This is a genomic window from Hydrogenophaga sp. ZJX-1 (assembly GCF_048590325.1).
In the GTDB taxonomy this organism is placed as follows: Bacteria; Pseudomonadota; Gammaproteobacteria; order Burkholderiales; family Burkholderiaceae_C; genus Hydrogenophaga.
Genome location: NZ_JBMBRA010000002.1, coordinates 284,832 through 398,439 on the forward strand (window position 1 = coordinate 284,832; position 113,608 = coordinate 398,439).

The 113,608-nt window shown below is 66.3% G+C and carries 102 protein-coding genes and 2 pseudogenes (2 of these 104 only partly in view); 53 read left to right on the forward strand and 51 right to left on the reverse strand.

The genetic code is table 11. The features are described from left to right. Positions 1 to 199, reverse strand: the 5' end (the start) of a protein-coding gene (locus tag ACN5W5_RS06090; RefSeq protein ID WP_420047668.1) for an Hsp70 family protein. The gene continues 1,058 nt to the left of window position 1, outside the view; the window shows 199 of its 1,257 coding nt (coding positions 1–199); its start codon is at positions 197 to 199; the stop codon falls past the left edge of the window. Between the two features lie 250 nt (positions 200 to 449). On the opposite strand from ACN5W5_RS06090, the gene ACN5W5_RS06095 reads away from it, so the two are divergent. Further along, positions 450 to 1,388 carry a Tim44 domain-containing protein gene (locus ACN5W5_RS06095; RefSeq protein ID WP_420047669.1) on the forward strand — a complete coding sequence of 313 codons (939 nt, stop codon included), beginning with the start codon at positions 450 to 452 and terminating at the stop codon, positions 1,386 to 1,388. Positions 1,389 to 1,589: 201 nt separating this feature from the next. On the opposite strand, the gene ACN5W5_RS06100 is transcribed toward ACN5W5_RS06095, so the two are convergent. The 11 genes from ACN5W5_RS06100 to ACN5W5_RS06150 all read right to left on the reverse strand — a co-directional run bounded on the left by ACN5W5_RS06100 (position 1,590) and on the right by ACN5W5_RS06150 (position 10,253). Beyond that, complete coding sequence (locus ACN5W5_RS06100; protein WP_420047670.1) at positions 1,590 to 2,177, reverse strand: HD domain-containing protein; 588 nt, start codon at positions 2,175 to 2,177, stop codon at positions 1,590 to 1,592. An 82-nt stretch (positions 2,178 to 2,259) separates the two neighbouring features. Further along, entirely contained in the window at positions 2,260 to 3,384 is a 1,125-nt protein-coding gene (locus ACN5W5_RS06105) for an MBL fold metallo-hydrolase (RefSeq protein WP_420047671.1), read from the reverse strand. A 46-nt stretch (positions 3,385 to 3,430) separates the two neighbouring features. Further along, a complete protein-coding gene (locus ACN5W5_RS06110; RefSeq protein ID WP_420047672.1) occupies positions 3,431 to 4,696 on the reverse strand; it encodes an RNA polymerase sigma factor in 1,266 nt (421 codons plus the stop codon). Between the two features lie 79 nt (positions 4,697 to 4,775). Next, a complete protein-coding gene (locus ACN5W5_RS06115; RefSeq protein ID WP_420047673.1) occupies positions 4,776 to 5,186 on the reverse strand; it encodes a VOC family protein in 411 nt (136 codons plus the stop codon). 40 nt (positions 5,187 to 5,226) lie between these two features. Beyond that, positions 5,227 to 5,757: an SRPBCC family protein gene (locus ACN5W5_RS06120; protein ID WP_420047674.1), complete on the reverse strand. Its 531-nt coding sequence runs from the start codon at positions 5,755 to 5,757 to the stop codon at positions 5,227 to 5,229. Between the two features lie 12 nt (positions 5,758 to 5,769). Next, positions 5,770 to 6,192 carry a YciI family protein gene (locus ACN5W5_RS06125; RefSeq protein ID WP_420047675.1) on the reverse strand — a complete coding sequence of 141 codons (423 nt, stop codon included), beginning with the start codon at positions 6,190 to 6,192 and terminating at the stop codon, positions 5,770 to 5,772. A 19-nt stretch (positions 6,193 to 6,211) separates the two neighbouring features. After that, entirely contained in the window at positions 6,212 to 6,655 is a 444-nt protein-coding gene (locus ACN5W5_RS06130) for an SRPBCC family protein (protein WP_420047676.1), read from the reverse strand. A 19-nt stretch (positions 6,656 to 6,674) separates the two neighbouring features. Then, complete coding sequence (locus ACN5W5_RS06135; protein WP_420047677.1) at positions 6,675 to 7,154, reverse strand: VOC family protein; 480 nt, start codon at positions 7,152 to 7,154, stop codon at positions 6,675 to 6,677. Positions 7,155 to 7,300: 146 nt separating this feature from the next. After that, positions 7,301 to 7,666 carry a YciI family protein gene (locus ACN5W5_RS06140; protein WP_226463617.1) on the reverse strand — a complete coding sequence of 122 codons (366 nt, stop codon included), beginning with the start codon at positions 7,664 to 7,666 and terminating at the stop codon, positions 7,301 to 7,303. A 301-nt stretch (positions 7,667 to 7,967) separates the two neighbouring features. Beyond that, entirely contained in the window at positions 7,968 to 8,969 is a 1,002-nt protein-coding gene (locus tag ACN5W5_RS06145; protein ID WP_420047678.1) for an alpha/beta hydrolase, read from the reverse strand. Between the two features lie 315 nt (positions 8,970 to 9,284). Further along, positions 9,285 to 10,253: a LysR family transcriptional regulator gene (locus ACN5W5_RS06150; RefSeq protein WP_420047679.1), complete on the reverse strand. Its 969-nt coding sequence runs from the start codon at positions 10,251 to 10,253 to the stop codon at positions 9,285 to 9,287. A 291-nt stretch (positions 10,254 to 10,544) separates the two neighbouring features. Between ACN5W5_RS06150 and ACN5W5_RS06155 the strand changes: the two genes are divergently transcribed. Further along, entirely contained in the window at positions 10,545 to 10,883 is a 339-nt protein-coding gene (locus ACN5W5_RS06155) for a hypothetical protein (protein ID WP_420047680.1), read from the forward strand. A gap of 789 nt (positions 10,884 to 11,672) precedes the next feature. Further along, entirely contained in the window at positions 11,673 to 12,158 is a 486-nt protein-coding gene (locus tag ACN5W5_RS06160; protein WP_420047681.1) for a GNAT family N-acetyltransferase, read from the forward strand. Between the two features lie 25 nt (positions 12,159 to 12,183). On the opposite strand, the gene ACN5W5_RS06165 is transcribed toward ACN5W5_RS06160, so the two are convergent. Continuing rightward, a complete protein-coding gene (locus ACN5W5_RS06165) occupies positions 12,184 to 14,304 on the reverse strand; it encodes an AsmA family protein (RefSeq protein ID WP_420047682.1) in 2,121 nt (706 codons plus the stop codon). A gap of 178 nt (positions 14,305 to 14,482) precedes the next feature. On the opposite strand from ACN5W5_RS06165, the gene ACN5W5_RS06170 reads away from it, so the two are divergent. From ACN5W5_RS06170 to ACN5W5_RS06185, 4 genes are read left to right on the forward strand one after another with little or no spacing between them, the layout of a single operon-like run. Further along, positions 14,483 to 15,649, forward strand: a complete 1,167-nt coding sequence (locus ACN5W5_RS06170; protein WP_420047683.1) for an MlaE family ABC transporter permease — start codon at positions 14,483 to 14,485, stop codon at positions 15,647 to 15,649. After that, the gene (locus ACN5W5_RS06175) at positions 15,649 to 16,476 is read left to right on the forward strand and encodes an ABC transporter ATP-binding protein (protein ID WP_420047684.1); all 828 of its coding nucleotides are present in this window, start codon (positions 15,649 to 15,651) and stop codon (positions 16,474 to 16,476) included. Before ACN5W5_RS06170 ends, ACN5W5_RS06175 begins: the two co-directional genes overlap by 1 nt. Then, positions 16,473 to 17,504, forward strand: coding sequence for an MlaD family protein (locus tag ACN5W5_RS06180; RefSeq protein ID WP_420047685.1), 1,032 nt, complete (start codon positions 16,473 to 16,475; stop codon positions 17,502 to 17,504). The genes ACN5W5_RS06175 and ACN5W5_RS06180 overlap by 4 nt, the downstream gene beginning before the upstream one ends. Further along, positions 17,501 to 18,109, forward strand: coding sequence for a PqiC family protein (locus ACN5W5_RS06185; RefSeq protein ID WP_420047686.1), 609 nt, complete (start codon positions 17,501 to 17,503; stop codon positions 18,107 to 18,109). Before ACN5W5_RS06180 ends, ACN5W5_RS06185 begins: the two co-directional genes overlap by 4 nt. 4 nt (positions 18,110 to 18,113) lie before the next feature. Here ACN5W5_RS06185 and ACN5W5_RS06190 read toward each other — a convergent pair whose 3' ends face one another. Next, a complete protein-coding gene (locus ACN5W5_RS06190; RefSeq protein ID WP_420047687.1) occupies positions 18,114 to 18,878 on the reverse strand; it encodes an enoyl-CoA hydratase in 765 nt (254 codons plus the stop codon). Between the two features lie 143 nt (positions 18,879 to 19,021). Between ACN5W5_RS06190 and ACN5W5_RS06195 the strand changes: the two genes are divergently transcribed. Further along, the gene (locus tag ACN5W5_RS06195) at positions 19,022 to 21,301 is read left to right on the forward strand and encodes a patatin-like phospholipase family protein (protein WP_420047688.1); all 2,280 of its coding nucleotides are present in this window, start codon (positions 19,022 to 19,024) and stop codon (positions 21,299 to 21,301) included. 112 nt (positions 21,302 to 21,413) lie between these two features. Here ACN5W5_RS06195 and ACN5W5_RS06200 read toward each other — a convergent pair whose 3' ends face one another. The 8 genes from ACN5W5_RS06200 to ACN5W5_RS06235 form a co-directional block, all read right to left on the reverse strand. Next, positions 21,414 to 22,622, reverse strand: coding sequence for an acetyl-CoA C-acyltransferase (locus tag ACN5W5_RS06200; protein ID WP_420047689.1), 1,209 nt, complete (start codon positions 22,620 to 22,622; stop codon positions 21,414 to 21,416). A 9-nt stretch (positions 22,623 to 22,631) separates the two neighbouring features. Further along, on the reverse strand, positions 22,632 to 25,031 hold the full coding sequence (locus tag ACN5W5_RS06205) for a 3-hydroxyacyl-CoA dehydrogenase NAD-binding domain-containing protein (protein ID WP_420047690.1): 2,400 nt from the start codon (positions 25,029 to 25,031) through the stop codon (positions 22,632 to 22,634). 31 nt (positions 25,032 to 25,062) lie between these two features. Then, the gene (locus ACN5W5_RS06210; RefSeq protein WP_420047691.1) at positions 25,063 to 25,491 is read right to left on the reverse strand and encodes a DUF2147 domain-containing protein; all 429 of its coding nucleotides are present in this window, start codon (positions 25,489 to 25,491) and stop codon (positions 25,063 to 25,065) included. A gap of 112 nt (positions 25,492 to 25,603) precedes the next feature. Further along, positions 25,604 to 27,400 carry an acyl-CoA dehydrogenase C-terminal domain-containing protein gene (locus tag ACN5W5_RS06215; RefSeq protein WP_420047692.1) on the reverse strand — a complete coding sequence of 599 codons (1,797 nt, stop codon included), beginning with the start codon at positions 27,398 to 27,400 and terminating at the stop codon, positions 25,604 to 25,606. A 47-nt stretch (positions 27,401 to 27,447) separates the two neighbouring features. Beyond that, entirely contained in the window at positions 27,448 to 28,158 is a 711-nt protein-coding gene (locus tag ACN5W5_RS06220; protein ID WP_420047693.1) for a TetR/AcrR family transcriptional regulator, read from the reverse strand. 206 nt (positions 28,159 to 28,364) lie between these two features. After that, entirely contained in the window at positions 28,365 to 29,018 is a 654-nt protein-coding gene (gene slmA / locus ACN5W5_RS06225) for a nucleoid occlusion factor SlmA (RefSeq protein WP_177137560.1), read from the reverse strand. A 141-nt stretch (positions 29,019 to 29,159) separates the two neighbouring features. Then, on the reverse strand, positions 29,160 to 30,065 hold the full coding sequence (gene argB, locus ACN5W5_RS06230; protein WP_420047694.1) for an acetylglutamate kinase: 906 nt from the start codon (positions 30,063 to 30,065) through the stop codon (positions 29,160 to 29,162). A gap of 164 nt (positions 30,066 to 30,229) precedes the next feature. Continuing rightward, positions 30,230 to 32,215, reverse strand: a complete 1,986-nt coding sequence (locus ACN5W5_RS06235) for an SDR family oxidoreductase (RefSeq protein WP_420047695.1) — start codon at positions 32,213 to 32,215, stop codon at positions 30,230 to 30,232. A 216-nt stretch (positions 32,216 to 32,431) separates the two neighbouring features. On the opposite strand from ACN5W5_RS06235, the gene ACN5W5_RS06240 reads away from it, so the two are divergent. The 4 genes from ACN5W5_RS06240 to ACN5W5_RS06255 all read left to right on the forward strand — a co-directional run bounded on the left by ACN5W5_RS06240 (position 32,432) and on the right by ACN5W5_RS06255 (position 35,801). Beyond that, complete coding sequence (locus ACN5W5_RS06240) at positions 32,432 to 32,962, forward strand: phasin family protein (RefSeq protein ID WP_420047696.1); 531 nt, start codon at positions 32,432 to 32,434, stop codon at positions 32,960 to 32,962. Between the two features lie 120 nt (positions 32,963 to 33,082). Next, complete coding sequence (locus ACN5W5_RS06245; RefSeq protein WP_420047697.1) at positions 33,083 to 34,336, forward strand: patatin-like phospholipase family protein; 1,254 nt, start codon at positions 33,083 to 33,085, stop codon at positions 34,334 to 34,336. A 3-nt stretch (positions 34,337 to 34,339) separates the two neighbouring features. Beyond that, positions 34,340 to 35,005 carry a TetR/AcrR family transcriptional regulator gene (locus ACN5W5_RS06250; RefSeq protein WP_420047698.1) on the forward strand — a complete coding sequence of 222 codons (666 nt, stop codon included), beginning with the start codon at positions 34,340 to 34,342 and terminating at the stop codon, positions 35,003 to 35,005. A 22-nt stretch (positions 35,006 to 35,027) separates the two neighbouring features. Continuing rightward, positions 35,028 to 35,801, forward strand: a complete 774-nt coding sequence (locus tag ACN5W5_RS06255; RefSeq protein WP_420047699.1) for a hypothetical protein — start codon at positions 35,028 to 35,030, stop codon at positions 35,799 to 35,801. 3 nt (positions 35,802 to 35,804) lie between these two features. Here ACN5W5_RS06255 and ACN5W5_RS06260 read toward each other — a convergent pair whose 3' ends face one another. The 3 genes from ACN5W5_RS06260 to ACN5W5_RS06270 form a co-directional block, all read right to left on the reverse strand. Then, positions 35,805 to 36,905 carry a M14 family metallopeptidase gene (locus ACN5W5_RS06260; protein ID WP_420047700.1) on the reverse strand — a complete coding sequence of 367 codons (1,101 nt, stop codon included), beginning with the start codon at positions 36,903 to 36,905 and terminating at the stop codon, positions 35,805 to 35,807. Next, on the reverse strand, positions 36,902 to 38,131 hold the full coding sequence (locus ACN5W5_RS06265; protein ID WP_420047701.1) for a M20 aminoacylase family protein: 1,230 nt from the start codon (positions 38,129 to 38,131) through the stop codon (positions 36,902 to 36,904). The genes ACN5W5_RS06260 and ACN5W5_RS06265 overlap by 4 nt, the downstream gene beginning before the upstream one ends. 129 nt (positions 38,132 to 38,260) lie before the next feature. Further along, positions 38,261 to 39,412, reverse strand: a complete 1,152-nt coding sequence (locus tag ACN5W5_RS06270; RefSeq protein WP_420047702.1) for an ABC transporter substrate-binding protein — start codon at positions 39,410 to 39,412, stop codon at positions 38,261 to 38,263. Positions 39,413 to 39,504: 92 nt separating this feature from the next. Here ACN5W5_RS06270 and ACN5W5_RS06275 point away from each other — a divergent pair, with 92 nt between their 5' ends. From ACN5W5_RS06275 to ACN5W5_RS06285, 3 genes are read left to right on the forward strand one after another with little or no spacing between them, the layout of a single operon-like run. After that, positions 39,505 to 41,592, forward strand: a complete 2,088-nt coding sequence (locus ACN5W5_RS06275; RefSeq protein WP_420048165.1) for a molybdopterin-containing oxidoreductase family protein — start codon at positions 39,505 to 39,507, stop codon at positions 41,590 to 41,592. Positions 41,593 to 41,603: 11 nt separating this feature from the next. After that, positions 41,604 to 42,719 (forward strand): aminopeptidase, encoded by a 1,116-nt coding sequence (locus ACN5W5_RS06280; RefSeq protein WP_420047703.1) that lies wholly within the window; start codon positions 41,604 to 41,606, stop codon positions 42,717 to 42,719. Between the two features lie 12 nt (positions 42,720 to 42,731). Further along, positions 42,732 to 43,064, forward strand: a complete 333-nt coding sequence (locus tag ACN5W5_RS06285; protein WP_420047704.1) for a polyhydroxyalkanoic acid system family protein — start codon at positions 42,732 to 42,734, stop codon at positions 43,062 to 43,064. A gap of 55 nt (positions 43,065 to 43,119) precedes the next feature. Here ACN5W5_RS06285 and ACN5W5_RS06290 read toward each other — a convergent pair whose 3' ends face one another. After that, positions 43,120 to 43,374, reverse strand: coding sequence for an acyl-CoA-binding protein (locus tag ACN5W5_RS06290; RefSeq protein WP_177137366.1), 255 nt, complete (start codon positions 43,372 to 43,374; stop codon positions 43,120 to 43,122). 293 nt (positions 43,375 to 43,667) lie between these two features. On the opposite strand from ACN5W5_RS06290, the gene ACN5W5_RS06295 reads away from it, so the two are divergent. Then, positions 43,668 to 45,095, forward strand: a complete 1,428-nt coding sequence (locus tag ACN5W5_RS06295) for a wax ester/triacylglycerol synthase family O-acyltransferase (protein WP_420048166.1) — start codon at positions 43,668 to 43,670, stop codon at positions 45,093 to 45,095. Positions 45,096 to 45,286: 191 nt separating this feature from the next. Here the strand turns inward: ACN5W5_RS06295 and ACN5W5_RS06300 are convergent, their stop codons facing one another. Further along, positions 45,287 to 46,051, reverse strand: coding sequence for a type III pantothenate kinase (locus ACN5W5_RS06300; RefSeq protein ID WP_177137365.1), 765 nt, complete (start codon positions 46,049 to 46,051; stop codon positions 45,287 to 45,289). Between the two features lie 89 nt (positions 46,052 to 46,140). Next, positions 46,141 to 46,812 (reverse strand): LuxR C-terminal-related transcriptional regulator, encoded by a 672-nt coding sequence (locus ACN5W5_RS06305; RefSeq protein ID WP_420047705.1) that lies wholly within the window; start codon positions 46,810 to 46,812, stop codon positions 46,141 to 46,143. Between the two features lie 270 nt (positions 46,813 to 47,082). On the opposite strand from ACN5W5_RS06305, the gene ACN5W5_RS06310 reads away from it, so the two are divergent. After that, entirely contained in the window at positions 47,083 to 48,231 is a 1,149-nt protein-coding gene (locus ACN5W5_RS06310; protein ID WP_420047706.1) for a sensor histidine kinase, read from the forward strand. 8 nt (positions 48,232 to 48,239) lie between these two features. Then, entirely contained in the window at positions 48,240 to 49,226 is a 987-nt protein-coding gene (locus ACN5W5_RS06315) for a response regulator (protein ID WP_420047707.1), read from the forward strand. Here ACN5W5_RS06315 and cqsA read toward each other — a convergent pair. From cqsA to ACN5W5_RS06335, 4 genes and pseudogenes are all read right to left on the reverse strand, one after another. After that, on the reverse strand, positions 49,214 to 50,461 hold the full coding sequence (gene cqsA / locus ACN5W5_RS06320) for an alpha-hydroxyketone-type quorum-sensing autoinducer synthase (RefSeq protein ID WP_420047708.1): 1,248 nt from the start codon (positions 50,459 to 50,461) through the stop codon (positions 49,214 to 49,216). The two genes, ACN5W5_RS06315 and cqsA, sit on opposite strands and share 13 nt — an antisense overlap. 181 nt (positions 50,462 to 50,642) lie before the next feature. Beyond that, on the reverse strand, positions 50,643 to 51,047 hold the full coding sequence (locus tag ACN5W5_RS06325; RefSeq protein ID WP_420048167.1) for a rhodanese-like domain-containing protein: 405 nt from the start codon (positions 51,045 to 51,047) through the stop codon (positions 50,643 to 50,645). Positions 51,048 to 51,266: 219 nt separating this feature from the next. Next, positions 51,267 to 51,767: pseudogene (locus ACN5W5_RS06330) on the reverse strand (MBL fold metallo-hydrolase); the annotation flags it as partial. A 33-nt stretch (positions 51,768 to 51,800) separates the two neighbouring features. Beyond that, positions 51,801 to 52,046, reverse strand: coding sequence for a metal-sensitive transcriptional regulator (locus ACN5W5_RS06335; RefSeq protein ID WP_177137360.1), 246 nt, complete (start codon positions 52,044 to 52,046; stop codon positions 51,801 to 51,803). 502 nt (positions 52,047 to 52,548) lie between these two features. On the opposite strand from ACN5W5_RS06335, the pseudogene ACN5W5_RS06340 reads away from it, so the two are divergent. The 7 genes and pseudogenes from ACN5W5_RS06340 to rocF all read left to right on the forward strand — a co-directional run. Then, positions 52,549 to 52,781 (forward strand): annotated as a pseudogene (locus ACN5W5_RS06340) (TRAP transporter large permease subunit); the annotation flags it as partial. A gap of 168 nt (positions 52,782 to 52,949) precedes the next feature. Continuing rightward, positions 52,950 to 53,849 (forward strand): PPK2 family polyphosphate kinase, encoded by a 900-nt coding sequence (locus ACN5W5_RS06345; protein ID WP_420048168.1) that lies wholly within the window; start codon positions 52,950 to 52,952, stop codon positions 53,847 to 53,849. Positions 53,850 to 53,883: 34 nt separating this feature from the next. Beyond that, a complete protein-coding gene (gene icmF / locus ACN5W5_RS06350) occupies positions 53,884 to 57,177 on the forward strand; it encodes a fused isobutyryl-CoA mutase/GTPase IcmF (protein WP_420047709.1) in 3,294 nt (1,097 codons plus the stop codon). A 107-nt stretch (positions 57,178 to 57,284) separates the two neighbouring features. Beyond that, positions 57,285 to 60,710, forward strand: coding sequence for a PAS domain-containing protein (locus tag ACN5W5_RS06355; protein ID WP_420047710.1), 3,426 nt, complete (start codon positions 57,285 to 57,287; stop codon positions 60,708 to 60,710). A 208-nt stretch (positions 60,711 to 60,918) separates the two neighbouring features. Next, positions 60,919 to 61,242 (forward strand): c-type cytochrome, encoded by a 324-nt coding sequence (locus ACN5W5_RS06360; RefSeq protein WP_420047711.1) that lies wholly within the window; start codon positions 60,919 to 60,921, stop codon positions 61,240 to 61,242. 10 nt (positions 61,243 to 61,252) lie between these two features. Further along, positions 61,253 to 62,545: an FAD-dependent oxidoreductase gene (locus ACN5W5_RS06365; RefSeq protein ID WP_420047712.1), complete on the forward strand. Its 1,293-nt coding sequence runs from the start codon at positions 61,253 to 61,255 to the stop codon at positions 62,543 to 62,545. Positions 62,546 to 62,633: 88 nt separating this feature from the next. Next, positions 62,634 to 63,551 (forward strand): arginase, encoded by a 918-nt coding sequence (gene rocF / locus ACN5W5_RS06370; RefSeq protein WP_420047713.1) that lies wholly within the window; start codon positions 62,634 to 62,636, stop codon positions 63,549 to 63,551. Between the two features lie 111 nt (positions 63,552 to 63,662). Here the strand turns inward: rocF and ACN5W5_RS06375 are convergent, their stop codons facing one another. Both ACN5W5_RS06375 and ACN5W5_RS06380 read right to left on the reverse strand, forming a co-directional pair. Further along, a complete protein-coding gene (locus ACN5W5_RS06375; protein WP_420047714.1) occupies positions 63,663 to 63,962 on the reverse strand; it encodes an antibiotic biosynthesis monooxygenase family protein in 300 nt (99 codons plus the stop codon). Then, positions 63,959 to 65,596, reverse strand: coding sequence for a GMC family oxidoreductase (locus ACN5W5_RS06380; RefSeq protein WP_420047715.1), 1,638 nt, complete (start codon positions 65,594 to 65,596; stop codon positions 63,959 to 63,961). Before ACN5W5_RS06380 ends, ACN5W5_RS06375 begins: the two co-directional genes overlap by 4 nt. A gap of 234 nt (positions 65,597 to 65,830) precedes the next feature. On the opposite strand from ACN5W5_RS06380, the gene ACN5W5_RS06385 reads away from it, so the two are divergent. The 3 genes from ACN5W5_RS06385 to gorA all read left to right on the forward strand — a co-directional run bounded on the left by ACN5W5_RS06385 (position 65,831) and on the right by gorA (position 68,959). After that, a complete protein-coding gene (locus tag ACN5W5_RS06385; RefSeq protein WP_420047716.1) occupies positions 65,831 to 66,682 on the forward strand; it encodes a 3-hydroxybutyryl-CoA dehydrogenase in 852 nt (283 codons plus the stop codon). A gap of 222 nt (positions 66,683 to 66,904) precedes the next feature. Then, on the forward strand, positions 66,905 to 67,444 hold the full coding sequence (locus ACN5W5_RS06390) for a hemerythrin domain-containing protein (RefSeq protein WP_420047717.1): 540 nt from the start codon (positions 66,905 to 66,907) through the stop codon (positions 67,442 to 67,444). Positions 67,445 to 67,555: 111 nt separating this feature from the next. Then, positions 67,556 to 68,959, forward strand: a complete 1,404-nt coding sequence (gorA, locus tag ACN5W5_RS06395; RefSeq protein WP_420047718.1) for a glutathione-disulfide reductase — start codon at positions 67,556 to 67,558, stop codon at positions 68,957 to 68,959. A 38-nt stretch (positions 68,960 to 68,997) separates the two neighbouring features. Here gorA and ACN5W5_RS06400 read toward each other — a convergent pair whose 3' ends face one another. Beyond that, entirely contained in the window at positions 68,998 to 70,275 is a 1,278-nt protein-coding gene (locus ACN5W5_RS06400) for an MgtC/SapB family protein (protein WP_420047719.1), read from the reverse strand. Between the two features lie 51 nt (positions 70,276 to 70,326). On the opposite strand from ACN5W5_RS06400, the gene ACN5W5_RS06405 reads away from it, so the two are divergent. From ACN5W5_RS06405 to ACN5W5_RS06435, 7 genes are all read left to right on the forward strand, one after another. Continuing rightward, on the forward strand, positions 70,327 to 71,814 hold the full coding sequence (locus tag ACN5W5_RS06405; protein ID WP_420047720.1) for an AMP nucleosidase: 1,488 nt from the start codon (positions 70,327 to 70,329) through the stop codon (positions 71,812 to 71,814). Positions 71,815 to 71,823: 9 nt separating this feature from the next. Next, positions 71,824 to 72,942: a mechanosensitive ion channel family protein gene (locus tag ACN5W5_RS06410; RefSeq protein ID WP_420047721.1), complete on the forward strand. Its 1,119-nt coding sequence runs from the start codon at positions 71,824 to 71,826 to the stop codon at positions 72,940 to 72,942. Positions 72,943 to 73,090: 148 nt separating this feature from the next. Continuing rightward, positions 73,091 to 74,557 carry an efflux transporter outer membrane subunit gene (locus ACN5W5_RS06415; RefSeq protein ID WP_420048169.1) on the forward strand — a complete coding sequence of 489 codons (1,467 nt, stop codon included), beginning with the start codon at positions 73,091 to 73,093 and terminating at the stop codon, positions 74,555 to 74,557. 26 nt (positions 74,558 to 74,583) lie between these two features. Beyond that, positions 74,584 to 75,885: an efflux RND transporter periplasmic adaptor subunit gene (locus ACN5W5_RS06420; RefSeq protein ID WP_420047722.1), complete on the forward strand. Its 1,302-nt coding sequence runs from the start codon at positions 74,584 to 74,586 to the stop codon at positions 75,883 to 75,885. Further along, the gene (locus ACN5W5_RS06425; protein WP_420047723.1) at positions 75,882 to 76,670 is read left to right on the forward strand and encodes an ABC transporter ATP-binding protein; all 789 of its coding nucleotides are present in this window, start codon (positions 75,882 to 75,884) and stop codon (positions 76,668 to 76,670) included. The genes ACN5W5_RS06420 and ACN5W5_RS06425 overlap by 4 nt, the downstream gene beginning before the upstream one ends. Then, positions 76,660 to 77,868, forward strand: coding sequence for an ABC transporter permease (locus ACN5W5_RS06430; protein WP_420047724.1), 1,209 nt, complete (start codon positions 76,660 to 76,662; stop codon positions 77,866 to 77,868). Before ACN5W5_RS06425 ends, ACN5W5_RS06430 begins: the two co-directional genes overlap by 11 nt. Positions 77,869 to 77,894: 26 nt before the next feature. Continuing rightward, entirely contained in the window at positions 77,895 to 78,545 is a 651-nt protein-coding gene (locus tag ACN5W5_RS06435; RefSeq protein WP_420047725.1) for a DUF2238 domain-containing protein, read from the forward strand. Here the strand turns inward: ACN5W5_RS06435 and purT are convergent. Continuing rightward, on the reverse strand, positions 78,526 to 79,752 hold the full coding sequence (gene purT, locus ACN5W5_RS06440) for a formate-dependent phosphoribosylglycinamide formyltransferase (RefSeq protein WP_420047726.1): 1,227 nt from the start codon (positions 79,750 to 79,752) through the stop codon (positions 78,526 to 78,528). The genes ACN5W5_RS06435 and purT overlap by 20 nt on opposite strands. Further along, positions 79,749 to 80,666, reverse strand: coding sequence for an archaetidylserine decarboxylase (gene asd, locus ACN5W5_RS06445; protein WP_420047727.1), 918 nt, complete (start codon positions 80,664 to 80,666; stop codon positions 79,749 to 79,751). The genes purT and asd overlap by 4 nt, the downstream gene beginning before the upstream one ends. A gap of 106 nt (positions 80,667 to 80,772) precedes the next feature. On the opposite strand from asd, the gene ACN5W5_RS06450 reads away from it, so the two are divergent. After that, the gene (locus ACN5W5_RS06450; protein ID WP_420047728.1) at positions 80,773 to 81,708 is read left to right on the forward strand and encodes an ATP-binding cassette domain-containing protein; all 936 of its coding nucleotides are present in this window, start codon (positions 80,773 to 80,775) and stop codon (positions 81,706 to 81,708) included. A gap of 2 nt (positions 81,709 to 81,710) precedes the next feature. Then, on the forward strand, positions 81,711 to 82,541 hold the full coding sequence (locus tag ACN5W5_RS06455) for an ABC transporter permease (protein ID WP_420047729.1): 831 nt from the start codon (positions 81,711 to 81,713) through the stop codon (positions 82,539 to 82,541). On the opposite strand, the gene ACN5W5_RS06460 is transcribed toward ACN5W5_RS06455, so the two are convergent. The 3 genes from ACN5W5_RS06460 to ACN5W5_RS06470 form a co-directional block, all read right to left on the reverse strand. Beyond that, positions 82,542 to 82,811, reverse strand: a complete 270-nt coding sequence (locus ACN5W5_RS06460) for a hypothetical protein (protein WP_420047730.1) — start codon at positions 82,809 to 82,811, stop codon at positions 82,542 to 82,544. 189 nt (positions 82,812 to 83,000) lie between these two features. Further along, the gene (locus tag ACN5W5_RS06465; RefSeq protein WP_420047731.1) at positions 83,001 to 84,128 is read right to left on the reverse strand and encodes a YbdK family carboxylate-amine ligase; all 1,128 of its coding nucleotides are present in this window, start codon (positions 84,126 to 84,128) and stop codon (positions 83,001 to 83,003) included. Positions 84,129 to 84,131: 3 nt separating this feature from the next. Continuing rightward, complete coding sequence (locus ACN5W5_RS06470) at positions 84,132 to 85,322, reverse strand: cation:proton antiporter (protein WP_420047732.1); 1,191 nt, start codon at positions 85,320 to 85,322, stop codon at positions 84,132 to 84,134. Between the two features lie 208 nt (positions 85,323 to 85,530). Here ACN5W5_RS06470 and ACN5W5_RS06475 point away from each other — a divergent pair, with 208 nt between their 5' ends. Beyond that, on the forward strand, positions 85,531 to 86,133 hold the full coding sequence (locus ACN5W5_RS06475) for a hypothetical protein (RefSeq protein WP_420047733.1): 603 nt from the start codon (positions 85,531 to 85,533) through the stop codon (positions 86,131 to 86,133). A 34-nt stretch (positions 86,134 to 86,167) separates the two neighbouring features. Here ACN5W5_RS06475 and ACN5W5_RS06480 read toward each other — a convergent pair whose 3' ends face one another. Then, the gene (locus ACN5W5_RS06480) at positions 86,168 to 87,064 is read right to left on the reverse strand and encodes a class I SAM-dependent methyltransferase (RefSeq protein ID WP_420047734.1); all 897 of its coding nucleotides are present in this window, start codon (positions 87,062 to 87,064) and stop codon (positions 86,168 to 86,170) included. Beyond that, complete coding sequence (locus tag ACN5W5_RS06485) at positions 87,061 to 87,516, reverse strand: potassium channel family protein (protein ID WP_420047735.1); 456 nt, start codon at positions 87,514 to 87,516, stop codon at positions 87,061 to 87,063. The genes ACN5W5_RS06480 and ACN5W5_RS06485 overlap by 4 nt, the downstream gene beginning before the upstream one ends. 39 nt (positions 87,517 to 87,555) lie before the next feature. Here ACN5W5_RS06485 and ACN5W5_RS06490 point away from each other — a divergent pair, with 39 nt between their 5' ends. The 3 genes from ACN5W5_RS06490 (at position 87,556) to ACN5W5_RS06500 (ending at position 89,731) form a co-directional block, all read left to right on the forward strand. Beyond that, positions 87,556 to 88,611: a serine/threonine protein kinase gene (locus tag ACN5W5_RS06490; RefSeq protein ID WP_420047736.1), complete on the forward strand. Its 1,056-nt coding sequence runs from the start codon at positions 87,556 to 87,558 to the stop codon at positions 88,609 to 88,611. Positions 88,612 to 88,789: 178 nt separating this feature from the next. Further along, positions 88,790 to 89,251 (forward strand): MarR family winged helix-turn-helix transcriptional regulator, encoded by a 462-nt coding sequence (locus tag ACN5W5_RS06495; protein ID WP_420047737.1) that lies wholly within the window; start codon positions 88,790 to 88,792, stop codon positions 89,249 to 89,251. A gap of 51 nt (positions 89,252 to 89,302) precedes the next feature. Next, complete coding sequence (locus ACN5W5_RS06500; protein WP_420047738.1) at positions 89,303 to 89,731, forward strand: organic hydroperoxide resistance protein; 429 nt, start codon at positions 89,303 to 89,305, stop codon at positions 89,729 to 89,731. Between the two features lie 52 nt (positions 89,732 to 89,783). Here ACN5W5_RS06500 and ACN5W5_RS06505 read toward each other — a convergent pair whose 3' ends face one another. The 9 genes from ACN5W5_RS06505 to ACN5W5_RS06545 form a co-directional block, all read right to left on the reverse strand. Further along, positions 89,784 to 90,743 carry a response regulator gene (locus tag ACN5W5_RS06505; RefSeq protein ID WP_420047739.1) on the reverse strand — a complete coding sequence of 320 codons (960 nt, stop codon included), beginning with the start codon at positions 90,741 to 90,743 and terminating at the stop codon, positions 89,784 to 89,786. After that, a complete protein-coding gene (locus ACN5W5_RS06510; protein ID WP_420047740.1) occupies positions 90,740 to 91,945 on the reverse strand; it encodes an ATP-binding protein in 1,206 nt (401 codons plus the stop codon). Before ACN5W5_RS06510 ends, ACN5W5_RS06505 begins: the two co-directional genes overlap by 4 nt. After that, positions 91,942 to 93,282 (reverse strand): sensor histidine kinase, encoded by a 1,341-nt coding sequence (locus tag ACN5W5_RS06515; RefSeq protein ID WP_420047741.1) that lies wholly within the window; start codon positions 93,280 to 93,282, stop codon positions 91,942 to 91,944. Before ACN5W5_RS06515 ends, ACN5W5_RS06510 begins: the two co-directional genes overlap by 4 nt. A gap of 9 nt (positions 93,283 to 93,291) precedes the next feature. After that, on the reverse strand, positions 93,292 to 94,695 hold the full coding sequence (locus ACN5W5_RS06520) for a class I SAM-dependent methyltransferase (RefSeq protein WP_420047742.1): 1,404 nt from the start codon (positions 94,693 to 94,695) through the stop codon (positions 93,292 to 93,294). Between the two features lie 191 nt (positions 94,696 to 94,886). After that, a complete protein-coding gene (locus tag ACN5W5_RS06525; protein ID WP_420047743.1) occupies positions 94,887 to 95,735 on the reverse strand; it encodes a 2OG-Fe(II) oxygenase in 849 nt (282 codons plus the stop codon). 357 nt (positions 95,736 to 96,092) lie between these two features. Then, positions 96,093 to 98,042 (reverse strand): molecular chaperone HtpG, encoded by a 1,950-nt coding sequence (htpG, locus tag ACN5W5_RS06530; protein ID WP_420047744.1) that lies wholly within the window; start codon positions 98,040 to 98,042, stop codon positions 96,093 to 96,095. 117 nt (positions 98,043 to 98,159) lie between these two features. Next, positions 98,160 to 99,437 (reverse strand): esterase/lipase family protein, encoded by a 1,278-nt coding sequence (locus ACN5W5_RS06535; RefSeq protein ID WP_420047745.1) that lies wholly within the window; start codon positions 99,435 to 99,437, stop codon positions 98,160 to 98,162. A gap of 70 nt (positions 99,438 to 99,507) precedes the next feature. Then, the gene (locus ACN5W5_RS06540; RefSeq protein WP_420047746.1) at positions 99,508 to 100,770 is read right to left on the reverse strand and encodes a pseudouridine synthase; all 1,263 of its coding nucleotides are present in this window, start codon (positions 100,768 to 100,770) and stop codon (positions 99,508 to 99,510) included. A gap of 45 nt (positions 100,771 to 100,815) precedes the next feature. Beyond that, complete coding sequence (locus ACN5W5_RS06545; protein ID WP_304921540.1) at positions 100,816 to 101,556, reverse strand: Crp/Fnr family transcriptional regulator; 741 nt, start codon at positions 101,554 to 101,556, stop codon at positions 100,816 to 100,818. A 174-nt stretch (positions 101,557 to 101,730) separates the two neighbouring features. On the opposite strand from ACN5W5_RS06545, the gene ACN5W5_RS06550 reads away from it, so the two are divergent. The 12 genes from ACN5W5_RS06550 to ACN5W5_RS06605 all read left to right on the forward strand — a co-directional run. Continuing rightward, positions 101,731 to 103,677, forward strand: a complete 1,947-nt coding sequence (locus ACN5W5_RS06550; protein ID WP_420047747.1) for an AMP-dependent synthetase/ligase — start codon at positions 101,731 to 101,733, stop codon at positions 103,675 to 103,677. After that, entirely contained in the window at positions 103,674 to 104,456 is a 783-nt protein-coding gene (locus tag ACN5W5_RS06555; protein WP_226463706.1) for an ABC transporter ATP-binding protein, read from the forward strand. Before ACN5W5_RS06550 ends, ACN5W5_RS06555 begins: the two co-directional genes overlap by 4 nt. Positions 104,457 to 104,472: 16 nt before the next feature. Next, on the forward strand, positions 104,473 to 105,402 hold the full coding sequence (locus ACN5W5_RS06560) for a branched-chain amino acid ABC transporter permease (RefSeq protein WP_420047748.1): 930 nt from the start codon (positions 104,473 to 104,475) through the stop codon (positions 105,400 to 105,402). Positions 105,403 to 105,413: 11 nt separating this feature from the next. Next, entirely contained in the window at positions 105,414 to 106,490 is a 1,077-nt protein-coding gene (locus ACN5W5_RS06565; RefSeq protein ID WP_420047749.1) for a branched-chain amino acid ABC transporter permease, read from the forward strand. A gap of 143 nt (positions 106,491 to 106,633) precedes the next feature. After that, on the forward strand, positions 106,634 to 107,965 hold the full coding sequence (locus ACN5W5_RS06570) for an ABC transporter substrate-binding protein (protein ID WP_420047750.1): 1,332 nt from the start codon (positions 106,634 to 106,636) through the stop codon (positions 107,963 to 107,965). 197 nt (positions 107,966 to 108,162) lie between these two features. Continuing rightward, a complete protein-coding gene (locus ACN5W5_RS06575) occupies positions 108,163 to 108,972 on the forward strand; it encodes an ABC transporter ATP-binding protein (RefSeq protein WP_177137310.1) in 810 nt (269 codons plus the stop codon). A 124-nt stretch (positions 108,973 to 109,096) separates the two neighbouring features. Then, complete coding sequence (locus ACN5W5_RS06580) at positions 109,097 to 110,344, forward strand: phenylacetate--CoA ligase family protein (RefSeq protein WP_420047751.1); 1,248 nt, start codon at positions 109,097 to 109,099, stop codon at positions 110,342 to 110,344. Between the two features lie 314 nt (positions 110,345 to 110,658). Further along, positions 110,659 to 110,901, forward strand: a complete 243-nt coding sequence (locus ACN5W5_RS06585) for a hypothetical protein (RefSeq protein WP_420047752.1) — start codon at positions 110,659 to 110,661, stop codon at positions 110,899 to 110,901. Positions 110,902 to 110,972: 71 nt separating this feature from the next. Beyond that, the gene (locus ACN5W5_RS06590; protein ID WP_420047753.1) at positions 110,973 to 111,182 is read left to right on the forward strand and encodes a hypothetical protein; all 210 of its coding nucleotides are present in this window, start codon (positions 110,973 to 110,975) and stop codon (positions 111,180 to 111,182) included. A 97-nt stretch (positions 111,183 to 111,279) separates the two neighbouring features. Beyond that, positions 111,280 to 111,783: a hypothetical protein gene (locus ACN5W5_RS06595; protein ID WP_420047754.1), complete on the forward strand. Its 504-nt coding sequence runs from the start codon at positions 111,280 to 111,282 to the stop codon at positions 111,781 to 111,783. Next, complete coding sequence (locus ACN5W5_RS06600) at positions 111,780 to 113,129, forward strand: nucleotide disphospho-sugar-binding domain-containing protein (protein WP_420047755.1); 1,350 nt, start codon at positions 111,780 to 111,782, stop codon at positions 113,127 to 113,129. Before ACN5W5_RS06595 ends, ACN5W5_RS06600 begins: the two co-directional genes overlap by 4 nt. Before the next feature lie 437 nt (positions 113,130 to 113,566). Beyond that, a protein-coding gene (locus ACN5W5_RS06605) for a hypothetical protein (RefSeq protein ID WP_420047756.1) crosses the window boundary here: on the forward strand, positions 113,567 to 113,608 show its start. The gene runs 1,794 nt beyond the window's last position; 42 of the gene's 1,836 nt are visible here — the first part of the coding sequence; its start codon is at positions 113,567 to 113,569; its stop codon lies beyond the right edge, outside the window.

Genomic DNA, 113,608 nt, shown 5'->3' on the forward strand with positions numbered 1-113,608 from the left:
CGCTCAGGTACTGCGCCACCGCATCGCGGCCAAAGTGCGTGAGGTGGTCCTCGGCGTTGAAGAACACGGCGGTGGGCATGGCCAGCGCCTCGCCTTCCAGCGGAATCAGGCGCGCAAGGCCCTGGGGTTCGGCCCAGGACACCGCCGAATTGGAGGTACCAAAGTCAATGCCGAGGGTGCCGTGGGGCGATGGGGTCATGGGAGAAGATGGGGAAGGCAGATGGCCGGAACGCAAGGCCCGGCAAGGCGGGGCGGGAGAACACCCCGCCCGGAAGACCGGCGATTTTGCCAGCTTGCAGGTGCCCGCGTTGGAACCCCCGGCGCCCACACCAGGCGCCAGGCCTGAAGCATCCTGTTTTTACGAAGCAATCATCCACATATTTCTGCTTTTTATTGATGCAGAACCCGCCTACCCTCTGCCAGTTCGAATCCCTTTCACAGGAGACCCCATGAAGAAGACCCTTTCCCTGCTGGCCATGGTATTTGCCATCGGCCTGTCATCCGTGGCCATGGACGCCGAAGCCCGGCGCATCGGCGGCGGCAAGTCCTTTGGCATGCAGCGCCAGAGCGCGCCGCCCGCCAAGGCCCCCAACGCCACACCGGCGCAAACGCCTGCTGCCACGCCCGGCGCCGCCGCAGCGGCACCCGCGGCCGCTGCCGCGTCCACCCGCAGCAAGTGGATGGGCCCGATCGCCGGCCTCGCCGCCGGCCTGGGCCTGGCCGCCCTCGCCTCGCACCTCGGCTTCGGCGAAGGCCTGGCCAACATGCTGATGATCGGTCTGCTGGTGATGGCCGCCATCGCGGTGGTCGGCTTCATCATGCGCAAGCGCGCCGCCGCGGCCCAGGGCGGCTCGGGTGGCATGGCTTACGCGGGTGCCGGTGCCGCCGGTTCGCGTCCGCAGACGCCTTCGGCCTTCAAGACGCCCACGCCAGACGCCGGCAACGGCGCCGGCTACAGCCAGGGTGGCTCCATGATCGGCTCCGCCCTGGGCGGCCAGGCACAGACGGCCAGCGTCATCCCGGCCGACTTTGACGTCGCCGCCTTCGTGCGCAACGCCAAGGTCAACTTCATCCGCCTGCAGGCCGCCAACGACGCGGGCAACCTCGACGACATCCGCGCCTTCACCACGCCGGAGATGTTTGCCGAGATCCAGATGGACATCCGCGAACGCAACGGCGCCACGCAGGAAACCCGCGTGCTCGACCTCGAAGCCAGCGTGCTGGAAGTGGCCGAAGAAGACGCCATCTACGTGGTCAGCACGCACTTCACCGGCCGCGTGCAGGAAGACGGCGCCGACCCCGAAGACATCAACGAAGTCTGGCACCTGACCAAGCCCCGCCAGGGCAGCGGCGGCTGGGTGCTGGCCGGCATTCAACAAAGCGCCTGACGTGAAACACCCCCTGCGCCGCTTCGCGTCACCCCCCTCAAGGGGGGCGGCACTGGCCGTCTGGCAAAGCCCGTCCGGCGGTGCCTCTGGGTGGCGTTGTTTCATGCGTTGCGGGTAGCGGGATCCGCACCCCCGTTTCCGAGTCTCCTCATTGCCCCGGCCAACGTGCCGGGGTTTTTTTCGTCGGGTTCAGGCTGCCGCCTACTCCCCCGGCAAGGCCGCCTTGTAAACCGAATTCTTCGGCGCGGCCATCAGCCGGCGCAGCATGGGTTCGAAGTGGCGCAAGGGCAGCACGTCCATGGCCGGATCAAAGGCCGGGTTGTCGTAGCGTTCGACGAATTCGGCCGCGCGATCGTGGTGTGGGTGGTCCTTGAACATGTCGCGCATGTTGCGGTCCAGGCCGATGTGGTGGAAGAAGTTGTAGCCCTGGAAGATGCCGTGGTTCTGCACCATCCACAGGTTCTCTTCGCTGACGAAGGGTTTGAGGATGGCGGCGGCGATGTCCGGGTGGTTGAAGCTGCCCAGGGTGTCGCCGATGTCGTGCAGCAACGCGCACACCACGTATTCCTCATCGCGCCCGTCATTGAACGCAAGCGTCGCGGTCTGCAGGCTGTGCGTGAGCCGGTCGACGGGGAAGCCGCCGTGGTCGCCGTCGAGCAGCTTGAGGTGGGCGAGCACGCGGTCTGGCAGCGATTTCGCCATCGCCATGGCTTCGGGCAGGATGCAGGCCCAGTCTTGCTGGGTGCTTTGCTCCATCCGTTTGAAGGTGGCTCGGGGTTTGTCTGGCATGTTGTCTCCTGTGGTTGCGGCGACCATGCTGTCTGAAAGGCCGGCGGCCGGCAAGGGGCGGCTGTCACCGCGGCGCCGCCGCTCAGTCCATCGGCCAGGGCAGATCGCCCGGCGTACGGACTCCGTGAGGCGCGGCCTCGGGCACCGGGGCGCCCCGCCCGACGCCCACCCCGCGCCACCACGGTTGCACCGCTCGCTGCTCGGCAGGCTCGACCGCTTCGCCCAGCCGGGGCATGAGCAGCAGTTCCCGCGGCGAGGCCAGCTGAAGCAGGGTTTCGGCGGGCTGGTCCCAGGCGTGCATGGCGAGGCTGAAGGTACCCCAGTGCACGGGCAGGAAGGCGCCACCGCCCAGCAGCTGGTGGGCCTTGAGCGCATTCTCGGGGCCGAGGTGGATGTCGCCCCACGAGGGATGGAAGGCGCCGACTTCGAGCATCACGAGATCAAACGGACCGAGGCGTTCGCGGATGAGCGCGTATTCGCTGGTGAGGCCGGTGTCGCCACTGAAGAACACGGCGTGGCGCTCGCTGCGCAGGATCATGGACGACCAGAGCGTGGCATTGCGGTCTTTGAAGCCGCGCCCAGAAAAGTGCTGCGAAGGCGCGGCGGTGACGCTGAGGCCGGTGCCGGGCACGCGGTGGGTTTCCCACCAGTCGAGTTCGGTGATGCGCTCGGGCGCGATGCCCCAGGCCTGCAGGTGCGCGCCGACGCCGAGCGAGGTGACGAAGGGCACGTTGCTGCGGCGGGCCAGGGCGTGGATGGTAGGGTAGTCGAGGTGGTCGTAGTGGTCGTGCGAGATCACGACCACGTCCACCTCGGGCATCTCGCGCAGGCGCAGCGGCACGGGCTGGAAACGTTTGGGGCCAAGCAGGCGAAAGGGTGAGGCGCGCGTGCCCCAGACCGGGTCGGTGAGCACGCGGTAGCCACCCATCTCCAGCAGCACGGTGGAGTGGCCGAGCCAGGTGGCCCGCAGGCCGCTGGCGCTGGGGCGGCTCCAGGCTTCGCGCGGGTCCATGGACGGCAGCGGCGCACCAGGCACGCGGCGGTTGCCGTTGGACAGAAACTCGCGCAGCGTGGGCCGGGGCGCCGTCGGATCGCGCAGGCCGGGCGCGACGGGGTGCACGTTGCGAAAGCCCTCGCCGGCCCAGCGTGGCGAGGCCATCATGCGTTCGAGGCGGATGCCCTGGGCGCGTTTGCCAAATGAGTTCATCGAAATGCCCTGCGTGAAGCCGCGCCGGGGCGCTGGTGGTCGCAGGTTACACGCTGGCGGCGCGTTGTTGCAGCAAGGCCTTTTCCCGTTGATTGCCGGCCTGCGCCGCAGCCTGCCCGAAGGCCGCACGGGCTTCTTCGCCGCGCCCCAGCCGCTCCAGCAAATCGCCCCGCACCGCGTACAACCAGTGGTAGCGCTGCATGGCTTTGTCTTGCATCAGCGTCTCGACGATGGCCAGGCCAGCCGCCGGGCCTTCGCTCATGCACACGGCCACCGCGCGGTTGAGTTCGACCACCGGGGACGGCGCCACGCGGGCCAGCTCGCCGTAGAGCGCGCTGATGCGGGCCCAGTCGGTGTCGGCGGCGTGGGCCGCGCGCGCGTGGCAGGCGGCAATGGCACCCTGCAGCTGGTACGGACCAGCGGCCTGGCCCAGCGCTTCGGCGCGCGCCAGTGCGGCCAGGCCGCGGCGCACCAGCAGGCGGTCCCAGCGGGCGCGGTTCTGCTGGTTGAGCAGCACGGGGTCGCCTTGCGCATCGGTGCGTGCAGCGGTGCGCGAGGCCTGGATCTCCATCAGCGCCACGAGGCCGTGCACTTCCGCCTGATCGGGGGCCAGCTCGGCGAGCATGCGGCCCAGGCGCAGGGCTTCGTTGCAGAGTTCGGGGCGCATCCAGTCGCTGCCGCTGGTCGCCGTGTAGCCTTCGTTGAACACCAGGTACACCACCTCGAGCACCGAGCCCAGGCGCTCGGCCAGTTGCCCGCCCCGCGGCACTTCAAAAGGCACGCTCGCGTCGGCCAGCGTGCGCTTGGCGCGCACGATGCGCTGCGCGATGGTGGCTTCGGGCACGAGGAAGGCGCGCGCGATCTCGTGCGTGCTCAGGCCGCCGAGCAGCTTGAGCGTGAGCGCCACGCGCGCGTCGGTCGACAGCACCGGGTGACAGGCGGTGAAGATGAGGCGCAGCAGGTCATCGCCGATGTCGTCCTGCCGCGCTGCGTCGAGCGCGTCGACGAAGTCGGGCACGGTGAGCGCACCCAGCGCTTCGAGGTCGCGCGCGATGTCTTCGTGCCGCGCGTCGGCCATCTGGCGGTGCCGCAGCGCGTCGAGCGCGCGGTTTTTCGCGGTGGTCATGAGCCAGGCGCCGGGGTTGTTCGGCACGCCGTCTTTCGGCCAGTGTTCCAGCGCGGCCACCAGCGCGTCCTGCGCCAGTTCTTCGGCCAGGCCGAGATCGCGCACACGCCGCGCCACGGCGGCGACGATGCGGGCGGACTCGATGCGCCAGACGGTGGCGATGGTTTGGTGGACGGCGGAATGCACGGGCGGGAGCTTACTGCGGGGGTCGTGGGAGAACCCTCACCCCGGCCCTCTCCCGCGTTCGGGAGAGGGAGATTCGCACTCACATCTGCTCGGGCGCGGCCGCTTCGTCCATCCAGAACACTTCCCACTGGTGGCCGTCGAGGTCGGCAAAGCCGTGCTGGAACATGAAGCCGTGGTCCTGCGGCGGGTTGGGCGTGGTGGCGCCAGCGGCCACGGCCTTGCGCACCACCTCTTCGGCCTCGGCGCGGCTGTCGACCGACAGGGCGATCAGCACCTCGGTGGCCTTGTGCGCATCGCTGATTGGCTTCTTGGTGAAGCCCTGGAAGAAGGGCTCGACCAGCAGCATGGCGTAGAAGTTTTCGCCGATTTCGAGGCAGGCGCCCTGCTCGTTGGTGAAGCGCTGGTTGAACGTGAGGCCCAGGGCCTTGAAGAAGGCCTGCGAACGGGCCATGTCCTTGATGGGCAGGTTGACGAAGATCTGGCGGAACATGGTGGTCTCTCCTGGCGAGTGGGGTGTGGGTGTGGGGTGATCAGGCCTGCTCGGCCAGGGCCTTCAGGTGGGACAAACCCGCCTCGAAGTCCTTGCCGATCATCTGGTCCATGCTGAAGAAGATGCCCATCAGCCTGGCGATGAAGGGGCTCGGGCCGTGCATGGCCCAGGTGACGCGGGTCGCACCGCCTTCGGGCACCAGGCTGAACGTGACGACGTTGTGGCCTTCGAAGGGTTCGAACATGTCGAGCTGCATGGTGACCGCCGACGGTTCGGTGGACGTGGTGATGCCGATGCGCCCCTTGCCGACTTCCTTGTTGCCCTGGAAATCGAACACCGCGCCGGGGCCCGCGGCCGGGCCGCTGTAGGTGCCCTGCATGGCCGGGTCCTTGCGGTTGTAGGGGTTCCAGGTGTTGAAACGGTGCAGGTCGTTGATGAGCGGAAACAGCTTCGCGGCGGGCGCTGCGACGGTGGTGGAGCGCTCGACGCGGAAGCTGTCAGGCCGGGTGGCGGCGTAGGCCAGCTGCAGACCGATGGCCGCGACGGTGATGAGGGCAAGGGACTTGATCACGACGGCACCTCCTCAGGCTTTCTGGTTCGCTTCCATCTGCTTGAACATGTCCAGCGCCTCGCTGGGCGGGAACTCGTCGAGCTCGATGAGCTGGCGCAGTTCGATCACGGCTGGCTTGCCACGACCCGCGGGGTTGGGAAAGCGGCGGCTCCATTCCATGGCCTCTTCGCGCGAACGCACCTGGATCAGGGTGTAGCCGGCGATCAGTTCCTTGGCCTCGGCGAACGGGCCGTCCACGACGCGCTGGCCCGAAGCGTCGTAGTGGATGCGCCAGCCGGTGCGGCTGGGGTGCAGGCCGCTGCCGTCGAGCAGCACGCCGGCGCGCGCCAGTTCCTCGTGGTACGCGGCCATCTCGGCCATCAGTTCCTCGGGGGCTTCGGGGGTGACTTCGGCCTCGAACTCGGGGCAGGACTTGACGATGATCATGAATCGCATGGGGGTCTCCTGGAAGGGGTCAGGCCGGGGTTTCACAGACGGTCTTGAGGGACTGCAGCGCCTTCGGCCAGGTCTGCGCCATCCAGTCCTCGTAGGTGCCGAACACGTCGCAATCGACGCGCACGCGGGTGCCGCCCGCCTCGTCGCTGAAGGTGTAGTTTTCAAAGCACGGCTCCCAGGCACGCACCGCTTCGCTGCTGGTGTCTTCGACACCCTTGTCGATCATGCCCAGGTGCCGGATCGAGACGAACTCGGCCGGCCGGTGCGCCGCGATCTCGGCGACCATGCCCTGTTCACTCGGGCCGAGGAAGCGGATGGTCTGGCCCTCGTCCCACGAACCCTCGTAGCGCGAGCCTTCACAGAAGGTGGCGGTCCACTGTTCGTAGGTGGGTGAATGCAGCATGGTGCGCCACACGTGCTGGCGCGGCGCGTCGATCAGGATGTCGAAGTGCAGGGTTTTCATGGCGATCTCCTGTGGGGGTTCACGGTGTGCCGGCGTAGGCGCGTTCGAGCGCGGCGATGTCGAGCTTGCGCATCTGCCTCATGGCGGCAGTCATGCGCTGCCGGGCCGGGCTGGGCGGCTCTTCCATGCGCTCCATGAAGCGCTGCGGCACGATCTGCCAGGAGACGCCCCAGCGGTCCACCAGCCAGCCGCACATCTCGGCCTCGGGCACGGCCGACAGCGCGGCCCAGCAGCGATCCACCTCGGCCTGGTCGGCACAGCTCACGACCAGCGAAGCGGCGGGCGAAAGTGTGAAATGCGGGCCGCCGTTGAGCAGGGACAGCGCATGGCCGTCGAGCTCCAGGGTCACCAGCATCACCGCGCCCTCGGGCATGGGGTCGCCGGTGCCGTAGTGCAGCACGCTGGTGATGTGGGAATTGGGAAACAGCGCGGTGTAGAAGCGGGCGGCTTCTTCGGCCTGGGTGTCAAACCACAGGCAGGTGTGGATGCGGGGCTTCATGCACAAGACTCCTGTTCGTCGACGCGGGCGGCGGCGGACTTGCCGGGCCTCACGCGAAGCCGGTTCAACGGCTTCTGTGGGTGCGACGAAACAGGCTGGGCGTTTTCGACAGCGCCCGTCTAGGTAGAAACCCCGAGTTCAATCGCTCAGGCCTGGCTCTCGTCGAAACAGGGCGCGAGCGGGCGCACTTCGACGGTGGCCCACTGCGCGGCGGGGCAGCGCTGGGCGATGGCGATGGCTTCTTCGCGGCCCACGTTCTGCAACAGAAAGAAGCCGCCGATCATTTCCTTGGCTTCGGCAAACGGACCGTCCAGCACCTGCGCATGCCCCCCGGCCTGGCTCACGCGCACCGCGCTCGACAACCCGGCGAGCGACTCCACCGCCTTGAGCTTGCCTTCGGCCGCGAGCCCCTCGCCAAAAGCCTGCATGGCGGCATAGGCAGCGCGACCCTCGGCTTCGGTGCGGGTGGCACGCTGGCCAACCGGTTCGTGGATCAGGAGCATGTAGGACATGGCGGAGCCTTTCGATGAACGAGAGGGCGATGCTACACAGACGGCCCGGGTGGCGCCACAGGTCCGGCCAGCCGCCCCATCGGGCGCTGGTCAAGGTCTTCGCGGACTCATGTCGACCCTGAGCAGACAAAGGGTCAAGTTTCGCAAAGCCGTCACATTCCAGCGCGTCTTGGCCATCCAGCATCAGGCTGCGTTGGCCCACGACGCCAGCACCCGATACCCGGCCCTGAGCCATCACACCGGAAGTGGGGCGGGCTCCACGCGTACAAGATGCTGTGGAGCAGCAGTTCGTGGTGTAACCTCAGTTTTTTGCCTGATCTTGGTCTCGAGGCGGCAGTTGGGGTTGAGTCCTGGGTGCAGGCTGAGCAGAGGCAAAAGGCAAGCCCATGTTTGGATTTCCAATCCCAGAGCTTTCACCTAAGGACACGTTCAAGAGGGTGCTGGTGCTGGCGTTATCGGGGCGGGCAACCGAGTGGTCATGGATAGCCGGCGCCGCCACTTTCTGCCGGCGAAGTTGTTTGTGAAGAAATTCCAGCAGCACAATGCCTTGGGTATCGCTGAAACACTTCCGGTACGCATGCGCGTGGCTCGATGCGAAAAGAGGCGTTTCACAGGCCACGCCGGCTATGGCTTTGTCGGGCATACGCAGGAGCGTTGTACCCTTGACCCGAGAGAGAAAGCCCAGATCCCCGGGTGTGTTGTAGGCATCGTTATCGAAGGAAAACACAAGCGCCGGAATTCGGTCCGCAGATTCAATTTCTGCGGCTTGCTCATCGTGGCGCTGCTGCCAGATATCCGGTCTCCACCGCTTTTTACCGGCAAACGCAGGGGCGAAAGCAATGACAGAGTTGACACTTCCGGGGTAGCGCTTTTCATGCAGCAGCGCTGCCCATCCCCCTGCCGAGTGCCCCACCAGTACGATTCGAGATGGATCAACCCCCGCGCGGCCAAGTTCAGCCAGCGTCTCTTCAATCGCAGCGACCCGCTGGTCGATTTTGATCGGCTCCCCCAGCGCCGTCGCCCTGCCATCGCAGGGAGCGTAAACGACGACCTCCAGCCCCGCTATTTCGGCTCCGACCAATTGCCTCACGACCTCCGGCACGGAAAAGCCCGAAGCCTGCCCATTGGGATCGCACACGTCGTCCAGCTTTTCGATGAAAGAGCCATGCAAAAACACGACTACTGCTTTTGACGAGGGATTGGGGATACTGAAGCCTCGAGAATTCTTCCAGTTTTCTTTCTTGGGAACGAATTCTCCGGGCGTACTCGCTTTGGCGTGAAAGCAAAAAGCGATCAGGAACACGGCATGACTCGTTTTGACAAAGTGGCGCAGTGCGCTGTGCACCAACAACTTCGATGAATTGGCCGGTGGTGACGCGGTAGCGTTCAGTGGATGCTCCACACACCGGTGATGGCCAACGCTTGGAAGTACCCGCAACACACGTTTGAGCTGATTCCGGGCGACCCGGGGCAATCCACGGAAAACCGATTTGAGCATGGCCGGTCTCACACAATAGGTAGCGAGTCGATAGGCGCATTTTCTGCTTGTTTCGGGCCGCTGTCTCTGGAAAACCCCAGACAACAACGGCCACCTGGTGCTGAACATGCAGCTGGAAGGTCAACACGGGTCCATCCCAAAGGTCTGCTTCCCTTCCCCCAAAAAAAAATCAAGCATCGCCGCGACCCGCACCGGCACAAATTTGCGTGTCGGGAGGGCCGCATAAATGGTCAGTGCGCCGGCTTGCCATTGGGGAAGCACATGCACCAATGCACCTTCCCTGAGGTACGGTTGTGCCAAATGCTTTGACACAAGGCACAAACCTGCACCAGCCAAAGCGGCACCCAACAACACGTCAAAGCTGAGCGACCGCAACACCACTTTCACTTCCACTTCGACTGGCTCTGTGTCAAGCACGTCATGGGTCAGCCTCAGGCGATGTCCGCTGCTGTGTCCCGGCGCTTTTTTCCACGGAAACTCCAGAAAATCATGACCCTTCAGTTCGCCCGGGCAGCCCAGCGTTCCAGCGCGAAGCAGGTAGCCCGGTGAGGCACACAGAATGCGGACTGTCCGGCCCAATGTGCGCACCACGGTGTCACCGTTGTACTCGTCTTCGACCGCCATGAGCGTCAGGTCAAATTCCTCAACCCGCAAGTGCGAAAAAGGGTCTACGCTGATATCAAGCATCACCTCCGGATGATGCTCGCGCCATCGCGCAGCCAGCGGGGCCAAAAAAAACGAAGCCAGCATAGGCGTCGTGAGCAAGTGCAAGGTACCCATCAGAACGCCAGAACTGTTTTGGGCGGCTATATCTGCATCATTGATTTGTTGCAATATGTGCCCGGTCATTTGCAGGTAGATGATTCCAGACTCGGTGAGAGTGAGCTTGCGCGTCGTGCGCTGAAGCAGACGGGTACCCAAATGGTCTTCCAGATCACTGACCAAGCGGGAAACGGCGGTTGGAGACAGGTCCAGCGCGCGGGCAGCGGCGGAAAACCCACCTTCCGAGACAACTCTCGCAAACACCTGCAACGACAAAAGCCTGTCCATGGCGTTGGTTCCCTCTGAATGCAAGACGATAGTCGTCAACGCTTGCCTTCACAACCCTCCACACTTGGGCTTGAACCGGTATCCGCACTGGTGCTGTTACAAATTTCGATGCCGGAATTTGGTGTTCACGCGAGCAACCCATGACCTGTTGGCGATTGTGGCGGAATTGGCAACGGTGCATCCCGAATAAGTGGCTCGACGCCCGAAATTTCTTCATCCACACTGATCAAGCGGTGAAGAAAACATCACTGGATGGCTCACCGATGAGTGACGGACAAGAAGACACAAAACCCTCTTGGCCGGAGGTCAATTAACGACAAGGAGATCATCATGAAAGGTTCGATCATCAAACCTCTTGCCTTGGCCGGCAGCCTTGCTTGCATGGCTGCCTTCCAGGTGTTTCCCGCTGCTGCACAGGAGGTCTACCCGCAAGAAGACGAACAATTGAAACAGAGTGCAAAAACACGCGAGGAAGTGCGCTCCGAGTATCTGCAGGCCCTCAATGAAGGGTCTATCCACAGCAATTCCGAAACTCATGAAGCCCCCTTTGGCAGCCCAATGTGGGCCAAGGCTTCCGCCCCCAGTTCACTGACCCGGAAACAAGTGCAGGCCGACGCCATTGAATGGATGAGGCTAAACAGCGGTGATGTGGAGATGGGCAGCCGGTGACCCAAAAACAGAGGGGCTGATTGGGCGAGCCTGCACAGAAAGCCTCCTTGAAGCCTTGAAATCTTGAAGGTCAGTCGTAGAGAGTCTGGCTTGGCCTTTTGCCCTTTTCCCTAGGGATAAGTTTTGGGCAAAAGGCCAAGGCTTCAAAATATCCCGAGGTGGAGGGGCACGACGCACTTCTTAACCAAGACCCCGGCGCATGTGGGCACCGAAATGAGCCCGCAGGGGCTGGCGTACAACCTCAAGCGGGTAAAGCGGATTCTGGGAATCGCGAGGACGATGAAGGCGATGCTGCTGGTGGGGCGTGAGCCCTTCTCATGCAGCCCTGCCGATGAGCAGAACCTCAGCTCCGCCCACTCAGTCACGCTGAAAATATCTGTCTGCGGGATGGTCAGGGAGGCTTCTCAAACCATTGGTAACACCCGGATTCGACACACTGCCGTGCTGAACGCGTTTCCACACAGCCTCGGCCGCAATCTGACCTCCACAATCGCAGCCAGATAGCCAGCCACAGACTCCGCTCAAAGCTGAGGCTGTGAAAAAGCCCATGACCACCCGTGAGCGCGCGAAACCATCCGAAGCCTCCCCCCAGCAGCGCGGAAGGCGTCGAAATCCGCAGCATCGGGCGAGGCGGAGGGCCCTGTCATGGCGTCCATGCAGCCACAACGATGGCTTGCCTGGACGCGAACGAACGCCGAGCGATGCACCTCGGGTCGTGCGCCGACGCAAGAGCCTGGGCTGCAAGAGAAAATGGCACCCTCATTCACCCCCCACCACGACGCACGCCCCATGCTGACGATCCGCCCAGCCACTCCCGCCGACGATGACAGCCTCTGGCAGATCATGGAGCCGATCATCCGCGCGGGCGAAACCTACGACTTCCCGCGCGATACCCGTCGGGAGGCAGCCCTGGCCGCCTGGCTGGCGCCTGGCTTCCAGTGTTTTGTGGCCGAAGACGGGCAGCGGGTGCTAGGCACGTATGTGCTGCACGCGAACCGCCAGGGCGGCGGGTCGCACGTGGCGAATTGCGGCTACATGACGGCGGCCGATGCCACGGGCCAAGGGGTGGCCCGCGCCATGTGCGCGCACTCGCTGGACACGGCGCGGGCGCAGGGGTTTCGGGCGATGCAGTTCAACTTCGTGATCGCGAGCAACCACCGGGCCGTGAAGCTGTGGACCGGCATGGGGTTCGAGACCGTGGGCCGCCTGCCGGGGGCGTTTCTGCACCCCGTGCACGGCTACACCGACGCGCTGGTGATGTTTCAGCGCCTGTGAAACCGGGCGCGAACGCGCCGCACCATCAACGCGACTTTTCGACGGGGGGCGAAGGCAAACGGGGCGCGGCCGCTGCGACAGGCGTGTTGCACGGGTCCTTGGCTTCGCCTTTGCCAGTTTCCATCAGCGGCAGGATGGCCGCCGCAGGACCGACCACGGCCCCCAGGGCCAACGCTCCCAGCACACGCCCGACCAGCCCCTTCGGTTCGATGCCCACGGCCGGATCCGCCAGCGTTCCGGTGATGGTGACGGGCGTTCGCAAGGACAGCAGAGACCAGTCTTTGGGCCGCGTGACCACGTGCAGGTTCAGCGATTCGTCGCGCAGGCTGACCTGGCCGGTGATCCACATCGTGCTGTCCTTGTTGTCCATCACGGCCAGAGTGGGTTTGATGAGGCCGTTGCGCGCCACCAGATCGAACCGGGCGCAGCGCAGGGGCAGCGGGCGGTCGCCGGTGATCACCACCTCCAGGGCCTGCGCGAGGTCGAGGCCCATGGCTTCGGTGATCAGGTGCGACAGGGTGCCTTCGCGCAGCCTGAGGTGCAGCGGGCCGTCGGCCGAGCCCAGGATGGCCGCCGTCGAGTTGCCGGCACCCCGCAGGTGCAGGTTGCCGGAGAGCACGCCTGTCAGGTAGGCCTGCACCGGCTGCTCTCCGCCCTGACGGGCCTCCTTGCGCTCGCGTTTGAGCGCGGCCGTTGCGGTGGCCGGCGGGGCCTTGCCTTCGGCCGAATCGGGCCGCAGCCCCCTGATCCAGCCGGCCATGTCGATGCCTTCGAACGCCAGGCGGGCTTCCCATTTCGCGGGGTTGGCGTTGCTGTCCAGCGCCGTCATGCCCTTGACCTGTCCGCCCGACACCACGGCCTGCAAATCCTCCAGCCGCAGCACGCCACCGTCCAGGAGCACGCGGGTCTTCAGCTGCCGCAAGGGCGCCATGGCCTGGGTGCCGAAGTCCAGCTCCTGGATGGCCATCTGCACATCGGCGTCCATGGCTTTCAGCGAGGGCAGGTCGAATCGGCGTTGCGGCAGTGCGCGGCCTGCGGGCGTGTCGGCAGGCTCCGCCGTGCCCGCCTTTGGGTTCCCGCCGATGGCGGGCCCCAGATCGGCCAGCGCGAGTTTGGGGCCTGTGATCGTGCCGGTCAGGCGCGGCGGCTGGGTGCGCTGCTGATAGTGCATATCGCCCTGGAGGCGGCTGCTGCCGATGTGGGCGCGCGTCGTCTTCAGCCGCCAGACGCCGGCGTCCTGCTGCAGTTCGCCGCGCAGATCGAACGCCGGTGTTCGTGGCAGGGTCAGCCCCAGGGGTTTGGCCACGTCCGCCAGCGAGGGACCGGCCACTTCCACCCGGCCCTGCATGCGCGGCGTGCCCAGCAGCGAAGCGGCCTGGCCGTCGAACAGCACGCGTGTGGACGCGACCGTGCCCTCGATCCTGACCGGCACCCAGGGGGCGTCGGCAGCGATGTCCGGGTCCTGCAGCAAGGGCAAGGTGCTGCCGGCGCGCACGGCCAGCTTGAGCGGCAGGGCGCGGTAGCGCCCGGTGAGCGAGGCCTGGTAGCCCGCGCCCGGGCCGCTCGCGGCGCTGCTTTCGCTGCCCCGCACCTGCACCGCCACGTCGGCGTCCTGCATCGCATCGACCCAGGCGATCTGCCCCTGGCCCACGGTCAGGTTTCCGAAGCTGGGCAACGCCGCCTCGACCGAAGCGTCGGCCTCTTTCGAGGGCGTTTCTCTGGCACCCAGCTGCCAGTTGGCCTGGCCGTCGGCGGTGCGCACCAGATGCGCATCGAGCACGTCGGCACGCAGGGATTGCAGGTGCAGGGTGTCACCGCGCCGCCAGCGCCACACATCGCCCCAGCGCCAGGCCAGGGTGGCGCGTTGTGCATCCAGCAGGTGCGGCGCCTTGAAGCGGGGATCGGAGGCAATGCGCAGGTGTTCGACTTCCAGCCGTGGCCGCCAGATGAGATGCAGATTCACCGCGCCCTGCAATTGCACGGCGACGCCCGCACCGCGCGCCATGGCGCGCTCCAGCGGCTGTCGCAAGAACGGCCAGCCGGCCACTTCGCCCGCAACGACCGTGGCCACCAGCAGACCGACCACACCCGCCGATGCCCACACGGCGGGCCGACGCGCCCATGTCAATCGGTCCCGCACGGGCACGGAAGGCGGCGGCGGCAGAGGGGGAACATGGGGCAATGTATTCACGTGGGCTGGAACAGCAGCAGGAGCGCGCAATTCCGGTTTGATCATAGAAGCCGGCGTCTCTTCTTATCGTTCGCCAACGCACAGACAGCGCCGTCGATAGAATCCGAAACTCCAACGATGAGCAGGTTCTTTCATGCGCCAGGCCCCCAATGGAAATGCCTCGTCGGACACGATGGAGGCGAGTGACGAGACACGGGCCCCTGGTGCACGCTGGCTCTCGAAGGGTGAGGCGTGGGTGCTGGAGCTCAGCGGTGAATGGCGCGGGCACCGCGGCGCCCTGCCCGACCTGCCGGCCCCGGACATCACAGGCCCGGTGGCGGTGACCGCCTCCGCGCTGCACTCCTGGGATGCCGTGCTCGCGGGGCGCTTGTGGCAACAGCTGGACCCGCTCATGCGCCGCTCGGTGTCGGTCGATCTGAACGGTTTGCCCCAGGGCCTGCAAGAGGTCCTGGCACTGGCCTTGAATGCGGCACCACCCGCAACAGATACCCCCGATCCCCAGCCGCCCGGTCCCGTGACCCGTGTGGGTGCTCGCGTCATCGACGCCTGGAACTCGCGCCACGAGAGCCTGACCTTCGTGGGTGAAGTGCTGCTCTCGCTGGGCCGCTGGCTGCGCGGGGCCAGCGACATGCGGGCATCCGACCTGATGTGGCAGATCGAACAGACGGGGCCACGCAGCCTGCCCATCGTGGCCCTGGTGAGTTTTCTCGTGGGCCTGATCGTGGCCTACATGGGCGCCGCGCAGCTGCAGCGCTTTGGTGCCCAGACCTACATTGCCGACCTGGTCACCGTGGGCGTGGTGCGCGAAGTGGCGGCCCTGCTGGTGGGCATCGTGCTGGCCGGGCGCGTGGGCGCGGCTTTTGCGGCGCAGATCGGCAGCATGCGCGCCAACGAAGAGATCGATGCCCTCACCACCCTGGGCGTGAACGCCTTCGACTTTCTGGTGTTGCCGCGCGTGCTGGCGCTGCTCATCGTGGGACCCATGCTCACCGCCTTTGGTGCGCTGGTGGGCATGGGGGTGGGCTGGCTGGTGGCCGTGGTCATCTACGGTGTCACGCCGCTGGAATACGTGTACGCCAGCGTGGATTCGCTGACCCTGCCCCACGTGCTGGTGGGTCTGATCAAGGGCACGGTGTACGCCGTGCTGGTGGCCCTGGCCGGCTGCCTGCAGGGCATGTCGGCCGGGCGCAGCGCGCAGGCGGTGGGCGACGCCACCACCGCATCGGTGGTACAAGCGATCGTCTGGATCGTCGTGGCCGCCTCCGTGCTCACCGTGGTGTTCCAGCGTCTGGATTTCTGATGACCGACATTGACCACCCGCCCCACGTCGAAGAACCGGCCCGCGCCGTCCAGCCCGCCGCGCAGGCCCCCTTGGTGCGGGTGCGCGAGCTCACCATGGCCTTCGGCGACAACGTGGTTCAGCGCGACCTCACGTTCGATGTGCGGCCCGGCGAGGTGCTGGCCATTGCCGGCGGCAGCGGCTGCGGCAAGAGCACGCTGATGCGCCACCTCATCGGCCTGCAGGTGCCGGCGGCGGGCCAGGTGTTCTACGGCGACCGCGACCTGTACGCCGCGGACGACGCATCCCGGCGCACGCTGATGCAGGCTTTCGGTGTCACCTTCCAGGCCGGCGCCTTGTGGAGCAGCATGACCGTGGGCGAAAACGTGATGCTGCCGATGCAGGTGTTCACCGACATGAGCGCCGCCGAATGCGAACAGGAGGCCCGTTTCAAACTGGCGCTGGTGGGTCTGGCCGGCAGCTTCGACGTGGAGCCCGCCACGCTCAGCGGCGGCATGAAGAAGCGCGCCGCCATTGCGCGGGCGCTGGCCCTGAACCCGCCCTTGCTGTTTCTGGACGAACCCTCCGCGGGCCTGGACCCGCTGACCTCGGCGAACCTGGATGAGCTCATCGAGCACCTGCGCGACGACCTGGGCACCACGGTCGTGATGGTCAGCCACGAGCTGGACAGCATCTTTGCCCTGGCCGATCGCCTGCTGTTCCTCGACGCCCAGACGCGCACCATGACCGCGCTGGGACCGCCGCGCGATCTGCTGCGCGAAGGCCCGGAGGGCGTTCAGCTGTTCCTGCGTCGCGGTGCGGCGCCGGAAGAAAAGGAACACGCATGAAACGCAAGGCCAACGCCACGCTGATCGGGGCCTTCGTGGTGGCCGGCCTGGCCCTGATCGCCACCGCCATCATTGCCCTCGCGGGCAACCGTTTTTTCACCAGCCAGGAGCGCGTCGTCATGCATTTCAGCGGATCGGTCTATGGCCTGCAGGTGGGAGCGCCCGTGGTGTTCCGCGGCGTGCGGGTCGGCAGTGTCGAATCGATCGAGGTGTTCTACGACCGCGCCGGCGACAGCTTCTCCATTCCCGTGGTCGCGGCGCTCGACAGCAATGCCGTCGGCGGGCTCGACGGCAAGCGCGCCGATGTGGATGTGGGCCTGGCCCTGCCGGCCCTGATCAAGCGGGGGCTGAGCGCGCAACTGGCCACGCAGAGTCTGCTCACCGGCCTGCTGTATGTGGACCTCGATCTGCGTCCGCAGCGCGAGAGCAGCCTGCGGGGCACCTACCAGGGACTCACCGAAGTCCCCACCACGGCCACCGCCATCCAGAACCTCCGGGAGCAGTTCGAAGGCATGGACTTCCGAGCCATCGCCGACGACCTGTCGGCCATCGCGTCCTCGGCCCGGGCCATCGTGTCGGGCCCGCAGCTCAAGCAGGCCCTGGGCGACCTGGCCGCGATCACCGCGTCGTTCAAGCGCATGTCGTCGCGCCTGGACCAGCGCATGGACCCGCTGGCCAATGAATTGCAGCGCTCGCTGGTTGCCACGCGCGAAGCCATGGACGCCGTGGGAGCATCCGCGCGGTCGGTGAACCAGAGCGCCGCCGGGGTGGGGCGCACATCGGCTCGCGTGTCCGAGCTGCTGGCGCCCGACGCGCCGCTGGTGACCAATTTGCAGCGCGCCGCCGACGAGGTGGGGCGCACCGCTGCAGCGCTGCGCGAAGTCACCGCGGGTGACTCGGCGCTCATGGTCGGTGCCGACCGGGCCTTGGAAGATTTGTCCCGCGCCGCCCGCGCGCTGCGCGACCTGGCCGAAACGCTGGAGCAGCAGCCGGACGCGTTGCTGCGCGGCCGGGAGGAGAAGCCATGAAACGCCGACTCGCACTGACGGGACTGGCCGGCCTGGGGGTGACACCCTGGCTGTTGACGGCGTGCGCCCGCCCACCGGTGGCCACGCACTGGTACGAATTGCGCAGCCCGCCACCGGGGCCGGTACCCGCCGCGCATGCAGGCGACGGGGCATTGTGGGAGGTGGCCAGCAAGGTGGTGTTGCCGGGTGCCCTGGACCGCGAAACCCTGGTGGTCGCCAGCGGCGCGGCCAGCCTGCAACCGCTGACCGGCCACCGCTGGGTGGAACCGCTGCGCGACGCCATTCCGCGCCTGCTGGTGGCCGATCTGGCGGTGTTGCGCGGGCCGGGACTGGTCTGGCGAGCCCCCGTGCCGCCCGGGGTGAACCCCGCCCGGCGCTTGCGGGTGGAGATCGTCACCCTGATGGCCGACGGCGGGCGCCAGACGCTGCGCCTGCAGGCGCGCTGGTGGTTGACCGACACCCGACCCGGCGGCGCCGCGCCGGGGCTGGGTCAGGCCGATGTTCACATCCCGCTGGCCGATGCATCGGTCGATGCGCTGGCCGCCGCGCACCGGCTGGCGCTGTGGCAACTCGCGGTGCGCATCGTCGAATCATCGCCCGCTTAGGGCCTCAGACCTTCGAGAAGTCCGGCTTGCGGCGCTCCATGAAGGCACCAAAGGCCTCTTTGGCGGCCGGCTCGCCGAGCATGCGGCCGAAGCTGACGCCCTCCTCGGCCATCTGCGCCATGACCAGCTGGCTCTGGCTTTTTTTCATCAGGCGCTTGGTCTCGATCAGCGAGCTGATCGGCTTGGCCGCGAGCTTGCGGGCCACGGCCTGCGCGTAACCCGCGGCCTCCATGGGCGGCAGCACGCGGTTGACCAGCCCGACTTCGAGCGCGGCCTCGGCCATGAAGGGCTCGCCCAGCAGCAGCGCCTCGGCTGCGCGGTGGTAGCCCAGCATCTGCGGCACCAGCAGGCTCGACGCCGCTTCGGGGCACAGGCCGAGGTTGACGAAGGGCATGGAGAAGGCCGCGTTGTCGCCCGCATAGACCAGGTCGCAGTGGAACAGCAGCGTGGTGCCGATGCCCACGGCCGGGCCACACACCACGGCGAGCGCGGGCTTGCTGAACTGCGCGATGCCGCGCAGGAAACGGAACACGGGCGAGTCCTGCGTGGCGGGCGGGTTGTTCAGGAAATCGCCGATGTCGTTGCCGGCGCTGAAGGTGGTCTCGTTGCCCTGGAACAGCACGCAGCGCACGGCCGGGTCGGCTTCGGCGGCTTCCAGCGCGTCGGCCAGCGCCGCGTACATCGCGGCGGTGATGGAGTTCTTCTTGTCGGGACGGTTGAAGGTCAGCGTGGTGACGCCGGCTTCGGTGTGGACGAGGATGTCGCTCATGGGTTTGTGCTGGGTTGGGTTGCGGCCGTGCGCCGAAAAGGGCGCCAAGTTAACACGATTGCCGCGCGGTGTCTGGAGTGCCATGCCCAGTCGGTGACAGGCGCCTACACTCCGGAGATCATCGAGAAAGCCCGCGCCCCGCCATGTTGTCCACACGCCCGCTCGCCGCCCTGTGTCTGTCGCTGGCCCTGCTGGCCGGGCTCTGGCCGGCGCACGCCGTGGCGGCCGACACAGGCCCCACCACCACCCCGGCGCGACCCCGTGTGGGCCTGGTGCTTTCGGGCGGTGGCGCGCGCGGGCTGTCGCACGTGGGCGTGCTCAAGGTGCTGGAGGCGGCGCGTGTGCCGGTGGACCTGATCGTCGGCACCTCGATGGGCGCGATCATCGGCGGGCTGTACGCCAGCGGCATGACGGCCGACGAACTGGAACGCGAGATCCTGGCGCTGGAATGGGGCAGCCTCTTCGACTCGCGCGAGCCGCGCCAGCTGCTGTCGCAGCGGCGCAAGGAAGAAGACCTGGAGCTTTCTCCCGTGTTGCGGCTGGGCTTTCGCGACGGCGAATTCCGCCTGCCCACGGGCGCGGTGTCGACGCGGGCGCTGGAAACCATGCTGCGCCGCTACACCCTGCCCGCGCGACACCGGGCCAGTTTCGACGGCCTGCCGACGCCGTTTCGCGCCGTGGCCACCGACATGGAGACCGGCCAGGCGGTGGTGATGGACCACGGCGACCTCGCCGCGGCCCTGCGCGCGAGCATGTCGGTGCCGGGCGTGTTCTCCCCGCTGGAACTCGACGGCCGCATCCTGGGCGACGGCGGGCTGGTGAACAACCTGCCGGTGGACGTGGCACGGCGCATGGGGGCGGACGTGATCATCGCGGTGAGCATCGGCACGCCGCTGGCGGGCCGCGAAACGCTGGGCAGCCTGCTGGGCATCACGACGCAGATGGTCAACATCCTGACCGAGCAGAACGTGCAGGCCAGCATCGCCACCCTGACCACGCAGGACCTGCTGCTGCAGCCACCGCTGGGCACGCTGAATTCGGCCAATTTCAACCGGGCGCCCGAACTCGTGCGGCTCGGCACCGAATACGCGGAGTCGGTGCGCGAAGCGCTGAACCGTTTCGCGGTCGGCCCGGCGCAGTACGCCGAGTGGATCGCGCAGCGCCAGGCCGTGGCCGACACCGGCGTGACCACGGCGGGCCGCGTGGGCGCGCTGCGCTTCGAGGGCGTGGACGCTTCGCGGGCCCAGCGGCTGTCGCAGATGGTGGAGAGCGAACCCGGTCAGCCGATCGATCTGGCGCGCATCGAAGACGACGTGCAGCAGCTGGCGGCCACGGGCGACTACGAGCAGGTGGACTACCGGCTGGAGCGCATCGGCAGCAGCCGCGACGAAGCGCTGGTGGTGCGGCTGCGCGAGAACCGCTGGGGCCCCAACTACTTCCGGCTCGGGCTCGACCTGCGCACCGATTTCGATGGCCAGGGCGCGTTCAACCTGCGCCTGAGCCACAACCGCCACTGGGTCAACCGCGGCGGCGCCGAGTGGCGCAACCGCTTCCAGCTGGGCGAGACGCTGGGCGCGTTCACCGAGTTCTACCAGCCGCTGGACCGGCGCGCCAACTGGTTCGTGTCGGCCTGGGCCGACGCCAGCCTGAAGCGCGTGGATGTGTTCGATGCCGAAGGCCAGCAAGTCGCCACCGGCAAGCGCCGCGGGCTGCAGGTGGGTGCCGACATCGGCTGGCCCATCGGCCTGCAAGGCAGCCTGGGCGAGCTGCGGCTGGGCCTGGTGGGCAGCGCACGCCGCGCCGCGCCCGACCTGGTGAGCAGCAGCGTGGCGAACCAGTCGCTGGGCCTGTCCACCCAGCGCTGGCGCGAAACCGGTCTGCACGCCGCGCTGATCTCGGACCAGCTGGACTACGCCAACTTCCCGTCGAGCGGCCACCGACTGAAGGGCGATCTGGTCTTCGGCCGTTTGCGCAACAGCGGCAACAGCTCCGAGTTCGTGCGGCTGGACAGCAGCTTCACGGCGGTGCGCTCGTGGGGCGAGCACACTTTCAACCTGGGCGCCCGGCTGGCCTACGTCAACCAGATTCCACTGGGTGCCCTGGACGAATACTCACTGGGTGGTTTCCAGAACCTCTCGGGCTACCGCGTGGGCCAGGTGGCGGGCAACCACCTGCTGTTCGGCCGCATCACCTACTACCGGCGCATGCCCTGGAAGGTGGGCGTGGCACGTGCGGTGTTTGCCGGTGGCTCGCTGGAAGCCGGCAACGCCTGGCTGCAACGCAGCGACATCAGCTTCAAGGGGCTGCGCACCGGCTCCAGCCTGTTCATCGGCGCGGACACCGGGGTGGGGCCGTTCTACCTGAGCCTGGTGCACGCCGCGCGCGGCTACACGGGTCTGTACCTGCTGCTGGGGCGACCGTAGGACTCACTCAGCGGCGGCGCGCTGTGCCCCACCGCAGGGACACCGCGGAACCGGCTTCGCCGGGTCGCTGGTGTCCGCCCCCTTCGGCGAAGCGGCGCGGGGGTGCGCGTGGTCACACGCGTTCGAAAATGCCCGCGGCGCCCTGCCCCATGCCGACGCACATCGTGACCATGCCGTACTTCTTGTTGTGGCGGCGCAGCGCGTGCACCACGGTGGCCGCGCGGATGGCGCCGGTGGCGCCCAGCGGGTGGCCGAGCGCGATCGCACCGCCCATGGGGTTGACCTTGGCCGGGTCCAGGCCCAGGGTGTTCATCACCGCGAGCGACTGGGCCGCGAAGGCTTCGTTGAGCTCGAACCAGTCGATGTCGTCCTGCTTCAGGCCCGCGTTTTTCAGCGCGGCCGGAATCGCCTCGACCGGGCCGATGCCCATCAGGTGGGGTGGCACACCGCGCGAGGCGTAGCTCACGAAGCGGGCCAGCGGCGTGAGGTTGTAGCGCTTGAGCGCGGCCTCGCTCACCAGGATCAGCGCACCCGCACCGTCGCTGGTCTGCGAGCTGTTGCCGGCGGTCACCGAGCCGCGCGCGGCGAACACGGTGCGCAGCTTGGCCAGGCCTTCGAGCGAGGTGTCGGGGCGCGCGCCTTCGTCCAGGCTGATGATGCGGCTGCGGGTCGCGACCTCGGCGGTCTCCAGGTCCACGCGGCGGTCGGTCACTTCCACCGGCGTGATCTCGTCGGTGAACTCGCCGTTCTTCATCGCGATCACCGCGCGCTGGTGCGACTGCACGGCGAACGCGTCCTGCGCGTCGCGTGAGACCTTCCACTGCTGCGCCACCTTCTCGGCCGTGAGGCCCATGCCGTAGGCGATACCGTAGCTCTCCACGTCGTCGGTGTTGCGGAAGATGGTGGGCGACAGGCTGGGCGTGTTGCCCATCATGGGCACCATGCTCATGCTCTCGGTGCCGGCGGCGATCATCACGTCGGCCTCGCCCACGCGGATGCGGTCGGCCGCCATCTGCACGGCCGACAGGCCGGAGGCACAGAAGCGGTTGACGGTGATGCCGCCCACCGAGTTGGGCAGGCCGGCCAGGATGGCGCCGATGCGCGCGACGTTCAGGCCTTGTTGCCCCTCAGGAATCGCGCAACCGCAGATCACGTCTTCCACGGCCTTCGGGTCCAGGCCCGGCACCTGGGCCATGGCCGAACGCAGGGCGTGGGCCAGCAGGTCGTCCGGGCGAAGGTGCTTGAACGAGCCCTTGTGCGAACGGCCGATGGGGGTGCGGGTGGCGGCGACGATGTAGGCGTCTTGAATTTGTTTGCTCATGTCGTGTCCTTAGTTGCGGACGGGCTTGCCCGTGTTGAGCATGCCGAGGATGCGTTCTTGTGTCTTGGGGTGAACGATCAGCGAACAGAATGCCCGGCGCTCCAGCGTCATCAAATAGTCCTCGTTCACCAGCGTGCCAGGCTCCACGTCGCCGCCGGTCACCACGTTCGCGATCAGCGAAGCGATGTGGAAGTCGTGCTGGCTGATGAAACCGCCGTCGCGCATGTTGACCAGGCTGCCCAGGATGGTGGCCTTGCCGTCGCGACCGGCGACCGGGAACAGGCGCTTGTGCGGTGCGCGGTAGCCGCCGTTGAACAGGGCCTGGGCCTCGTTGATGGCCACGAACAGCAGCTCGTCCTTGTGCGGCACGATCACATCGGAGTGCAGCACGTAGCCCAGCTGGCGGGACTCCAGCGCGCTGGTGCCCACCTTGGCCATGGCCGCGGCGGTGAAGCCTTCGGTCAGGAAGGGCAGCAGGTCTTTGCCGGTGGAGGTCTCGGCGTTTTCGGCCGCACGGCGCGCGATGTAGGTCAGACCGCCCGCACCGGGCACCAGGCCCACGCCGACTTCCACCAGACCGATGTAGCTTTCCATGTGCACCACGCGGCGCGCGCTGTACACGGCCAGCTCGCAGCCACCGCCCAGGGCCAGGCCGCGCACGGCGCTGACCACCGGCACGCTGGCGTAGCGCAGGCGCAGCATGGTCTGCTGCATGAAGCCTTCGGCGTCTTCGATCGCGCTCACGCCCACGGCCATGAAGGCGGGCAGCATGGCCTGCAGGTCGGCGCCAGCGCTGAAGGGCTCGTCGCCCGACCAGACCACCAGACCCTGGTATTCCCGCTCGGCCAGGTCCACGGCGCTCATCAAACCTTCGCAGACCTCGGGGCTGATGGCGTGCATCTTGGTCTTGATGCTGGCGATCAACACACCACCGTCCAGCGTCCAGACGCGGATGGCGTCGTTTTCTTCGATGGTGGTGCCGGCGGTTTCAAATTTCGGTCCCGCCTCGCCCAGCAGCAGCTCGGGGAAGTGCTGGCGCTGGTACACCGGCAATTGCCGTCGGCCCTGAAATTCACCCTTGGTGGGGTTCCACGAACCCTGCGCGGTGTGCACACCACCGGCTTCGGCCACGGGGCCTTTGAACACCCACTCGGGCAGCGGCGCCTTGCTCAGCGCTTTGCCCGCGTCGATGTCTTCCTGGACCATCTTCGCGACTTCGAGCCAGCCGGCTTCCTGCCACAGCTCGAACGGGCCTTGCTTCATGCCGAAGCCCCAGCGCATGGCCTGGTCCACGTCGCGCGCGGTCTCGGCGATGGTGGCCAGGTGCACAGCGGCGTAATGGAAGCTGTTGCGCAGGATCGCCCAGAGGAACTGGCCCTGGGGGCCTTCGCTGTTGCGCAACAACTTCAGACGCTCGGCGGCCGGGCGCTTGAGCATGCGGCCATAGACCTCGTCGGCCTTCTCGCCCGCGGGCACGTAGTCCTCGCTGTCCAGATCAAAGCGCAGGATGTCGCGGCCCACCTTCTTGAAGAAACCGGCCTTGGCCTTCTGACCCAGGTTCCCCAGCTCGATCAGCTTGGCCAGCACCGGCGGCGTGCCGAAGCTGCCGTAGAACGGGTCGGCCTGCTCGTTCAGGTTGTCCTGCAGCGTCTTGACCACGTGCGCCATGGTGTCCAGGCCCACCACGTCGGCGGTGCGGAAGGTGCCACTGCTGGCGCGGCCCAGGCGCTTGCCGGTGAGGTCGTCGACCACGTCGTAGGTCAGGCCGAAGTTCTCCACCTCTTTCATCGTCGCCAGCATGCCGGCGATGCCGATGCGGTTGGCCACGAAGTTGGGCGTGTCCTTGGCGCGCACCACGCCCTTGCCCAGGCCGCTGGTGACGAAGGTCTCCAGGTCGTCGAGGATCTGCGGCTCGGTGGTGGGCGTGGCGATCAGCTCCACCAGCGTCATGTAGCGCGGCGGGTTGAAGAAGTGGATGCCGCAGAAACGCGGCTTGATCGCCTCGGGCAGCACTTCACTGAGCTTGGTGATCGACAGGCCCGAGGTGTTGGACGCGACGATGGCGTGCGGCGCGATGAAGGGCGCGATCTTGGTGTACAGATCGAGCTTCCAGTCCATGCGCTCGGCGATGGCCTCGATGATGAGGTCACAGTCTTTCAACTGCTCCATGTGCTCTTCGTAGTTGGCCTGGCCGATCAGGTCGGCGTCGCTGGCCACGCCCAGGGGTGAAGGCTTGAGCTTCTTGAGGTTCTCGATCGCGCGCGTGACGATGCCATTCTTGTGGCCTTCCTTGGCAGGCAAGTCAAATAGAACAACAGGCACCTTGACGTTGACCAGGTGCGCAGCGATCTGCGCGCCCATCACGCCCGCGCCGAGCACGGCGACTTTTTTTACTTGAAATCGGTTCATTGGTTTTCCATGCAGAAAAAGGGGGATGCGTTCATTCCACGCGCTGCCAGATCTGGGTTCGGTAGAACGGGCCGATGTAGCCACGCACCTGCAGCTTCTTGCCACCCTCGACGGGCGTCATGCGCAGGGTGTAGTTCTTGCCGTTTTCGGGGTCGAGAATCTTGCCGTCCTCCCACACCGCGTCCGTGGCGGACTTCTTCGCGCCGCGGATGATTTCCATGCCGAGCTTGGGCTGGTCCTTGCGGTCGTCGGTGCAGGCGGTGCAGGTGGGCTCGCTGCCCTTGGTGAGCGACTTCTCGATCCGCCCGGTGAGCACACCCGCCGCGCTGGACACGATGCGGATCTCGGCCTTGGCCTCACCGGTCTTGTCGTCGATGTTGCGCCACAGGCCTTCAGGCGTCATCTGCGCAAAGGCCATCGTCGAGGCCAACGACAGCAGAGCTGGCAGGGTCTTGATCATGAGAGTCTCCTTCGAGCGAAATGACTGATTCCAGAAACACCGCGGAACCGGCTCCGCCGGGCCGCTGGTGTTGTCCCCCCTTGGGGGGAAGCCGCGAAGCGGCGCAGGGGGGTCATGCCAATGCAGCGTCGGTGTCCATCAACACCTTCGAACCGGCGCGCGCGGTGCGCATCAGCGTCGCGGTCTCGGGGAAGAGCTTGGCGAAATAGAAACGCGCGGTCTGCAGCTTGGCCACGTAGAACGGGTCGGTGTTGCCGGCAGCGATCTCGCGCAACGCCACCTGCGCCATGCGGGCCCAGAAGTAGCCGAACACCAGGTGGCCGGCCACACGCAGGTAGTCCACCGCGGCGGCGCCCACTTCGTCGGCGTTCTGCAGGCCCTTGAAACCCAGCTCCATGGTGAACTTGGTGATCTGCTCGCCGAGCACGGCCAGCGGGTTGATGAACTCTGCCATCTTCTCGTTGACGCCCTCTTCCATCACCAGCGCGCCGACCAGCTTGCCGAATTTCTTGAGCGTGGCGCCGTTGTTGCCCAGCACCTTGCGGCCCAGCAGGTCCAGGCTCTGGATCGTGTTGGTGCCTTCGTAGATCATGTTGATGCGGGCATCGCGCACGAACTGCTCCATGCCCCATTCCTTGATGTAGCCGTGGCCGCCAAAGACCTGCTGGCACTGGGTGGCAGCGTTGTAGCCGTTGTCGGTCAGGAAGGCCTTGGTGATGGGCGTGAGCAGCGAGAGCATCTCGTCGGCTTCCTTGCGCACTTTTTCATCCGGGTGGTTGTGCGCTTTTTCCAGCAGCACCGAGCTGTAGATGGCCAGCGCGCGGCCGCCTTCGGCGTAGGCCTTGGCGGTGAGCAGCATGCGGCGCACGTCGGGGTGCACGATGATCGGATCGGCCGGCTTGTCTTTCGCCTTGGGGCCGGTGAGCGAGCGCATCTGGATGCGGTCCTTCGCATACGCCAGCGCGTTCTGGTAGGCCACCTCGGTCAGGCCCAGCGACTGGTTGCCCACACCCAGGCGGGCGGCGTTCATCATCACGAACATGGCCTGCATGCCCTTGTTGGGCTGGCCCACTAGGGTGCCGATGGCGCCGTCGATCACGATCTGCGCGGTGGCATTGCCGTGGATGCCCATCTTGTGCTCCAGGCCGCCGCAGTAGATGCCATTGCGCTCGCCCAGACTGCCGTCGGCCTTGACGTGGAATTTCGGCACGATGAACAGGCTCACGCCCTTGATGCCGGGGGGCGCGTCGGGCAGGCGGGCCAGCACCAGGTGGATGATGTTGTCGGCCATGTCGTGTTCACCGGCGCTGATGAAGATCTTGTTGCCGGTGATCTTGTAAGTGCCGTCGGCCAGCGGTTCGGCCTTGGTGCGCATCAGGCCCAGGTCGGTGCCGCAGTGCGGTTCGGTCAGGCACATGGTGCCGGTCCATTCGCCGCTGGTCATCTTGGGCAGGTAGGTGTCTTTCTGCGCGTCGGTGCCGTAGGTGTGCAGCGCGGCGTAGGCGCCGTGCGTGAGGCCGGGGTACATGGTCCAGGCCTGGTTGGCCGAGTTCATCATTTCGTACAGACACTGGTTGACCACCAGCGGCAGGCCCTGGCCACCGTAGGCCGGATCACAGCTCAGCGCCGCCCAGCCACCTTCCACATAGGTCTTGTAGGCTTCCTTGAAGCCGGTCGGGGTCTTGACCTCATGGGTCTCGCGATCGAGCTGGCAACCCTCGGTGTCACCGCTGATGTTCAACGGAAAGATCACCTGGCTGGCGAACTTGCCAGCTTCTTCGAGCACGGCATTGATGGTCTCGACATCCACCTCGGCGTGCTGCGGCATGGACTGGAACTCAGCGGTCACATTGAGCACTTCGTGCATCACGAACTGCATGTCGCGCAGGGGCGGGTTGTAAACGGGCATGGGAAAACTCCTGTGTGGGGTTTGTGAAGAAAAGGTGTTGTCTGGGTTCAGCCCTGGGTCGCAACCCGGGTGGTCTTGCGCGATCGGGCTGGCGGGGGTGTTTCCGGGACCGTGGCCGCGGTGCTGAAGCGGCCCACGATGCCGTCAAAGGCCGTCAGCGCGCGCTGCAGTGAATCCGGACTGCCGAGGAACCGTGCCTCGTAGTGCAGCGCGAGGATGAGTGCATGGATTTCAAAGGCCATCTGGGCCGCATCGGTGCCCGGGTGCAGGTGGCCCTCGGCCACGGCCATTTCGATGGCGCGGCGCATGGCCGACAGCCAGGTGTTGACCGAGCCCGCCAGCGCATCCCGCACCGGGCCGGGCCGGTCTTCGAACTGCACCGCGCCACTGATGTAGATGCATCCCGAGTCGATCTCGACCGAAGTGCGCTTCATCCAGTTGTCGAACATCGCACGCAACCGGGGCAGACCGCGGGCAAAAGCCATGGCCGGATAGAACACCTCGTCCTCAAACCGCGCGTGGTACTCGCGCACCACGGAGATCTGCAACTCTTCGCGCGAGCCGAAGTGGGCGAACACGCCCGACTTGCTCATCTGCATGACTTCGGCCAGCGCGCCGATGGACAGGCCTTCCAGGCCGATCTGCGTCGCCAGCCCGAGGGCGGCATCCACGATGGCGGCTTTGGTCTGCTGGCCTTTTTGCAGCGGCCGGGCGGCACTGTCGCTGCGAAGGCGTTTGACGGGAGGTAGTGAACTCATGCTGCGGGGCCGGGTGATGGCAAGAGGAATGGGCAAAAAAAACAGACCGGCGATAAATCGAACGGTCGTGCTATTTTTACCGCAAAACCCGGCCAATGCACGGTCCTGCAGGACTTTGTGGGGGAATTGTTTAGGTGCCGTTCCCTAAACGACACCGACGCATGCCAGCGGTTCGGGTTAACCCGAACCGCTCGCCGCGCGAGCGGTCACAGACGGCCGTCGGGCAGCAGCAGGCGCAGGCTGTGTTCCAGGTTCTCGTTGGGCGAGCGCTTGAATCCGCTGCGGGCAAAGCGCTGCAGGCGACCCATGCAGAAGGCCGTGACCACCGATGCGTCGGCCTGCGCATCCACGGTGGGGGTGGTCGCTCCGGCCACCACGGCGACCTCGCGCAGGTTCTGGCGCAGGGCCGATTCGATCTTGTCGAAGAACAGGTTCATGCGCTGTTGCAGGCGCTCGTTTTCGTACACCAGCGCGTCGCCCACCATGACGCGTGTCATGCCGGGGTTCTTCTCGCCGAACTGCAGCAGCAGGGCCACGAGCTTGCGCGAACGCGCCATGGCATCGGGCTCTCGCTCACCAAGCTGGTTGACCAGACCGAAGACCGATTGCTCGATGAACTCGATCAGGCCCTCGAACATCTGTGCCTTGCTGGCGAAGTGGCGGTAGAGCGCGGCCTCGCTCACATCCAGTCGCGCGGCCAGCGCGGCCGTGGTGACGCGCTCAGCACCCGGTTGCTCCAGCATGGCGGCCAGCGCGTGCAGGATCTGCACCCGGCGCTCGCCCGGTTTGGGACGTTTGCGACCATTGCCCTCAACGCCTCCAGCAACATCGGTAGAGACATCGGCCGTCAGGTCGGCCATGGGCAATGGAGCACTGGAAGTCATGGGCGGTCGGTCCGTCGTTTGTCGGCTGGAGGCCGTTGGCGCGGCCCGGTGTTTGTCATCCCTTGTTTCATTTTCTCACAGCCTTCCCGCGGGCCGCCCCAGCTGTCCGGTGCGCGCTCAGTGCGAACGGATCATGGTGCCGAAGGGCTGGTCGCCCAGCACCTCCAGCAGCAGCGCATGGGGCACGCGGCCGTCGATGATGTGCACAGCGTTGACGCCGCTCTTGGCAGCATCGAGCGCACCGGCGATCTTGGGGATCATGCCGCCGCTGATCGTGCCGTCTTCGCACAGCTCGTCGATGCGGCGCGGCGTCAGCTCGGTCATCAGCTGGCCGTCCTTGTCGAGCACGCCACGGATGTTGGTGAGCATCAGCAGCTTCTCGGCCTGCAGCACGGTGGCGAGCTTGGCGGCCACCACATCGGCGTTGATGTTGTAGCTCTCGTTCTGTTCGCCGAATCCGATCGGGCTGACGACCGGAATGAACTGGTCGTCCTGCAGCGCCTTCACCACGCTGGGGTCGATGCTGACGATGTCGCCCACCTGGCCGACGTCGTGCTCCTGCTCGGGGTTCTGCTGATCGGCCAGGCGCAGTTTGCGCGCCCGGATCATGGCCCCGTCGCGCCCGGTCAGGCCCACGGCCTTGCCGCCGGCGGCGTTGATCATGCCGACGATGTCCTGCTGCACCTCGCCAGCCAGCACCCACTCGACCACTTCCATGGTTTCGGCGTCGGTCACGCGCATGCCCTGGATGAACTCGCCCTTTTTGCCCAGGCGTTTGAGCAGCGTCTCGATCTGCGGACCACCGCCATGCACAACGACCGGGTTGATCCCGACCAGCTTGAGCAGTACCACATCCTCGGCAAAGTCCTGCTGCAGGGCCGGGTCGGTCATGGCGTTGCCACCGTACTTGATGACCATGGTCTTGCCGTGGTACTTGCGGATGTAGGGCAGCGCCTGGGCCAGCAGTTCGGCCTTTTCGCGGGGCTGGATTTTGGAGAGGTCGACGGGGGTGTGTGCGGTCATGTTGCGGGTTCCCGGTGGAGACTGTTCGGTGGTGGAAATTGTAGGCTTCGATGGAGCGCTCGTTCTCCTGAGTCGTGCCAGGTCTCGCCCCGGCGGGCGCCTCGTTGGCATGGCCCTCCCCCGGCCCACAAAAGCCTCGAAACAACCTCGTCAGGCCAACGAAATCAGAAGTGAATCCCCCGCATCATCTGCTGCATCGCCACCGCTTCCGGAGACAACTGGGGCTTGGGCCCCTTCTCCCCCTTCGCCGCAGACGAATCCGGGAACATGCGGAAGCTGGTGTTCATCACGATCTGCGCGATGCGCGGCACGAACGCGTGCAACACCTCCCCCGTCACGCCCAGCCGCGTCGCGATGCGAACCGGCTTGAAGATGCAGGCCTGCGCGATCATGTCGGCCGCCTCTTCCGGCGCCAGCGTGGGCACGTTCTTGTAGATCTGCGTCGGCGCGATCATGGGGGTGCGCACCAGCGGCATGTTGATGGTGGTGAACGAAATGCCTTGGTCGGCGAACTCGCTGCTGGCGCAACGGGTCCAGGCGTCCAGCGCCGCTTTGCTGGCCACGTAGGCACTGAAGCGCGGCGCATTGGTCAGCACACCGATGGAACTGATGTTGACCACATGCCCCTTGCGCTTGGCCACCATGCCGGGCAGCAGGCCCATGGTCACGCGCAGGCAACCGAAGTAGTTGAGCTGCATGGTGCGTTCGAAATCGTGGAAGCGGTCGTAGCTGCCTTCGATGGCGCGACGGATCGAGCGGCCGGCGTTGTTGATCAGGAAATCGACGCCACCGTGGTTGGCGATCAGCAGTTGCACGAAGCGGTCGGCGTCTGCCATGTCGGCGATGTCGGCCGGGTAGGCGATGAACTGGTAGCCCTTGGCCTTGGCCTCCTTGCAGGCTTCGTCGAGCTTGTCCTGGTCGCGGCCGCAAATGATGGTGATGGCGCCGGCCTCGGCGAATTTGTGCGCCGCCGCCAGGCCGATGCCCGAGCTGCCGCCCGTGATCAGCACCACCTTGCCCGCCACCGTGCCCTTGAGGCTGCGGTCGATGTGCAGGTCGGGGTCGAGGTGGCGTTCCCAGTAGTCCCACAGGCGCCAGGCGTAGTCCTTGAGGTTGGGGCATTCGATGCCGCTGCCCTTGAGCGCGGCCAGCGTTTCGCGGCAGTCGAAGCGCGTCGGGTAGTTGACGAAGTTCATCATGTCCTCGGGCAATCCGAGGTCCTGCATGATGGCGCGGTAGACGCGGCGCACCGGTGCCAGCGCCATCAGACCCTTCTTCACGCTCTTCGGGATGAAGCCCATCAGCGCTGCGTTGATGAACAGGTTCATCTTCGGCGCGTGGGCCGCTTTGCTCAAGATGTCGAGCACATCGCCCACGCGGTAGCCCATCGGGTCCACCAGGTGGAAGCATTGGCCGCTGGCGCGCTTGTGGTGGCTGATGTGGTCCAGCGCGTCCACCACGAAGTCGACCGGCACGATGTTGATGCGCCCGCCCTCCAGGCCCACGCTGGGCATCCACGGCGGCAGGATCTGGCGCATGCGCTGGATCAGCTTGAAGAAGTAGTAGGGCCCGTCGATCTTGTCCATCTCGCCGGTGCGGCTGTCGCCCACCACCAGCGCTGGCCGGTACACGCTCCAGGGCACCTTGCATTCGTTGCGCACGATCTTTTCGCTCTCGTGCTTGGTCATGAAATACGGGTGGTCGATGTTCTCGGCCTCGTCGAACATGTCTTCGCGGAACACACCTTCGTACAGGCCCGCCGCCGCAATCGACGACACGTGGTGAAAGTGCTTCGCGCCGATGGCCTTGGCCAGCTCCACCGTGTTGCGCGTGCCGTCGATGTTGACGGCGATCTGGCTCTCGGCGTCCGCCTCCAGGTCGTAGACGGCAGCGAGGTGGTAGAAGTGATCGATCTGGCCCTTCAGCGTCTTGACGTCATCGGCGCTCACGCCGAGCTTCTTCGCCGTCAGGTCACCGAACACCGGCACCACGCGCGCGGCACTCACGCCCCAGAATTCGCGCAGATCGGCCACCTTGGATTCGCTCGACGGGCGGATCAGGAAATGCACCACCGAGCCCTTGCGCTCCAGCAGTTTCTTGACGAGCCGCTTGCCGATGAAACCGGTAGCGCCGGTGACGAAATAATGCATGGAGTTCTCCTGCCGGGGATGTTGCACAAGGGATGGAATCAGCCCGCCATTCTTCACCACGCGCTGGCGCCACCGATTCCGCACAAACCCGTGGGACCCGCCCCGGGTTTAGTTGGCCCCCTCTACACAGCGCCCGTGTGGGCACCGTACAGTGACCACACAGCAGCCGGCTTGCTTTGCCCGTTGCCCCCTGTCAACCCACACCGGAGCCGCCCCATGGTCAAGAAGATTCAGAAATCCACCACCGCACCCAAAGCCGCTGCAGGCGCCAGTTCACCGCTGTCGGGTGCCATCAAGGACTCGGCCCAGCAGATCTGGTTGGCCGGTCTGGGTGCCTTCTCCAAGGCCCAGGCCGAAGGCGGCAAGGCCTTCGAATCCCTGGTCAAGGAAGGCCTGTCCATCCAGCGCAAGACACAGGCCGTCGCCGAGGAGCGCATCTCCGAAGCCACCAACCGGGTGTCCGGCATGGCCACCGAAATTTCCTCGAAGGCGGCGGGTCAGTGGGACAAGCTGGAGAACATCTTTGAGGACCGCGTGGCCAAGGCGCTGAACAAGCTGGGCGTGCCATCGGCGCGCGACATCGAAACATTGATGGAGCGCATCGACGAACTCAACCGCCATGTGCAGCGCCTGAGCGCCAAATCCCCCGCAGCGAAGGTGGCGCGCAAAGCCGCACCGGCCAAGGCCGCCACGCCCGCACCGCGCAAAACCGCCGTGCGCAAGACCGCCGCCAAGTCCAAAGCCTGATGAAGACGCTGGGGCCATCCAGCCCGGCACAAACGGGGCGCACAGCGCCCCTTTTTTTCGTCTGCACTCCGTGCTGCAATGCAGCATGAGGCGCGGGCTTGGCGCTCTACACTCGAACGCATGACCACCACCCGCAAAGCCCACCGTTCCAGCGCTGCTCGCAAGACCCGCCCGCGGTTGGCACTGGCGCTGGCCGGTGGCGGGCCGCTCGGTGCGATCTACGAAATCGGTGCCCTGTGTGCGCTGGACGACAGCCTGCAAGGCGTCGATTTCAATGCGTGTGACCACTATGTGGGCGTCTCGGCCGGCGGCTTCATCGCAGCGGGCCTGGCCAACGGGCTGACACCCCGCCAGCTCTGCGAGGCGTTCATCGAAGACCACCCAACGGAAGAAAACTTCGACACCGCCTGGCTGATCAAACCGGCCTGGGCCGAACTCGGCGGCCGTCTCCAGCGCCTGCCGGGTCTGCTCGGCAGCGCCCTCTGGGCCTGGGCCGCGCAGGGCAAACCCCTGACCCAGGCGCTCGAACGGCTGGGCGCGGCCCTGCCCACCGGCCTGTTCAACAACGAAGACATCCACCGCCAGGTCGAACGCCTGTTCAGCCGAGAAGGCCGCAGCAACGATTTCCGACAGCTGCGCGCGCGCCTGACACTGGTAGCCACCGAGCTCGACACCGGCGACGCGGCACCCTTTGGCCGACCGGGCTGGGACCACGTGCCGATCTCGCGCGCGATCCAGGCCAGCGCCGCCCTGCCCGGTCTGTTTCCGCCGGTGGTCATCGACGGCAAACACTATGTGGACGGCGCGCTCAAGAAAACGCTGCACGCCACCGTGGCGCTGGACGAGGGCGTGGATCTGCTGCTCTGCCTGAACCCGCTGGTGCCGTTTCGTGCTGGGCCACACGCCGAACCCGCCGCCAGTGGCCAGCAGCGCATTCCTTCGTTGATCGAAGGCGGACTGCCCACCGTGATGAGCCAGACCTTCCGCTCCATGATCCATTCACGCCTGGAGCTGGGCTTCAAGCAGTACGAACGCAGCTACCCGGACACCGACATCGTGCTGATCGAACCGGACCAGCGCGATGCCGAGCTGTTTTTTGCCAACACCTTCAGCTACCGCCAGCGCCGCGAACTCGCCGAACACGCCTACCAGCAGACGCGACAGATGCTGCGCGACCGCCAGGCCCAGCTTGCGCCCAAGCTGCAGCGCCATGGCATCCGCATCGACCAGGCTGCCCTGGACGACACCGGGCGGCACCTGCTCCGGCCGGCGCCATCCGCTGCCGACCGCCCCACCACCCGCGCCGTGGAACGGCTGCACGCCACGCTCGACCAGCTGCAGCAGCAGCTGTCCCGGCGGCCTGCCCGGGCCTGATCCATGGCCATCAAAAAGCCCCCACGCCGCACCGCCGAACGCATCCAGGAGGTGACGCTGGAGCTGTTCAACCGTTTCGGCGAGCCCAATGTCTCGACCACCCTGATTTCGGCCGAACTCGGCATCAGCCCGGGCAACCTGTACTACCACTACCCCGCCAAAGACGAACTGATCAACTCGTTGTTCGAGCGCTATGAGCACGCACTCAACGAACTGCTGGGTGCGGGCGACGGCGTGCGCAACGTGGAAGACGCCTGGTTCTTCCTGCACTCGTTGTTCGAGATCATCTGGCAGCACCGCTTTCTCTACCGCGACCTCAACGACCTGCTGTCCAAGAACCGCCTGCTGGAGACCCGCTTCCAGGGCGTGCTGAAAAACAAGACGCGCGCCATCCGCGCCCTGCTCTCGGGCATGAGCCGCAGCGGCACGCTGGACATCGATGCGCGCGAACTCGAACCCACCGCCAACTGCATGGTGGTGGTGCTGACCTACTGGCTGAGCTTCGAGTACGTGCGCGACCCGCGCCACGCGCTGGAACCCGACAACGCACAGCAGGCGCTGATGCGCGGCGCGCAGCATGTGCTCAACCTGCTGGCGCCGTACCTGGAAGCCGGTCAGCGGCAGCACCTGCTGGCACTCACCGGCGCCTACAACGGCGCCACCACCTGAACACACGGCAAGGACAGTCCCCATGACACCCTGGACCCCTTGCCCCTACGCCGACGTCTACCGCCACGACGGCGACAGCCTCGTTCGCCACTGGGCCCGTCTGCACGCCGGCGATGCCGAGCCGATGCCGACCGACCCGGCGCTGCTGGACGCCTGGGCGCTGTACCACAACGGTGAATTCGAACGCGCCGTGCACGCCGGTCTGGCGGTAGGCGGGGATGGCCTGGTGCTGGCCAACAAGGCCGCCTGCATCTACGCGAACTACGTCGAACCCGGCGAGCAGACCCGCCTGCAGCTGCTGGTCAGCGCCGCCGAACGGGCCCAGGCGCACCAGGCCAGCGCGCCGCGCAACGCCAACGCCTGGTACTGGCAGGGCTACGCGCTGGGCCGCTACAGCCAGGGTGTCAACGTGGCCAAAGCGCTCGCCAAGGGCCTGGGCGGCAAGGTGCGCCAGGCCCTGCAGACCACGATCGAACTCGCGCCGAACCACGCCGACGCCCACCTCGCGCTGGCCAACTACCACGCGGAAGTGATCGACAAGGTCGGCGAGCTGATCGGCAGCATGACCCACGGCGCGCGCAAGGACACCGGCCTGGCGCTCTACCGCAAAGCCCTGGCGTTGAACCCGGACTCTGCGATCACGCTCCACGAGTACGCCAACGGCCTGCTGATGCTCGAGGGCGCGAGCGCGCTCGAAGAAGCGACCCGCCTGCGCGAACGCGCCGCGGCGTTCGAGCCGCTGGACGCGATGGAGCGCCTGTATGTGGAAGCCAACCGGATGGCGCTGGAAGACTGACCTTCAGGCTGAGGTCAGTCCATCCACCGCCTGAAACAGGGCCTGCCGCCCCTGACCCACGATCTGTGTGCGCCAGGCGTCCGTGTCCACGTAGAACGCGTCTTTCATGCGCTGGTGAATCGCGGCCCGCAGCGCCGCAGGCGCTTCGGGATGGCGGCTCAGCCAGTGGTCGCCGCGCAGCGCGTTGATCACTTCCATGATGGGCACGGTGCCGTACTCCAGCGCGATGCCCGTGTATTCGGCTTGTGGACACTCCTCGTACATGGCGCCCCACATCAGGCCGGTGAGCAGCGCCGACGTTGACGACCCGTCGTAGATCGAGGTCACGGGCGTTTCACCGTTGCTGCCCCACCAGGCCCGGGCGCGCTGCAAGGCCGCGGCATCGTCCCGGCAGGCAAAGATGCGCTCACCCACGCCGCACGGCCCAAGACCGGTGTGCAGGTCGATCCAGGCGATGTGGCGCGCCCGCTGCGCGTGGCTGCGCAAGACCTGGCGCAGGGTCTGGTTGCTCCAGGTGGGCGCGGTGCCGCCAAAAAACAGGCCATCGGCAAACGCATGCTGCCCCCCCGACACCGCGGCCTGGTAAGCCGTTTCGCCGTGAACGGCGATCCAGCTGTCGAGCGCGGCCGCGTTGTCCGGCCCCGGTGGCCATTCGGGTGGCAACAGCAGCTCGTGCAGCCCGGCGTAAGCCGTGTTCACCGGCAGCGGCTGGCTGAAATCCTGAAAGTTGCGGTTGAGATCGACGTTTTCGTTCGTCACGCGGCGCAGGTGCGAAAAGCCGTAGGGGTTGAGCGCGTGGATGTAGAGCACCGCGACCCCCGCGTCGCGAGTGCGCTGGCGCCAGTCCTGATCGTGGGTCGCAGAGACCTGCACCCCGGAGCCGCAAAAGCCCTCGGCCCCGTGGCAGGCGCTGCTGACGATGAGCAGGCGTTCGGCGTCGGGCGAGCCATCGAGCGCCAGGTCCATGGCCAGGGTTTCGCCGTCGCGACCGGGCAAGGGATGGTTGTGGCTTCGGATGGCCATACCGGCCGCGGCAGCCCCTTCCAGAAACAGCACCCGGGCGCGGGCGTACGACGGTGCAAAAGCGGCTTGGACATCGATCATGCAGACACCCCTGTGCGCGGCTGGGCCAGCCACTGTTCGGCCAGCCGGACCCAGTAGGTCGCACCGAGCGGGATCAGGTCGTCGTTGAAGTCGTAGTGCGGGTTGTGCAGCATGCAGGGACCCACATCGTGGCCCCCGCCTTCATAGCCCGCGCGGTGCGCGCCATCCCCGTTGGCGATGAACACATAACAACCCGGCCGCGCCTGCAGCATGTAGGCGAAGTCTTCGGCGCCCATGGTCGGCTCCTGGTCGAGCACGCACTCAGCGCCGACGATGTCGGCCATGACGGCGCGGGCAAAGGCCGTTTCGGCCGGGTGGTTGACGGTCGGCGGGTAGTTGCGGTTGAAGCGGAATTCGCAGGTCGCACCAAAGGCCGCGCAGGTGTGTTCGGCGATCTCCTGCATGCGGCGCTCGATCAGGTCGAGCACCTCGAAGGTGAAGGTGCGCACCGTCCCGCGGATCTCGCAGCTGTCGGGCACCACGTTGTTGGCCTCGCCGGTGTGGACCATGGTCACCGAGATCACGCCGGCATCGACCGGCTTCTTGTTGCGCGTGATGATGGTCTGGAAGGCCATCACCATCTGGCAGGCCACCGGCACCGGGTCGATGCCGTTGTGCGGCAGCGCGGCGTGTGATCCCTTGCCCCGGATCACGATGCAGAAGTCGTTGCTCGACGCCATGACCGGCCCCGTGCTCGCGGCGAACGTGCCCAAGGGCAGGCCCGGCCAGTTGTGCATGCCGAACACCGCCTCGACCGGGAATTGTTCGAACAGGCCGTCCTTGATCATTTCGCGCGCACCGCCGCCGCCTTCTTCCGCGGGCTGGAAGATCAGGTAGACCGTGCCATCAAAATCGCGGTGTTGCGCCAGATGCTGCCCGGCGGCGAGCAGCATCGCGGTGTGGCCATCGTGGCCGCAGGCGTGCATCTTGCCGGCGTGCTGGCTCTTGTGCGCAAAGTGGTTGTGTTCCTGCATGGGCAGGGCGTCCATGTCGGCACGCAGGCCGATGGCCCGGCCACAGGCGCCGCCGTCGCGCCCGTGCACGGTGCCGACCACCCCGGTCGTGCCCATGCCACGGTGCACCGGGATGCCCCACTCGGCGAGCTTCTGCGCCACCACGTCGGCGGTGCGCACCTCTTCAAAACAGAGTTCCGGGTGGGCGTGGATGTCGCGCCGCAGGCTGGCGATGCTGGCCGCCTGGGTCAGGATGGAGTCGAGGAGTTTCATGCGAACCTCTGTGGCCGCCCGCAGCGGCACTGGAGTCAAAAGCGCATCCTACCCAAGACCTGGCGCCCGGACAGACCCGCAGGTGCCAGTCCCCCTCCCGACAGGGGGCAAGTGGCACCCGCCACGCAGTCAGCGGCGCACGCGCCCGTCTTCGGTCAGCATGGTCATTTCGACAAACCGCGAGCCGGTGTGTTTTTTGGGCCCGAAGTCCACCGAGAAGCCGCCGAGCTGCAGGTTCTGCATGCTCTGGACCGCTGCGATGAAGCCCTCCCGGGTCAGGTTGCGCCCAGCGCGGCGAACCCCCTCGGCAAACACCTTGGCGGCCACGAAACCTTCCATGCCCGAATAGTTGGGCGCCACCCCGCGCTTGTCCTTGAGCGCGGCCAGGTATTCACCTGAGATCGCTTGCGCGGCCGAGTAGGGAAAGGGCATCACCTGGCTGACCACCACACCACGCGCCTCGGCACCCAGCTCGTCCAGCAGCGCCTGGGTTCCGACGAAAGACACGTTGTAGAAGTTGCCCGAAAAGCCCTGCCGGCGCGCCAGGCGGATGAAGGACGCGCAAGATTTGTAGGCGCTGATCTGCACGATGGCTTCGGGCTTGGCGGCCAGGATGGCTTTCAGCGCCTGGGCCACATCGGTGCTGCCACGTTCCACGGTGCCCACCGCCACAGGCTCCAGGTCGAGCGCCTTGAGCGCACGCGTGATTCCTTCCAGGCCCGCCTTGCCGTAGGCGTCGTCCTGATAAAAAACCGCGATCTTCTTGATGCCGACCGACGTGGTCTGGCGCACGATGGCGGCCGTCTCGTCGAAGTACGAGGCCCGCACGTGCATGGCGTAGCGGTTGAAGGGTTCGCGCAGGGCCTGCGCACCGGTGAACGGGGCAAAGAACGGAATCTTGGCCTCGGTGGCCAGCGGCAGCGCCACCAAACTCGTGGGGGTGCCGATGTAACCAAACAAGGCAAACACACCGTCCTGGATGAACTTCCGGGTGTTGGCCGCACAGCGTTCGGGGTCGTACCCGTCGTCCAGTCGCTGGAGCTCGATGCGCCGCCCGTTGACGCCCCCTCGGGCGTTCAGGGAATCAAAATGCAGCTGCGCCCCCAGATAGAACTGCAGCCCCAGCTGCTCGGCCGCACCGCTGAACGGCGCCGACTGCCCCAGCACGATGCGGTTGTCGCTGACTTCCGCGCTTTGTGCCCGGGCGGCAGCACCCCAGGAAGCCAGGGCCGAAGAACCCACGAGTTTGCACACGGTAGAAATGGCCTGGCGACGCTGCATGCGGAATCTCCTGATATGCTGACTTGGCAGGTTTTGGCACAGCAAAAACCGTGCTCAACGGGATGACCAGCGTACAACATTTTTTTACATCCATGATCGACACCCCGACCCACGGGGGCTGCGGCCCGACGAACCCGGTAGACACCGTGGTCCGTGGCGCCTGTCCACACGACTGCCCCGACACCTGTGCCCTGCTGACCACCGTCCACAACGGTGTGGCCCTGCGTGTGCAGGGCAACCCGGCGCACCGGCACACCGATGGTGCGCTGTGCACCAAGGTTTCGCGCTACACCGAACGCAGCTACCACCCCGAGCGCATCCTTCAGCCGCTCAAACGCACTGGACCCAAGGGCAGTGGCCAGTTCGCGCCGGTGGGCTGGGACGAAGCACTGGACGACATCGCGGCGCGCCTGAAGGCCATCGCCGCCCGCGACCCGCAGGCCATCCTGCCCTACAGCTACGCCGGCACCATGGGCCTGGTGCAAAGCGAAGGCATGGCCGCGCGCTTCTTCCACCAGCTGGGCGCCTCGCACCTGGAGCGCACCATCTGTGCGGCCGCGGGTGGCGAAGGCCTCGTGACCACCCTGGGCGCCAAGGTCGGCATGAAGGTCGAGTTTTTCGCCGAGGCACAGCTCATCGTCATCTGGGGCAGCAACTCGATCGCCAGCAACCTGCACTTCTGGCGCCTGGCGCAGCAGGCCAAGCGCGACGGCGCGCGCCTGGTCTGCATCGACCCGCGCCGCAGCGAAACCGCCGACAAGTGCCACGAACACATCGCCCTGCGCCCCGGCACCGACGCCGCGCTGGCCCTGGCGCTGATGCACGAACTGATCACCCATGACTGGCTGGACCACGACTACATCGCGCAACACACGCTGGGCTGGGACGCGCTGCGCGAGCGCGCCCAGCAATGGCCGCCCGAGCGCGCCGCCGAGGCCTGCGGCATCCCGGTACAGCAGATCACCGACCTGGCACGCGCCTACGGCACCACAAAGCCCGCAGCGATCCGCCTGAACTACGGCATGCAGCGTGTGCGCGGCGGCGGCAACGCGGTGCGCGCCATCGCCTGCCTGCCCGCGCTGGTGGGCGCCTGGCGGCACCGTGCCGGCGGCCTGCTGCTGTCGGCCTCGGGGCACTTCCCCGTCCAGCGCGGCGCGCTGCACCGGCCCGACCTCCTGGCCGGCCGCCAGCCGCGCACCATCAACATGATCACCATCGGTGACGATCTGCTGCGCGACAGCTCGCCCGCGTTCGGCCCGAAGATTGAAGCGCTGATCGTCTACAACAGCAACCCGGTGGCGGTGGCGCCCGAGTCGGGCCAGGTCGTGAAGGGCTTTGAGCGCGAGGACCTGTTCACGGTGGTGCTCGAGCACTTCCAGACCGACACCGCCGACCACGCCGACTACATCCTGCCCGCCACCACCCAGCTGGAGCACTGGGACGTGCACGCCAGCTATGGCCACACCGACGTGCTGCTCAACCGTCCGGCGATCGAACCACTGGGCCAGGCGCGCAGCAACACCGACATCTTCCGCGCACTGGCCGCCCGCCTGGGCTTTGACGATCCCTGTTTCAGCGACAGCGATGAAACCCTGTGCCGCACGGCGTTTGGAGACCAGGTGGATTTCCAGACGCTGCTCGACCAGGGTTTTGCCACCCTGCCGCTGCCCGACGCGCCCTTTGCCCAGGGCGGTTTCCCCACGCCCTCCAGCCGGTGCACCTTCTTCAACGCCGGGCTTGCCGCGATGGGGTTGGACGGCCTGCCCGACCACCTGCCCAACTTCGAAACCCCGGGCAGCAGCGCGCGCTACCCCCTGGCCATGATCTCGCCGCCGGCGCGCAACTTCCTCAATTCCAGCTTCGTCAACGTGAAGAGCCTGCGCGACATCGAGGGTGAACCGGTGCTGGAACTGCACGCCGCCGACGCTTCGGCCCGCGGCATCCAGAGCGGCCAGGTGGTGCGCGTGTTCAACGACCGTGGTGAATATGTCTGCAAGGCCGAAGTCTCGAAACGCGCCCGGCCCGGTGTGGTCAACGGCCTGGGCATCTGGTGGCGCAAGCTCGGGCTGGCCGGCACCAACGTCAACCAGCTCACCAGCCAGCGCTTGACCGACCTGGGGCGCGGACCGGTGTTCTACGACTGCCTGGTCGAGGTCGAGCCCGCGGCCAGCCCGACCTGAAAACCCCGGCCATGTCACGCACCCGCCCCCTGACCGCCGCCCTGGCCGCTGCGCTCATCTGGGCGCTGAGCGGCTGCGCCGGGCCGGCCAGCGGCGTGGGCTACTACTGGCAATCGGTCTCCGGGCACCTGCGGTTGATGGGCGCAGCCCGCCCGCTGCACGACTGGATCGAAGACGCACAAACCCCCGCAGAACTGCGCCAGCGCCTGCAACTCGCCCAGCGCATGCGCCGCTTCGCCGTGGACGCGCTGGCCCTGCCCGACAACACCAGTTACCAGCGCTACGCCGACCTGCAGCGCCGCGCCGCGGTCTACAACGTCGTGGCCGCACCCGAGCTGTCGCTCACGCTGAAACAATGGTGCTTTCCGGTCGCGGGCTGCGTGGGCTACCGGGGCTATTTCAACGAAAGCGATGCGAAGGCCTTTGCGGCCAGCCTGACCGACGGCCCCATGGACGTGGCGGTGTATCCGGTGCTGGCCTATTCCACGCTGGGCTGGATGAACTGGGCCGGCGGCGACCCTTTGCTCAACACCTTCATTGCCTATCCCGAAGGTGAACTCGCCCGCATCCTGTTTCACGAACTGGCGCACCAGGTGGTCTATGTGGCCAACGACACCGCGTTCAACGAGTCCTTCGCGACCGCGGTGGAGCGGCTTGGTGGCGCACGCTGGCTGGTGCAGGCGGGTGAACAGGCGCAACGGGACTACGCGGCCTTCGACGCCCGGCGCCAGGCTTTCCGCGCACTCACACGCGACACGCGCGATCGCCTGCAGGTGATCTTTGAAGACGTGAACACCACCGCCGATCAGAAGCGCCAGCTCAAAGCCGGCGAGATGACGCGGTTCCACGCGCGGTACGCCGAGATGCGGCAACACTGGGCGGGCTACCGGGGCTACGACGCCTGGGTGGCGCGGGCCAACAACGCCAGCTTTGGCGCGCAGGCCGCCTACGACGACCTCGTGCCCGGCTTCGAAGCCCTGTTCGAGCGCGAAGGCCGGGAATTCGCCCGGTTTTATGATGCGGTGCGCACACTGGCACGTCAGACGCCCGAACAACGCCTGGCCGCATTGGCCGACCTGGCGCCTGCCCTGCGGGCCGCAGCGCCCGAGCCAACCACCACCCCTTGAGCAGGAACGTCCATGGCCGACATTCACATCCAACGCAACCACCAACTGGGTCTGAGCGGTGCGCGAAAAGTGGCCTGGAAATGGGCCGAACAGGCCGAAGCCGAGTTCGACATGAGCTGCACCTACGAAGAAGGCTGCGACTGCGACGAAGTGCAGTTCAGCCGCACCGGCGTCAAAGGCTCGCTCAAGGTGACCGAAGACCACTTCGAACTGGATGCCCAGCTGGGTTTCCTGCTCGGCGCGTTCAAGGACCGCATCGAGGGTGAGATCGTGAAGAACCTCGATGAACTGCTGGCCGCCAAAAAAACCGCCAGCAAGTCCGCGACCAAAAAGAAAAAGGCCTGAGCGCGAGCGCGCTCAGGCCTTCTTTTCGGCTGCACCATCTAACGATGGTGACGTTTCACGCCAAAGATTCGATCAGGTCGATGTATTGCTGCATCGCGTCGTCCGACGACGTGCCCTTGCAGTTGTTCCAGGCGTCCCATTTGGCGCGGCCGACCATGTCACCAAAGCCCGGCTTCTTCTCGGCGTTGTCCCCGGTGGTCGCCTGCTTGTACAGGGCGTAGATCTTGAGCAGCGTGGCGTTGTCGGGCCGCTCGCTCAGGTTCTTGGAGTTGGCCACGGCGGCTTCGAATCGGGTCTTGAGGTCGGACATGCGGAGGCTCCTTCTGGTTTTGAATCGCCCTGAAACCGGCATTGGCCTTAGGGCAGGCCCGGTATCTTACGTTCCGGTCTGCCGTCAGAATAGACGTTTCCACCCATAACAAGCCCCGCCACCGCGCCCCCGATGAGCGCCCATGGCACGGGATCCGAGGAGATCACATGGTCCCGCGCGTCACACGCAAGGCCGCCCCCACCGTCGCTGCGCCGGACCAGCCCCGGGCGAGGCCGGCACCACAGAAGGCCACGCCGACGCTGGCCAGCGCCCTGGGGCTCGAAGGCGAGCGCATGAGCAAGGTCGACACGGCCTGGCTGCGCATGGATTCGCCGTCCAACCTGATGATGATCGTGGGCGTGTGGATCCTGCGGCCGGGCATCACGCTGGCTGCGCTGAGCGAACGTGTGCGCGATCGCCTGCTGCCCTACAACCGCTTTGTGCAGATCGCCCGTCAGGACGCCGCGGGCGCCCACTGGCTCGATGACCCGGACTTCCAGCTCGAACGCCATGTGCGCACGCACAAACTCCCACACCGGAACGGACACAGCGAGCAGAGCAACCTGCAGGCGCGCGTGGCCGAACTGGCCATGCAGCCGCTGGACCACGACCACCCGCTGTGGCAGTTCGAGCTGATCGAGTCCTACGAAGGCGGCTCCGCGCTGATCGCCCGCATCCACCATTGCATTGCCGACGGCATCGCGCTGATCAGTGTGATGATGAGCCTGGTCGATGGCGGCGGCCTGCCGCCCAGGCGATCCCGCCGCAAGCCCGCCGTCGAGGGCGTGGATGCGGCCGGCGACTGGTTGGCTGAGACCCTGATCCGGCCGCTGGGCGATCTCACGGCGAAGGCGCTGGAGGTGGCGGGAGGCGGTGCCGCCAAGTCGTTGTCGATGCTGGCTTCGCCGCAGCAAAGCCTCAGCGACACCCTGGACCAGGCGGTGGACCTGGCGCGCATGGGCGGCCAGCTCGCCAGCGATCTGGCCGCACTGGCGCTGATGCCCGACGACTCGCCCACCCGGCTCAAGGGTCAACCAGGCCACGCCAAGCGGGTGGCGTGGTGCCAGCCGATCCCGCTGGACGAGGTCAAGGCGATCGGCAAGGCGCTGAACTGCTCCGTCAACGATGTGCTGCTGAGCTGCGTGGCCGGAGCCATCGGCGCGTATCTGCGCGGCCACGGTGACAACACCTCGGGCCAGGAAATCCGGGCCATGGTGCCGATCAACCTGCGCAGCATGGAAGACGCCTGGAAGCTGGGCAACCATTTCGGTCTGGTGCCACTGGTCCTGCCCATCGGCCTGGACAACCCCGTCGAGCGGCTGTTTGCGGTGCGCTCGCGCATGAACGCGCTCAAGGGCAGCCTGCAACCGCTGCTGACGTTTGGCCTGTTGTCGGTGGCGGGCTTGCTGATCAAACCGGCGCAGGACGCGCTGCTCGCGCTGTTCGGCCGCAAGACCACCGCGGTGATGACCAACGTGCCCGGCCCGGCGACCAAGCTGCAACTGTGTGGCGCCACGCTGGAGCAGACCATGTTCTGGGTACCGCAGACGGGCACCGTGGGTCTCGGGGTGTCGATCCTGAGCTATGGTGGTGGCGTGCAGTTCGGCGTGATCTCGGACACCACGCTCTGCCCGGACCCGCAGCGCATCATCGACGCCTTCGAGCCCGAGTTTGCGAAGCTGCTCGCGCTCACGCTGATGCTGCCATGGGGAGACACTTAACCCCCCCGCGCCGCCTGCGGCGTCACCCCCCAGGGGGCGGCACTGGCGGCCCGGCGAAGCCGGTTCCGCGGTGCCCTGAGTAAAGGCATTTCACGCCAGAGGGGATGTTCAACCCAGAATGCGGTGGAACCGGCTTCGCCGGGCCACTCGCATTGCCCCCTGGGGGGTGACGCCGAAGGCGGCGAGGGGGGTTACGTTAAACGCCTGTCGGCCACTTCCAGCAAGCCGTCAAAGATCAGGCTGTCGACCAGTTCGAAGGGGATGGACATGCTGGGCGCCATCTTCCAGCCCGCGCCACCGGTCATGTAGGCCACGGGCGGTTCGCCGCAGTGGCGCTGCAGGTTCTCCACCATGCGTTGCACCGCGCCCGCGATGGCAAACGTGCCGCCGCTGGTGAGCGCGTCGCTGGTGTTGGTGGGAAAGTCACGCACTTCGCCGGTGGGCACGTGCAGGCCGGCCGTACCGGACTCCAGCGCACGCAGCATGATGCCGTGGCCCGGCAGGATGATGCCGCCGAGAAACCGGCCCTCGGTGTCGATGGCCTCCACGGTCACGGCTGTGCCCACCATCACCACCACACACGGCCGAGCAGGTCCTTGCGAGAGCAGACGCTGACGCGCGCCGATCATGGCGACCCAGCGGTCGGAGCCGAGCCGCGCCGGGTGGTCGTAGCCATTGACCAGGCCCGCCTCCTCGCTGCTGGAAATCACCCACTGCGGACTCACATCCCACAGTTCCAGCTGTTCCTGCACGCGCTGCTTGACCGCGTCACCGGCCACGATGCAGCCGACCACCCAGCTGGGCGCCGGCAGATCGCTCCAGTCGCCATCGGCCAGTTTTTCAATGTTCTCCAGGAACTGGGCGCCATGCGCCAGTAAACGGGCGCCCACGCGAGGGGCGTCGTACAGCGCCCATTTCAGACGGGTGTTCCCAACATCCAGGGCCAGAAAAGTCATGGGCGCATTATGACCAAGCGCGAACACCGCTCATGCGGCATCGCACCATGAAGCAAGGTCCGGCCACGAAAGACGCTCCGCCCGGCCGTTCAGATCAGGCCGATCCAGCAGGCCCGCTGCACGGCGGCGAGCTTGTTGTCGGTCTGCAGTTTGGCCATGGCATTGGCCAGGTGGTAATTCACCGTGCGCTCGGAACAGTCCATGCGCAACGCGGTTTCGCGCGCGGTCAGGCCCTCGAAGGCCAGGTTCAGGCTTTCCTGCTCGCGCGGGCTCAGGCAGAGCCGCTGTTCGGCGATGGCACGCCGGAGCATGGGCCAGATGTTGAAGGCCGACCACGCCAGTTCGGCGGCCTCGGACCGTCCGGCAAAGGCCCGCGGGCTGAACATGAAACATTCGAACGTTCGCCCTGCAGGCAGGCTGAACGCCACACGCACCAGCGTGCGGTGGCCGTGGGCCAGCCACAGACGGCGCCAGCGGCCGGCCTGCTCGGCGTAAGCCGATTTGGAGATGTCCTGCCAGGCCACCAGGGGAGCATCGCTGTCGCGCCAGCCGGCACCAAAATCGCTGCTCTCCGCCAGCGCCTGCGCAGCCCCCAGCAAGCGGGGCGGATGCACCGCCAGCACCTGGCGGTCTTCCCGCCCGCCCAAGGGATTGGGACCGAGCACCACCACCGCGTCCACACCCTGGTCAACCAGCGCGCAGATCCAGTCCGCCAGGATCGCATCCACACTCACACTGTCAAAGTTGACAGGCAGGGTCATGATTGAAAGCCCTTCCCAGCATGGACAATCGGGCCACACCGCGCCTGCCCTCTGCGAGGGAGTGAATGCGGATGCTGCAAGGAGAACATGTTGTCGTTGGATCGTTTGTGGGTTCACAGTGCCAAAGCCCGGCTTTGGCGCTGGCTGTTGGGCGAGTTCGTCCATGCCCCTATCGAGCCTATTTTGCACCCATCGGCCACCCGGCTTCGGTGGGCTGGTTTCTCGGTATTTTTTGGCAATCTGCTTTTTTACGCGATCTGGACGGTTGTCGTGCGACAACCCTATGAGAGCCTGTTCCTGAGGATCGTTGCCGCCTGTTCGGGGGCCCTGCTGTTCCTGCCCATCATCTCGCGAGACAGCAGCTCTTACCGGGGCGCCTGGCTGTATTCCACCGTCTGCTGGCTGGTCATGCCCGTTTTCTTCTTCTGGATGTACTGGATGAACGGCGGCAATGCGGTCTGGCTCGCCAGCATCAGCGCCATGTTCCTCATCTACTACCACATGACCGATTGGCGGCTGGCCACGGTGGGCAGCACGACAGGCGCCCTGCTCAGCTGGCTGGTCTTCAATGCACTGCGCGCACCCGTCGAAGCATCAGCCAGTTTCTCCATTGAGAACCTGGTGGTGATCGGCTTTGCCTGGGGCACCGCTTTTGTGCTGGGATTCTCGAGTGCCAACCTGCGACGCACCCGCCTGATCAACACCCTGAGCACCATGGCCGTGATGGCGCACGAGCTGCGCACACCCCTGGCCACGGTGGACCTGCTGGGCGACGTGCTGCGCAACCAGGCCCAGCACGAGATGCCCGAACACAAGCAAAGGAAGATCGAAGACCTCGCGACCCGGCTGCAAAACCTGGTGCGCAGCATGAACCGGCAGATCGACACCCAGATCTCCAACGCCCAGTTGCTGCGCCTGCCCAACGAAAAGTCCCCCGTCCATGCGGCGGAACTGGTGCGGGATGTGGTGGCCAACTACCCCTACCGTTCCTCGCATGAACGGAATTGTGTGGAGGTGTTTGTTCAGCAGGACTTCTGCTTCATGGGCTCGCGGGCCCTGTTTTCACAGCTGCTGAGCAACCTGATCAAGAACGCCCTGTATTCGCTGGCAGCGTCCAGCCACGCGTCACATCCCGGTGACCTGCGCATCACGGTGGGCGTGTACCACGGCAAGGGCCGGCTGGCGGTGGCCGACAAAGGCCTGGGCATTCCCCATGAACACCAGCAGCGCATCTTCGAACCTTTTTTCTCCACCCAGACGGGCGTGGGCAGTGGCCTGGGCCTGACCTTCTGCAAGAACGTGGTGGAGACCGTCAAGGGACACATCGGCGTATTTTCCGAGCCCGGCGAGGGCGCGGTCTTCGTGATCGACCTGCCCCTGCACACCGCCACGGCGCCTGAGCGCGCCCCACCTTCCTGACAAACACCATGGCCCTCAAGCTTCCCCTCTACCACCGTTCGGGCAGCCTGCTGTTCCTGGACGACGACCTCGACTACCTGGAGATGCTCGGCATGGTGCTGCCCAGTCACCTGCAGGTCGAGCTCTACTGCCGCCCTTCGGGTTTTGGCGAGCGCATGCGCGACGAGCCCGCCCGCTGGGAGGCCGACGCCGGCGTGCACCTGCAGATGATCGAACGCTGGCGACGCGGACAGGCCCTCATTCCTCAGGTGCTGCGCTACTGGGCCGCCAGCACCGCCCGCTACCAGCTCGCCCAGGTCTGCGTGGTGGACTACGCCATGCCCGGCACCGATGGCCTGAAAGTGCTCACCACGCTGCTGGACTGGCCCGGCGCACGCGTGCTGCTCACCGGGCAGGCCGACGAACAGGTTGCCATTCAGGCGTTCAACAGCGGCCTCATCGACCAGTTCATCCCCAAACAGACCGCCGACATCACCGGTCGACTGCTGACGGCCCTGGCGAAACTGATCCACGCCCCGCACCCCCGGCTCAACACGCTCTGGCGCGCCGTCCTCAATCCCTCACAACAATCGCTGCTGCAGGTTCCGTCGATCGCCACAGCGCTCAAGGCCTACGCCGTGAAGAACTGGATCGAGTACGTGGCCCTGGGCGAGCCGTTCGGCCTGCTCGGCCTGAATGTGTCCGGCCACTGCGAATGGCTGCAACTGGAACCGACCAACGGACTGCCCGATCTGGCGGAACTGGCCACCTCCGCGGGTCTCGGTTTTGACGTGGCGCGCGCCGTCGGCGAGGGGCGGCTGCTGCCTGCGGTGGAGCTGCACCAGCAGCTGGGTCTGCACGGCGCCATCCGCACCGCGCTCTCCTTCGATGTGGGCGACGATGGACTGCTCAAGGCGGCGAGCTTCAAGCTGGCAGAAGCCGACCTGCCCCAGTCCATCTACCCGTACCACAACTTCCTGGATGTCCAGGGAGCGCGCAAGATTCAGGACGCCTGAGTGGCCGCGCCCCGGGCTCGCCGGGCGACCGGCCAGTCCCAGGGCTTGACCAGCGGCGCGATCTCGCGCGCCGCCTCGGCAACGTGGTCCAGTTCGGCGTCGGTCAGCGCGGCGCTCAAGGTCAGTCGCACGATGGAACGGTTGCGCGCCGTGGCGGGGGCGCAGAAGACCGCACCAAAGATGCCCCGCTCTTCCAGCAGATCACGCAGAACCAGCGTGTCCGGCTCGGGCCCCGCCTCCAGAGCGATGATCTGCTCGGTGCCCTGGTGCACCGGAAACCCCTGGTCGATGAAGTCCTGGCGCATCCTGAGCGAGTGGCGGTGCAGACGCTCACGCTCGGCATCGCAGCCCTTGATCACATCCAGGGTGGCATTGAGCGCGGCCACCTCGTGCGGCAACAGGCACGAACTGAAGATGTTGTGGTGGCTGGTGCTCAGGATGTAGTTGCGCAGGCCGGTCGGTATGTTGAAGTAACCCGCGCGCCCGGCAAACGCCTTGGCCAGGCTGGCCGTGATGAAGTGCACCCGGCTGGAGAGCCCCAGTTCGACACACAGACCGGCCCCGCCAGGCCCGTGCGTGCCGAGCGAGTGAGACTCGTCCACCAGGATCATGCAGCCACCCGATTCGGCCAGGTCCACCAGGTCCGTCAAGGGAGCCACGGACCCGGTGGTGCTGTAGACCGAGTCCACCACCACGAGCCCACCACCATGTTTGCCGATCAGGCGGCGCAGGTGCTCCACGTCGTTGTGCCGGAACGGATAGGTCGGCGCATTCGCCCGGCGCGCGCCTTCCCAGAGCGAGGTGTGGGCCAGCATGTCGATGTAGACCGGGGTCTGCTCGTCCGCGATGCACTGGAGCAGGCCCACGTTGGCCGCATAACCCGATTGGCACAGCACGCCGTCGTCCTTGCCGATCCACGCGGCCATCTTCTTCTCGAACGCGCGCACGGGGTGGCTCTCCAGCAGGAACGACCCGGATTGGATGACGAACTCCCCATCCTGCCGGATCGCGGCCATTTGCGCGCTGACGATGGCCGGGTGTCCCGTCACGCTCAGGTAGTCGTTGCCGTTCAGGCGAACCGCGTTCGATCCGGGGTCGCGTCCATGGACCAGTGATCGACCGCCCCATTGCTGGTTCCAGCGCTGAATGAAGTCGCGTTCGATGCGATCACAAAGGCGGGCCGAGAAAGCCGGGTTGATGGCCGTTGGGGTGCGGGTGAGTTCAAGCGTTTCCATGGAGATATCCTTTTGAGAAAGAAAATCCCATTGAAAAAAGAAATGCGTGACGAACCGCACGACACCTGTCAGGTTTGACAGGTCTTGTTACGCTTTTTTCTCAAGTTTGATGGTGATCTGCCGACAAGCGGCGAATCCCCTCCTCCGCTGCCCCCGGGCAGGTGCCGAGCAACGGACGGGTTCAGTTCTGCCGCCAGGGCAGGCCGTGGTGACGCCAGCCACCCTTGAGCCCCCGGTGGGCGTGGGCATCCGGGTCACCCTCGAAGCCCTCCAGGATGTTGTAGGCCTCGAAGCCCAGCTCGGTCGCGCGCTTGGCCGCGGCGATGGACCGCACGCCACTGCGGCACAGCAACACCAGCTTTTTGTCCTGGCCAACACTGCCCAGCTGCTGGTCAAATGTCGGGTTCATGGTCATGCCCGGCCACTGTTTCCAGGCCACCGGCACCGCGCCCGGCACGAACCCGACCCATTCGCGCTCGGCGTCGCTGCGCACATCCACCAGCACCGCCTCGCCGGCCTGCACCCACTGCCACGCCAGCTGCGGCGAGACATCGCCCGCGTAGCTGCCCTGGTGCGCCGCCGCCACCGGACGGGGCTGCAGCAGCAACGCGCCATCGACATCGTGGCGCAGGCCCGAACTGAGGTTGGCTGGCACTGCCTCGTCGATGCGCCGCGGCTTGGGCAGCTGCAAAGCCTCCATGATCGCGACGAACTCCGCCTCGCTCTTGCCTGCCACGCGGGCGTTGCCTTTCTTTTCCTGACCGATCGTGGAATGCGTGCGGCCATGGTAGTCGTGACCGGGCCAGACGGTGGTGGCATCGGGCAAGGCAAACAGCACCTCGGTCAGGCTGCGGTACAGGTCGCTCGCGCTGCCGGACTGGAAGTCGGTGCGGCCGCAACCATTGATGAGCAGGGTGTCACCGGTGAAGACGTGGTCGTGCCACACGTAGCTCATGCTGCCGGCGGTGTGACCCGGGGTGTGCAGGGCCTGCAGACTTTCCCCGCCAAACGGCAGCGTGTCACCGTGTTGCAGCTGCATGCCCGCGGTGCCGATGCCGCAGCCCTTCGGTGCGGCCGTGCGGGCACCGGCCAGTTCGGCCAGTTGGCCGGCGCTGGTGATGTGGTCGGCGTGGGCATGGGTCTCCACCGTCCACACCAGCTTCAGGCCGTATTCGCGCAAGACGGCCAGGTCGCGCTCGATCTGCTCGTCCACCGGGTCGATGATGAGCGCGTCGCGCGTCACCTGGTCAAACAGCACATAGGTGTAGGTGCTGGAAGCGGGGTCGAACAGCTGGATCGGTTTCATGGAAATCTCCTGGGGTTCTGAACCACAGTGGGGTCAGGAAAAGCGCGCCAGCATGTCGGCCACGTCGTCCGCCGGCAGGTCACCCTGGGCAATGACACAGCCGACCATGGTGAAAAAGGTCTTGTCCAGCGCCTTGCGCGCCGCCGCCAGCTGCTGGGCCACTTTCTCGCAGTCGGCGTCGGTTTCAAGCAGCTTCTGGATCCCGCGCAGCTGGCCCTCGACGCGCTTGAGTCGGAGCACCAGGGCGCGTTTGCGTTCGGGATCGTGGACGGTTGTCATGTCGGTTCCTGTGAAAAACGGGGTCTTCACCCCCCGGGGCCGCATCACCGCATGGCCCTGCACATACCCCAACAAGTATTGTAGTGAGCACCACCACACCCCTCGTCAAGAGGGACATTCTGGTGCGACCCACCTCCTCAGGACCGACCTGCTCCAGACCCAGGAAATCCTGTGAAATCAGGCCCGTTGCGTCACCCACACGGCAGCCGCTGGTGGAAACGCTGCAGCACGTCGCGGGCGCACGGCACAAACGACCCAGCCTGCGCTATCACCGCCGGCGGCTGCCCGGGTACCGTGCTCAGCGACCAGAGCGCCACGCGGGTGGTGGCGGTGGAGACCTGCGAAGAACTGCAGCCCATGGGCGCAGGCGCAGCACCAGAAGCATCGGGCAACGATGCGGGTGGCCTGGCCGAACCACCGGTCCACAACCCGGCCCTGCCTTCGGGCACCGAGCCGGCGGCCCCCCACCCAATCCGCCTCGCCAGGCTACTGGATCGACCTGGGCGTCGACCCGCTGTTCTCCGGCCTGCTGGTGGCGCTGAACCTGGAGACCGCGTTTCTCAGCCCACCGGTGGCCATGAGCGCGCTCTACCTGAAGGGCGTGGCCCCGAAGCACGTGACGCCGAACCAGATCTTTGCCGGCATGCGGCCCTTCAAGGGCATCCAGATGCTGGCGATCGTGCTGCTCTACCTGTTCCCGGCCATCGCATGTGGCTGCCCGAGACGTTCTCCAAACAAGGCCACCTTCTGCGCGCCCTGGTGCATGGCCTCGACAGGCTGGGCACCAGGCGCTCCGTTTCCGGGCAAACCGGGTTAACATTACGTTTACGTAAACGTCAACTCAAACGGGTTGACGCCGGGTCGCCACTGATGCACCCTGCCTGCCCAACTCCCGGAGACACCATGCCCAGCCCGAGCGACGTTTCACTGCCCTTCCCGGCCGCAGCGGTCCGAGCCGCCAAGGGCAGTCCCTGGCAAGCCTGGCAGATCGAGCCGGCGGGCAGTGGCAAAAACGGGAAGAACGGCCAAGGACCCTCGCTGGCCTCGTTCAACCCGGGCGCCAAACCCTTTTCCGTCGGCAACAAAAACGCCGATCAGGCCGTGCTGCTGTCCCTGGCCCAGGAAATCGACCGGCTGCAGAACCTCTTTTACGCCGACGGCCGCCACAAGCTGCTGGTGGTCCTGCAGGGCACGGACACCTCGGGCAAAGACGGCACCGTGCGCGGCGTGTTCAGCCAGACCAGCCCGCTGGGCGTGCATACCGTGGGCTGGAAAGCCCCCACCGAGCCCGAGCGCGCGCACGACTATCTCTGGCGCATCCACCAGCAGGTGCCCGCCGCCGGGCACATCACGGTCTTCAACCGCAGCCACTACGAAGACGTGCTCGTGCCGGTGGTCAACCAGTGGATCACGCCCGAGCAGACGCGCCAGCGCTACGCCCACATCAACGACTTCGAACGCCTGCTGGCCGAGACCGGCACGGTGATCCTCAAGTTCATGCTGCACATCGGGTTCGACGAGCAGCGCGAGCGCCTGCAGGAGCGCGTCGACGACCCGGACAAACACTGGAAATTCAGCCTCGGTGATCTGGATGTGCGCAAGCAATGGCCCGACTACCAGCGCGCCTACGAAGACCTGCTCGGTGCCACCAGCACGCCCTGGGCGCCCTGGACCGTGGTGCCCGCCAACTCCAAGACCCACCGCAACCTGATGATCGCCACCCTGGTGCGCGACACGCTCAAGGCGCTGAGCCTGCGCTTTCCGCCCGAAGACACGGCCCTCAAGGGCCTGCGCATCGAATAACGACCCACAAGACCCGCCCGAGAGAGACAAGACCATGACCGACCTTTCCGCCGACTTCAAGGCCCTGGCCAGCTACCGCCCCACCAACAAGGTGCGCTTCGTCACCGCCGCCAGCCTGTTTGACGGCCACGACGCCGCCATCAACATCATGCGCCGCATCCTGCAGGGCATGGGCACCGAGGTGATCCACCTCGGGCACAACCGCTCGGTCGACGAGGTGGTCACGGCCGCGCTGCAGGAAGACGCACAGGGCATCGCCATCAGTTCCTACCAGGGCGGCCACGTCGAGTACTTCAAGTACATGGTGGACCTGCTCAAGCAACGCGGCGGTGAGCACATCCAGGTGTTCGGTGGCGGTGGAGGCGTGATCGTGCCGGCCGAAATCCGCGAGCTGCACAGCTACGGCGTGGGCCGCATCTACAGTCCCGAAGACGGTCAGCGCATGGGCCTGCAGGGCATGATCGGCGAGATGGTCATGCGCTGCGACCAGGACATCAGTGGCTACGCACCCAAGGCCCTCGAAGCCATCCAGGGCCACCACGAATTGAACTGGCGCGCGCTGGCGCAGCTGATCACGGCGCTGGAGAACGACAAGGCCGACGCGACCCTGGTCGAGGCCGTGCGCAAGGACGCGGCAGGCCGTCACGTGCCCGTGCTCGGCATCACCGGCACCGGCGGCGCGGGCAAGTCCAGCCTGACCGACGAACTCATCCGCCGCTTCCGGCTCGACCAGGACGACGCGCTGCGCATCGCCGTGATCAGCATCGACCCCTCGCGCCGCAAGAGCGGCGGCGCGCTGCTGGGCGACCGCATCCGCATGAACGCCATCGGCCCGTGGCAGAAAGGCCAGCGCGTCTACATGCGCAGCCTGGCCACGCGCGACACCAGCAGCGAGATCAGCGCCGCCCTGCCCGACGTGGTGGCGGCCTGCAAGGTGGCGGGCTTCGACCTCATCGTGGTCGAGACCTCGGGCATCGGCCAGGGCGATGCAGCCATCGTGCCGCACGTGGACGTGCCCATGTACGTGATGACGCCCGAGTTCGGCGCCGCCAGCCAGCTGGAGAAGATCGACATGCTGGACTTCGCCGAGTTCGTGGCGATCAACAAGTTCGACCGCAAGGGCGCGGCCGACGCGCTGCGCGACGTCGCCAAGCAGGTGCAACGCAACCGCGAGGCCTTCACCGTCATGCCCGACCAGATGCCGGTGTTCGGCACCATGGCCGCGCGCTTCAACGACGACGGCGTGACTGCGCTCTACCAGGCGCTCAAGGTACGCCTGGCCGAGCTCGGCCTGCCGATGACGGAAGGCATCCTGCCCCGGGTCCACGTGCGCCACAGCACCAACCAGACACCCATCGTGCCGCCCGCGCGCACGCGCTACCTGGCCGAGATCAGCGACACGGTGCGCGGCTACAAAAAGAAGGCCCGCGAGCAGGCCCGGATCGCCCGCGAGATCCAGCAACTGCGGGCCGCAGCGACCATGCTGACGGTGGACAAGCCCGACCGTCCCAAGGCCGCCGAAGCCGCCATCGACCTCGCCCAGGCGCGCGAGCTGCAGCAGGAACCGGCCGCACGCAAGCTGCTCACCCAGTGGCCCGACATGCAGAAGGCCTACGCCGGTGACGAATACGTGGTGAAGATCCGCGACAAGGAAATCCGCACCGCGCTCACCACCAAGAGCCTCTCGGGCACCACCATCCGCAAGGTGGCCCTGCCGCAGTACGAAGACCATGGCGAGATCCTCAAGTGGCTGATGCTCGACAACGTGCCGGGCAGCTTCCCCTTCACCGCCGGCACCTTCGCCTTCAAGCGCGAAGGTGAAGACCCGACGCGCATGTTCGCCGGCGAGGGCGATGCCTTCCGCACCAACCGCCGCTTCAAGCTGCTGTCCGAAGGGATGCCGGCCAAGCGCCTGTCCACGGCCTTCGACTCGGTCACGCTCTATGGCAACGACCCCGATCCGCGGCCCGACATCTACGGCAAGGTCGGCAACTCGGGCGTGAGCATCGCCACGCTGGACGACATGAAGGTGCTCTATGGCGGCTTCGACCTGTGTCACCCGGCCACCTCGGTCTCCATGACCATCAACGGCCCGGCGCCCAGCATCCTGGCGATGTTCATGAACACCGCCATCGACCAGAGCCTGCACAAGTTCCGCACCGACAACGGCCGCGAACCCACCGACGACGAAACCCAGAAGATCCGCGCCTGGACGCTGGCCAACGTGCGCGGCACGGTGCAGGCCGACATCCTGAAGGAAGACCAGGGCCAGAACACCTGCATCTTCAGCACCGAGTTCAGCCTGAAGGTGATGGGCGACATCGCCGAGTACTTCGTGCACCACGACGTGCGCAACTTCTACTCGGTGTCGATCTCGGGTTACCACATCGCCGAAGCCGGCGCCAACCCGCTCAGCCAGCTGGCGTTCACGCTCTCGAACGGCTTCACCTTCGTCGAAGCCTACCTGGCGCGTGGCATGCACATCGACGACTTCGCGCCCAACCTGAGCTTCTTCTTCAGCAACGGCATGGACCCGGAGTACACGGTGCTGGGCCGTGTCGCGCGCCGCATCTGGGCGGTGGCGATGAAAGAGCGCTACGGCGCCAACGAGCGCAGCCAGAAACTGAAGTACCACGTGCAGACCAGCGGGCGCAGCCTGCACGCGCAGGAAATCCAGTTCAACGACATCCGCACCACGCTGCAGGCGCTGATCGCGATCTACGACAACTGCAACTCGCTGCACACCAACGCCTTCGACGAGGCCATCACCACCCCCACCGAAGAATCGGTGCGCCGGGCGATGGCGATCCAGCTCATCATCAACCGCGAGTGGGGGCTGGCGAAGAACGAGAACCCCAACCAGGGCGCCTTCATCATCGAAGAGCTGACCGAGCTGGTCGAGGAGGCCGTGCTGAGCGAGTTCGAGAAGATCGCCGAACGCGGCGGCGTGCTCGGTGCGATGGAGACCGGCTACCAGCGCAGCAAGATCCAGGAAGAGAGCATGCACTACGAGATGCTCAAACACACCGGCGAGTACCCCATCATCGGCGTCAACACCTTCCGCAACCCGCAGGGCGACCAGACGCCCGAGAGCATCGAGCTGGCGCGTTCGACCGACGAGGAAAAGCAGTCGCAGCTGCAGCGCCTGCTCGACTTCCACGACCGCCACGCGGCCGAAGCGCCGGCCCAACTCGCACGCCTGAAACAGGCGGTGATCGAGAACCGCAACGTCTTCGAGGTGCTGATGGACGCGGTGCGTGTGTGCTCACTGGGACAGATCACCCATGCCCTGTTCGAGGTGGGTGGCCAGTACCGGCGCAACATGTGAAACGCGGGGTCTGAGGGCTGCGGCCGGGATGCGCGCGCCCCGGTGAAGGGGGGCAGCGTGGCGGTCGGTCCTGCTAGACTGAATCCAGCGCCACGCGACCCCACCACATGCCAACCTTCACGGGTTCCCAGCCGCCCTCTGCACCGCCGTCCCCTACCGGGCGCACACCTGCTCCACCGGCGGAAACCGGGCCAGCCTCCGAGCGCCAGCTCCTGCACTGGCTGACCGCGTCGACCATCGTTCTGCTGCTGGTAGGCACCATCGCCTTTGCCTGGAAGGAACGCCAGCGCACGCTGGACGAAGCCGGTGAGGTGGCCGCCCGCCGGGTCACCCGGCTGGTCAAAGATGTCGAGCAGTCCCTGGCCGTGGCCCGCAAGGCCATCGAACAGGCCGAAACCCGGCTGCGGTTGCATGCACCGGACGGTCCCCCGGGCGCCTGGCTGGGCGAGGCGGCAGCCGACCGCGCCGCCCTGCTCTCCACCCTGCCGCTGCCGTTTGAGCTGCACGCGCTGGACCGGGACGGTCACGCCAACGACCTGGTGGCCTTCGGCCCGGACCCGTCGCCCAGGGCCATGCCGCCGATACAGCACGACGTCACGTCGCTCCTCCCGGGCCGGTGGCACGTGGGCCTCACCCAGGGGCCCCCGATCAACCGCGTGATCCCGCTGATCTGGAAGGCGACACCCAACGGTCACGGCATCACCGCCTACGGCGCCGACATCGCCTTCCTCCCCCTGCTCAGCCGGCTGGAAACCGAACGCGCGCCCAACGGTGGCGGCGTCGCCCTGTTCCGCCTGGAGTCTGACAGCGGCGCCACCGTGCTGGCGCGCGCCCCGTATGTCGAAGACCATCTGGGACAAGCCGTCGACCCGGCCCTGGCGCAATTGCTCGCGAGCAACAGACACGGCGTTTTCGACACCGTCGGGCAGCTCGATGGCGTTGCACGCCGGGTCGCGTTCCAGCAACTGAACAACGGAGCCGAACAGCTGGTCATCGTCTATGGCATCCCGACCACCACCGTGCTGGCCAGCTGGTATGGCCAGTTGCCCTACCTGCTGGGCGCCTGTGCGCTGCTGACGCTGGCCATGGGCTATGGCAGCACCCGGCTGAGCCGTTCGCTGCGCGCCCTGTCCGACAGCGAGCAGCGCTTCCGGCTCGCGGCCGCTTCCGGCCACGTGTGGGACTGGAACGCGCTGACCCGGGTGCTGGATGTGCCGGTCGCGATCTGGAATCGCCTGGGATTGAAGCCCCCGCCGCTGGATCGTGCCCTGCAGGTTTTCACCGACCGGCTGCACCCGGACGACAAGGGCCCCATGCGCGAGGCGCTGATCCGGCACCTGCGCGAGCACCAGCCCTTTGCCGAAACCTTCCGGTTGCTCGATGCCAGCGGCGCCTACCGCTGGTTTGAAACCCAGGGGCAGGCGTCCTGGAACGAAAGCGGCGAGGCCACCTACATGGCGGGCACCGCGTTCGAAGTCACCGAGCGCCGCTCGCTGGAGGAAGCCCAGCGCCAGACCCTGCACCGTCTGGACACCGTGGCCAACGCATCACCGGCGCTCTTCTGGACCAGCGACCAGAACATGCGTTGCGACTGGGTCAACCAGCGCTGGCTGGAATTCACGGGTCACCGCCTGGAAGAGGAACTGGATGACAACTGGACCGGCAGCCTGCACCCCGACGACCAGGCGCGTTGCCAGGACACCTACGACCGCGCCTTCGAATCGCGCCAACCCTTTTCCACCGAATTCCGCCTGCTCCGCCACGACGGCAGCTACCGCTGGATGCTCGACCAGGGCATTCCCCGGCACGACGCCGATGGCCACTTCCTCGGCTACATCGGCAGCTGCGTGGACCTGACCGATCTCAAGGTGGCCGAGCAAACCGCCCTGCACCAGCGGCAGCTGCTGGAAAAAATCTTCGATGTGTTGCCCGACCTGTTCTTCCTTCTGGACGACGAAGGCACCATCATCGAGCACCTGGCCAGCGCGGAAAGCCTGCTCTACGCACCACCCGATCAGTTCGTCGGCAAGCGCGTGCACGAGGTCATGCCGCCCGAGTTCGTGGCCCCGTTCATGAAGAAGGCGATGGAGACCCGGTCGGGCCAGCTCGTGCGCCACGAATACACGCTGCCACTGCCCGATGGTCTGCACCACTTCGAGGCCCGGCTGGCGCGCCTGCCCGGCAGCGAACAGTTGATGGCGATCGTGCGCGACATCTCCGATCAGAAGCGGCTCGAAAACGATCGCGAGCGCCTGAACCATTTCGTGGTGCTGTTGTTCGGTTTGGCCAGCCGGTTCATCAACCTGCCGGTGCCGCAGATGGACGCCGCCATCCACGAGGCACTGGGCGACATGGGCCGCTTCGTTTCGGCCGACCGGGCCTACCTGTTCGACTACGACTGGGCCGCCCGAACCCGTTCAAACACCCACGAGTGGTGTGCCGAAGGCATCGCGTCCGGGCGAGCCCACCTGCAGAACCTGCCGCTGGACGGGGACCCGGACTGGGTGGCCACGCACCAGCGCGGCGAAGTGGTCTACGTGCCCGACGTCGACGCCATGCCCGAGGGCGCCATGAAGGTGGTTCTGCAAGCCCAGGGCATCCGCAGCCTCATCACCCTGCCCTTGATGGGTCCGGATGCCTGCCTGGGCTATGTGGGGCTGGATTCGCTGCGCCTCCAGCACCGCTACGACGACGAAGAAATCGCCCTGCTCAAACTGTTTGCGCAGATGCTGGTCAACCTCAAGCTTCGTGCCGGCGCCGAGGCCCGGATACGCGAGCTGACCGGGCAACTGGAGCAGAAAGTGACCGAGCGCACCGGCCAGCTGGAGGCCAGTGTCAAGCGCCTGCAGGCGGTCAACCGCGAGCTCGAATCCTTCACCTACTCCGCCTCGCACGACCTGCGCACCCCGCTGCGGGGCATCGAGGGTTTCAGCACCCTGCTGCTGGAAGAACACGGCACCCAGCTCGACGACCAGGGCCGCGAGTACCTGCAGCGCATCCAGCGGGCCACCCTGCACATGTCGCAGCTCATCAGCGACCTGCTGGCCTACGCCCGCCTGGAACAGATGACCGAACAGGTCGAACCCGTGGTGCTGGCGAAGCTGGTGCAAGAGGTGGTCCTGCCCTTCCAGGACAATCTGAACGAGCGCCGGGGCCAGCTGCAAGTCGCGGTGCCCGGTCACCTGCAAGTGCTGGCCGATCCCAATGGGCTGGCCATGGTCCTGCGCAACCTGATGGACAACGCCCTGAAGTTCACGCCCGCTGACAGGGCGCCGGCCATCCGCATCGAAGCCCATGAACAGGATGGCGCCGTCCACCTGCAAGTGACCGACCGCGGCATGGGCTTTGACATGAAGCACCACGATCGTGTCTTCGGCATGTTCCAGCGGCTGCACCGGCAGGACCAGATTCCGGGCACAGGCATCGGTCTGGCCATGGCCCACAAGGCCGTCGAACGCATGGGCGGGCGCATCTGGGCCCACAGCACACCGGGCCAGGGCACCACGTTCCACCTCGAACTGCCGCAGGGTTGAAGCCGGTGCCCGTGGGGGTATTGAACGCATCTGTAACGGTTACCCATGGATACGTGTTCCGGTTTCGCTCCCGGCGCATGGCGTGGTCGCTTGAACCACCGGGGGTATCGACCTGCAATTGCTTACAGATACCCACAACAATTAAAGGGCCTTTGACCTATCTTCTGAAGCCAGCAGACCCACCGTCTGCGCTCAAAGAAAGCCCGACATGCCCCGACAACCTCGACTTCACGGCCTGCTGCTTGCGCTGACACTCAGCGCACCCCTGCCCACCCTGGCGCAAACCGCCGTCAGCCCGCCGGGCCGACTGCTGGCCTCGAACTGCTTTCAGTGCCACGGCACCAACGGCCGGGGGCCAGGGTTCGAACGGCTCGCCGGTGAAAGCGCCGACGAGATCTACGGCGAACTGCGCGAGATGCGCGCCGAGGGCGCCCGCGAACGGGGCCGCGACATCATGGTGCGCCACGCCCTGGGTTACACCGACGCCCAGATGCGCGCGCTGGCGCAGTGGCTCTCCCAACAACGCCGCTGAGGAGCCGACCATGAACCGACGCGAACTATTGCAAGCCCTGGCCGCGGCCGGCCTGGGCCATCTGGCCCTGCCAGCGCGGGCCCAGGCCCAGGCCACCGATGCCGGCGGCAACCCGCTGGCCATCCCGCCCGTCAGCCCCAAGGCCCGGGTGATCGTGGTTGGCGGCGGCATGGCCGGCGCCACCGTGTGCAAGTACCTCCGGATGTGGGGCGATGCCATCGACGTGACCCTGGTCGAGCGCAACGCCATCTACCGCACCTGCATCCTGAGCAGCGAACTGCTCACCGGCGCGCGCAACATGGCCAGCCTGAGCTTCAACTACAACGCCCTGCGAAACCGCTACGGCGTGCGCGTGGTGGCATCGGCGGTGACCGAGGTTGACCCGGTGGCCGCCAGCGTGCGGCTCGCCGATGGCCGCACCCTCAGCGCCGACCGCCTCGTGCTGGCCCCCGGCATCGAGTTCGATGCCATGCCGGGCCTGAGCGACCAGAACCTCATGCCACATGCCTGGCAGGGCGGCGCACAAGTCGCCACCCTGGCGCGCCAGCTTGCGGCCATGCCGACCAACGGCACCATGGTGCTCACCATCCCGCCCACGCCCTACCGCTGCCCGCCCGGCCCCTACGAGCGGGCCTGCGCGATCGCCGACTGGATGAAGCGCCACAAGCCCGGCGCACGCCTGGTCGTGCTCGACGCCAACCCCGACTTCGTGACGCAAAAGGACAACTTCTCCAACGCCTTCTTCGACTTGCACAGCCAGGTCATCGAGTACCACACCAACGTGGCCATCAGCTTCGCCGACCAGGCGCAGATGACGCTGCACACCAGCATCGGCCAGATCCGCGGCGACGTGATCAACCTGATCCGCCGACAACGCGCAAGTGGCATCGTGCGGCGCGCCGGCCTGGCCACCGCCACCAGCAACCGCTTCGCACCGGTGGACGTGCTCAGCTACGCCAGCACGGTGGCGCCCCGCGTGCACGTGATCGGCGACTCCAGCGCCACCACACAGCCCAAGGCCGGCCACATCGCCAACCAGGAGGCCAAGGTCTGCGCCGATGCGCTGGCGCGCATCTTCGGCGGCGGCCAGCCCGACCCGCAGCCGGTCACCAACTCCGCCTGCTACTCCACCATCACCGCCACTCAGGCATCCTGGCTCACCGCGGTGTTCCAGTACGACCCGGTGAGCCGGACCATGGTGCCGGCACCCGATTCGTCGGCCGCCTCGGTCGGCTGGGACAGCGAGCACTTCGAAGAAATGAAAGAGTGGTTCGACGCCCTGATGGCCGACAGCTTCGCCTGACCCACGGCGCGCGCCAGTGTGTGACAGGACCCAGGGGCGCACCCTGGCGCGGGGTGCACATCCTTGGCGCTTGCCGCACAATCGTGCCATGCAACTCGACATCAGCCTCATTGGCGTTCCCACCGACATTGGCGCGGGCGCACGCGGCGCCTCCATGGGCCCCGAAGCCCTGCGCGTGGCCGGCCTCGCGGCCGTGCTGGAAAGCCACGGCCTGAGGGTCACCGACCGCGGCAACCTGAACGGCCCGGCCAACCCCTGGCTGCCCCCGAGTGAGGGCTACCGGCACCTGCCGGAGGTGGCGGCGTGGAACCAGGCCCTGCACACGGCCATGCACGCCGAACTCCGCCAGGGCCAACTGCCCATCGTGCTCGGTGGCGACCACTGCCTGGGCATCGGCTCCATCAGCGCCGTCGCCCGGCACTGCCGCGAAACCGGGAAAAAACTGCGCGTGCTCTGGCTCGACGCCCACGCCGACTTCAACACCGCCAGCCTCACGCCCAGTGGCAACATCCACGGCATGCCGGTGGCGGTGCTGTGTGGCCACGGCCCGGCGCAACTCACCGGCATCGGTGGGCAGACACCGGCGATCGGTGCCGATGTGGTGCGCCAGATCGGTATCCGCAGCGTCGACGCGGGCGAGAAGCGCTTCGTGCACGAAGCAGGGCTGGAGGTGTTCGACATGCGCTACATCGACGAGATGGGCATGCGCCACACCATGGAGCAGGCACTGATGGGCGTGGACGAGAACACCCACCTGCACGTGAGCTTCGACGTCGATTTTCTCGACCCCGAGATCGCGCCCGGCGTGGGCACCACGATCCCCGGAGGCCCGACCTACCGCGAAGCGCAGCTCTGCATGGAAATGATCGCCGACACCGGGCGCCTGGCTTCGCTCGACGTGATGGAACTCAACCCCGCGCTCGATGTTCGCAACCGCACCGCCGAGCTGGCCGTGGACCTGATCGAAAGCCTGTTCGGCAAGTCCACCTTAATGCGGAAGAAGTAGGCGAGCGGGGATTTTTCAAGAATGCCGCGGAACTGGCTCTGCCAGGCCGCAGGCATTGCCCCTTGAGGGGCGGAGCCAGCTACACGCAGTGAGCCGGCGATGGGGGTGGGCTCAGCTCTTCCCGACCAGTTCCAGGTGCTCCACCACAGGCGGTTGCAGGAAGAACGGGCCAACGATGCTGCGCCACTCAGCGAATGCCGGTGACTGACGGAAACCCACCGTGTGGTCTTCCAGCGTGTCCCAGTAGATCATCAGGATGTAGCGGCCAGCGCTCTCGATGCTGCGGTTGACCTTGAAGCCTTTGAAGCCCTTGGCCTGGGCGATCACGGTGCTGGCGCCGCGCAGGATGGCGGCTTCGAATTCGGTGGCCTGGGCGGGGTCGATGCGGATGTCGGCGTGTTCAAGAATCATGATGGTGCGCTTTCAAAAGAATGGTCCTCCCGGATCATATCGACGGCCTTCTCCGCCATCATGATCACCGGGGCATTCGTGTTGCCGCCCACCACGCTGGGCATGACCGACGCATCGACCACCCGCAGCCCCGCCACGCCGTGCACCCGCAGGCGCGCGTCCACCACCGCCCCCGCATCCTGCCCCATGCGGCAGGTACCCACCGGGTGGTAGATCGTGTCGGCGTGGAATCGCACGAACTGCTCGATCTGCGCATCGCTCTGCGCCAGCGCCGACGCCCGGGATTCGCGGCCGCCGTGGCGCGCGAGCGCGGGTTGCTGCATCAGCTCGCGCATGCGTTTGAAGCCACGCACCAGGCGCGCCACATCGTCCGGGTCCTTCAAAAAGGCCGGATCGATCAGCGGCATCACCTGCGGATCGGCGCTGGCCAGGCGCAGCGTGCCCCGGCTCTTCGGACGCAACAGGCACACATGACACGAATAACCGTGACCGAGCACCGTCTTGCGCCCATGGTCCACCAGTTTGCCGACCACGAAGTGCAGTTGCAGATCGGGTATCGCTTCATCCGGGGCGCTCTTGATGAAGCCCCCCGCCTCGGCGAAGTTGGTGGTCAACGGGCCGCTGCGGCTGCGCCGCCATTCGAACAGACCCCGAACCATGCACGCCACACCGGCCAGGGACAGGCCGAACAGATCGGTCAGCTTCGGCGCGTCCACCACCATCACCACGTCGGGGTGGTCGTGCAGGTTCTCGCCCACGCCTGGCAACTCGTGCACCACCTGGATGCCGTGTTCGGCCAGGTGGGCCGCCGGGCCGATGCCCGACAGCATGAGCAGTTGCGGCGAACCGAAGGCGCCGGCGCTCAGCAGCACCTCGCCGTCTGGCCTGAGCAGCAGCGTCTCCAGCGGGCCGCGCCCGCCGTCCGCGCGGTATTCCACACCCTGTGCGCGCGGCTGCCCACCCACGGTTTCGGTGAGCACGCGGGTGGTCAACGCGTTCGTGATCACTTTCAGGTTGGAACGCCCCAGGTGGGGCGTGAGGTAGGCCTTGGCGGCGCTAAAGCGTTCGCCGTTCTTGTGCGTGACCTGGTAAGCACCGATGCCCTCTTGCGCCGGACCATTGAAATCGGTATTGAGCGGGTAGCCCGCCTGCTGGCCGGCTTCGATGAACGAGGGCAGAAAGGGGTTCGGCGAACGCAGGTCCATCACGTTCAGCGGCCCTCCCTGACCGTGCCACGCATCGGCACCGCGCTGGTTGTGCTCGGCGCGTTTGAAGTACGGCAGCACATCGGCAAACGACCAGCCCGGGTTGCCCTGGGCGGCCCAGTCGTCGTAGTCGCTGGCGTGGCCGCGGGCGTAGATCATGGCGTTGATGGAGCTGGACCCCCCGAGCACCTTGCCGCGCGGCTGGTAACCGCGCCGGCCGTTCAAGCCGGGTTGCGGCACCGTGGCATAGCCCCAGCCGTTGAGTTCGTATTTCGCCATCACGGCCAAGCCTGCCGGGCAATGAATCAACACGCTGCTGTCGGGTGGGCCGGCTTCCAGCAGGGCCACGCGCACGGCCGGGTCTTCGCTCAGGCGCCCGGCGAGCACGCAACCCGCCGAACCACCACCCACGACGATGTAGTCAAACATAAAGTCTCCGTTGTCTGGCACGGGGATCGCTGGTGATGCCCCGGCCGCTCACGCTGGTTTGTCTGTCCTCGCCGCGCATCCCGGTGCGCGACAATCCGCAGGCAAGTTAGCACAGCGCTGGCCACACCGGTAGGCTCGCCAGCCTAGTCCCGGCGCCTGCGCGACGCAGCCCAGGCCGCGGACAGTGCACGACCCCGACAACCGTTCTTTGTCTTTTTTCAGGAGCATTCCCCTATGAGCAGCATTCAAACCGTGGGCATCATCGGCTCGGGCACCATGGGCAACGGCATCGCCCAGGCCTGCGCCGTCAGCGGCATCCGCGTCGTCATGGTCGACATCGCCCAGGCCGCCGTCGACAAGGGCCTGGCCACCATCGCCGGCAGCCTGGACCGCCTGATCAAGAAAGAGAAGATGACGGCCGACGACAAGGCCAAGGCCCTGGCCTTGATCCAAGGCAGCACCAACTACGACGACCTCAAGGGCGCGCAGCTCGTCATTGAAGCCGCGACCGAAAACGAAGGCCTGAAGGTCAAAATCCTGCAGCAGCTCGACAGCATCCTCGCGCCCGAGGTGATCGTGGCCACCAACACCAGCTCGATCAGCATCACCAAACTGGCCGCCGCCACGCAACGCCCCGACCGCTTCATCGGCATGCATTTCTTCAATCCCGTGCCCATGATGGCGCTGGTGGAAATCATCCGCGGCCTGCAGACCAGCGACGCCACGCACGACGCCGTGAAGGCCATGGCCGAAGCGCTGGGCAAGACGCCGATCACGGTGAAAAACGCACCCGGTTTCGTGGTCAACCGCATCCTGGTGCCCATGATCAACGAGGCCTTCTTCGTGCTCGCCGAAGGCCTGGCGACGCCGGAAGACATCGACGCCGGCATGAAGCTGGGCACCAACCAGCCCATCGGCCCGCTGGCATTGGCCGACATGATCGGCCTGGACGTGTGCCTGGCCGTGATGAACGTCTACATGGCCGAGTACAACGACAGCAAGTACCGCCCCGCGCCGCTGCTGAAGGAAATGGTGGCCGCCGGTTGGCTGGGCCGGAAAACGGGCAAGGGTGTGTACACGTACTGACCACCACCGCGCCGATTCGCATCACCCCCTCGGGGGCGATGCCAGCGGCCTGGCAAAGCCCGTTCCGCGGCATCCTGGGCTGAGGCACGCGCTTCGGGAATGCCCTCGTGGTGACAGTCCATCGGATGCCCGCTTCAGCGGGCTTTTTGTTTGAGCAAGATCAAGTGGTCCCGGCGCACCACATTTTCATAATGAACCCCATCCACTGATCAGGAGTTCGTCATGTGTGCCGCGCCCGCTTCCATCGCTGTCTTCGAATTCCTCGATTCCACTCACCGCGAGATCCAGGCGCAGATACGGCAGCTGCACGCGCTGGTCGACGCCATCGAATCCACTGGGCTGAACACGGCCACACGGGAACAGGCGCGCCGCGTGCTCGACTATTTCAATGGCGAAGCGCGCCAGCACCATCTGGACGAAGAAAAACACATCTTCCCGGCACTGCTGGGCAGTCAGGACGCCGAGATCGTGCAGGCCACCGAACACCTGATCCAGGACCACGGCTGGCTGGAAGAAAACTGGATCCAGATCGCGCCCTCGCTGGAAGCGGCCACCAGTGGCAACCTCTGGTTCGACACGGTGGAGTTGCGCCACGCACTGGATGTTTTTGAAGCGCTCTACACGGACCACCTCCTGCTGGAAGAATCCGTCGCCTACCCGGAGGCCAAAAAACGCCTCGCCGGCCTCAACACCATCGGCATGGGACGCGAAATGGCCAAGCGGCGCGCACTCAAGAGCGACGAAGCGCGCGCCAGGCGCTGAGTCACCGGGGGCCCGGCGGAACAGCCCCGGCGCCCACAGGGCGGGCGGGCTGCGCGTAAACTGCCCGGCTCCACAGCAAGGGCCACGATCCAGTTGGCCGAACGGACGAGCATGAGCACTCACGACTTCGATCTCTTTGTCATTGGCGGCGGCAGTGGTGGCGTGCGCGCCGCCCGCATGGCGGCCCAGCGTGGCGCGCGCGTGGCCCTGGCCGAAACCCTCGGCACCGACGGCCTGGGCGGCACCTGCGTCAACGTGGGCTGCATCCCGAAAAAGCTCTACAGCTACGCCGCCCACTACGCCGATGCGGCCCACGAATCGCACGGCTTTGGCTGGGAAGGTCCGGAACCCACCCTCAACTGGGCCACGCTGAAAGCCAACCGCGCCACCGAAATCAGCCGACTCAACGGCGTCTACGGCAACCTGCTGCGCGGCTCGGGCGTCACGGTCTTCGATGGATTTGCCCGCCTGCAGGACGAGCACAGCATCGGCCTGGCCACGATCAACGCCGACGGCAGCCCCGGCCACCAGAATTTCACCGCGAAACACATCCTGATCGCCACCGGCGGCACGCCCCACGTGCCGCACTTCGTGGGCCGCGAACACGTCATCACCTCCAACGAGATCTTCGATCTGGAACCGTTTCCGAAACGCCTGCTGGTGGTGGGCGGTGGCTACATCGCCTGCGAGTTCGCGTCCATCTTCAACGGCCTGGGATCGCAGGTGACCCAGCTGTACCGCGGCGAACAGGTGCTGCGCGGCTTTGACGACGAAGTGCGCCACTTTGTCGCCGCCGAGATGGTCAAGTCCGGCGTGGACCTGCGGCTGAACGCCGATGTGGTGGACATCCGCAAGACCGAAGATGGCCTGCGTATCGAGCTGGAAGGCGGCGGCGTGGTGCTGGCCGACGCCGTGCTGTACGCCACCGGGCGCAAGCCCAACGTGCAGGGTCTGGGGCTGGACACCGTGGGCGTGGCCCAGGGCGCGCAAGGCGAGGTGATCGTGAACGCGCACTACCAGACCAATGTGCCCGGCATCTGCGCCGTGGGCGACGTGACCAACCGCGTGCAGCTCACCCCGGTGGCGCTGGGCGAGGCCATGGTGGTGGTGGACCAGCTCTTCGGCGCGGCAGCGGGCAAGCCCGCGCGCGAAATGAGCTACGACTTCATCCCCACCGCCGTCTTCACGCACCCCAACATCGGCACCGTGGGCTACAGCGAAGCCGCGGCCCGCGAGAAATTCGGCCAGGTGACGATCTTCCGCAGTGAATTCAAGGCCCTGAAGCACACGCTCTCGGGCAGCAGCGAGCGCACACTCATGAAGCTCATCGTGGACACCGCGAGCGACCGCGTGGTCGGCCTGCACATGGTGGGCGCCGAAGCCGGCGAGATCGTGCAGGGTTTTGCCGTGGCCATGAAGGCGGGCGCGACCAAGGCGGTGTTCGACAGCACCATCGGCATCCACCCGACGGCGGCGGAAGAGTTCGTGACGATGCGAGAACCGACGCGGAACTGAGAACCCCCAGGCGGTCTCTCCGAGGTTGCCAGCCCGCGCTAGGCGCGCGCCATCCAGTAGATGCCCGCAGCGCCGAGCGCCATGTGCAGCCACAGGCCCGGCGCCAGCCAGGCCAGGTAGCGCCAGCCCCCCACGATGCCGGCGGTGGCGCTCTTGCTGCCGGCGTGCACCAGCAAGGCCAGCATCACCGCCCAGACCGCGGCGCCGCCCCCCGCCGGGCCGCCCGAGGCAAACACCGCGGCCAGCGAGGCGTGCAGATCGGCCAGCGCCGCCAGCGCAGAGCCCAGCAGCAGGCCCGAATCGCCCAGCCACAGCGTCAGCGCGTGCACCAGCACCTGGATCGCACTGAGCAAAGCGGCCACGCCCGCAGCGCCCCGGAGGCTGAACATCCGGTCTTCGTCCGGCACCGTCGGGGCATCGGCGACCCCGGGCGCTCCGCGCACCATCCACCAGCCCCAGGCCAGCGCCAGCAAACCGGCGGCCAGCGACGGCAGCCACAAGACCGGCAGCCAGGCCGGCCGCACGGCGGCAGCGACCAGCAGCACCTGCAGCTGGGTGGACACGCAGGACAGCAGGCCGCCACCCGCCATCAGCCGTGCGGGTGAGCGGCCCTCGCGCGCGGCCAGCCCCAGCGTGGCGATGGTGGCGGTGCTCGACACAAAGCCCGAGGCCAGCGCCGAGAACGCCACCGCGTGGCGCGCCTGCAGCAGGCGGCGGCACAGGTGCGCCAGCGACTGCACCGCCAGCAGCAAGGCCAGCAGCTGCACGATGACGTAGGGGTTGAGCGCAGGACCCCAGAGCGGCCGGTTCGGCACCAGCGGCAGCGCCATCAGCACCAGCGCGGCCAGCACGATGCCGTCGCGCACTTCGCCCTCGGTCAGCCACTGGCGGGCGAACCGGTGCAGCCGCTCCCGCGCGGCCAGCAAGCCGGTCAGGCCCACCGAAAGCGCGGCGGCCAGCGGCAGGCTCTGCGCGCAGAGCACGCCGATCAGGTAGGTCAGCAGCAGGGCAATTTCGGTGGTGGCGCCCGGGTCGTCGGAGCGGTCGCGCCAGTAAGCGACCAGGGCCAGGGCTGCCACCATCGCAGCGCCGGTCACCACCAGTCCCGTCAGCAGCGTGAGCGCCGCGGCGGCCCCCGCCACGCTGGTCAGCGCAAAAGTGCGCAGGCCGGCGAACGCCCGCCCCGGACCGGTGCCCTTGCGCCGCTCGCGCTCAATGCCCACGAGCAGGCCGCAACCCAGCGCCGCCGCCAGCACGGCGGCAGCGCGCGCCATGTCGACCGGCGGGTTCAGCACCGGTGCAGCGGCATCCAGCATGGGTATTCCGGGTGGGGGCAAGGTGTCACGGGGCGGCGCCACAATAGCGGCATGTACAAGACACCCGACTTTACCGCCCCGGTTTTCTACCGCAACCCGGCCGCCGCCCTGGCCCAGGTGCAGCGCATTTACCAGCAGAACATCCACTTCCTGCGCGCGGCCATGCGCGACTTCGTGGCCGGCGCCGATTTCAAGGACGACCGCGTGCGCGCCTGCTACCCCTTCGTGCGGCTGCACACCCACAGCGTGTCGCACCAGGGCACGGGCCGCCTGAGCTACGGCTTCGTGGCCGGCCCGGGCCGGTTCGAGACCACGATCACGCGACCCGATCTCTACGCCGACTACATCCTGGAGCAGTTCAGCCTGCTGCTGATCAACCACGGCGGCGAGCTGGAGGTGGGCACCAGCACGCACCCGATTCCCATCCACTTCTCGTTCGCCGAACACGACCACGTCGAAGGCAGCCTGAGCAGCGAGCGCCGCGCCCTGATGCGCGACGTGTTCGACCTGCCCGATCTGGCCGCCATGGACGACGGCATCGCCAACGGCACGCACGAGCCGCGCCCGGGCGAAGCGCAGCCCCTGTCGCTGTTCACCGCGCCGCGCATCGACTACTCGCTGCAGCGCCTGCGCCACTACACCGGCACCGCGCCCGAGTGGTTCCAGAACTTCGTGCTGTTCACCAACTACCAGTTCTACATCGACGAATTCATCCGCCTCGGCCACGCCGAAATGGCCCGTCCCGACAGCGAATACATCGCCTTCATCGAACCCGGCAACGTGGTGACACGCCGGGTGGGCCTGGGCGCAGAAACGGGCGACGAACTCGGCGCCCCGCCACCCAGGTTGCCGCAGATGCCGGGCTACCACCTCATGCGCGCCGACCGCAGCGGCATCACCATGGTGAACATCGGCGTCGGCCCGGCCAACGCCAAGACCATCACCGACCACATCGCCGTGCTGCGCCCGCACGCCTGGCTCATGATCGGCCACTGCGCCGGCCTGCGCAGCAGCCAGCAGCTCGGCGACTACGTGCTGGCCCACGCCTACGTGCGCGAAGACCATGTGCTAGACGAAGAGCTGCCGCTGTGGGTGCCGATTCCTGCGCTGGCCGAAATCCAGCTCGCGCTCGAAGGCGCCGTGGCCGACGTGACCGGCGTGCCGCCGCAGGAGGTGAAACGCATCATGCGCACCGGCACTGTCGCCAGTACCGACAACCGCAACTGGGAACTGCTGCCCGACAACAGGCCCCAGCGGCGTTTCTCGCAATCGCGCGCGGTGGCGCTCGACATGGAAAGCGCCACCATCGCCGCCAACGGCTTCCGCTTCCGCGTGCCCTACGGCACCCTGCTCTGCGTGAGCGACAAGCCGCTGCACGGCGAAATCAAGCTGCCCGGCATGGCCAACCATTTCTACCGCGAGCGCGTTGATCAACACCTGCGCATCGGCATCCGCGCGGTGGAGCGGCTGCGCGAAGGCGGCGTCGCCCAGCTGCACAGCCGCAAGCTGCGCAGCTTCGCCGAGGTGGCGTTCCAGTAAGCGCGCCCCATGAACCGCCTCACCGAGACCCTTCAACAATCCATCGGCGTTGAACTCTGGCTGGCCACCGCGCTGGCGATCCTCCTGCTCACCCTGCTGGTCGGGCAGGCCGTGCGGGTGGCGTTCCTGCAGGCCAATCGCTGGGCAGAGCGCACGGCCAACCCCTGGGACGAAGCCCTGCTGGGCGCAGCGCGCAGGCCCACGCAGCTGCTGATCTGGCTCATCGGCCTGGGCTGGGTAGCGCGAGCGCTGAATGCGCACTGGAACGAACCCGCGCTGCTGGCAACCACCCTGCAATGGCGCGATGTCGGTCTCATCGTCAGCGTGGCCTGGTTCCTGTGGGGACTCATCGTGCTCATGTCCCAGACCAGCATCCGGCGCCGCACCGACAGCGGCGAGCCCTTCGACCTCACCACCGCGCTCGCCCTGGGCAAGCTGCTGCGCCTGCTGGTGATCGTGGTCACCGCCATCACCGTGGCCCACACCCTGGGCTTCCAGATCGGTGGCCTGCTTGCGCTCGGCGGCGTGGGCGGCATCGCGGTCGGTCTGGCCGCGAAGGACCTGCTGGCCAACTTCTTCGGCGGCCTGACCATCTACCTCGACCGCCCGTTCAGCGTCGGCGACTGGATCCGCTCGCCCGACAAAAGCATCGAAGGCACGGTGGAATACATCAGCTGGCGCCACACCCGCATCCGCGCTTTCAACAAGAACCCGATCTACGTGCCCAACGCGGTGTTCACCAGCATCGTGGTCGAGAACCCCTCGCGCATGAGCCACCGGCGCCTGAACGAAACCCTGGGCCTGCGCTACGACGACTTCGACCAGGTGCAAGCCGTGGTCGACGACATGAGGACCCTGCTGCAGAACCACCCCGGCATCGACAACAGCCAGCCCCTGATCGTGAACTTCAACCGCTTCGGCGCCAGTTCGCTCGACATCATGGTCTACGCTTTCACGCTCACCCGCGCCTGGGTGGACTACCAGGCGCTGAAGCAGGAACTGTTGCTCGAATTCGGCCGCATCGTGGCCCGCCACGGGGCCGCCATCGCCTTCCCCACGCAGACGCTGCATGTGGCGACAACGCCCGATCCGGCGCCGACCGAAGGACCGGAACCCGGCGCGGCCTGACCCGCCCGCACCGATGCGACCCACCCGATATCCCTCATGACTTCGGCTTCTTTACCGGAACTTCACCATCCAGTCACGGCCGCTTAAGTTCGCTTGCGCACAATGGCACACTGACACACTGGCGTACTCAGTATGCTGAATGAACACCATGAAACTGCTGTCACCTCCCAACGCCCGACCGGTCCGCCGACCTGTCACCCTGATCGCCCTGGCCAGCATCGCCCTGCTGTCCGCCTGCGCCAGCCTGGCACCGGCGGGCGGCGAGCGGCCTGAAACCCCGCTGCCAGCAGCCTGGTCCAGCACCCCGGTCAACGCGGTCACCGCCCCCTCGCCCACGGCGCTCGCCGGCTGGTGGCAACGCTTCAACGACCCCACCCTCACCACGCTGGTCACGCAGGCGCTGCAGGCCAACACCAGCGTCAAGAGCGCCCAGGCCGCGCTGCTGCAGGCACGCGCGCAGCGCGACGTGCAACAAGCCGGCATGGGCCCCACGCTCAGCGCGTCGACCTCGGCGCAGCGCAGCAAATCGGGCGACAACGACGCCAGCAACCGTTTCCAGGCAGGCTTTGACGCCAGCTGGGAACCCGATATTTTTGGTGGCAACCGCAGCGCGCTGAACGCCAGCGAAGCCGACGCCCGCGCGTCCGAAACCAGCCTGGCCGATGTGCAGGTGTCGCTGGCGGCCGAAGTCGCGGTCACCTACATCGAACTGCGCGGCCTGCAGACGCGGCTGGCGATTGCGCGCAGCAACCTCGCCGCGCAAACCGAAACGCTGCAGATCACGCGCTGGCGCACACAGGCGGGTCTGGCCTCGTCGCTCGATCTGGAGCAGGCCATTGCCTCCAGCGAGCAGACCGCGGCCCAGATCCCGGCGCTGCAGACCAGCCTGGCCCAGGCCTTGAGCGGCTTGGCCGTGCTGACCGGGCAGGCCCCCGGCACGCTGCCCGCCGCGCTGCAAGGCGCGCTGACCACCGCCGCACCGGTCCCGCAGGGCGCGGGCGATCTGGCGCTGGCCTTTCCGGCCGACACGCTGCGCCAACGCCCCGACGTGCGCACCGCCGAACACCGCATCAGCGCCGCGCTGTCCCGCGTGGCCGCGGCCGATGCCGCGCGCTACCCGAGCTTCCGCCTCAGCGGCTCGCTGGGCCTCTCCGCGCTGACGCTGGGCTCGCTGACCAACGGCGCATCGGTGGTCAACTCGCTGCTGGCCAGCGTGTCGGCGCCGCTGTTCGACGGTGGCGCGGCCCGGGCCCAGGTGCGCTCGCAGGAAGCGGCACTGGAACAGGCGCGCATGGCCTACCAGGGCACCGTGATCAGCGCCGTGAAAGACGTGGAAGACGCGCTGGTGGCAATGCAGGGCGACCGCGAGCGCCTGCTGCGTCTGCAGGCGGCCAGCACCGCCGCGGCCAACGCCGAGCTGCTGGCGCGCCAGCGCTACGAAAGCGGCCTGATCGACTTCCGCTCGGTGCTCGACACCCAGCGCACCCTGCTCTCCACCCAGGACAGCGTGGCCAGCACCCAGGCCACGCTGAGCGCCGACCACGTGCGCCTGTACAAGGCCCTCGGCGGCGGCTGGACGCCCGACGCGCCACCGGTTGAAGCCACCACCCGCTGAACCCCGAACACCGAAACCGAATCGCCATGAGCTCCAAAAAAGACGCCCCCTCCGCCGACCTGCAAAACCTGCTGGGCAGCGACCACCCGCCGCGCTGGTGGCAGCGCAGCTCGCTGTGGATCGGCATTGCCGCGCTCGTCGTCGTGGCCGGCGGCATCGCCTACTGGCAGGCACAGCAGCAGAGCAAGGCCGCGCCGGTCTACGTGACCGAGCCCCTGAAGACGGGCGACATCACGCTCACCGTGGCCGCCAACGGCACGCTGCAGCCCACACGCTCGGTCAACATCGGCAGCGAGCTCTCGGGCACCGTCAAACGCGTGCTGGTGGATGTGAACGACCGCATCAAGACCGGCCAGGTGCTGGTGGAGCTGGACACCGCCAAGCTGGTGGACCAGGTGACGCAGTCGCGCGCCGGTCTGGCCTCGGCCCAGGCGCAGCTGGCGCAGGCCAGCGCCACGGTGAAGGAATCGCGCGCCACGCTGGCGCGCTTTGAAGAGGTGGCGCGCCTCTCGGGCGGCAAGGTGCCTTCGGCCACCGAGCTCGACAGCGCCAAGGCGGCCGTCGAGCGTGCCGTGGCCATCGAGGCCGCCGCACGCGCTGCGGTCACCGAATCGCGTGCCGCCCTCGCCACCACGGAAACCAACCTGTCCAAGGCCTCGATCCGCTCGCCCATCAACGGCGTGGTGCTCAGCCGCACGGTGGACCCGGGCAACGCCGTGGCCGCCTCGCTGCAGGCCGTGACGCTGTTCTCCGTGGCCGAAGACCTCGCGCAGCTCAAGCTGGATGTGGCGGTGGACGAGGCCGATGTGGGTGCCGTCAAGGTGGACCAGAAAGCCACCTTCACCGTGAGCGCCTTCCCGGCGCGCCGCTACCCGGCCACCATCAACCGCGTGGCCTTTGGCTCCACCAAGACCGACAACGTGGTCACCTACACCACCACGCTCAACGTGGACAACAGCGACCTCAGTCTGCGCCCGGGCATGACGGCGGCGGCCACCATCGTGGCCAAGGAAGCGAAGGGCGTGCTGCTGGTGCCCAACACGGCGCTGCGCTTCTCGCCCGCCAGCGGCAACGGCGCCGCGGCGGCAAACACCAGCATCCTGTCAAAAATGATGCCGCGCCCGCCGCGCAACACCCGGCCCAAAACAGCGGGCACCGACCCCCGCAGCGGTGGCATGCGCCAGATCTGGGTGCTGCAGGACGGCCAACCGGTGGCGAAGGCCGTCAAGACCGGCATCAGCGATGGCCGCAACACCGAAGTCAGTGGCGAAGCCCTGAGCGAAGGCATGGCCGTGATCACCGAACAACGCTCAGGGACGGCGCCGTGAGCGAGACACCGCTCATCCGCCTGCGCGGCATCACCAAGACCTATGGCGAAGGCAACACCGCCTTCCAGGCCTTGAAGGGCGTGGACCTGGACATCCATCAGGGCGAGTTCGTCGCCATCATGGGCCCCAGCGGCTCGGGCAAGTCCACCGCCATGAACACGCTGGGCTGTCTCGATGTGCCCACCACCGGCGACTACCTGTTCCGTGGCGTGCATGTGGAAGCGCTCTCGCGAGACGAGCGCGCGCGCCTGCGACGGCGCTATTTCGGCTTCGTGTTCCAGGGCTTCCACCTGCTGGCGCGCACCTCGGCGCAGGAAAATGTGGAGCTGCCCCTGATCTACCGCGGCGAACCCGCCGCTTCGCGGCACAGCCTGGCCCAGCGCGCGCTGGAAAGGGTGGGCCTCAAGGGCTGGGAACACCACACGCCGGGGGAACTCTCGGGCGGGCAGCAACAGCGCGTGGCGATCGCGCGCGCCATCGTCACCGAGCCGCAGGTGCTACTGGCCGACGAACCCACCGGCAACCTCGACACCCACCGCAGCCAGGAAATCATGGAACTGCTCTGGCGCCTGAATGCCGAGCAGGGCATCACCGTGCTGATGGTCACGCACGAACCCGACATGGCGGCGTATGCCAAACGCATGGTGCGCTTCGTGGACGGGGTGGTCGAGAGCGACCAGCCCAACCCACACCCGGTGGCGTTGCAGGCGGGCGCGGCGCACCAGACCATGAGCGACGCGGAAGTCTCGGGCATCTCGGGCGAGGAGGCTCCGCATGTGGCTTAACACCCTGCTGCTCGCGCTGCGCTCGATCCGGCGCAACCTGTTGCGCTCCTTCCTCACCATCCTCGGCATCGTGATTGGCGTGAGCGCGGTGATCACCATGGTCACGGTCGGCAACGGCGCCACGGCGGCGGTGCAGAACCAGATTTCTGGCCTGGGCACCAACCTGCTGCAGGTGCGTCCTGGGCAACGCATGGGAGCGGGCGGCGGCGGCGGCGGTGCGCCCGCCTTCAAGGAAAGCGATGGCGAAGCCATCGCCGCGCAGATCGGTGGCATCGCCGCGGTGGCGCCCGAAGCGCGCACCGGCTCCGTGCTCGTGGCCAACGGCCGCAACTGGAGCAGCAGCGTGATCGGCAGCACCAACGACTGGCTCACCACCGGCAACTGGAAGCTGGCCGGCGGCCGCGCGTTCAGCAACGACGAGTTGCGCGCGGGCGGCGCGGTCTGCCTGATCGGTCAGACGGTGCAGCGCGAGCTCTTCGGCAGCACCAGCGCGGTGGGCGCGCAACTGCGCGTCAAGGCCATGAGCTGCGAGGTCATCGGCACGCTGGCCTCCAAGGGCCAGGGCGCTTTCGGCAACGACCAGGACGACATGGTGCTGATGCCGATCAAGACCCTGCAACGCCGCATCGTCGGCCACACGCGGGTGAACACCCTGCTGGTGTCCATGAGCGACGGTGCCGACGCCAGCCGCGTCACGGCGAGCATCACCCAGTTGCTGCGCGAGCGGCGCAAGCTGGCCGAGAGCGACGAGGACAACTTCAACGTGCTCGACACCAAACAGCTCGCCGAAACGCTGTCGGGCACCACCAAGATCATGACCATGCTGCTCGGCGCGGTGGCCGCGGTGAGCCTGCTGGTGGGCGGCATCGGCATCATGAACATCATGCTGGTGAGCGTGACCGAGCGCACGCGCGAAATCGGCCTGCGCCTGGCCATCGGCGCGCTGGAGCGCGAGGTGCTGCTGCAGTTCCTGATCGAGGCCGTGGTGCTGGCAGCGCTCGGCGGACTCATCGGCATCGTGCTGGCCACCATCGCCTCGCTCGGCCTCTCGGCGCTGATGAACGTGCCCTACCAGTTCAACCTGAGCGTGAACGTGCTGAGCTTCGTGTTTTCAGCGGCGATCGGTGTGCTGTTCGGCTACTTCCCGGCGCGGCGCGCGGCGCGGCTGAATCCGATCGATGCGCTGCGCCACGAGTAAGCTCCGGCGTTGAATATGATCGGGCGATGCACGAAACAAGCCTGGGCTCGCGCGGCCTGCTGATCTTTTCGCTGGCCCTGCTGGCGCTGCTCGCCCTGTCGGGTTTCCATCCGCTGGAGCTCGACACCTGGGCCCTGGAAGTGGCGCCCGTGATCATCACCCTGCCCCTGCTCTGGTTCAGCTGGCAGCGTTTTCCGCTCACGCGGCTGGTCTATGCGCTGATCTTCGTACACGCACTGGTCCTGATGCTGGGCGGCCACTACACCTACGCCAAGGTGCCGCTGGGTTTCTGGATGCAGGACATCATGGGCCTCACGCGCAACCCCTACGACGGCATCGGCCACCTGGCCCAGGGTTTCGTTCCCGCCATGGTGGCGCGCGAGCTGCTGCTGCGCCGGACGCCGCTGAGGCCGGGACGCTGGCTGTTCGTGATCGTGGTGTGCGTGTGCGGTGCGATCAGCGCGCTCTACGAACTGATCGAATGGGGCGTTGCGGTGGCGATTGGCGCGGGTGCTGACGCCTTCCTGGGCACCCAGGGCGATCCGTGGGACACGCAGAAAGACATGGCACTGGCCTTCATCGGGGCCATCGCGGCGCAGGGGCTGCTGGCACGCTGGCACGACGCGCAGCTCGCGCGCCTGCCCGCTCCCGCGACAGTCAGGCCCGCCGGGGTTTGACTTTCGAGGCCGCGAGCTTGGCCTGCGTGCGCGCCACCTCCACATCGGCGTCGTGCACCAGCGCCACACCCATGCGGCGCTTCACAAAGCTCTCGGGTTTGCCGAACAGGCGGATTTCGCTGTTGGGCACGCGCAGGGCTTCGTCCACGCCGTCGAACACAATGCCCCGGGCTTCCACACCGCCGTAGATCACGGCGCTGGCGCCCGGGCTCTTGAGCGCGGTGCTCACCGGCAGGCCGAGGATGGCGCGGGCGTGCAGCTCGAATTCGTTCTGCCACTGCGTGATCATGGTCACCATGCCGGTGTCGTGCGGGCGCGGGCTCACTTCGCTGAACCAGACTTTGTCGCCCTTCACGAACAGCTCCACGCCGAACAGGCCCAGGCCCGAAGGCTGGCCGTCGTGGCCCACGCCCAGATCGTCCGTCACCGCCTTGGCGATGCGGCGCGACTCGGCCAGCGCGGTCGGCGTCATGGGGTGCGGCTGCCAGCTTTCCACGTAGTCGCCGCTCACCTGCACGTGGCCGATGGGGTCGCAGAAGTGGGTTTCAATCTGGCCATCCGCACCGAGCGCGCGCACGGTGAGTTGCGTGATCTCGTAGTCGAAATCGATGAAACCTTCGACGATGACGCGGCCCGGGCCCACACGGCCGCCCGACATCGCGTAGTCCCAGGCGGTCTTCACGTCCGCCGGGCCGTCGATCTTGCTCTGGCCCTTGCCCGAGCTGCTCATCACCGGCTTGACGATGCAGGGGTAACCGATGCCCGCGTCGATGGCTGCCTGCAGCTCTTCGAGCGAGTCGCAGAATTTGTACGGACTGGTCGGCAGGCCCAGCGTTTCGGCAGCCAGGCGGCGGATGCCTTCGCGGTCCATGGTCAGGCGCGCCGCGCGCGCCGTCGGAATGACCTTCACCACGCCAGCGGCTTCGAGCTCCTGCAGCATGGGTGTTGCGATGGCCTCGATCTCGGGCACCACCAGGTGCGGGCGCTCGGCCTCGATCAGCACCTTCAGTTGCGCCGGATCGCTCATGGTGATGGTGCGCGCATGGTGCGCCACCTGCTGGCCCGGCGCGTTGTCGTAACGGTCCACCGCGATGGTCTCGACGCCCAGGCGCTGCAAGGCGATCAGCACCTCTTTGCCCAGCTCGCCGGAGCCGAGCAGCATCACCTTGGTGGCGGAGGGAGACAGGGGGGTGCCGAGGGTGGTCATGGGGTGTCCTGGGAGGTGATCAAGGCCTGTGGGCTGGTGTCGGGCTCGGCCAGCGTGGCGCTGCCCATGGCTTCACCCATGCGCACACCCTGCCCGGCCAGCCACTGCTCGTTGAAGTGGATGGTGTCTTTCGGCCAGAGCAGCACCACGGTGGAGCCGAGCAGGAAACAGCCCATCTCTTCCCCACGGTCCAGCAAAAAGGCCTTGTCGTCGTAGCGCCATTCGCGCACCTGGCCCGGGCGCGGCGGGTTCACCACGCCGTGCCACACGGTGGCCATGCTGCCCACGATGGTGGCGCCCACCAGCACCTGCACGAAGGGGCGCATCTCGCCGCTCTCGCCGTGCGGCACATCGAACACGCAGACCACGCGCTCGTTGCGCGCAAACAGGCCGGGCACACCGCGCGCCGTGGTCGGGTTGACGGAAAACAGGTCGCCCGGCACATGGATCATGCGGCGCAGGCGCGCGGCAGCGGGCATGTGGATGCGGTGGTAATCCTTGGGGCTGAGGTAGATGGTGGCAAAAGCGCCGTCTTCGAACTGCGCGGCCAGTTCAGCGTCACCGCCCACCAGGGCCTGTGTGCTGTAACTGTGGCCTTTGGCCTGGAAGATCTGGTCTTTTTCGATGGCGCCGAACTGGCTGATGGCGCCGTCCACCGGGCAGACAAAGGCCGCGCGCGCGAGTGGCCGCGCGCCGGGCTTGAGCGCCCGGGTGAAAAACGCGTTGAAGGTGGCGTAACCGCGCGGGTCCGGGTTCGCGGCCTCGGCCATGTTGACGCCGTAACGGCGGATGAACCAGGGGATCACCCTGCGCGTCCACCAGGTCGCCTTCGATCCGGCGCACCAGCCGGCGAACACGGTCAGTGCCCGTTTGGGCAGCAGGTATTGCAGAACAACAGCAGGGGATAAGGACACGGCAAAACGCGTGAAAAGACCGATCGGTCCGGTGCCGGTATTGTAGGCGGCGCCCCTGGCGCCCATGTGGCGCGGAGGCTCGAACGCGCGGGCACAATGCCCTTCCATGATTGCCAACCTCTTCGAATGCCAGCACCTGGCCAAGCGCTATGGCGGCAACACCGTGGTGGACGACCTGTCGTTCAGCATCGCGCCGGGCGAATGCCTGGGCGTGATCGGGCCCAACGGTGCCGGCAAGACCACCACCATCCGCATGTGCCTGGGCCTGACCGCGCCCGACGCCGGCCGCATCACCGCCTTTGGCATGGACATGCCACGGGACGCCCTGGCCATCAAGGCGCAGCTGGGCGTGGTGAGCCAGATCGACACGCTCGACCCGGACTTTTCCTGCGCCGAAAACCTGCTGGTCTACGGCCGCTATTTCGGCATGAGCGCCGCGCAGATTCGCCCGCGCATCCCGCAGTTGCTGGAATTCGCCGCGCTTTCGCACAAGGCGGACGCCAAACCAGGCGAACTCTCGGGCGGCATGAAGCGGCGCCTGTCGCTGGCGCGTGCGCTGGTGAACGACCCGCGCCTGCTGATGCTCGACGAACCCACCACCGGACTGGACCCCCAGGCGCGTCACCTGATGTGGGAACGCCTGCAGCTGCTGCTGCAGCAGGGCAAGAGCATCCTGCTGACCACACACTTCATGGACGAGGCCGAGCGCCTGTGCTCGCGCCTGCTGGTGCTGGACCACGGCCGCAAGATCGCCGAGGGCCGCCCGCGCGAGCTGATCGCGCAGCACCTGGAGCCCGACGTGGTGGAGGTCTACGGCAACGGCGCGCTGGCGCTGGCGCAGGCCGAAGACCACGCCGCCTTGCGCGCACTCGCGGCGCGGGTGGAGGTCAGCGGCGAGACCGTGTTTTTCTACACCGCGCAGGCCCTGCCGCTGCTGGCCGCGCTGGGCGCGCACCATGAGTTGCGCACCCTGCATCGACCAGCCAACCTCGAAGACCTGTTTCTGAAACTCACCGGCCGGCAAATCCGCGAGGACGGATGAACATGAACACAACCACCATCGCCCCCTCCCCTTCGCACTGGGCTGCACCCCGGCTCTCCGGCCACTGGTGGCCGGTGTTCCTGCGCAACCTGCTGGTCTGGAAAAAGCTCGCCATTCCCAGCCTGGTGGGCAACATCGCCGAGCCGCTGATGTGGCTGGTGGCCTTCGGTTACGGCATGGGGGCGCTGGTGGGCCAGGTGACCATCACCACGCCGCAGGGCGAAACAGCGGTGCCCTACATCCTGTTCCTGGCCAGCGGCAGCATCTGCATGAGCGCGATGAACGCGGCCAGTTTCGAGGCGCTGTACTCCGCGTTCTCACGCATGCACGTGCAGAAGACCTGGGACGGCATCATGAACGCGCCGGTGAGCCTGGACGACGTGGTGCTGGCCGAGATGTTGTGGGCCGGCTTCAAGGCGCTGTTTTCGGTGACCGCCATCATGGCCGTCATGCTCGGTCTGGGCATCAGCCATTCACCCAAACTCTTGCTGGCCTGGCCGGTGCTGCTGGGGGTGGGCATCACGTTCTCGTGCATCGCCCTGGTGTTCAACGCCCTGGCCCAGGGCTATGACTTCTTCACCTACTACTTCACGCTGTTCCTGACCCCGATGATGTTCCTCTCCGGGGTCTTCTTCCCGCGGGAGCAGCTGCCCGGGGTGGTGCGTGCGATTTCGGACTGGCTGCCGCTGACCAATGCGGTGGAGCTGGTGCGGCCCCTGTTCATGGACCAGTGGCCCGATCAGGCCTGGCTGCATGCCGCGGTGCTGGTCTTCTATACGGTGGTGGCCTTCTGGCTGGCCCTGGCGCTGACCCGCAAGCGGTTTGCTCGCTGATCAGTGCACAGCCGCCTGGAGCGCCGGCTGGGCTTCGGCATAGAAGTGGACACCCGAGTCCATGAACTCTTCGGCGTCGATCACGGCGTCGTAGTCGCGCAGGACGATGCGGTCGATGGTGTGGGTCTTGGGGATCAGGGGCTTGTCCAGCGGGCGGCAGATGCGCTGGCGCAGGTTGCGCAGCATCTTGCTGTCTTCCATGGCGCTGATCACGGCTTCCGGATCGAGCATGAGGACGAAGGGATTGAGGCGGCTGTGGATCGAGTTCATGGCGGTGTCCTGCGGAAAAAGGGGTGAATAACAATTCGTTTGTCGATGTGACAAACTGTATTCATCCTGTTTCAAAACGTTAAGTCAGCGCACCCCCATTCAGGCTGTAGGTGTTTGCCTGACAAGCCCGGAGATGGGCCGGAATTTCCCGGCTTATTCCAGCCCTGTGTCCGTGGAGCCGAGCAAGCCTCAGCCCGGGCCGCTGCGCAAAGCGTCCACGCTGGCGCGCACCACCCCCTGCACGCTGCCGCTGGCGGCGTACTGCTTGCGCAGGAAACTGGCGTGGTTGCCATCGCGCGCCGCGGTGCGTTCGATCTCGTCGAGCGCGGCCTGTGAGTTCAGCGCCTCGGCGTGCGGCCCCAGGTGGCGCAAAGTGGCCAGGACGTCCTCGCGGATGCTGATCTGCTCGCGCGTCTTGGGGTTGACCATCATGCCGTCGAGCCCAAAGCGGCAGGCCTGGAAGCGGTTGTAGGTGTAGACGAGGTAGTCGTCTTCTTCGGGCGGCGCCTCGCTGCGCTCCAGCAGGTGGCGGCACAGCGCCTGCAGGTAACACGCCAGGCCAGCGGCGCGTTCCACCGTCAGCGGCGTGTCGCACACGCGCAGCTCGATCGTGCCGTATTCGGGCTTGGGCCGGATGTCCCAGTAAAAGTCCTTCATGGACTTGACGACGCCGGTGCTCTCCATCTTGGTGAAGTACACGTTGGCGAACTCGTCCCAACTCAGCGTGAAGGGCGCGCGGCCGCTGAGCGGGAAGGCGAACACCGAATTCAGCCGCGCCGAGTCGAACAGCGTGTCCACGCCCTGGAAAAAGGGCGACGAGGCCGAGAGCGCGATGAAGTGCGGCACGTAGCGGTTGAGCGAATGCAGCAGGAACAGGGCTTCGTCGGGCGAGGCGCAACCGATGTGCACGTGCTGACCGAACACGGTGAACTGTTTGGCGAGATAGCCGTACAGGCCCGAGAGCTGCTCGAAACGCGGCTTGGAGAAGATGCGCTGCTCGAACCAGCGCTGAAACGGGTGCGTGCCACCGCCCGCGATCTCGATGTTGAGCCGGTCGCCCGCGCGCACCAGCGTATCCCGGATCTCGCGCAGCTGCGCCAGCAGCGGGCCGTGCTCGGTCTGGATGTCGGTGGCGATCTCGATCATGCTCTGCGTCATCTCGGGCGTGACCACGCCCGGGAAAGGCTTGCGCCGCAGCAGTTCCAGCAGGTCGTTGGCGCTGCTGGAGAGGTCCATGTCGTAGGTGTTGACGAGCTGCAGTTCCAGCTCCACGCCCATGGTCAGCGACTGCGAGGATTTGAAGGTCTCCAATGGCATCGTTCAGCCCTCTTTCGTGACGTGGGTTTCGTGCGCGGCCATCAGGCCGCGCTGGGTCACCAGCGGCCCGAGCAACTCCTGCACCAGCATCATGCCGGCCATGACCGCCAGCACCTGCCGGGCCGGGTCGAAGCCGTACAGCCGGCTCTGTTCCAGCAGCAGGATGGCAAAGGCCGACATGGGCGTGAGCGCCAGCCCGGTGAGCAGCCCCTTGCGCTCGGTGATGCCCGACAGCCGCGCCGCCGCCAGACTGCAGGCCACCTTGGACGCGGTGCGCACAACGATCAGCGTCAGACCCAGCAGCATGCCGCCCCAGACATCGGTCCAGTCCAGCAGCGCGGCGATGTAGACAAAGAGGAACACCGTGAGCAGGTCGCCCGCGGTGCCGAAGCCGCGCTGCGCATTGGTCAGGTGCACGCGGCGCTCGCGCGCGACGATGCCGAACGTGAGCGCCGCCAGCAGCGGCGACAGCTTGAGCCCGTAGGCCATGGTGGTGAGCAACACCACAGCCAGTGCGAACACCAGCGTCACGTCGCGCTCCTGGATGCGCTGCGAGCGCAGCAGCCAGGGACCGGCCACGCCCAGCAGCGCGCCCACCGCCACCGACGTGCCCAGCACATGGATGCTGCCAAACGCCGCCATCACCAGGTCACCCGAGGTGCTCAGGTGCCAGTAGCCCACCACCAGATTGAGCGCGAGCACCGAGACCAGGCAGTTGATGGCGCACAGGTGCATGACGCGCTCGGTCACCTGCCCGGCGCTGCGCAGCTCGTTGGCCACGCGCACGATGCCCGCGGGCGAGGCAGAAACCGACAAGGCCGCGATGATGAGGCGGGTTTCGGTCGACAGGTCGAACCACCCCGAGGCCAGGTAGACGGCCATGAAGGTGACCACCGACTCCACCAGACCCAGCGCCAGCACCCAGGGGTTGTGGCGGAACCAGCGCAGGTTGATGCGGTAGCCGAGCTCGAACAGGATCAGCGAAAGTGCCACGTTGGCCAGAAACGGCAGCCCTGGCACGGCGTTGGTGAGGCCGGGCAGATCAAACAGGCTGGCCACCAGGCCCACCGCCACGTAACTGCTCACGCGCGGCACGCTGGCGGCCTCGTGCAGGCGCTCGCCCACAAACCAGGCCAGCAGCAGCACCAGTGGCCAGGCCATGGACTGGAACAGGAAATTCACATCGGAAAACATGGGCACTCACTTCAGAAAGGGAGCCCGGATGGTAAAGCCCTCGTAAATGCTTGAACACCTGGGTCGGCTACATCCTGCGCATTCAACGGTCTTCCCTGTTGATCGGACGGGAAATCGGGGTCCTGGGTCAGGCGCCACCGGTTCACAAATGCCGCATGCTGGTTACATGCGTTTCCAGAGCGCCACCGCTTTGTGGGTAACATGCCGCATGATCCAAAAATCGCTGAACACCGCCGCCCTGTCCCTTGCACTGCTGCTCACCGCGACCGCTGCAAGCGCACAGTCCCCCGCCCCCTCCACCCCGGCCAAAAAGGAGCTGGTGACCCGCCTGCTCAAGCTGCAGCAGCCGGGCATCGAATCGCTGGCCCGCACACTGGCCGAGCAGCCCGCGGCCGAAATGCTGGACGGCGCGGCCGTGGCCCTGCGCTCGCGTGTCGCCGCCGACAAGCAGGAGGCCGTGGCCAAAGACATCCAGGCCGATACGAAAAAGTACCTTGATGAAGCCGTGCCGCTGGTGCGCAGTCGCGCCATTCAGCTCGCCCCCAGCACCGTGGGCACCGTGCTCGATCAGAAGTTCTCCGAGGACGAGCTGCGCAAGATCGTCACCCTGCTCGAGTCGCCGGAATACGCCAAATACCAGCAGCACCTGGGTGAGATGCAGCAGTCGCTGCAGGTCAAGCTCGTGGCCGACACGCGCGGCAACATCGAGACCAAGTTGCGCACGCTGGAACAGTCGATCGGCACGCGCCTGGGTGTGAGCACACCGGCGAACGGCAACAAGCCGGCGGCGCCCAAGCCCGCCGGCAAATAAACGGGCCGCATCCCCCGCCTGGGAAACTGGCCGCTCAGGCGGCGGTGGCTTGCTCGGCAACGCCGAAGCGCGACCGAAGCGCCTGCAGGCCCAGTTCGTCGAGCACCCTTTGCAGCCGCTCGCCCGCCCGCTCACGCTGGGCGCGGTGACCGGGCCCGGTCTTGCTCGCCAGGATCAGCTCGTTTTTCATCGAATGTTCCCAGCCCACCAGCTCGGTCACGGTCACGCTGTAGCCGTGGGCTTCGAGTTGCAGGCAACGCAGCACGTTGGTGATCTGGCTGCCAAACTCGCGCGTGTGCAGCGGGTGGCGCCACAGTTCGGCCAGCGGCGTGCGCGACAGGTTCAGCGCCTTGCTGCTGCGCATCACGCTGGCCACCTCGGCCTGGCAACACGGCACCAGCACCATGTGGCGCGCCTGTTTGGCCAGGCCGAAGGCAATCGCGTCGTCGGTGGCGGTGTCGCAGGCGTGCAGAGCGGTCACCACGTCGAAGGTTGGCGGCAGGTCCGGATCGGTCAGGGCCTGCTGTACCGTGGTGGCCAGGAAGCGCATGCGGTCGAAACCCAGGCGTGCGGCCAGCGCGGCCGACTTCTCCACCAGCTCCGCACGCGACTCCACGCCATACACCCAGCCCACCGGCTTCGCCTTGAAAAACAGGTCGTAGAGAATGAAACCCAGGTAGGACTTGCCGGCTCCGTGGTCGGCCAGCGTCACGTCGCCGCGTTCCTTCAGCACCGTTGCCAGCAGCGGCTCGATGAACTGCACCAGGTGGTAGACCTGCTTGAGCTTGCGCCGCGTGTCCTGGTTGAGCTTGCCCTCGCGGGTGAGGATGTGCAGTTCTTTCAGCAGCTCGACCGACTGGCCTTCGCGCAGTTCGGGCAGCTGTTCCTGCAAGGTTTTCTGCGGCGGCTTGTGTGTCTTGGAGGGTTTCACGAACGGACCTGCTGATTCTGGGGTTTGTCTGGGGTGGTCAGCGAAGCGTCCATGCGGTCCTGCAGCCCCTGCACCTGGGCGCGCAGTGCGCGGATTTCGCGCATCAGCTCGTGTTCGATCTGCCGTTCGCCTGCCACCACCTCGTTTTCCACTTCCTGTTCGACAAAGATCGCGGCCAGCGAAGCCGTCACCAGCGACAGCACCGACAGCCCAAGCAGCACCATCAGCGCAGCAAAGATCCGGCCGGCCTGCGTATGCGGCACCACATCGCCATAGCCCACGGTGGCGGCGGTGGTGAAGGCCAGCCACAGACCGTCCTGCAGGGTCGCCACCCGCGGCTCCAGTATCCAGAAGCCGGCGCCGCCGAACAGCATGATGACCAGGCACAGCGCGAGCGAATACCAGAGGCCGCGGCGCATGATGTGCAGGCGGCGTTGACGCGATCGTTTCATCGCCCGATTCTGGCACGGGCCACGGGCGACAATGCAGCCATGACCCAGCCCCCCGCCCCTGCAGCCCAGCGCACCACGCACCCCTACACCGCCCTCACGCCCGACGTGGTGCAGGACGCCCTGGGCGCCATCGGCCTGTGGAGCGACGGCCGCCTGAGCGCGCTCAACAGCTTTGAAAACCGGGTCTACCAGCTGCACCTGGAAAGCCCGTTCGAGGGCCATGAGCAGGTGGTGGCCAAGTTCTACCGCCCGGAGCGCTGGAGCGACGCGCAGATTGCGGAAGAACACGCCTTCGCCGCCGAGCTGGCAGCGGCCGAAATCCCGGCCGTGCCACCGCTGGCGGTGAACGGCCAGACGCTGCACCACTTCGGCGGTTTTGCTTTTGCGGTGAGCCCGCGCCGTGGCGGGCGCCGACCCGAACTGGACGACTTCGAGGTGCTGGAGTGGATCGGCCGGTTTCTGGCGCGCATCCACAGCGTGGGCGCGGCACGGCCTTTCACCGACCGCCCGGCGCTGGACGTGGCCGGCTTCGGCCACGAGCCTCGCGACTGGCTGATCGAACATCGCATGGTGGCGCCCGAGGTGCAGACCGCCTGGTCCACAGCGCTGGAAGAAGCGCTGGCGCTGATCGAAGCCCACCCGGTGCTGCGCGCGAACAAACCGGCCGATGAAGACGGCATCCGGTGCATCCGCCTGCACGGCGACTGCCACCCCGGCAACATCCTCTGGACGCCCGAGGGCCAGCCCGGCGCCGGCCCGCATTTCGTGGACCTGGACGACGCGCGCACCGGCCCGGCCGTACAGGACCTCTGGATGCTCTTGAGTGGCGACCGGCGCCAGCAGACCCAGCAGCTCGGCGCGCTGATCGACGGCTACGAGCAGTTCCGCCCGTTCGACCGCCGCGAGCTCGCCCTGATCGAGCCCCTGCGCACCCTGCGCCTGATCCACTACAGCGCCTGGATCGCGCGGCGCTGGGAAGACCCGGCCTTTCCGATCAACTTCCCCTGGTTCGGCAGCCGCGACTACTGGCAGGGCCAGGTGGACATGCTGGTGGAGCAGATCGAGGAAATGCAGAACCCGCCACTGATGGCTTAGGCCCACCCCCGCGCTCGGCTGCGCCGGTCACCCCCTCAAGGGGACAACGCGAGTGGCCCGGCAAAGCCGGTTCCACCGCGTTCCGGGTCAGGCATCGCGCTACGTGTTGACCATTTGTTCAGTATGGTTTTTAGCAATTAAATTGCACACAATTTAATTGCTAACTACAGTTCACCCCATGGCCACACGCAACACCCCCCGTAACTCCCTGTCCGAGCAAGCCCTGCTGCTGGACAACCAGCTCTGCTTCGCGCTGTATTCGGCCTCGCTGGCCATGACCAAGCTCTACAAGCCCCTGCTCGACGAGCTGGGCCTGACCTACCCGCAATACCTGGCCCTGCTGGTGCTGTGGGAGCAGGACGGCGTGGCCGTGTCCGAACTCGGCGAACGCCTCTACCTCGACTCCGGCACGCTCACACCGCTGCTCAAACGCATGGAGACGGCTGGGCTGGTCACACGGCTGCGCGATGCGACCGACGAGCGCCGGGTGCTGATCCGCCTGACCGCCGACGGTCGCGCGCTCAAGACCCGTGCCCTGCGCATTCCGGGCTGCGTGCTGGAGGCCTCGCAGTGCGACGTGGCCGAAGCCCTGGCGTTGACCCACCAGGTGCAGACGCTGCGCAACCGGCTCACCGCCTGATCCCCTTTTTCACCCCGCTTCGCTGAAGCAACCACCCTCAAAGGAACCACCATGGCCACCTCCCTCGACAAAGTGCTCTACACCGCCCGCGCCCACACCACCGGCGGCCGCGAAGGCGCCTCGCGCACCGACGACGGTCTGCTCGACATCAAGCTCACCCCGCCCAAGGCCATGGGCGGCGCCGGCACCGCCACCAACCCCGAGCAGCTGTTTGCGGCCGGCTACTCGGCCTGCTTCATGGGCGCGCTCAAGCACGTGGCCAGCATGAAGAAGATCGCCGTGCCGGCCGATGCGTCGATCGACGCCGAAGTGGACATCGGCCCGATCCCGGCCGGCTTCGGCATCGCGGCACGCCTGGCGGTGAACCTGCCCGGCCTGGACCGCGCCGTGGCCGAAGAGCTGGTGAACACCGCGCACCAGGTCTGCCCCTACTCCAACGCCACCCGCGGCAACATCGACGTCACGCTCACGGTGGTCTGATCCACCGGCCGGATCGGTCGCACCGGCCCTGGGAGCCCCGGGGTCGGTGAACTCAGCCGGGCGAACGGCCGCCCAGACGCTCCATGGCATCGGCCAGCCAGTCGGCCGGCATGGTGGGCGCTTCAGACAGTGTCACGCGCCAGCCGTCCGCCAGCGCCTCCACCTGCGCACGCCCTCCCACCCAGAGCAGCCACGCCAGCCCGGCGCACTGAGCGCCCGTGGCGGTTTCGCCCGCTGGTGCACCCAGCAGCGCAGTGAAGGCATCGGCCCCGGGCAACCGGACCGCGTCGCCCAGACGTTCACCGCCCACCGCCTGCGCCAGCGTATCCAGGGCTTGTGCGTCGTCGTGGCGGGCGCCAAAGTTTTGCAGCCAGTCGCGCACATGCCCGGCCACGCTCGCGCCCCGCCGCGCCTCCGCCTGTTGCAGGTCGGCATGGTCCCACTGGTTCCAGTCCACCACAGGCGCCACCGGACCGCCGGCCATGGTGGCCTGGGCAAAACGGTACAGCGCGGCTTCGTGGTCCTGCGGCTGCACCGCCGCGCTCACCATCAGCAGCGCGGCCATCCGGTGGGCCAGCAACTGGCTTTGTTGCGCCAGCAGCTTGTCGCGCAGCAGCTCGTTGCGTTCAGCACGCAGATCGGACAGCTCCAGCGCGTTCTTCAGGTCGGCGCGCAAGCTTTCCAGCTCCCAGGGTTTGCTGATGTAGCGGTAGATCTCACCGGTGTTGATCGCATCGATGGCCTCGCCCAGCTCGGAGTAGGCCGTGGTCATCATGCGCACGATGTTGGGGTGGTACTGGCGCGCATGCCGCAGCAGCTCGGTACCGCGTTCGCCGGGCATGCGCTGGTCGCAGACCAGCACGGCGATCTGGTCACCGTGCTCGCGCAACACGGCCCGGCCTTCTTCGACCGACAGGGCGGTGATCACCGGGGCCAGCGGACCGACCAGCCGCTCGAAATACTTCAGCGCAATGGCTTCGTCGTCAACGTACAGAATTTTTTCGGGTTTCATAGAGGCTCCAAAGCCCGGGTCTGTTCCGGGCACGGGAAAAACAGTGTCACCGTGGCACCCTGCCCCGGCTGGGATTGAACGTGGACGGCTCCGCCGAGTGAGTCCATCACCCGCCGGCAGAACACCAGTCCCATGCCGGACCCCCCGGCTTCGGCACGGGTGGTCACGGGCTCATGGGTCAAACGCTGCAGCACGTGCGGGGCAATGCCGGGTCCGGTGTCGCTCACACGAATCACGGCCTGCTCCGGCAAGCCGGGCGCCAGCGCGGCGCGGCCCAGCCCGATGTGCACACAGGGATCATCGGGCAATGCCGAGCGCAAGGCCAGCAGCGCGTTCTTGACCAGGGTGCACAGCACCAGGTACAGCAGATCGCGCCGCCCCGGCAGGTTGAAGTCTGCCGAGAGGTCGCAGCACAGCCAGGCCGCCTCACCCGGATCAAACGGATACTCGTCCCGCACCGCCCCCACCAGATCACTGGCCCGCAGGCTCACCTGCGCATCGCTGCGGTACGCGTCGCGTGCCGTCTGCACAAAGGTGGACACCAGGGACTGCGCGTAGTCGGCGCGCCGCTGGGCGGCCTCCAGCATGAACAGCACGTCGCCCGGCTTGTTCTGCTCGATGAAGGCCATGCCGCCGTCGCCCTCGGGGGCATCGCGGTGCCGCTCGCGCATGGCCGTCAGGTAACCGCGCACCGTGGCCAGCGGCGTGGTGACCTCGTGGGCCAGAAAACCCAGGGTTTCGCGCAGGGTTGCCGCGCGCTGGTCGATGAGCGCCTGGTCGAGTGCGCGGCGCTGGGCGCCGGCCAGGGCATCGCGCAGGGCCTGGCGCGTCGCCGCCTCATCCAGTGGCTTTTCCAGAATTTTTTCTACCTGCCCCTGGTTGACAGCCGCCATGGCAACGTCCTTGTCGGCGCAGGCTGAAACCAGCAGGCGGGCGATGTGTCCGTACTGCCGGCGCACCTCCCCCAGCAGCTCAACCCCGTTGCGCCCCGGCATGCTGTAATCCGTCAGCAGCACCGCCACCTGCCTGCCGCGCGCCGCGAGCAGGGCCAGCGCCTCATCGACACCCCCGACCGTCCAGACCACGAACTCGTCGCCATACAGGCGGGCGAACCACTTGCAGGCCTGCGGCTCGTCGTCCACCATGAGCACGGCGTGGGCCGTACCCGCATCCGTGGACAAAACAGCTTGGACAGTGTTCATTCAGGCCTCGGCAGATCGAAAGTGAACGCGGTCCAGGCACCGGCCTGGCTCTCCACCGCCAGCAAGCCGCCGTGGCGCTGCACGATGCCGTAGCTCACGCTCAGGCCCAGCCCGAGACCGGCACCGACGTCGCGCGTGGTGAAGAAGGGCTCGAACACGCGCCCGATGTTTTCGGGCAGGATGCCCTGGCCGTTGTCACGGACCGTCACGCGCAGGCGTCCACCTTCCGTCTGAACCCGCACGTCGATACGCGGCTGTTCGCGCTGCGCCTTGGCCAATGCATGGGCCGCATTGCTGAACAGGTTGATCAGCACGCCGATGATGGCCGGCTCGTCGCCCAGCACATGGGTGTCCTGCGGCACCTCGATCGACACCGTCACCCCCTTGAGCTCGTGGCCGGCGAGCCGCTGGGCCGAGCGGATGGCCTGCTCCAGCAAAAAGGGCCGCTGGCTGTTGTCGCCGGGATTCTGGTAAGCGAAGGTCTTCAGGTCGGTGACGATGTTCTGGATGCGCGTCATGCCCTCCTTGGCATCCACCAGGCTTTCCTTGAGCAGCTCGTCGCTTTTGGCTGCGGGCAGGGTCTGGGCCATGTTGATGGCCATGAGGCTGTAGTTGACCGGGTTGTTCAGCTCGTGCAGCAGGCCGGCCGAGAGCGTGCCGATGGCGGCCATTTTTTCGCGCTGCAGCAGCTGGCCCTTGATCTCGACGAGGGCCTTGTTCTGCGCCAGCAGTTCGTCTTTCTGGCGCTGCACCTCGGTCTGCAAGGCGTAGGTCTGCCGCCGCTGCCGCTCGCCATACACCGACACCGTGATCGCGATGAGTGAAAAGAAGAGTACAAACATCAGCTGACCGGCGAGAACCGGCCAGTGCTGCACGCCACCGACGCGCAGCACACAGGCCAGGGTGTAGGCCAGCATGGTGAAGACGCTGAAAACCAGCGCCTCCAGCAAGGTCAGGGGAAGAAAGATGCTGATGCCCGACACAGCAAGGGTCAGACCGACAAAGTAGATCGATGCCTCTCCATCGGTGCTGAAGATCATCCAGGCAATCATCAATTGGGGCAGGGCAATCCAGAAGTAGGTGAGCCCTCTGACGTGGCGCAAGCCCCACGAACTGCTGTAGCTCCAAAGCGCGGCCCCGATCAGCGCGACCACCAAGAGACGCGCCAACCCGAAATCATGCGAGTGCTCCGGGTAGAAAGCCGCATCCAGCCCAACCCCTCCGGCAACGAGCACCATGGCCAGCACACAGGTGATCCGGCTGTAATAAACCAGATGCTGGTGTGTGGCCTCTTCGTAGGAAGCCGGCAGTTGGCCAGGGCTCAGGTTACCGGTCATGCCTGGACGTCACAGCGGTTTGACGGCCTCGGCGAACAGGTTGACGCCCGTCGCATCGGTGTAGGTCTTGACATCGGGCAGCGTTGACGGGAACAGCTTGGTGAGGCCCCCCTCATCCCGGTAGATCAGGTACCACTCCATGAAGTGCTCCATCCAGAAGCGCTCCGGGTTGCTGGAATGCACGTTGGTCACCAGCAGCGTGCCACCCGGGCGCAAATGCCGGTCGAAGTAGGCGATCAGCCGCGCGCAGGCCTTGTCGGCCAGGTAGTCGAACAGACCGGCGCAGTAGATGTAGTCGTACTGCTCGTCCAGCGCAATGCCCTGGTCACGCGACGAACGCTTGAGCAACTGGTGCACCGACTCGTGGCGCAGCGTCACCTTCAGCGGCTCGCGCCCGGCGGCCTGCGCCGTCTCGATCAGCTTCTGGCTCGTGTAAAGCAGGGTTTCGTCACTGAAGTCCATCAGCACCACGTCCAGGTGGTCCAGTGGCTGATCGGTGGCGGCCAGGCGTTGCAGCTCACCCGCCGGCCCGCAACCCACGTTCAGGATGCGCAGCGGTCTGCCCTGCTCGCGGGCCTGGGCAGCCAGGGTCCGCAGCCGCTCCAGCAGGATGTCCACCCGGTTGCGGTGCGCCTGCGCCACGCTGGACTGAAGGAACACGAAGTTCACCAGTTCGAAGTACGTGCTGGGTCCCTCGCGCGGGTCACCCAGAATCTGGTTGACCATCTGGTAGTCGCCCGCGTAGCCCAAGGGTTTGGCAAAGGTCCGGTAGACGAAGGGCGCACGCAACACCAGTGGGTGAATGGCGGACTGGGCAAAAACGCGGTGAGCCGACTCCAGCTCGGGAGGTACTTTGGCGGCTTCTCGCTCGAATCGCACAAGGTATTCGCGCACCGTGCTCATGAGCGGCCGGGCGATTTCGTAGAAAACCTCATCGCGCACGCGACCATGCACGTCCCGCGGCAATCCGGCCGTGATGTCGGCCTGGTCCAGCCAGCGCGTGACTTCGGAAAAGTAGGCGCGCAGATCGTTGACCACCACCTGGTAGGCCTCGCTGATGCGTGAGCGCGACTCCCACTCTTCGACAAACCGGCTCACCGCCTCGGAAACGCTGCGTGCGCTGTGACCGATGCCCCCCAGATCGTTCCATTCGTCGATCAGGGCAACCGACACCACCGCCATCAGCCCCGTGTTGAGCAGGCTCACGACCACCGCTTTGCCTTTGTAAATGCTGCGGTCGCCCGAGCGAATGCTCAGATCGCTGAGCACCTCGCTGACCTGCACGATGGAGTATGGGTTGTACACCTCCATCACCAGCGAGCGGCGCTGCAGGCTGGTCAGGGTTCCGCGGGCGGCCTCGCCCTGGCTGTTGCGAAAGGTGACGACAGGATCGAATGGACGCTGGAATTGCACGGTGTGGCCGTTATCAACAAGGAGGGGGCCATGGATGAGGCGCCCCGGAATGAAGTCCCTGTGCGCGAGTGTAGTCATCTCGCGTGGCGGCCGTTGTCACGGGGCTCCGTGCGCAAATGCCCGGAGCCAAAAAGAAAAAGCCCACGCCCCCTTTGCGGGGTGCATGGGCCATGCCAAGGGGCGGGGCTGTGTCAGCCGCGCTTCTGGATCGTGTTGGCCAGATGGCGTTCCCGGAAACGGCGCATCGCCCGGAACAGCACCGGGGGCATGTAGTCCTGCGAGACGCGCCAGCGCATGCCACCGATGCTTTCGTGCGGCCGCTCAGCGAAGATCGTGGTGTGAGACTGGTTGGTCTCGTTGGCGGGCCGGCCATTGGTGTAATAAAAAAGTGCGAGCGACTTGCGCGAGTCGCCATCGGGGCAGGTCAGCGGGTCGGGGTGGCCGTGAAACGTCTTGCTGGTCGGCGAAAAGATCGCCAGGCGGTTGAAGACGGGCAGGATCTTGACCTCGCATTTCGTCACCTCCTGGTCCCACAGCTCCAGACTGCCGCCGTACTCTTCCTTCCAGTTCTTGTTCATGTAGAAGATGACGTTGATGCGGCGGTCGAGGAAGTTGGCGTCGTGCTTGTTGAAATCGGCGTGCAGCTTGAGCAGGCCGCCCTTGGGGGTCTGGTGCAAGCCGCCTCCGCGCATCGAAGGGTCGGAGATCATGTTGTCGATGCCCGTGACCTTTTCCAGGAAACGCAGGAAAGGCGCGGAGTTGAACTGGTACAACATGCTGCGCGTGACCGGTCCGAACTTGGTCTCGTCGACGCAGACCAGTTTCTGCTCGGCCGGGCGGTTGTAGTTGTGCCACTCGATGTCCTGCGCCTTGGGAAATTCGGCGAGCATGGCTTCGGCCACGTCCAGTGGCAGGAAGTTGTCGAAGGCCATGTGGTTGAACGGTGTGCCCAACCGGTACTTGGCGGCGCCTTCGGCGGCCAAAGCTTCGTACCTGGGGTCGTCAAAAATGAACCGGTCACCAAAATCGCACTGCTGCATGCTCATACTCCTGAAAAGAACAAACACAACGCACTTCGTTCAAACAGGGGTTCCGCACGGACGATGGGAGTGGAAACTTCGGATCAGCTGGGTGACACCGATTCCATCCACACTGGAATGAATGAAGAAGTACTCAACCCGAGATTTGAGCACCCCGCCCAGCAGCATTCAGTTGACCAAGATCAAGAGGGGCACAAGTAGCAGCGGCTCACGCCTTGAACGCGAGCCCGAAATGCCCGCACGACCCAAGTACCGCCGCGGACATGAGGGCCTTGAACGGAGCATCCGGCAGCACCAGACGCCCCCCAACAGCGGGGGGCTGTGCTGGCGGGTTCTTCTCTTCTATTGGGGGCGGGCTCAGACCAGCAGTGCGTTCACCCGCTTCACGTAGGCGGCCGGGTCTTCCGGCAGGCCGCCTTCGGCCAGCAGCGCCTGGTCAAACAGGATGTGGGCCAGGTCGTCGAAGTGCGCGCTGCCCTCCAGCTTCTTCACCAGCGGATGCTCGGCGTTCACTTCCAGAATCGGCTGGCTCGTCGGCGCCTGCTGGCCGGCGGCCTTGAGCATGCGGGCCAACTGATTGGAAAGGTCACCCTCGCCCACCACCAGACAAGCCGCCGAATCGACCAGGCGCGTGGTCACGCGAACGTCCTGCGCCTTGTCCTTCAGCGCTTCCTTGAGCTTGTCCAGCACGGGCTTGAAGGTCTCCGCCGCGGCTTCGGCGGCCTTCTTTTCGGCTTCGTCCTGCAGCGAGCCCAGATCGACCGCGCCCTTGGCCACGCTCTGCAGCGGCGTGCCGTCGAACTCGTGCAGGTGCGACACGGCCCACTCGTCCACACGGTCGGCCATCAGCAGCACCTCGATGCCCTTCTTCTTGAACACTTCGAGCTGCGGGCTGTTCTTGGCGGCGGCGATGCTGTCGGCGGTGATGTAGTAGATCGCGGCCTGGCCTTCTTTCATGCGCGCCTTGTAGTCCGCCAGGCTCACGCTCACCGCGTCGCTGGTGGTGCTGGCAAAACGCAGCAGCTTGGCGATCTTCTCGCGGTTGGCGAAGTCTTCGCCCAGGCCTTCTTTCAGCACGGCACCGAACTCGGCGTAGAAGGCCGAGTACTTGCCGGCGTCCTTCTCGGCCGCGGCCTGGTCTTCGGCGCTGACGACGTCGGTCACACCGCCCACGCCCTCTTCGGCCTTCGGCGCCACGTCCTTCTTGGCCAGGTCCTCCAGCATGGCCAGCACGCGGCGGGTGTTGCCTTCCCGGATCGCCTTCACGTCGCGGCTTTCCTGCAGCAGCTCTCGGCTCACGTTGAGCGGCAGGTCGGCCGAATCGACCACACCCTTGACCCAGCGCAGGTACGAGGGCATCAGCGCCTCGGCCTCGTCCATGATGAAGACGCGCTTCACGTAGAGCTTGATGCCGGCCTTGCGGTCGCGGTTCCACAGGTCCATCGGCGCCTTGGCCGGGATGTAGAGCAGCTGCGTGTATTCGGTAGCGCCCTCCACGCGGTTGTGGCTCCAGGCCAGCGGTGCGGCCTGGTCGTAGCTGATGTTCTTGTAGAACTCGGCGTACTGCTCGTCGGATATCTCTTTCTTGCTGCGCGCCCACAGCGCGTTGGCCGAGTTCACCGCTTCCCACTCGGCCTGCTGCACGTATTCGCTCTTTTCAGCGTCCCACTCTTCCTTCTGCATCAGGATCGGCAGGCTGATGTGGTCGGAGTACTTGGTGATCAGCGACTTGAGCTTCCAGTGGCTCAGGTACTCGTGCGCGTCGTCACGCAGGTGCAGGGTGATGGTGGTGCCGCGCGCGGCGCGCTCGATGGCCTCCACCTCGAACTCGCCCGTGCCGCCGCTGGTCCAGCGCACGCCCTCGGCCGCCGGCAGGCCGGCGCGGCGGCTTTCAACGGTGATCTTGTCGGCCACGATGAAGCCGGAATAAAACCCCACGCCGAACTGGCCGATCAGCTGGGCATCCTTCTTCTGGTCGCCACTCAGGTGGCTCATGAAGTCCTTGGTACCGCTCTTGGCGATAGTGCCCAGGTGCTCCACCGCCTCGGCCTGGCTCATGCCGATGCCGTTGTCGGTGATGGTGATGGTCTTGGCTTCCTTGTCGAAGGCGACGCGCACGTCGAGGTTGGGCGCGTCTTCGAACAGCGCGGCGTTGTTCAGGCCTTCAAAACGCAGCTTGTCGCAGGCGTCCGACGCGTTGGACACCAGCTCGCGCAGGAAGATCTCGGGGTTGGAATACAGCGAATGGGTGACGAGGTGCAGCAGCTGCGCCACCTCGGCCTGGAAAGACAGGGTTTGTTTGCTCATGGGTCTTGAGGGGGTTTGAAAAACACAGACGCGCCCCGGTGGAGCGCTCACGCTGGGCTGAATTATGGGCGGCGCGGGGGTTTTCAAGCCCCGGACGGTCCACGGCGGCCTTGAGGCTCAGTCTTCTGTGGACGGCACCGGGCGCAGCCAGGCCAGCAGCTGCGCCGCCACCTGGGGGCTGGAGAGCAGGTCCAGGTGCCCTGTGCGGTAAACGATGTGCTGGCTGTCCCTGGCAAAGACCAGCCGGCGCGCGGGGTCGTCCTGCTGGCCGAGCGCGCTGTGGAGCGGCACCAGGCCATCACCCATCAGCCGGTCGGCCAGCAGGCCGCGCTGGCCCGCCAGCGTCGCGGCGACGGTGAAGCAGGCCACGCCCTCGGGCAGTGGCAGCGGCACCCGGTGGTCTTCGGGTGACCCGAACCGGTCGCGACCCTGCCAGTCCGCGTCCAGCACATGGCCATGGCGCAGGTCGGTGATGCCGGCGCTGCGGATCTTGCCCAGCCGGGCGAACGGTACCGTGTGCGGCGAGGACGCCAGCAGCAGGTCCACCCCGTGGCCCGCGCGCTCCAGCGGCGCACCGTGGTGCGGCGTGCCCAGGAACACCAGTTCACGCAGCAGCCCCGGCCAGCGCTGGCCCGCCTCGCGCGCCACCTGCACCGCAGACCGCGCCACCAGCCCGCCCATGCTGTGACCAAGGATGGTGATGCGTTCCAGCGGCACCGGCCATGCGGCCACCAGCCGGTCCAGCAACAAGGCCAGCTCGCGCCCGTTGGTGGAGGTGTGCAGGCCGGAGTTGTAGCGCAGGTACACCGGCGTGCAGCCCAGCGCCTGCGCCAGAAACTCGCCATGGTCGTGGCCGCTGCGGCGCCACTGGGTGTCGTTCATGCTCAGGCCGTGGATCAGCAGCAGCAGGTGCGGGCTGGCCTTGTCGCCCAGCTGCGCCTTCAAGGCCGCCGGAACCATCGGCAAGGCCTGCCCGCCTTGCCGCAGCTCCATGGTCTGGGCCAGCGGGTTGCCGAAGCTCTGCAGCCGGTCGCCCAGCACCCCGTTCAGCGCCGCCAGCACCGCCTCGCGCGCGGGCGAAGCCTCAGGGTGCGTGGCCGGGTCGTCCACCAGCGGCAGCAGCGCGGCCAGCGCCCCGTCCAGCCCATGGCCCACGATGTGCGCCACGCCACGGATGCCCCGGTAGATCTGCCCCGTCAGGCCGCTGGCCTGCTCATCCGAAGCCCCGCTGGAGAACCCCAGCCGCCGCCGCACCGACTGGTGCACTCCCTCGGTGATGTTGATCACGCCCTGCGTCGCCTGCGAGGCCAGCTGGGCCGCGGCCCGCAGGTCCGAGGGGCGCAGGTGGCGCAGCACGGCACGCTTGGGGGCGTCGGGTGGGGTGGGAGCGGTCATGGGCCATTGTGGCCGGGGAGGGGTAGCTGCAATGGAGACCCCGCTCTAGCGACAGCTTTCGTCGAACCGATCAGGCAAACGACTCCCCCGCTCCCAGATACCGCCACTGCCCCACCGGCAGATTGCCCAGCACCACATTCCCGATGCGGATGCGCTTCAGGCCCACCACGTGCAGGCCGACCTGTTCGCACATGCGGCGGATCTGGCGCTTCTTGCCCTCCTTCAAGATGAAGCGCAGTTGCTCGGGGTTCATCCAGTCCACCTGCGCGGGCTTCAAAGGCTGGTCGTCCAGGCTCAGGCCGTGGCGCAGCAGAGCGAGTTTGTCGGCGGGAAAGACGGCCTGCACGTCTTGCGTGACCACGCCCGCGCCGTGCGGGCCGTTGGGTGCGTAGTGCACGCGCACCAGGTATTCCTTTTCGATGCCGCTGTTCTCGCCGATGAGCTGGCGGGCGATGCGGCCGTCCTGCGTGAGCACGAGCAGGCCCACGGAGTCGATGTCGAGCCGGCCGCAGGGCGCGAGGCCGCGGGTGTGTTCGGGGGCGAAGCGGCGGCCGTCGGCCGGGTGGCGGGCATCGCCGCGCCACTGGCTGGGCGCGCCGATCAGCGTGGCGGCGGCTTCGTGACCGTCTTCGGGCTGTCCGCTCACATAGCCCATGGGCTTGTGCAGCAGGATCGTCACCTGGCCGGCCTGCTGGTGGCGCGCCTGGGGCAACACTTCCACCTGGGCGTCGGGCGCCACGGGCATGCCCATGACGGCCGGTTCACCATTGACCAGCACCCAGCCGCGCGCGATCCATTCGTCGGCCTCGCGGCGCGAGCACAGGCCGAGGTCGGCCATGCGTTTGTTGAGTCGCACTTCACCGCGCACATTGCCGACGCGGGCGAGGTCGGGCCGGTGCGGCTGCACCGGGCGCGGCGCGGGGGCCGACGCGCGCTGCGGACGGTCGCCCGCACCATGGGGCTGGTCGCGGGAATCGGCGCGGCGTGGCGCCGGGCGCTCGCTCCAGCCGCGGTCGTCGCCGCGCGGTGCAGCTCCGGGACCGGAGCGCGGGCGGTCGCCGGTGGGGCGTGGGCCGGCGGGTCGTTCGCTGCCAGGGCGGTCGGCCCCGTAGCGCGGGCGCTCGGTGCGTTCGCCGTCGGGGCCGGATCGTTGGGCGCCGTAGCCGGGCGAAGGCTCTCGCGGTGGCTTGGGCGCGGAGGCTGAAACGCTCTTGGCGCGGGCCGGGCCGGGCGGGCGCACGGGGGCGCGGCGCGGCGCAAACGGGTCGGCCTTGGATTTCTTCGCAGCGCCCGGGTTGAGCTTGAGCGTGCTGGGCTTTTTGTCGGTGGTCATGGGGGGGATCATCCCAGATCACGTGCCCATGGCCTATGCAACTTTTCAGTCAGAACGGCCGTCGAGCGCCCCCGAGCGCAGCGCTGGCAGATCCAGCACCCGCACGCCGCCGTATTCGACCCGGATCCAGCCCTTGGCCGTGAGCGCGGCGAGGGCTTCGTTCACGCGCTGGCGCGACAGGCCCACCAGGTAGGCCAGCTCCTGCTGGGTGATGCGCAGGACGCCGCCCACGTTGGGCGAGAGCAGCGGGTGGAACAGGGCCGCGAGGTTGCGCGCGACGCGCAGATCGGGGTTGTTCAGACGGTCGATTTCGCGTGCGGCGATGAACTGGCCGAGGCGCTCGTTGAGCTGGTGCATCACGAAACGGTTGAAGCCGAGCGAGTGGTCGAGCAGCCAGTCGAAAGTCTCGACCGGCAGGCCGGCCACGCGGCTCTTGCGCAGGGCCTGGATGTTGTAGCGGTACTGCTCGTGTTTGAGCACGGTGCCTTCGCCGAACCAGCCGCCGGGCGCCACGCCGGTGAAGGTGATCACGGGGCCCTGCGAGTCGTCGTTGCTCATCTTGAGCAGGCCATCGACCAGACCGAACCAGTAGGTGACCGGCCGGCCGATGCGGCAGATGAAGTCGCCCGCCTGCGCCTCGCTCACGACGAGTGCGTCTTCGGCCCGTGCGCGTTCGCCCTCGCTCAAGGCCTGCAGCCAGGGGATCTGCGACAGCTCCTGCACGGTGGGTGCGCGGGCACGCTCCCGCAACTGGGAGCCGGTCCGGCTGGGGGTGAAGTTGCTCATGAGCAGTACAAAGAACTAGGGAAAGTCCTAGGAGGGCAGACCCTTCAATTGTCGTCGCACTGACAACATAACGTCAAACATCTGCCTAACATCCGCCCCAGAATGATTTGAACGGGTGTGACTGAATGCCCCCTGGCCCAGCACCGCTGCCCGCCCCGCATCTGGAGACTTGCAATGCAAACGACTTTCCCCCGGCTCTTGCTGGAACACGCGAAACGCCGCCCCACAGCGGCGGCCATGCGCGAGAAGGAATACGGGATCTGGCAGACCACCACCTGGGCCGCGATGGCGCAACTGGTGGAAGCGGTGGCCTGCGGCCTGCACCAGGCCGGCCTGCAGCGCGGTGAACACATGGTGGTGATCGGCGCCAACCGCCCGCGCCTCTACGCCACCATGCTGGCGGCGCAGTCGCTGGGCGCGATTCCCGTGCCGCTGTACCAGGACGCCGTGGGTGCCGAATGCGTGTTCCCCATCAACAACGCCGAGGTGCGTTTCGCGGTGGTGGAAGACCAGGAGCAGGTCGACAAGATGCTCGAAATCCGCGACCGCTGCCCGCAGCTGACGCACGTGTTCTATGACGATCCACGCGGTCTGCGCAACTACGACCAGCCCGGCCTGGCGGCGCTGGAAGAACTGATCGGCGCTGGTCAGGCGTTCGCCAAAATCCACACGCAGCTGTTCATCGAACAGGTGGAGATGGCCCAGCCCGATGATGTGGCCGCGATGTTCTTCACCTCGGGCACCACCGGCAACCCCAAGGGCGTGGTGCACACCCACAACACGCTGATCAACCGCGCCGCCGTCGGCGCGCGCTTCGACAAGCTGACAGAAAACGACGAGGTGCTGGCCTACCTGCCCCCGGCCTGGATCGGGCAGAACATCTTCAGTTATGCGCAGTGGCTGGTGGCCGGCTACGTGGTGAACTGCCCCGAGTCGGGCGCCACCGTGACCATCGACCTGAAGGAAGTCGGCCCCACGTATTACTTCGCGCCGCCGCGGGTGTTCGAGGGCCTGCTCACCACCGTGATGATCCGCATGGAAGACGCGGGCACGCTCAAGCGCAAGATGTTCCATGCCTTCATGGACGTGGCGCGCCGCGTCGGACCGACCAAGATGGACGGCAAGTCCATCGGTTTCATGGACGGCATCAAGTACGCGCTGGGCAACCTCTTTGTGTACGGCCCGTTGCGCAACAGCCTGGGTCTGAGTCGCGTGCGCGTGGCGTACACGGCGGGCGAAGCCATCGGCCCCGATCTGTTCAGTTTCTACCGCTCCATCGGCATCAACCTCAAGCAACTCTACGGCTCGACCGAAACGGCCGTGTTCGTCTGCCTGCAGCCCGACCACGAAGCGCGCGCCGACACCGTGGGCGTGCCCTGCGAAGGCGTGGAAATCAAGCTCAGCGACACCGGCGAAATCCTGGTGAAGTCGCCCGGCCTGCTCAAGGAGTACTACAAGAACCCCGCGGCCACGGCCGAGGTCCTCTCAGCCGACGGCTGGTACCACACCAGCGACGCGGGCTTCATCGACGCCAGCGGTCACCTGAAGATCATCGACCGCGTGAAAGACGTGGGCCGCATCAAGGGCGGCGCCAACGACGGTGCCATGTTCGCGCCCAAGTACGTGGAGAACAAGCTCAAGTTCTTCTCGCAGATCAAGGAGGTGGTGGCCTACGGCGACCAGCGCGAGAAGGTCTGCGTGATGGTCAACATCGACTTCGAGGCCGTGGGCAACTGGGCCGAGCGCCGCAACCTGCCCTACGCCGGCTACACCGATCTGGCGCAGAAGCCCGAGGTTTACGAGCTGATCCGCGAGTGTGTTGAAAAAGTCAACGCCGACCTGAGCCGCGACGAGCTGCTGGCCGGCAGCCAGATCAGCCGCTTCCTGGTGCTGCACAAGGAGCTCGACGCCGACGACGGCGAACTGACCCGCACCAACAAGGTCCGCCGCGGCTTCATCGCCGACAAATACAGCGTGCTGGTCGACGCCCTCTACAGCGGCAAGACCGAGCAGTACATCGAAACCCAGGTGAAGTTCGAAGACGGCCGCACCGGCAGCGTGAGCGCCACGCTGCAGGTCCGCGATGCCAAGACCTTTGCTCCCGTGAAAGCAGCGGCATGACAAAAAAAATCGGCGACGTCATCCTCGACGTGCAAAACATCAGCCTGCGCTTCGGCGGCGTGAAGGCGCTGACCGACATTTCCTTCAACGTGAAGGAACACGAAGTGCGCGCCATCATCGGCCCCAACGGTGCGGGCAAGAGCTCCATGCTCAACTGCATCAACGGCGTGTATTCGCCGCAAGAAGGCAGCATCAGCTTCCGCGGCCAGACCTTCAAGCACATGAACAGCCGGCAGGTGGCCGAGATGGGCATCGCGCGCACTTTCCAGAACCTGGCGCTGTTCAAGGGCATGAGCGTGATCGACAACATCATGACCGGCCGAAACCTGCGCATCAAGAGCAACCTGTTCCAGCAGGCGTTGCGCCTCGGAGCGGCGCAGCGCGAAGAAGAACAGCACCGCGAGTTCGTCGAACACATCATCGACTTCCTGGAAATCCAGGCTTTCCGCAAGACGCCCGTGGGCCAGCTGCCCTACGGCCTGCAGAAGCGCGTGGACCTCGGGCGCGCCCTGGCGATGGAGCCGCAGGTCCTGCTGCTCGACGAACCCATGGCCGGCATGAACCTGGAAGAAAAGCAGGACATGAGCCGCTTCATCCTCGACGTGAACGACGAGTTCGGCACCACCATCGTGCTCATCGAGCACGACATGGGCGTGGTGATGGACATCTCCGACCGCGTGGTGGTGCTGGACTACGGCAAGAAGATCGGTGACGGCACACCAGAAGAAGTGCGCAACAACGAAGAAGTCATCAGCGCCTACCTCGGTACGAGCCACTGAACACGGAGACAACAAGATGGCATTCTTTCTTGAAACTTTGCTGGGCGGCCTGATGGCCGGCATGCTGTATTCGCTCGTGGCGCTGGGCTTTGTGCTGATCTACAAGGCGTCGGGTGTCTTCAACTTCGCGCAGGGCGCGATGGTGCTGTTCGCTGCGCTGGCCATGGCCCGCTTCTCCCAGTGGATCCCGGAATGGCTGGGCATGGACAACAAGTTCCTCGGCAACGTGCTCGCGTTCGCCGTCGCGGCGGCCTGTATGTTTGTGCTGGCCTGGCTGATCGAGCGCCTGGTGCTGCGCCACCTGGTGAACCAGGAAGGCGTGACGCTGCTGATGGCCACGCTGGGCATCACCTACTTCCTCGACGGCCTGGGTCAGACCATCTTCGGCTCGGACATCTACCAGATCGACGTCGGCATGCCCAAGGACCCGATCTTCCTGCTCGAAGGCATGTTCGAAGGGGGCGTGCTGGTGAACCTGGAAGACGTCTATGCGGCCTGCGTGGCGGCCTTGCTGGTGGTGGTGCTGTCGCTGTTCTTCCAGAAGACGAGCACCGGACGCGCGCTGCGCGCCGTGGCCGACGATCACCAGGCGGCGCAGTCCATCGGCATCCCGCTCAACCGCATCTGGGTCATCGTCTGGTTCGTGGCCGGGATCACGGCGCTGGTGGCCGGGATCATCTGGGGCTCCAAGATGGGCGTGCAGTTTTCGCTCACCACGGTGGCCCTGCGCGCGCTGCCCGTGATCATTTTGGGCGGCCTCACCTCGGTGCCCGGCGCCATCATCGGCGGCCTGATCATCGGCGTGGGCGAGAAGCTCTCCGAGGTGTACCTCGGCCCCTATGTGGGCGGAGGCATCGAGATCTGGTTTGCGTATGTGCTGGCGCTGGTGTTCCTGCTGTTCCGGCCGCAGGGCCTCTTTGGTGAAAAGATCATTGACCGCGTGTAAGGAAGAAAAACATGTTCTATCGTGAAAACGGTCAATTCAAGACCTCCTACCGCACCGACCAGCAGATCTTCCCGATCGCGCAGGACCGCTGGGCCATCCTCGCGCTGATCGCTTTCGCCTTCATCGGTGTGCCGATGCTGGCTGACGAGTACATGTTCCGCGCCATCCTGATCCCGTTCCTGATCCTGGCGCTGGCCGCTCTGGGCGTGAACATCCTGGTGGGCTACTGCGGCCAGATTTCGCTGGGTTCGGGCGCCTTCATGGCGGTGGGGGCCTACATGGCCTACAACACCTACATCCGCATCGAGGGCATGCCGCTGATCATCGCCCTGCTCTCGGGTGGCTTCTTCGCCACGCTGGTGGGCATGTTCTTCGGCATCCCCAGCCTGCGGGTGAAGGGGCTGTATCTCGCGGTGGCCACGCTGGCGGCGCAGTTCTTCTGCGACTGGGCGTTCCTGCGCATCGGCTGGTTCACCAACAACAACGCCTCGGGCTCGGTCTCGGTGTCCAACCTGCAGGTGTTCGGCTTCGCGATCCAGACGCCGCTGCAGAAATACATCTTCTGCCTGGCCTTCCTGGTGGTGTTCGGCCTGCTGGCGAAGAACCTGGTGCGCTCGGCCATTGGTCGTGAATGGATGGCGATCCGCGACATGGACGTGGCCGCCGCGGTGATCGGCATCCGCCCGATGTACGCCAAGCTCAGCGCGTTCGCGGTCAGCTCGTTCATCATCGGTGTGGCTGGCGGCCTGTGGGGCTTCGTTCACCTGAGCTCCTGGGAGCCAGCGGCGTTCTCCATTGACCGCTCGTTCCAGTTGTTGTTCATGGTGATCATCGGCGGCATGGGTTCCATCATGGGCAGCTTCTTCGGCGCGGCCTTCATCGTGGTGCTGCCGATTTTTCTGAACCAGTTCCTGCCTGCGCTGGGTGCGATGTTTGGCGTCGAAATTTCCACCGCCGGCATTTCGCACACGGAATTCATGGTCTTCGGTGCGCTCATCGTGTGGTTCCTGATCGTGGAGCCCCATGGGCTGGCGAAGCTCTGGAGCATCGGCAAACAGAAGTTGCGGTTGTGGCCTTTCCCGCACTGATGTCCGCACGGTCGTGGCCGGCGGCGCCTCAGGGTGATCCCCCATGGGGAAATGCCCGATGCGCCAGCGCTGCGGGCGGGGTGAACTGACGGGCCCTCGGGTTGGTTTTTGTGTGTTGGTTTTTTCCTTAGGAGACAAACGAAATGAAGCTGCGTAACCTTGCTCTCTCGGTATCCATGGCCTGCGCCGCCCTCTCGGGCGCACTGGTCTCCACCGCTGCCATGGCCCAGGCCAAAGAGCAGTTCTTCCCGGTGCTGGTGTACCGCACCGGCGCCTACGCACCCAACGGCGTGCCCTTCGCCAACGGCTATGTGGACTACCTCAAACTGGTGAATGCCCGCGGCGGCATCAACGGCGTGAAGCTGTCGTACGAAGAGTGTGAAACCGGCTACGCCACCGACCGCGGCGTGGAGTGCTACGAGCGCCTGAAGGGCAAAGGCGCCACCGTGTTCCAGCCGCTGTCCACCGGCATCACCTTCGCGCTGACCGAAAAAGCCCCCAACGACAAGATCCCGCTGATCACCGCCGGTTACGGCCGCAGCGAGTCGGCCGACGGCGGCGTGTTCAAGTGGAACTTCCCGCTCGCCGGCACCTACTGGGTGGCGGGCGACGTGATCATCCAGGACATCGCCAAGAAGCTCGGCGGCGTGGCCAACCTGAAGGGCAAGCACATCGCGCTGGTCTACCACGACAGCCCGTTCGGCAAGGAAGCCATCCCCATCCTGCAGGAACGTGCCGCCATGCACGGCTACAAGCTGACCCTGCTGCCTGTGACCCACCCGGGTGTGGAGCAGAAGTCCACCTGGCTGCAGATCCGCCAGAGCCGCCCGGACTACGTGATCAACTGGGGTTGGGGTGTGATGAACTCCACCCTGCTCAAGGAAGCCCAGGCCACCGGCTACCCGCGCGAGAAGATCTACGGCGTGTGGTGGGCCGGTGCTGAGCCCGATGTGAAAGACGTCGGCATGGGCGCCAAGGGCTACAACGCCATCACCATGCAACACGGCGCCGAGAAAGGTTCGGCCGTGGTCAAGGAAGTGCTGGAGAAGCTGCACGCCAAAGGCCAGGGCACCGGTCCGAAGGAAGAAGTCGGCGATGTGCTCTACATGCGCGGCCTCTTCAGCGCCATGTTCGCCGTCGAAGGTGTGCGCCAGGCCCAGGAGAAATACGGCAAAGGCAAGATCATCACCGGCGAGCAGGCTCGCTGGGGCTATGAGAACCTGAACCTGACGCAGGCCAAGCTGGATGCACTGGGCTTCAAGGGCGTGCTGCGCCCGGTGTCCACCAGCTGCCAGGACCACATGGGCGCCAACTGGGCCCGCATCCACACCTGGGACGGCAGCAAGTGGCAGTTCAGCAGCGACTGGTACCAGGCCGATGAACAGATCATCAAGCCCATGGTCAAGGCCGCGGCCGACAAGTATGCCGCCGAGAAGAAGCTGACCCGACGCACGGGTCAGGACTGCCAGAGCTGAGCCCACCCCGCCGCGATCCGCGCGACCCCCTCAAGGGGGGGGATGCCAGCCGTCCGGCCAAGCCGGCCCGGCGGCATCCCTTGCTGGGGCTACCGCGCTCGCTGCGGATGTGTGAAACGTGATCGCGGCTGGTTCGCCAGCCGCCATCCGAAAGGCCGGCTCGCTCGGTCTTTCGAATGGCTCCCAAGGAACACACCATGACGACTCCCAACATCGTTCTCAACGTCAACGGCATCGAGGTCATCTACAACCACGTGATCCTCGTGCTGAAGGGCGTTTCACTCAACGTGCCCGAAGGCAAGATCGCCGCGCTGCTGGGTGGCAACGGTGCGGGCAAGACGACCACGCTGCGCGCCATCTCCAACCTGCTCAAGGCCGAGCGCGGCGAGGTCACCAAGGGCAGCGTCGAGCTGCGTGGCGAACGCATTGAAAACCTCACGCCCGCCGACCTCGTGAACCGCGGCGTGGTGCAGGTGATGGAAGGTCGCCACTGCTTCGCCCACCTGACGATCGAAGAAAACCTGATGACGGGTTCGTACACGCGCACCGACCGTGCCGAGATCGCGCGCAACCTGGAGAAGGTCTACAACTACTTCCCGCGCCTGAAGACACGCCGCACCTCGCAGGCGGCCTACACCTCGGGCGGCGAGCAGCAGATGTGCGCCATCGGCCGCGCGCTGATGGCCAACCCCAGCGTGGTGCTGCTGGACGAGCCCTCGATGGGCCTGGCGCCGCAGATCGTGGAAGAGGTGTTCGAGATCGTGAAGGACCTCAACACCAAGGAAAAGGTCACCTTCCTGCTGGCCGAACAGAACACCAACATGGCGCTGAAGTACGCCGACTACGGCTACATCATGGAATCGGGCCGCATTGTGATGGATGGCCTGGCCTCGGACCTGCGCAACAACGAAGACGTCAAAGAGTTCTACCTCGGCATGGGCGGCGGCGAACGCAAGAGCTTCAAGGACGTGAAGAGCTACAAGCGCAGGAAGCGTTGGCTCGCTTGATGGCCCTCCCCCGCGCCGCCTTCGGCGTCACCCCCTCACGGGGGCAACGCGAGTGGACCGGCAAAGCCGGCTCCACCGCGTTCCCGGGTTGAGATACCTCTTTCCACCTTTTGTGGTTTTGAATATGACCGACTTTTTCGATGCTCTGGAAACCCGATCGCCCGCTGACCGTGAAGCCGCTCAGATGGCGGCACTGCCCGGTCAACTGGCCCACGCCAAACAGAACAGCGCGGCATTCGCCGACATCCTGCGCGACATCGACGTCTCGGCCATCAACAGCCGCGCCGCGCTGACCCGCATCCCGGTCACGCGCAAGAGCGAGTTGCTGGAGCGTCAGAAGGCCAAGCGGCAGCACGACGTTTTTGGTGGCTTCTCGGCGCTGGTGCGGGGGCCGGCCATGTCGCGGGTCTTCGCATCGCCGGGTCCGATCTACGAACCCGAAGGCGCGAGCAAGGACTATTGGCGCGCCGGCCGCGCCCTGTTCGCCGCGGGCTTCCGCTCTGGCGAGCTGGTGCACAACAGCTTCAGTTACCACATGACACCGGGCGCGTTCATCCTGGAGTCGGGCGCGCACGCGGTGGGTTGCACCGTGTTCCCGGCCGGCACCGGCCAGACCGAACAACAGCTCGAAGCGATGGTGGACCTCAAGCCCGATGCCTACACCGGCACACCGAGCTTCCTGCGCATCCTGCTGGAGAAAGCTGCCGAGGCCGGCATCTCCCTGCCCAGCCTGACCAAGGCCTCGGTCGGCGGCGAGGCTTGCCCACCGAGCCTGACCGCCTGGTTCAAGGAACGCGGTGTGGACGTGTACCAGACCTACGCCACCGCCGACCTCGGCCTGGTGGCCTATGAAACCACCGCGCGCGAAGGCCTGGTGCTTGATGAAGGCGTGATCGTGGAGATCGTGCGTCCGGGCACCGGCACACCCGTGCCCGATGGCGAGGTGGGCGAGCTGGTGGTGACCTCGCTCAACCCGGCCTATCCGCTGATCCGTTTTGGCACAGGCGATCTCTCAGCGATCCTGAGCGGCACCTGCCCCACCGGCCGCACCGCGCCACGCATCAAGGGCTGGATGGGCCGCGCCGACCAGACCACCAAGATCAAGGGCATGTTTGTGCACCCCTCGCAGGTGGCCGAGATCACGCGCCGCTTTCCGCAGGTGCAAAAGGCCCGGCTGGTGGTCAGCGGTGAAATGGCCAACGACCAGATGTGTCTGCAGGTCGAGGCCGTGGAGGTGAACGACGGCCTGCGCGAACAACTGGAGACCGCCATCCGCGAGGTGACCAAGTTGCGTGGTCAGGTGCAGGTGGTGCGACCCGGCAGCCTGCCCAACGACGGCAAGGTCATCGAGGACGCGCGGAGCTACAAGTGAACACCCCCCTGCGGCCGAGACACGCGGTTCGGCGATAGAGGGGAAGTCCAGCCCCCCAACACCGCGGAACGCGGCTTTGCCAGGCCGCAGGTGTTGTCCACCTCCAAGCGCCGAAGGCGCGCCGGAGAGGGGGAGGCCACCAGTGGTGACTTCAAGAGGTTGTTCACCCGACGGCTTCTGTGAGGCTGGCGACACCACGCTTCAGCACCCACAGAAAGAGTCGGCCGCTGGCGTCAGCGTTAGGACCACCCGCAAGTAGTGCCGTCGGTCCGAGGCCGGCGGAGACATGGCCTCATGGGCTGCAGCTCGCCCCCGTGGCCATCGACGACCACAGCCGTGTGGGCTCCGCGCAGATGCGCGCCGACGAACGCACGGGCTCTGCGGTGGACTTCCTTCTAGCGGCCGTGGCGCGCTCCGCGACACGGGGTGTGCGCATCCAGCGCCTGCTCGCCAACAAGGGCCTCTGCATGCCGTTCGCGTTGTTCGCCATGAGCTGCAAGGCCTTGGGCATCAAGCCAAATGAACCGAAACGAGGTTTCTCACGACACATGCCGTGATGCCCTCACCTGTTCCGTGCGGCCTATGGGTTTGGCCCCCGGGTGAGTGGCGATCTTGAAGAGGATCGAGCATGGATTTTCTGGGCGACAAGGGGTGCACGGGCACCCGATGGCGGCAAGCCAAGGGGCCTAAAGCGGCGTCTGGCCAATCTGCCTGGAAGACGCTGACCGCAATGAATCAATTGACCTCAGCCACCGGTTTGAACCGGATCGCTGGGGCGGTGGTCGATCCGGCGGCGCGCCTCTTTGGGAGATGGCGCGACGGCTACCACCGCCATTGAGGTCGCCTGCAGGGCCTGGCCAAACCGCATGCAATGCGCTCGTGGGCGCACAACCAAACTGAAACCATTGACGCAAGAGAAACGAGAGAAATTCGAAATGAACCGAAATGCAATGAAGAGAATTTTTAAAGCCATCCCGTTGACATGGGCCTGCGGTGTTCTGTTGTCGGCGTGTGGTGGCGGCGGTGCGGACACGCCCAGCGATCCCATCGACAAATACGTCGGAACCTGGGTGGGTGCGTGTGCTTCCGGTGGAGCCAACAAGTGGGTGAGCTACACGTGGTCGTTTGCCAAGGCGACCACCACCACCGCGACGGGAGAGTTGAAGGCGTACATCTACGGCAATGCCACGTGCCAGGGCAAACCTTTGGGGGGTGAGTCGGGCACTTTCCCGCTCGTAGCCTTGGCGGGCACGACGACCGCCTCCGGCAGAGCCGCTGACAAGCTCGCGCTGACTCACACCAACAACAAAGTCACCCGGTATGTGTTCGCGACAGAAGGCAGCGTGCTTTACTCGTCCATGGGCACCAACGCGCCGCTGGACGCCGAGGGTTTTCCCACTGGTTTGAAACTGGACTATCCCTACGAGCTGAAGCCATGAACGGTCAGGGGAAAACCGATGCGCGCGCGCCTTGCCAAAGCGATTTGGTGGACGAAGCAACCCCGGCGCGGATGGTCTTTTTGACGGTGGGAACCGCAGGCGACATCCTGCCGTTCGCGGCGCTCGCAGAAACCTTCGCGAAAAGGGGGCGCGATGTTCTGTTGATTGCCCATATCGATTCACAAGCACTGTTGTCGCCGTTTCGCTTCCCGCGAAAGTTCTTTGGTGAGCGGGGTGGGTTGAAGAGGCGGCTGGCCGACCCCCGGATCACCCATCCGGTCAAAGGATTTCGAACGCTGTTTGACGGGTATGGCGAGAGCCTTCAACAAGCATGCCGTGTCATCAGTGAGTCGGTCGGCCACGGGCGCACTCAACTGATCGCGCACCCGTTCTCGGTGCCCGCTGCCGTCATCGCGCGGGAACTTGGCCTGGTGCAGTCGGTGACGGCGGGGTATCTCACGCCTTCAATGCTCAGAACGATGCGCGGCCCCATGGCGCTGGGCGCCCTGTCCGTTCCTGCCTGGATGCCTGGCGCAGCCAAGAGCGTCATTCTGAAAACCATTGACCGGTTCTTTGTGGATCCGGTGGCTGCCTTTCAAACCAACCTGGCTCGCCGAAGCCTGGGACTTGCACCGATACGGTCCTACCTGCCACATGTCGCCGAGTCACCGGATCTTTCGCTCACCTTGTTTCCCAGTTGGTTTGCCCCTTCGCAACCCGATTGGCCTTCTCCTTTGGTGGAGGGTGACTTCCAGTTTGTGCCCACCGCAACTCGAGAGGCTGCATTGGGGGATCTTCACAACTTCCTGGCACGCGGTGAGGCGCCGATCCTGTTCATGCCGGGTTCTTCAAACCGCCATGCCGAAACGTTTTTTCGTGTCGCCTCGCAAGTGGTTCAGGAGAGGGCGCAGCGAGCGATTTTCTTGACCCCCTGCCCGGAGCAGCTGCCCCATCCGCTGCCTGAGTCCATTCATTGGACTTCCTTCGTCGAGCTGAGTACCTTGCTTTCCCATGTCCACGCCGTTGTGCATCACGGTGGCATCGGAACCGTGGCGCAGGCGTTTCGGTCTGGGGTTCCCCAAGTGGTGATCCCCTTCGCTTGGGATCAATTTGACAACGCCAGTCGGGTGGTTGATCTGGCTGGCGGTGTCACGATTCGCGCGTCAGATCTGACACCCGCCAGATTGCGAGAATGCCTCCGTCGCATTGAGGTATCGGTCAAGATCCGGCATCGATCCGCCTCGCTCAAAGGGTTCTTCGTGAAGCCGGCCGATGAAGGCACACTCTGTTTATCGATTGAGAAGGCCTTGGCCCAGTGCCGGTTCCCGCGAACAGCTTGTCAATGAAACCGGAGTCTGGCGCACCCCCTTGGTGGACGGGGGCGGTGTGCTACTCAAACCACTGGGGTGGTCTGCGGCTCGCTTGATTTCTCTTGACTGAAACATGCGCTCAAAAAAATATTTGCTGGCGGTTTGAACCTGAAGCCGTTTCCAGCCGACTCAACCTGTTGAGCAGCGAACCTATACTGCGCGCCAAATGGGTTGACCCGTGGGAGCGTGGCCACTATTGAGGAGGATTGAGCATGTGTGTTCTGGGCAACCGGTGGCGGGGCGGGCGCCTCAAAGCGGCGTTCCGTTCAGCCAGCCAGGTTGTCTGGCTTGGCGCTTGCCTGCTTGGCGCGGCTTCGACGGCGAGTGCCAGTGGCGTGTCCATGCAGTTGCGCGGTTCGCCCAATGGCTTTTTGCCCAAGGAGCCGATTGAGCTTGCCTGGGCGGAGGAAGCCATGCGGCCCCACTGGACCCGGTTGAGCTTCGAGCTCGACGGG

Coding starts and splice junctions, on each gene's coding strand:
- ACN5W5_RS06175 (WP_420047684.1), top strand. CDS start 15,649: ATGACCGACATTGACCACCCGCCCCACGTCGAAGAACCGGCCCGCGCC.
- ACN5W5_RS06540 (WP_420047746.1), bottom strand. CDS start 100,770: ATGACCACCGACAAAAAGCCCAGCACGCTCAAGCTCAACCCGGGCGCT.
- ACN5W5_RS06135 (WP_420047677.1), bottom strand. CDS start 7,154: ATGAAGCCCCGCATCCACACCTGCCTGTGGTTTGACACCCAGGCCGAA.
- ACN5W5_RS06105 (WP_420047671.1), bottom strand. CDS start 3,384: ATGAACTCATTTGGCAAACGCGCCCAGGGCATCCGCCTCGAACGCATG.
- ACN5W5_RS06355 (WP_420047710.1), top strand. CDS start 57,285: ATGCCAACCTTCACGGGTTCCCAGCCGCCCTCTGCACCGCCGTCCCCT.
- ACN5W5_RS06260 (WP_420047700.1), bottom strand. CDS start 36,905: ATGATCGATGTCCAAGCCGCTTTTGCACCGTCGTACGCCCGCGCCCGG.
- ACN5W5_RS06590 (WP_420047753.1), top strand. CDS start 110,973: ATGGATTTTCTGGGCGACAAGGGGTGCACGGGCACCCGATGGCGGCAA.
- ACN5W5_RS06390 (WP_420047717.1), top strand. CDS start 66,905: ATGTGTGCCGCGCCCGCTTCCATCGCTGTCTTCGAATTCCTCGATTCC.
- ACN5W5_RS06570 (WP_420047750.1), top strand. CDS start 106,634: ATGAAGCTGCGTAACCTTGCTCTCTCGGTATCCATGGCCTGCGCCGCC.
- ACN5W5_RS06510 (WP_420047740.1), bottom strand. CDS start 91,945: ATGAACACTGTCCAAGCTGTTTTGTCCACGGATGCGGGTACGGCCCAC.
- ACN5W5_RS06555 (WP_226463706.1), top strand. CDS start 103,674: ATGACAAAAAAAATCGGCGACGTCATCCTCGACGTGCAAAACATCAGC.
- ACN5W5_RS06385 (WP_420047716.1), top strand. CDS start 65,831: ATGAGCAGCATTCAAACCGTGGGCATCATCGGCTCGGGCACCATGGGC.
- ACN5W5_RS06580 (WP_420047751.1), top strand. CDS start 109,097: ATGACCGACTTTTTCGATGCTCTGGAAACCCGATCGCCCGCTGACCGT.
- ACN5W5_RS06545 (WP_304921540.1), bottom strand. CDS start 101,556: ATGAGCAACTTCACCCCCAGCCGGACCGGCTCCCAGTTGCGGGAGCGT.
- ACN5W5_RS06435 (WP_420047725.1), top strand. CDS start 77,895: ATGCACGAAACAAGCCTGGGCTCGCGCGGCCTGCTGATCTTTTCGCTG.
- ACN5W5_RS06220 (WP_420047693.1), bottom strand. CDS start 28,158: ATGAGTTCACTACCTCCCGTCAAACGCCTTCGCAGCGACAGTGCCGCC.
- ACN5W5_RS06465 (WP_420047731.1), bottom strand. CDS start 84,128: ATGCCATTGGAGACCTTCAAATCCTCGCAGTCGCTGACCATGGGCGTG.
- ACN5W5_RS06295 (WP_420048166.1), top strand. CDS start 43,668: ATGAGCAAGGTCGACACGGCCTGGCTGCGCATGGATTCGCCGTCCAAC.
- ACN5W5_RS06595 (WP_420047754.1), top strand. CDS start 111,280: ATGAACCGAAATGCAATGAAGAGAATTTTTAAAGCCATCCCGTTGACA.
- ACN5W5_RS06575 (WP_177137310.1), top strand. CDS start 108,163: ATGACGACTCCCAACATCGTTCTCAACGTCAACGGCATCGAGGTCATC.
- argB (WP_420047694.1), bottom strand. CDS start 30,065: ATGACCGCACACACCCCCGTCGACCTCTCCAAAATCCAGCCCCGCGAA.
- cqsA (WP_420047708.1), bottom strand. CDS start 50,461: ATGGAAACGCTTGAACTCACCCGCACCCCAACGGCCATCAACCCGGCT.
- ACN5W5_RS06600 (WP_420047755.1), top strand. CDS start 111,780: ATGAACGGTCAGGGGAAAACCGATGCGCGCGCGCCTTGCCAAAGCGAT.
- ACN5W5_RS06140 (WP_226463617.1), bottom strand. CDS start 7,666: ATGTCCTACATGCTCCTGATCCACGAACCGGTTGGCCAGCGTGCCACC.
- ACN5W5_RS06535 (WP_420047745.1), bottom strand. CDS start 99,437: ATGACCGCTCCCACCCCACCCGACGCCCCCAAGCGTGCCGTGCTGCGC.
- ACN5W5_RS06565 (WP_420047749.1), top strand. CDS start 105,414: ATGTTCTATCGTGAAAACGGTCAATTCAAGACCTCCTACCGCACCGAC.
- gorA (WP_420047718.1), top strand. CDS start 67,556: ATGAGCACTCACGACTTCGATCTCTTTGTCATTGGCGGCGGCAGTGGT.
- ACN5W5_RS06115 (WP_420047673.1), bottom strand. CDS start 5,186: ATGTTCCGCCAGATCTTCGTCAACCTGCCCATCAAGGACATGGCCCGT.
- ACN5W5_RS06245 (WP_420047697.1), top strand. CDS start 33,083: ATGACCACCACCCGCAAAGCCCACCGTTCCAGCGCTGCTCGCAAGACC.
- ACN5W5_RS06315 (WP_420047707.1), top strand. CDS start 48,240: ATGGCCCTCAAGCTTCCCCTCTACCACCGTTCGGGCAGCCTGCTGTTC.
- ACN5W5_RS06280 (WP_420047703.1), top strand. CDS start 41,604: ATGTCACGCACCCGCCCCCTGACCGCCGCCCTGGCCGCTGCGCTCATC.
- ACN5W5_RS06100 (WP_420047670.1), bottom strand. CDS start 2,177: ATGCCAGACAAACCCCGAGCCACCTTCAAACGGATGGAGCAAAGCACC.
- ACN5W5_RS06400 (WP_420047719.1), bottom strand. CDS start 70,275: ATGCTGGATGCCGCTGCACCGGTGCTGAACCCGCCGGTCGACATGGCG.
- ACN5W5_RS06560 (WP_420047748.1), top strand. CDS start 104,473: ATGGCATTCTTTCTTGAAACTTTGCTGGGCGGCCTGATGGCCGGCATG.
- ACN5W5_RS06170 (WP_420047683.1), top strand. CDS start 14,483: ATGCGCCAGGCCCCCAATGGAAATGCCTCGTCGGACACGATGGAGGCG.
- ACN5W5_RS06365 (WP_420047712.1), top strand. CDS start 61,253: ATGAACCGACGCGAACTATTGCAAGCCCTGGCCGCGGCCGGCCTGGGC.
- ACN5W5_RS06405 (WP_420047720.1), top strand. CDS start 70,327: ATGTACAAGACACCCGACTTTACCGCCCCGGTTTTCTACCGCAACCCG.
- ACN5W5_RS06430 (WP_420047724.1), top strand. CDS start 76,660: ATGTGGCTTAACACCCTGCTGCTCGCGCTGCGCTCGATCCGGCGCAAC.
- ACN5W5_RS06305 (WP_420047705.1), bottom strand. CDS start 46,812: ATGACCCTGCCTGTCAACTTTGACAGTGTGAGTGTGGATGCGATCCTG.
- ACN5W5_RS06455 (WP_420047729.1), top strand. CDS start 81,711: ATGAACACAACCACCATCGCCCCCTCCCCTTCGCACTGGGCTGCACCC.
- icmF (WP_420047709.1), top strand. CDS start 53,884: ATGACCGACCTTTCCGCCGACTTCAAGGCCCTGGCCAGCTACCGCCCC.
- ACN5W5_RS06240 (WP_420047696.1), top strand. CDS start 32,432: ATGGTCAAGAAGATTCAGAAATCCACCACCGCACCCAAAGCCGCTGCA.
- ACN5W5_RS06185 (WP_420047686.1), top strand. CDS start 17,501: ATGAAACGCCGACTCGCACTGACGGGACTGGCCGGCCTGGGGGTGACA.
- ACN5W5_RS06495 (WP_420047737.1), top strand. CDS start 88,790: ATGGCCACACGCAACACCCCCCGTAACTCCCTGTCCGAGCAAGCCCTG.
- ACN5W5_RS06505 (WP_420047739.1), bottom strand. CDS start 90,743: ATGAAACCCGAAAAAATTCTGTACGTTGACGACGAAGCCATTGCGCTG.
- ACN5W5_RS06190 (WP_420047687.1), bottom strand. CDS start 18,878: ATGAGCGACATCCTCGTCCACACCGAAGCCGGCGTCACCACGCTGACC.
- ACN5W5_RS06200 (WP_420047689.1), bottom strand. CDS start 22,622: ATGAGCAAACAAATTCAAGACGCCTACATCGTCGCCGCCACCCGCACC.
- ACN5W5_RS06180 (WP_420047685.1), top strand. CDS start 16,473: ATGAAACGCAAGGCCAACGCCACGCTGATCGGGGCCTTCGTGGTGGCC.
- ACN5W5_RS06255 (WP_420047699.1), top strand. CDS start 35,028: ATGACACCCTGGACCCCTTGCCCCTACGCCGACGTCTACCGCCACGAC.
- ACN5W5_RS06235 (WP_420047695.1), bottom strand. CDS start 32,215: ATGCATTATTTCGTCACCGGCGCTACCGGTTTCATCGGCAAGCGGCTC.
- ACN5W5_RS06205 (WP_420047690.1), bottom strand. CDS start 25,031: ATGAACCGATTTCAAGTAAAAAAAGTCGCCGTGCTCGGCGCGGGCGTG.
- ACN5W5_RS06450 (WP_420047728.1), top strand. CDS start 80,773: ATGATTGCCAACCTCTTCGAATGCCAGCACCTGGCCAAGCGCTATGGC.
- ACN5W5_RS06270 (WP_420047702.1), bottom strand. CDS start 39,412: ATGCAGCGTCGCCAGGCCATTTCTACCGTGTGCAAACTCGTGGGTTCT.
- ACN5W5_RS06095 (WP_420047669.1), top strand. CDS start 450: ATGAAGAAGACCCTTTCCCTGCTGGCCATGGTATTTGCCATCGGCCTG.
- htpG (WP_420047744.1), bottom strand. CDS start 98,042: ATGAGCAAACAAACCCTGTCTTTCCAGGCCGAGGTGGCGCAGCTGCTG.
- ACN5W5_RS06375 (WP_420047714.1), bottom strand. CDS start 63,962: ATGATTCTTGAACACGCCGACATCCGCATCGACCCCGCCCAGGCCACC.
- ACN5W5_RS06160 (WP_420047681.1), top strand. CDS start 11,673: ATGCTGACGATCCGCCCAGCCACTCCCGCCGACGATGACAGCCTCTGG.
- ACN5W5_RS06500 (WP_420047738.1), top strand. CDS start 89,303: ATGGCCACCTCCCTCGACAAAGTGCTCTACACCGCCCGCGCCCACACC.
- ACN5W5_RS06300 (WP_177137365.1), bottom strand. CDS start 46,051: ATGACTTTTCTGGCCCTGGATGTTGGGAACACCCGTCTGAAATGGGCG.
- ACN5W5_RS06215 (WP_420047692.1), bottom strand. CDS start 27,400: ATGCCCGTTTACAACCCGCCCCTGCGCGACATGCAGTTCGTGATGCAC.
- purT (WP_420047726.1), bottom strand. CDS start 79,752: ATGACCACCCTCGGCACCCCCCTGTCTCCCTCCGCCACCAAGGTGATG.
- ACN5W5_RS06285 (WP_420047704.1), top strand. CDS start 42,732: ATGGCCGACATTCACATCCAACGCAACCACCAACTGGGTCTGAGCGGT.
- ACN5W5_RS06525 (WP_420047743.1), bottom strand. CDS start 95,735: ATGCAGCAGTGCGATTTTGGTGACCGGTTCATTTTTGACGACCCCAGG.
- ACN5W5_RS06475 (WP_420047733.1), top strand. CDS start 85,531: ATGATCCAAAAATCGCTGAACACCGCCGCCCTGTCCCTTGCACTGCTG.
- ACN5W5_RS06275 (WP_420048165.1), top strand. CDS start 39,505: ATGATCGACACCCCGACCCACGGGGGCTGCGGCCCGACGAACCCGGTA.
- ACN5W5_RS06420 (WP_420047722.1), top strand. CDS start 74,584: ATGAGCTCCAAAAAAGACGCCCCCTCCGCCGACCTGCAAAACCTGCTG.
- ACN5W5_RS06290 (WP_177137366.1), bottom strand. CDS start 43,374: ATGTCCGACCTCAAGACCCGATTCGAAGCCGCCGTGGCCAACTCCAAG.
- ACN5W5_RS06130 (WP_420047676.1), bottom strand. CDS start 6,655: ATGAAAACCCTGCACTTCGACATCCTGATCGACGCGCCGCGCCAGCAC.
- rocF (WP_420047713.1), top strand. CDS start 62,634: ATGCAACTCGACATCAGCCTCATTGGCGTTCCCACCGACATTGGCGCG.
- ACN5W5_RS06345 (WP_420048168.1), top strand. CDS start 52,950: ATGCCCAGCCCGAGCGACGTTTCACTGCCCTTCCCGGCCGCAGCGGTC.
- ACN5W5_RS06265 (WP_420047701.1), bottom strand. CDS start 38,131: ATGAAACTCCTCGACTCCATCCTGACCCAGGCGGCCAGCATCGCCAGC.
- ACN5W5_RS06155 (WP_420047680.1), top strand. CDS start 10,545: ATGAAAGGTTCGATCATCAAACCTCTTGCCTTGGCCGGCAGCCTTGCT.
- ACN5W5_RS06210 (WP_420047691.1), bottom strand. CDS start 25,491: ATGATCAAGACCCTGCCAGCTCTGCTGTCGTTGGCCTCGACGATGGCC.
- ACN5W5_RS06250 (WP_420047698.1), top strand. CDS start 34,340: ATGGCCATCAAAAAGCCCCCACGCCGCACCGCCGAACGCATCCAGGAG.
- slmA (WP_177137560.1), bottom strand. CDS start 29,018: ATGGCCGACCTGACGGCCGATGTCTCTACCGATGTTGCTGGAGGCGTT.
- ACN5W5_RS06415 (WP_420048169.1), top strand. CDS start 73,091: ATGAAACTGCTGTCACCTCCCAACGCCCGACCGGTCCGCCGACCTGTC.
- ACN5W5_RS06460 (WP_420047730.1), bottom strand. CDS start 82,811: ATGAACTCGATCCACAGCCGCCTCAATCCCTTCGTCCTCATGCTCGAT.
- ACN5W5_RS06550 (WP_420047747.1), top strand. CDS start 101,731: ATGCAAACGACTTTCCCCCGGCTCTTGCTGGAACACGCGAAACGCCGC.
- ACN5W5_RS06360 (WP_420047711.1), top strand. CDS start 60,919: ATGCCCCGACAACCTCGACTTCACGGCCTGCTGCTTGCGCTGACACTC.
- ACN5W5_RS06335 (WP_177137360.1), bottom strand. CDS start 52,046: ATGACAACCGTCCACGATCCCGAACGCAAACGCGCCCTGGTGCTCCGA.
- ACN5W5_RS06470 (WP_420047732.1), bottom strand. CDS start 85,322: ATGTTTTCCGATGTGAATTTCCTGTTCCAGTCCATGGCCTGGCCACTG.
- ACN5W5_RS06195 (WP_420047688.1), top strand. CDS start 19,022: ATGTTGTCCACACGCCCGCTCGCCGCCCTGTGTCTGTCGCTGGCCCTG.
- ACN5W5_RS06380 (WP_420047715.1), bottom strand. CDS start 65,596: ATGTTTGACTACATCGTCGTGGGTGGTGGTTCGGCGGGTTGCGTGCTC.
- ACN5W5_RS06125 (WP_420047675.1), bottom strand. CDS start 6,192: ATGCGATTCATGATCATCGTCAAGTCCTGCCCCGAGTTCGAGGCCGAA.
- ACN5W5_RS06515 (WP_420047741.1), bottom strand. CDS start 93,282: ATGACCGGTAACCTGAGCCCTGGCCAACTGCCGGCTTCCTACGAAGAG.
- ACN5W5_RS06485 (WP_420047735.1), bottom strand. CDS start 87,516: ATGAAACGATCGCGTCAACGCCGCCTGCACATCATGCGCCGCGGCCTC.
- ACN5W5_RS06410 (WP_420047721.1), top strand. CDS start 71,824: ATGAACCGCCTCACCGAGACCCTTCAACAATCCATCGGCGTTGAACTC.
- ACN5W5_RS06490 (WP_420047736.1), top strand. CDS start 87,556: ATGACCCAGCCCCCCGCCCCTGCAGCCCAGCGCACCACGCACCCCTAC.